Origin of the sequence: Bergeyella cardium (assembly GCF_009914665.1) — a bacterium.
GTDB classification, from domain to species: Bacteria; Bacteroidota; Bacteroidia; order Flavobacteriales; family Weeksellaceae; genus Bergeyella_A; species Bergeyella_A cardium.
This window is the reverse complement of sequence record NZ_CP029149.1, coordinates 403,700-519,042: the sequence shown is the minus strand read 5'-3', so window position 1 is coordinate 519,042 and position 115,343 is coordinate 403,700. Positions and strand designations below refer to the sequence as shown.

The 115,343-nt window shown below is 40.8% G+C and carries 95 protein-coding genes and 1 tRNA gene (2 of these 96 running past the window's edge); 54 read left to right on the top strand and 42 right to left on the bottom strand.

The window, feature by feature from the left end; translation table 11 throughout:
• The 5 genes from DBX24_RS02320 to DBX24_RS02300 all read left to right on the top strand — a co-directional run.
• A protein-coding gene (locus DBX24_RS02320; RefSeq protein ID WP_120488531.1) for a thioredoxin family protein crosses the window boundary here: on the top strand, positions 1 to 125 show its end. It extends 433 nt beyond the left edge of the window; only the last 125 of its 558 coding nucleotides appear in the window; its start codon lies off the left edge, out of view; the stop codon is at positions 123 to 125.
• A 57-nt stretch (positions 126 to 182) separates the two neighbouring features.
• Positions 183 to 1,388 carry a type IX secretion system plug protein gene (locus DBX24_RS02315; protein WP_160223852.1) on the top strand — a complete coding sequence of 402 codons (1,206 nt, stop codon included), beginning with the start codon at positions 183 to 185 and terminating at the stop codon, positions 1,386 to 1,388.
• Positions 1,389 to 1,556: 168 nt separating this feature from the next.
• Positions 1,557 to 2,687: a DNA polymerase III subunit beta gene (dnaN, locus tag DBX24_RS02310; protein WP_160223851.1), complete on the top strand. Its 1,131-nt coding sequence runs from the start codon at positions 1,557 to 1,559 to the stop codon at positions 2,685 to 2,687.
• A 194-nt stretch (positions 2,688 to 2,881) separates the two neighbouring features.
• On the top strand, positions 2,882 to 5,284 hold the full coding sequence (pheT, locus tag DBX24_RS02305) for a phenylalanine--tRNA ligase subunit beta (RefSeq protein WP_160223850.1): 2,403 nt from the start codon (positions 2,882 to 2,884) through the stop codon (positions 5,282 to 5,284).
• Between the two features lie 21 nt (positions 5,285 to 5,305).
• Positions 5,306 to 5,710: an META domain-containing protein gene (locus DBX24_RS02300; RefSeq protein WP_160223849.1), complete on the top strand. Its 405-nt coding sequence runs from the start codon at positions 5,306 to 5,308 to the stop codon at positions 5,708 to 5,710.
• Between the two features lie 49 nt (positions 5,711 to 5,759).
• On the opposite strand, the gene DBX24_RS02295 is transcribed toward DBX24_RS02300, so the two are convergent.
• The 13 genes from DBX24_RS02295 to DBX24_RS02235 all read right to left on the bottom strand — a co-directional run bounded on the left by DBX24_RS02295 (position 5,760) and on the right by DBX24_RS02235 (position 18,216).
• Complete coding sequence (locus DBX24_RS02295) at positions 5,760 to 5,999, bottom strand: DUF8828 family protein (protein ID WP_160223848.1); 240 nt, start codon at positions 5,997 to 5,999, stop codon at positions 5,760 to 5,762.
• A 181-nt stretch (positions 6,000 to 6,180) separates the two neighbouring features.
• Complete coding sequence (locus DBX24_RS02290) at positions 6,181 to 8,544, bottom strand: transglycosylase domain-containing protein (protein WP_160223847.1); 2,364 nt, start codon at positions 8,542 to 8,544, stop codon at positions 6,181 to 6,183.
• A gap of 28 nt (positions 8,545 to 8,572) precedes the next feature.
• Positions 8,573 to 9,052: a gliding motility lipoprotein GldH gene (locus DBX24_RS02285; RefSeq protein ID WP_260392828.1), complete on the bottom strand. Its 480-nt coding sequence runs from the start codon at positions 9,050 to 9,052 to the stop codon at positions 8,573 to 8,575.
• Positions 9,018 to 10,334: a regulatory iron-sulfur-containing complex subunit RicT gene (ricT, locus tag DBX24_RS02280; RefSeq protein WP_160223846.1), complete on the bottom strand. Its 1,317-nt coding sequence runs from the start codon at positions 10,332 to 10,334 to the stop codon at positions 9,018 to 9,020. Before ricT ends, DBX24_RS02285 begins: the two co-directional genes overlap by 35 nt.
• Before the next feature lie 94 nt (positions 10,335 to 10,428).
• On the bottom strand, positions 10,429 to 10,887 hold the full coding sequence (locus DBX24_RS02275; RefSeq protein ID WP_160223845.1) for a heme-binding domain-containing protein: 459 nt from the start codon (positions 10,885 to 10,887) through the stop codon (positions 10,429 to 10,431).
• 9 nt (positions 10,888 to 10,896) lie between these two features.
• A complete protein-coding gene (locus DBX24_RS02270) occupies positions 10,897 to 12,531 on the bottom strand; it encodes an Ig-like domain-containing domain (RefSeq protein ID WP_245957163.1) in 1,635 nt (544 codons plus the stop codon).
• A 12-nt stretch (positions 12,532 to 12,543) separates the two neighbouring features.
• On the bottom strand, positions 12,544 to 12,969 hold the full coding sequence (locus DBX24_RS02265) for an OsmC family protein (protein ID WP_160223844.1): 426 nt from the start codon (positions 12,967 to 12,969) through the stop codon (positions 12,544 to 12,546).
• A gap of 86 nt (positions 12,970 to 13,055) precedes the next feature.
• On the bottom strand, positions 13,056 to 14,336 hold the full coding sequence (sufD, locus tag DBX24_RS02260) for a Fe-S cluster assembly protein SufD (RefSeq protein WP_160224679.1): 1,281 nt from the start codon (positions 14,334 to 14,336) through the stop codon (positions 13,056 to 13,058).
• Positions 14,337 to 14,348: 12 nt separating this feature from the next.
• The gene (sufC, locus tag DBX24_RS02255) at positions 14,349 to 15,092 is read right to left on the bottom strand and encodes a Fe-S cluster assembly ATPase SufC (protein ID WP_120488542.1); all 744 of its coding nucleotides are present in this window, start codon (positions 15,090 to 15,092) and stop codon (positions 14,349 to 14,351) included.
• Between the two features lie 79 nt (positions 15,093 to 15,171).
• A complete protein-coding gene (gene uraH / locus DBX24_RS02250) occupies positions 15,172 to 15,588 on the bottom strand; it encodes a hydroxyisourate hydrolase (RefSeq protein WP_160223843.1) in 417 nt (138 codons plus the stop codon).
• Between the two features lie 20 nt (positions 15,589 to 15,608).
• A complete protein-coding gene (sufB, locus tag DBX24_RS02245) occupies positions 15,609 to 17,057 on the bottom strand; it encodes a Fe-S cluster assembly protein SufB (RefSeq protein ID WP_160223842.1) in 1,449 nt (482 codons plus the stop codon).
• A 53-nt stretch (positions 17,058 to 17,110) separates the two neighbouring features.
• Positions 17,111 to 17,440, bottom strand: a complete 330-nt coding sequence (locus DBX24_RS02240) for a HesB/IscA family protein (protein ID WP_120488545.1) — start codon at positions 17,438 to 17,440, stop codon at positions 17,111 to 17,113.
• Between the two features lie 185 nt (positions 17,441 to 17,625).
• Positions 17,626 to 18,216, bottom strand: a complete 591-nt coding sequence (locus DBX24_RS02235; protein ID WP_160223841.1) for a 50S ribosomal protein L25/general stress protein Ctc — start codon at positions 18,214 to 18,216, stop codon at positions 17,626 to 17,628.
• Between the two features lie 134 nt (positions 18,217 to 18,350).
• Here DBX24_RS02235 and tatA point away from each other — a divergent pair, with 134 nt between their 5' ends.
• The 6 genes from tatA (at position 18,351) to mnmA (ending at position 23,121) form a co-directional block, all read left to right on the top strand.
• Positions 18,351 to 18,563 (top strand): Sec-independent protein translocase subunit TatA, encoded by a 213-nt coding sequence (gene tatA, locus DBX24_RS02230; RefSeq protein ID WP_120488547.1) that lies wholly within the window; start codon positions 18,351 to 18,353, stop codon positions 18,561 to 18,563.
• Positions 18,563 to 19,171: a DUF4254 domain-containing protein gene (locus tag DBX24_RS02225; protein WP_120488548.1), complete on the top strand. Its 609-nt coding sequence runs from the start codon at positions 18,563 to 18,565 to the stop codon at positions 19,169 to 19,171. Before tatA ends, DBX24_RS02225 begins: the two co-directional genes overlap by 1 nt.
• Complete coding sequence (locus DBX24_RS02220; protein WP_160223840.1) at positions 19,168 to 19,641, top strand: hypothetical protein; 474 nt, start codon at positions 19,168 to 19,170, stop codon at positions 19,639 to 19,641. Before DBX24_RS02225 ends, DBX24_RS02220 begins: the two co-directional genes overlap by 4 nt.
• 8 nt (positions 19,642 to 19,649) lie before the next feature.
• Entirely contained in the window at positions 19,650 to 20,231 is a 582-nt protein-coding gene (gene ribA / locus DBX24_RS02215) for a GTP cyclohydrolase II (RefSeq protein ID WP_120488550.1), read from the top strand.
• Positions 20,232 to 20,456: 225 nt separating this feature from the next.
• Positions 20,457 to 21,878, top strand: coding sequence for a CCA tRNA nucleotidyltransferase (locus DBX24_RS02210; protein WP_160223839.1), 1,422 nt, complete (start codon positions 20,457 to 20,459; stop codon positions 21,876 to 21,878).
• 49 nt (positions 21,879 to 21,927) lie between these two features.
• Positions 21,928 to 23,121: a tRNA 2-thiouridine(34) synthase MnmA gene (mnmA, locus tag DBX24_RS02205; protein ID WP_160223838.1), complete on the top strand. Its 1,194-nt coding sequence runs from the start codon at positions 21,928 to 21,930 to the stop codon at positions 23,119 to 23,121.
• A gap of 7 nt (positions 23,122 to 23,128) precedes the next feature.
• Here the strand turns inward: mnmA and DBX24_RS02200 are convergent, their stop codons facing one another.
• The 6 genes from DBX24_RS02200 to DBX24_RS02175 form a co-directional block, all read right to left on the bottom strand.
• Complete coding sequence (locus DBX24_RS02200; protein WP_160223837.1) at positions 23,129 to 25,420, bottom strand: DUF5686 family protein; 2,292 nt, start codon at positions 25,418 to 25,420, stop codon at positions 23,129 to 23,131.
• Between the two features lie 140 nt (positions 25,421 to 25,560).
• Positions 25,561 to 26,715 (bottom strand): cytochrome-c peroxidase, encoded by a 1,155-nt coding sequence (locus DBX24_RS02195; RefSeq protein WP_120488553.1) that lies wholly within the window; start codon positions 26,713 to 26,715, stop codon positions 25,561 to 25,563.
• 9 nt (positions 26,716 to 26,724) lie between these two features.
• Positions 26,725 to 28,227: a DUF6850 family outer membrane beta-barrel protein gene (locus DBX24_RS02190; RefSeq protein WP_160223836.1), complete on the bottom strand. Its 1,503-nt coding sequence runs from the start codon at positions 28,225 to 28,227 to the stop codon at positions 26,725 to 26,727.
• A gap of 2 nt (positions 28,228 to 28,229) precedes the next feature.
• The gene (locus DBX24_RS02185) at positions 28,230 to 29,435 is read right to left on the bottom strand and encodes a DUF4876 domain-containing protein (protein WP_160223835.1); all 1,206 of its coding nucleotides are present in this window, start codon (positions 29,433 to 29,435) and stop codon (positions 28,230 to 28,232) included.
• A gap of 584 nt (positions 29,436 to 30,019) precedes the next feature.
• On the bottom strand, positions 30,020 to 31,336 hold the full coding sequence (locus DBX24_RS02180; protein WP_160223834.1) for a T9SS type A sorting domain-containing protein: 1,317 nt from the start codon (positions 31,334 to 31,336) through the stop codon (positions 30,020 to 30,022).
• Between the two features lie 24 nt (positions 31,337 to 31,360).
• Complete coding sequence (locus DBX24_RS02175) at positions 31,361 to 34,147, bottom strand: TonB-dependent receptor (protein ID WP_260392827.1); 2,787 nt, start codon at positions 34,145 to 34,147, stop codon at positions 31,361 to 31,363.
• A gap of 495 nt (positions 34,148 to 34,642) precedes the next feature.
• On the opposite strand from DBX24_RS02175, the gene rpoB reads away from it, so the two are divergent.
• From rpoB to DBX24_RS02150, 5 genes are all read left to right on the top strand, one after another.
• Complete coding sequence (gene rpoB / locus DBX24_RS02170; RefSeq protein WP_120488559.1) at positions 34,643 to 38,464, top strand: DNA-directed RNA polymerase subunit beta; 3,822 nt, start codon at positions 34,643 to 34,645, stop codon at positions 38,462 to 38,464.
• Positions 38,465 to 38,566: 102 nt separating this feature from the next.
• The gene (gene rpoC / locus DBX24_RS02165) at positions 38,567 to 42,835 is read left to right on the top strand and encodes a DNA-directed RNA polymerase subunit beta' (RefSeq protein ID WP_120488560.1); all 4,269 of its coding nucleotides are present in this window, start codon (positions 38,567 to 38,569) and stop codon (positions 42,833 to 42,835) included.
• A 90-nt stretch (positions 42,836 to 42,925) separates the two neighbouring features.
• The gene (locus DBX24_RS02160; RefSeq protein WP_120489672.1) at positions 42,926 to 43,228 is read left to right on the top strand and encodes a DUF3467 domain-containing protein; all 303 of its coding nucleotides are present in this window, start codon (positions 42,926 to 42,928) and stop codon (positions 43,226 to 43,228) included.
• 496 nt (positions 43,229 to 43,724) lie between these two features.
• The gene (locus tag DBX24_RS02155; RefSeq protein ID WP_160223833.1) at positions 43,725 to 45,749 is read left to right on the top strand and encodes a phage tail-like protein; all 2,025 of its coding nucleotides are present in this window, start codon (positions 43,725 to 43,727) and stop codon (positions 45,747 to 45,749) included.
• 84 nt (positions 45,750 to 45,833) lie between these two features.
• Positions 45,834 to 46,550 (top strand): DNA-binding domain-containing protein, encoded by a 717-nt coding sequence (locus DBX24_RS02150; RefSeq protein WP_160223832.1) that lies wholly within the window; start codon positions 45,834 to 45,836, stop codon positions 46,548 to 46,550.
• Positions 46,551 to 47,025: 475 nt separating this feature from the next.
• Here DBX24_RS02150 and DBX24_RS02145 read toward each other — a convergent pair whose 3' ends face one another.
• Together DBX24_RS02145 and DBX24_RS02140 are read right to left on the bottom strand one after the other, a co-directional pair.
• Entirely contained in the window at positions 47,026 to 48,648 is a 1,623-nt protein-coding gene (locus DBX24_RS02145) for an LIC_10190 family membrane protein (RefSeq protein ID WP_160223831.1), read from the bottom strand.
• A 13-nt stretch (positions 48,649 to 48,661) separates the two neighbouring features.
• A complete protein-coding gene (locus tag DBX24_RS02140; RefSeq protein ID WP_160223830.1) occupies positions 48,662 to 49,144 on the bottom strand; it encodes a YkgJ family cysteine cluster protein in 483 nt (160 codons plus the stop codon).
• Positions 49,145 to 49,220: 76 nt separating this feature from the next.
• On the opposite strand from DBX24_RS02140, the gene DBX24_RS02135 reads away from it, so the two are divergent.
• Complete coding sequence (locus DBX24_RS02135) at positions 49,221 to 50,543, top strand: PHB depolymerase family esterase (protein WP_160223829.1); 1,323 nt, start codon at positions 49,221 to 49,223, stop codon at positions 50,541 to 50,543.
• A 226-nt stretch (positions 50,544 to 50,769) separates the two neighbouring features.
• Here the strand turns inward: DBX24_RS02135 and lpdA are convergent, their stop codons facing one another.
• Entirely contained in the window at positions 50,770 to 52,161 is a 1,392-nt protein-coding gene (lpdA, locus tag DBX24_RS02130; RefSeq protein WP_120488566.1) for a dihydrolipoyl dehydrogenase, read from the bottom strand.
• A gap of 99 nt (positions 52,162 to 52,260) precedes the next feature.
• On the opposite strand from lpdA, the gene DBX24_RS02125 reads away from it, so the two are divergent.
• Both DBX24_RS02125 and DBX24_RS02120 read left to right on the top strand, forming a co-directional pair.
• Positions 52,261 to 54,348: an LTA synthase family protein gene (locus tag DBX24_RS02125; RefSeq protein ID WP_160223828.1), complete on the top strand. Its 2,088-nt coding sequence runs from the start codon at positions 52,261 to 52,263 to the stop codon at positions 54,346 to 54,348.
• A 56-nt stretch (positions 54,349 to 54,404) separates the two neighbouring features.
• The gene (locus DBX24_RS02120; RefSeq protein ID WP_160223827.1) at positions 54,405 to 55,607 is read left to right on the top strand and encodes a pyridoxal phosphate-dependent aminotransferase; all 1,203 of its coding nucleotides are present in this window, start codon (positions 54,405 to 54,407) and stop codon (positions 55,605 to 55,607) included.
• A 187-nt stretch (positions 55,608 to 55,794) separates the two neighbouring features.
• Here DBX24_RS02120 and sppA read toward each other — a convergent pair whose 3' ends face one another.
• Complete coding sequence (sppA, locus tag DBX24_RS02115) at positions 55,795 to 57,546, bottom strand: signal peptide peptidase SppA (protein ID WP_160223826.1); 1,752 nt, start codon at positions 57,544 to 57,546, stop codon at positions 55,795 to 55,797.
• A 32-nt stretch (positions 57,547 to 57,578) separates the two neighbouring features.
• Between sppA and folK the strand changes: the two genes are divergently transcribed.
• The 8 genes from folK to gcvT all read left to right on the top strand — a co-directional run bounded on the left by folK (position 57,579) and on the right by gcvT (position 66,368).
• Positions 57,579 to 58,013 (top strand): 2-amino-4-hydroxy-6-hydroxymethyldihydropteridine diphosphokinase, encoded by a 435-nt coding sequence (folK, locus tag DBX24_RS02110; protein WP_120488570.1) that lies wholly within the window; start codon positions 57,579 to 57,581, stop codon positions 58,011 to 58,013.
• 3 nt (positions 58,014 to 58,016) lie between these two features.
• Positions 58,017 to 59,123 carry a porin family protein gene (locus tag DBX24_RS02105; protein WP_160223825.1) on the top strand — a complete coding sequence of 369 codons (1,107 nt, stop codon included), beginning with the start codon at positions 58,017 to 58,019 and terminating at the stop codon, positions 59,121 to 59,123.
• 32 nt (positions 59,124 to 59,155) lie between these two features.
• On the top strand, positions 59,156 to 60,628 hold the full coding sequence (locus DBX24_RS02100) for an OmpA family protein (protein WP_160223824.1): 1,473 nt from the start codon (positions 59,156 to 59,158) through the stop codon (positions 60,626 to 60,628).
• Positions 60,629 to 60,720: 92 nt separating this feature from the next.
• Positions 60,721 to 62,622 (top strand): RecQ family ATP-dependent DNA helicase, encoded by a 1,902-nt coding sequence (locus DBX24_RS02095; protein ID WP_160223823.1) that lies wholly within the window; start codon positions 60,721 to 60,723, stop codon positions 62,620 to 62,622.
• Positions 62,623 to 62,842: 220 nt separating this feature from the next.
• The gene (locus tag DBX24_RS02090; RefSeq protein ID WP_160223822.1) at positions 62,843 to 63,994 is read left to right on the top strand and encodes a porin; all 1,152 of its coding nucleotides are present in this window, start codon (positions 62,843 to 62,845) and stop codon (positions 63,992 to 63,994) included.
• Between the two features lie 40 nt (positions 63,995 to 64,034).
• Positions 64,035 to 64,727 (top strand): DedA family protein, encoded by a 693-nt coding sequence (locus DBX24_RS02085; protein ID WP_160223821.1) that lies wholly within the window; start codon positions 64,035 to 64,037, stop codon positions 64,725 to 64,727.
• Positions 64,728 to 64,737: 10 nt separating this feature from the next.
• Entirely contained in the window at positions 64,738 to 65,265 is a 528-nt protein-coding gene (gene idi / locus DBX24_RS02080; RefSeq protein ID WP_120488576.1) for an isopentenyl-diphosphate Delta-isomerase, read from the top strand.
• A gap of 20 nt (positions 65,266 to 65,285) precedes the next feature.
• Positions 65,286 to 66,368: a glycine cleavage system aminomethyltransferase GcvT gene (gcvT, locus tag DBX24_RS02075; RefSeq protein ID WP_160223820.1), complete on the top strand. Its 1,083-nt coding sequence runs from the start codon at positions 65,286 to 65,288 to the stop codon at positions 66,366 to 66,368.
• A 134-nt stretch (positions 66,369 to 66,502) separates the two neighbouring features.
• Here the strand turns inward: gcvT and DBX24_RS02070 are convergent, their stop codons facing one another.
• The 4 genes from DBX24_RS02070 to folP all read right to left on the bottom strand — a co-directional run bounded on the left by DBX24_RS02070 (position 66,503) and on the right by folP (position 70,762).
• Positions 66,503 to 67,075, bottom strand: a complete 573-nt coding sequence (locus tag DBX24_RS02070) for a helix-turn-helix domain-containing protein (protein WP_160223819.1) — start codon at positions 67,073 to 67,075, stop codon at positions 66,503 to 66,505.
• Between the two features lie 617 nt (positions 67,076 to 67,692).
• Positions 67,693 to 69,051 carry a DUF4403 family protein gene (locus DBX24_RS02065; protein ID WP_160223818.1) on the bottom strand — a complete coding sequence of 453 codons (1,359 nt, stop codon included), beginning with the start codon at positions 69,049 to 69,051 and terminating at the stop codon, positions 67,693 to 67,695.
• A 118-nt stretch (positions 69,052 to 69,169) separates the two neighbouring features.
• Positions 69,170 to 69,766 (bottom strand): superoxide dismutase, encoded by a 597-nt coding sequence (locus DBX24_RS02060; RefSeq protein WP_160223817.1) that lies wholly within the window; start codon positions 69,764 to 69,766, stop codon positions 69,170 to 69,172.
• Positions 69,767 to 69,973: 207 nt separating this feature from the next.
• Entirely contained in the window at positions 69,974 to 70,762 is a 789-nt protein-coding gene (folP, locus tag DBX24_RS02055; RefSeq protein WP_260392826.1) for a dihydropteroate synthase, read from the bottom strand.
• Positions 70,763 to 70,964: 202 nt separating this feature from the next.
• Between folP and DBX24_RS02050 the strand changes: the two genes are divergently transcribed.
• Positions 70,965 to 72,299, top strand: coding sequence for a dihydroorotase (locus tag DBX24_RS02050; protein WP_160223816.1), 1,335 nt, complete (start codon positions 70,965 to 70,967; stop codon positions 72,297 to 72,299).
• A gap of 97 nt (positions 72,300 to 72,396) precedes the next feature.
• Here DBX24_RS02050 and DBX24_RS02045 read toward each other — a convergent pair whose 3' ends face one another.
• Positions 72,397 to 73,101, bottom strand: coding sequence for a BT1926 family outer membrane beta-barrel protein (locus DBX24_RS02045; protein WP_120488583.1), 705 nt, complete (start codon positions 73,099 to 73,101; stop codon positions 72,397 to 72,399).
• Positions 73,102 to 73,140: 39 nt separating this feature from the next.
• Positions 73,141 to 73,644, bottom strand: a complete 504-nt coding sequence (locus DBX24_RS02040; protein ID WP_160223815.1) for a hypothetical protein — start codon at positions 73,642 to 73,644, stop codon at positions 73,141 to 73,143.
• 320 nt (positions 73,645 to 73,964) lie between these two features.
• Here DBX24_RS02040 and DBX24_RS02035 point away from each other — a divergent pair, with 320 nt between their 5' ends.
• A complete protein-coding gene (locus DBX24_RS02035) occupies positions 73,965 to 74,402 on the top strand; it encodes a hypothetical protein (protein ID WP_120488585.1) in 438 nt (145 codons plus the stop codon).
• A gap of 200 nt (positions 74,403 to 74,602) precedes the next feature.
• On the opposite strand, the gene prfB is transcribed toward DBX24_RS02035, so the two are convergent.
• A complete protein-coding gene (prfB, locus tag DBX24_RS02030; protein ID WP_160223814.1) occupies positions 74,603 to 75,715 on the bottom strand; it encodes a peptide chain release factor 2 in 1,113 nt (370 codons plus the stop codon).
• A gap of 396 nt (positions 75,716 to 76,111) precedes the next feature.
• On the opposite strand from prfB, the gene DBX24_RS02025 reads away from it, so the two are divergent.
• Positions 76,112 to 77,329: an HD domain-containing protein gene (locus DBX24_RS02025; RefSeq protein WP_160223813.1), complete on the top strand. Its 1,218-nt coding sequence runs from the start codon at positions 76,112 to 76,114 to the stop codon at positions 77,327 to 77,329.
• Between the two features lie 28 nt (positions 77,330 to 77,357).
• Here DBX24_RS02025 and rimM read toward each other — a convergent pair whose 3' ends face one another.
• Positions 77,358 to 77,903: a ribosome maturation factor RimM gene (rimM, locus tag DBX24_RS02020; protein WP_160224676.1), complete on the bottom strand. Its 546-nt coding sequence runs from the start codon at positions 77,901 to 77,903 to the stop codon at positions 77,358 to 77,360.
• Positions 77,904 to 77,919: 16 nt separating this feature from the next.
• Positions 77,920 to 78,471 carry a 30S ribosomal protein S16 gene (locus DBX24_RS02015; protein WP_160223812.1) on the bottom strand — a complete coding sequence of 184 codons (552 nt, stop codon included), beginning with the start codon at positions 78,469 to 78,471 and terminating at the stop codon, positions 77,920 to 77,922.
• Between the two features lie 149 nt (positions 78,472 to 78,620).
• On the opposite strand from DBX24_RS02015, the gene DBX24_RS02010 reads away from it, so the two are divergent.
• The gene (locus tag DBX24_RS02010; RefSeq protein ID WP_160223811.1) at positions 78,621 to 78,857 is read left to right on the top strand and encodes a hypothetical protein; all 237 of its coding nucleotides are present in this window, start codon (positions 78,621 to 78,623) and stop codon (positions 78,855 to 78,857) included.
• Here the strand turns inward: DBX24_RS02010 and DBX24_RS02005 are convergent.
• The 4 genes from DBX24_RS02005 to DBX24_RS01990 all read right to left on the bottom strand — a co-directional run bounded on the left by DBX24_RS02005 (position 78,854) and on the right by DBX24_RS01990 (position 81,881).
• Complete coding sequence (locus tag DBX24_RS02005; RefSeq protein WP_160223810.1) at positions 78,854 to 79,495, bottom strand: J domain-containing protein; 642 nt, start codon at positions 79,493 to 79,495, stop codon at positions 78,854 to 78,856. The genes DBX24_RS02010 and DBX24_RS02005 overlap by 4 nt on opposite strands.
• Positions 79,496 to 79,501: 6 nt before the next feature.
• Positions 79,502 to 79,957: a copper resistance protein CopD gene (locus tag DBX24_RS02000; RefSeq protein WP_120488592.1), complete on the bottom strand. Its 456-nt coding sequence runs from the start codon at positions 79,955 to 79,957 to the stop codon at positions 79,502 to 79,504.
• Between the two features lie 95 nt (positions 79,958 to 80,052).
• Positions 80,053 to 81,000: a transketolase family protein gene (locus DBX24_RS01995; RefSeq protein ID WP_120488593.1), complete on the bottom strand. Its 948-nt coding sequence runs from the start codon at positions 80,998 to 81,000 to the stop codon at positions 80,053 to 80,055.
• Between the two features lie 29 nt (positions 81,001 to 81,029).
• Entirely contained in the window at positions 81,030 to 81,881 is an 852-nt protein-coding gene (locus DBX24_RS01990; protein WP_160223809.1) for a transketolase, read from the bottom strand.
• A 168-nt stretch (positions 81,882 to 82,049) separates the two neighbouring features.
• Here DBX24_RS01990 and DBX24_RS01985 point away from each other — a divergent pair, with 168 nt between their 5' ends.
• From DBX24_RS01985 to DBX24_RS01970, 4 genes are all read left to right on the top strand, one after another.
• Positions 82,050 to 83,366: a TolC family protein gene (locus DBX24_RS01985; RefSeq protein WP_160223808.1), complete on the top strand. Its 1,317-nt coding sequence runs from the start codon at positions 82,050 to 82,052 to the stop codon at positions 83,364 to 83,366.
• A 48-nt stretch (positions 83,367 to 83,414) separates the two neighbouring features.
• Positions 83,415 to 84,002 (top strand): SprT-like domain-containing protein, encoded by a 588-nt coding sequence (locus DBX24_RS01980; RefSeq protein WP_260392825.1) that lies wholly within the window; start codon positions 83,415 to 83,417, stop codon positions 84,000 to 84,002.
• The gene (locus tag DBX24_RS01975; protein ID WP_160223806.1) at positions 83,992 to 85,059 is read left to right on the top strand and encodes a mannose-1-phosphate guanylyltransferase; all 1,068 of its coding nucleotides are present in this window, start codon (positions 83,992 to 83,994) and stop codon (positions 85,057 to 85,059) included. Before DBX24_RS01980 ends, DBX24_RS01975 begins: the two co-directional genes overlap by 11 nt.
• 115 nt (positions 85,060 to 85,174) lie before the next feature.
• Positions 85,175 to 85,245, top strand: a tRNA-Cys gene (locus DBX24_RS01970).
• 226 nt (positions 85,246 to 85,471) lie between these two features.
• Here the strand turns inward: DBX24_RS01970 and DBX24_RS01965 are convergent.
• The gene (locus DBX24_RS01965) at positions 85,472 to 85,804 is read right to left on the bottom strand and encodes a 2Fe-2S iron-sulfur cluster-binding protein (RefSeq protein WP_120488598.1); all 333 of its coding nucleotides are present in this window, start codon (positions 85,802 to 85,804) and stop codon (positions 85,472 to 85,474) included.
• A gap of 9 nt (positions 85,805 to 85,813) precedes the next feature.
• Positions 85,814 to 86,869 carry an NAD(P)/FAD-dependent oxidoreductase gene (locus tag DBX24_RS01960; RefSeq protein WP_160223805.1) on the bottom strand — a complete coding sequence of 352 codons (1,056 nt, stop codon included), beginning with the start codon at positions 86,867 to 86,869 and terminating at the stop codon, positions 85,814 to 85,816.
• A gap of 101 nt (positions 86,870 to 86,970) precedes the next feature.
• On the opposite strand from DBX24_RS01960, the gene DBX24_RS01955 reads away from it, so the two are divergent.
• The 5 genes from DBX24_RS01955 to DBX24_RS09325 all read left to right on the top strand — a co-directional run bounded on the left by DBX24_RS01955 (position 86,971) and on the right by DBX24_RS09325 (position 92,226).
• A complete protein-coding gene (locus DBX24_RS01955) occupies positions 86,971 to 87,750 on the top strand; it encodes a DUF3108 domain-containing protein (protein WP_160223804.1) in 780 nt (259 codons plus the stop codon).
• A gap of 18 nt (positions 87,751 to 87,768) precedes the next feature.
• Positions 87,769 to 88,722 carry a glycosyltransferase family 2 protein gene (locus DBX24_RS01950; protein WP_120488601.1) on the top strand — a complete coding sequence of 318 codons (954 nt, stop codon included), beginning with the start codon at positions 87,769 to 87,771 and terminating at the stop codon, positions 88,720 to 88,722.
• A 359-nt stretch (positions 88,723 to 89,081) separates the two neighbouring features.
• The gene (locus DBX24_RS01945) at positions 89,082 to 90,407 is read left to right on the top strand and encodes a DUF4876 domain-containing protein (protein ID WP_160223803.1); all 1,326 of its coding nucleotides are present in this window, start codon (positions 89,082 to 89,084) and stop codon (positions 90,405 to 90,407) included.
• A 13-nt stretch (positions 90,408 to 90,420) separates the two neighbouring features.
• On the top strand, positions 90,421 to 91,995 hold the full coding sequence (locus DBX24_RS01940) for a DUF6850 family outer membrane beta-barrel protein (RefSeq protein WP_160223802.1): 1,575 nt from the start codon (positions 90,421 to 90,423) through the stop codon (positions 91,993 to 91,995).
• 57 nt (positions 91,996 to 92,052) lie between these two features.
• A complete protein-coding gene (locus DBX24_RS09325) occupies positions 92,053 to 92,226 on the top strand; it encodes a hypothetical protein (RefSeq protein WP_162926730.1) in 174 nt (57 codons plus the stop codon).
• 66 nt (positions 92,227 to 92,292) lie between these two features.
• Here the strand turns inward: DBX24_RS09325 and DBX24_RS01935 are convergent, their stop codons facing one another.
• Positions 92,293 to 92,838, bottom strand: coding sequence for a YqgE/AlgH family protein (locus DBX24_RS01935; RefSeq protein ID WP_160223801.1), 546 nt, complete (start codon positions 92,836 to 92,838; stop codon positions 92,293 to 92,295).
• A 23-nt stretch (positions 92,839 to 92,861) separates the two neighbouring features.
• Here DBX24_RS01935 and pdxH point away from each other — a divergent pair, with 23 nt between their 5' ends.
• From pdxH to DBX24_RS01880, 11 genes are all read left to right on the top strand, one after another.
• The gene (pdxH, locus tag DBX24_RS01930) at positions 92,862 to 93,506 is read left to right on the top strand and encodes a pyridoxamine 5'-phosphate oxidase (RefSeq protein WP_120488605.1); all 645 of its coding nucleotides are present in this window, start codon (positions 92,862 to 92,864) and stop codon (positions 93,504 to 93,506) included.
• Positions 93,507 to 93,531: 25 nt separating this feature from the next.
• Positions 93,532 to 94,416 carry a DMT family transporter gene (locus DBX24_RS01925; RefSeq protein WP_160223800.1) on the top strand — a complete coding sequence of 295 codons (885 nt, stop codon included), beginning with the start codon at positions 93,532 to 93,534 and terminating at the stop codon, positions 94,414 to 94,416.
• A gap of 35 nt (positions 94,417 to 94,451) precedes the next feature.
• Positions 94,452 to 95,522 carry a putative type IX sorting system protein PorV2 gene (locus DBX24_RS01920; RefSeq protein ID WP_120488607.1) on the top strand — a complete coding sequence of 357 codons (1,071 nt, stop codon included), beginning with the start codon at positions 94,452 to 94,454 and terminating at the stop codon, positions 95,520 to 95,522.
• Between the two features lie 110 nt (positions 95,523 to 95,632).
• Positions 95,633 to 95,818: a hypothetical protein gene (locus tag DBX24_RS01915; RefSeq protein WP_160223799.1), complete on the top strand. Its 186-nt coding sequence runs from the start codon at positions 95,633 to 95,635 to the stop codon at positions 95,816 to 95,818.
• A gap of 195 nt (positions 95,819 to 96,013) precedes the next feature.
• The gene (locus DBX24_RS01910) at positions 96,014 to 96,568 is read left to right on the top strand and encodes a LemA family protein (protein ID WP_160223798.1); all 555 of its coding nucleotides are present in this window, start codon (positions 96,014 to 96,016) and stop codon (positions 96,566 to 96,568) included.
• Between the two features lie 18 nt (positions 96,569 to 96,586).
• Positions 96,587 to 98,506: a DUF2207 domain-containing protein gene (locus tag DBX24_RS01905; protein ID WP_160223797.1), complete on the top strand. Its 1,920-nt coding sequence runs from the start codon at positions 96,587 to 96,589 to the stop codon at positions 98,504 to 98,506.
• A 289-nt stretch (positions 98,507 to 98,795) separates the two neighbouring features.
• Positions 98,796 to 100,214 (top strand): L-serine ammonia-lyase, encoded by a 1,419-nt coding sequence (locus DBX24_RS01900; protein ID WP_120488609.1) that lies wholly within the window; start codon positions 98,796 to 98,798, stop codon positions 100,212 to 100,214.
• Between the two features lie 84 nt (positions 100,215 to 100,298).
• Positions 100,299 to 101,186 carry a decaprenyl-phosphate phosphoribosyltransferase gene (locus DBX24_RS01895; RefSeq protein WP_160223796.1) on the top strand — a complete coding sequence of 296 codons (888 nt, stop codon included), beginning with the start codon at positions 100,299 to 100,301 and terminating at the stop codon, positions 101,184 to 101,186.
• Positions 101,187 to 101,234: 48 nt separating this feature from the next.
• Positions 101,235 to 102,545 (top strand): FAD-binding oxidoreductase, encoded by a 1,311-nt coding sequence (locus DBX24_RS01890; protein ID WP_120488611.1) that lies wholly within the window; start codon positions 101,235 to 101,237, stop codon positions 102,543 to 102,545.
• A gap of 12 nt (positions 102,546 to 102,557) precedes the next feature.
• The gene (locus tag DBX24_RS01885) at positions 102,558 to 103,283 is read left to right on the top strand and encodes an SDR family NAD(P)-dependent oxidoreductase (protein ID WP_120488612.1); all 726 of its coding nucleotides are present in this window, start codon (positions 102,558 to 102,560) and stop codon (positions 103,281 to 103,283) included.
• A 1-nt stretch (position 103,284) separates the two neighbouring features.
• Complete coding sequence (locus tag DBX24_RS01880; RefSeq protein WP_120488613.1) at positions 103,285 to 103,872, top strand: HAD family hydrolase; 588 nt, start codon at positions 103,285 to 103,287, stop codon at positions 103,870 to 103,872.
• A 55-nt stretch (positions 103,873 to 103,927) separates the two neighbouring features.
• On the opposite strand, the gene DBX24_RS01875 is transcribed toward DBX24_RS01880, so the two are convergent.
• Together DBX24_RS01875 and tsaD are read right to left on the bottom strand one after the other, a co-directional pair.
• Positions 103,928 to 104,398: an Lrp/AsnC family transcriptional regulator gene (locus DBX24_RS01875; protein ID WP_120488614.1), complete on the bottom strand. Its 471-nt coding sequence runs from the start codon at positions 104,396 to 104,398 to the stop codon at positions 103,928 to 103,930.
• 526 nt (positions 104,399 to 104,924) lie between these two features.
• Entirely contained in the window at positions 104,925 to 105,953 is a 1,029-nt protein-coding gene (gene tsaD / locus DBX24_RS01870) for a tRNA (adenosine(37)-N6)-threonylcarbamoyltransferase complex transferase subunit TsaD (RefSeq protein WP_120488615.1), read from the bottom strand.
• A 42-nt stretch (positions 105,954 to 105,995) separates the two neighbouring features.
• Here tsaD and DBX24_RS01865 point away from each other — a divergent pair, with 42 nt between their 5' ends.
• Both DBX24_RS01865 and DBX24_RS01860 read left to right on the top strand, forming a co-directional pair.
• Positions 105,996 to 110,636 carry a translocation/assembly module TamB domain-containing protein gene (locus DBX24_RS01865; protein WP_160223795.1) on the top strand — a complete coding sequence of 1,547 codons (4,641 nt, stop codon included), beginning with the start codon at positions 105,996 to 105,998 and terminating at the stop codon, positions 110,634 to 110,636.
• A gap of 120 nt (positions 110,637 to 110,756) precedes the next feature.
• The gene (locus tag DBX24_RS01860; RefSeq protein WP_160223794.1) at positions 110,757 to 111,473 is read left to right on the top strand and encodes a DUF3822 family protein; all 717 of its coding nucleotides are present in this window, start codon (positions 110,757 to 110,759) and stop codon (positions 111,471 to 111,473) included.
• Between the two features lie 384 nt (positions 111,474 to 111,857).
• Here DBX24_RS01860 and DBX24_RS01855 read toward each other — a convergent pair whose 3' ends face one another.
• On the bottom strand, positions 111,858 to 114,470 hold the full coding sequence (locus DBX24_RS01855; RefSeq protein ID WP_309568997.1) for a TonB-dependent receptor domain-containing protein: 2,613 nt from the start codon (positions 114,468 to 114,470) through the stop codon (positions 111,858 to 111,860).
• Between DBX24_RS01855 and DBX24_RS01850 the strand changes: the two genes are divergently transcribed.
• A protein-coding gene (locus DBX24_RS01850) for an oligosaccharide flippase family protein (RefSeq protein ID WP_120488618.1) crosses the window boundary here: on the top strand, positions 114,470 to 115,343 show its 5' portion. It continues 536 nt past the right edge of the window; 874 of the gene's 1,410 nt are visible here — the first part of the coding sequence; it begins with the start codon at positions 114,470 to 114,472; its stop codon lies off the right edge, out of view. The two genes, DBX24_RS01855 and DBX24_RS01850, sit on opposite strands and share 1 nt — an antisense overlap.

Below are 115,343 nucleotides of genomic sequence, written 5' to 3'. Positions count from 1 at the left end.
GACCTGGCAATTCAAAAGAGATTACGGGTGAAGACCTCATCATCGCCTTTGAAAATCTGCTGGCAGGAGAGCCTCAGGACGAAAATCAACGGCCAAGTATGGGGTGTAATATCAAATGGAAATAAAAATAAAACTCCCCAATATGCTGGGGAGTTTCTACTATCTCAACTCAAGCCTTCCTTATGAAAAAGTTTATTTTAATGCTTTCTCTTATCTCAGTAATGCTTTCTGGGCAAGAGATTAATGGCATACAGCTCTTCAACCCAAATACGAATGACCATACGCCTATTATTAGCTTCGGTGAACAATTGGTTTTAAAATTTGATGACCTGTCTAACCAAAGTACGGTCTATCGCTATACATTTAAACATTTTGATAGAGACTGGAATGATGATAACCTCTTCTTTACCGAGTATGCAAAAGGAAATCTTAATGCCTTGATAGAGCATTTTCAGTATTCATTTAATACCCATCAGAAATATACTCACTACGAGCTTCAGTTTCCTAATGAGAAGATGCAGCCTATTATATCTGGGAATTTTGAAATCATCGTTTATAAGGATAATCCAGATAAGCCACTATTCACAAAGCGATTTTGCATCGTGGAGAAGAATGCTAATATCGGTATTAATGTTTCGAGGTTGCAAGAGACGAAAAATTCTCATCTCAACCAGAGAATACAGGTGCAGGTGCTTGGGAATAATCTAACGAATAATATCAGCTCGATGAGCCTTAGCCTAATGCAAAATAATAATTGGCAGAGTATGCTAACCAACCTGAAACCGACTTCTGCTTTGGGGAATAAGCTCCTCTTCCAGCAAATGAACTTGGCTTTTGCGGGGAATAATGAATTCTACTACTTTAATAATAGAATGATAGACCAGTCTTTTGACACCATGGCTCAAGCTGAAAATAGAGAAGGAGTCTTTCATACTCATCTTCATCCTGTGTGGACTTCCCCTCTCAGCTATCAGTATCAGCCTGATGTAAATGGAGCTTACTACTTCCGAAGGACGGATACTGGTATTGAGCGAAACCCAGATAAAGAAGGGGATTATTCTTGGGTGCATTTCTATCTGCCCTCAGAACCGGTGAATAAAAATATATTCGTACTTGGAGGGTTTAATGACTTCCAGCCCAGCAAGACAAACCAAATGTTTTATAATGAAACCTTGAAAATGTACGAAGCCAAAATCTACCTTAAACAAGGTTTTTACAACTATATTCTGGCTACTCAATCACCTAATGAAGCTCCAGACTATGGCGAGATAAATGGTAATTTCTGGCAAACCGAAAATCTGTATCAGGCATTGCTCTACTATCGCCCATTTGGAAAAAACTATGATGCTATTTTGAGCTATGGTGAGTTTAGAACACCTATAAAATAATGTTAAAATTTAATTTTTATAAAAAAGTATCTTTAATAATAATACTCTGATATTAAGCTGTGTATTTTATCTTTAGAGCGAGGATTACAGATAAATATTCGTAAAAATAAATACTCACTTTAAGTATATTTCAACTAAATTATTATCTTTGTATCAAATTGATTACAAATGAAATTTATAGTTTCAAGTAGCGAATTACAAAAGGCATTACAAACTGTGGGTGGAGTAATATCTAACTCACAATCAAGACCTATTTTAGAAAACTTTTTATTCCAATTAGAGCAGAATAAACTTACGGTAACGGCTTCCGATGGAGAGACTACACTGGTTACTTCATTAGAAGTGATGTCCGAAGACACAGGGAAAATCGCTGTTCCAGCAAAGATTTTTCAGGATTTTGTGAAAACCTATAATGAGCAACCGCTTACGCTTTCTGTAAAGAATAATGACGAAGGTACAGGTAAGCAGTTAGAAATCTTAGATGAGAAAGATAACTTTGCTGTAGCTTTGGATAATGAGGAGGACTATCCTGATATGCCAGAATTTGATGTAGCTAAAACCGTTAGCGTATCGTCTGGTGTGCTTTCTGAAGCATTGGCAAATACGCTCTTTGCAACGAGTAATGACTCTCTTCGCCCTGTAATGACAGGGGTGCTCTTCCAGTTTGGTGAGGAAGAGACGAATTTTGTAGCAACAGATTCCCACAGATTAGTGGTTTATAAGCGTACAGACATCACTTCCGATGAGCCAATGAGTTTCATTATGCCGAAAAAACCACTGTCTATCTTCAAAGGTATTCTGTCTTCCACAAATGAAGAAGTAAAAATAGACTTCAATGAGAATATGGCGAAGTTCACATTGGGTAATCATATTTGGGTATGTAGATTAATTGATGGTAAGTATCCTAATTATTCTGCTGTAATCCCGAAAGAAAATCCTAATGTGCTTACGATTAACAGAAACTTGCTTCTGAGCTCTATCCGCAGAGCATCTATTATGTCTAATAAATCTACCAATCAAGTGAGATTTAAGCTGTCAGGCAATATTCTCCACTTACACGCAGAGGATACCGAATATGCAAACAAAGCGAATATGCAAATCCCTTGCGACTACAGTGGTGAAGATATCAATATCGGGTTTAGCTCTAAGTTCTTATCCGAAATGTTGGCAGTATTAGGTTCTGAGGATATTGTTATTAAGATGTCTCAGGCGAATAGACCAGGTATTATAGAACCAGTAGATGGATTAGAAGATGGGGAGAGTATCTTAATGCTTTCTATGCCAGTAATTGGACTATAATTTAAAATATACTGTAATAAATTTGGGATTTGGAGATAAGTTCAAATCTCAAATTTGTTTTAAATACCTTGGCAGCTGATAAACACAGATATTAATATTATTATCAAGCGAATATTCAAAAAAAATACTTTATAAAATCTGATGTAAAGGCTTAATGCTCGCTCAGATTTTGAATAAAACTTATATTAAAGCAGATGAAAATTTCTAACAACTGGTTAAAAGAATTCATTAAAACCGATTTAAAAACCGAAAAAGTAGGTGAATACCTTACAGACATAGGTTTGGAAGTGGAAGGTATAGAAAAATATGAGAGTATAAGAGGAAGTCTGGAAGGGATTGTTGTAGGTAAAGTCCTTACTTGCGAGAAACACCCTAATGCTGACAAACTCAAACTAACCACCGTAGATACAGGAAATGGAAATATCCTACATATCGTCTGTGGTGCGCCTAATGTAGAGGCTGGGCAAACCGTTCCCGTAGCAGTAGTAGGCACTAAAATCTATGATAAAACGGGAAATTTCTTCGAGATAAAAGAAGCAAAACTCAGAGGAGAAGTATCTCAAGGAATGATTTGTGCCGAAGATGAGCTCGGATTAAGCGATGATCACGGAGGAATAATGGTCTTAGACCCTAAAAAATATACAGTAGGAAGTAATTTTTCCAACTATTTTGAGATAGAAAAAGATGAAATCTTTGAAATCGGGCTTACTCCTAACCGTACCGACGCAATGTCTCACTATGGGGTAGCACGAGACCTCAATGCATTCCTTACCTCAAACCAACTAAAAGCAGAGTTTGAAAAACTAAAAACCCTGCCTCTCTCTTCTGAGGGAGAGCACAGTTTCAGTATCGAGGTAGAAGATGAAGAGCTCACCCCAAGATATATTGGAGCGATAATAAAAGGTGTAAAAGTAGCAGACTCGCCAGCGTGGCTGCAAAACAGATTAAAAGCGATTGGACTTAGCCCAATCAATAATATTGTAGATATTACCAACTATATCCTCCACGGATTAGGGCAACCGCTTCATGCCTTTGATGCAGATAAAATAGCAATGCAAAAACTAAAGGTGGGGACGCTTCCGGCGGGGACTAAATTCACAACTTTGGATGGTGTAGAAAGAACCTTAAATGGCTCAGAAATCATCATTAAAGATGGAAATAACTCACCGATGTGCATTGCAGGAGTATTGGGAGGTAAAGATTCTGGCGTTTCCGAAGAAACTACGAGTATTTTCTTGGAAAGTGCGTATTTCAATCCTGTAGCAGTAAGGAAAGCTGCAAAAGCACACGGACTAAATACCGACGCTTCTTTCAGATTTGAGAGAGGGGTAGATCCCAACAATACCAAGACAGCCATTACCCACGCTATCCAACTCATTACCGAAGTGGCAGGAGGCACATTGGTAGGAGAACTTTTAGAGAATTATCCTAAGAAAATAGAAGACTTTAAAGTGATTTTAAGGTATTCTAAGATAGATGAAATACTCGGCACCAAGATACACCGAGAGAAAATCAAGGAAATTCTCCGCTCTTTGGAGATAGAAATTATCAACGAGATACAAAACGGTCTGGAAATCTCCATACCCGCATACAGAGCAGATGTAACCCGAGAGATAGATGTAATAGAAGAAATTCTCAGAATTTATGGCTACAATAAGATTGAGGCGCCATCAAAGATTTCATTTACCCCAGTAAAACTGGATAATAACGACCAGGATGCTCTTGAAAACTTTTGGGCAAGAGCATTGCAAAGTCAAGGCTTTTTTGAGGTGATGAATAACTCCCTCACTGCTGAGAAATTTGTTTCTGAAACTGCCGTGAAACTCCTTAACCCGCTGAGCTCCGACCTCGCTTATATGCGAACTTCCCTTTTAGAGGGGCTTTTGGAGAATGCCGCTTATAATATTAACAGGAAAAATCCAGATATAAAATTCTTTGAGCTCGGAAAAATCTATCATAAAACAGATAAATATAACGAGAGAAAGCAGCTTGCAATCTTGGTTTCTGGTAGAGATTTAAGAGAGAATTGGCTCCAGCCTAAATCTGAAACCAACTTCTATCACCTCAAAGGTTATGTGAGTATCTTATTGGAGAAGCTCGGCATTCAATCAACCGAAAAATCTCTTAACGATAAACGCTTTACTGATGCCATTGAGATAATGAGCTCCGATAAAACCATTGCCAGAATAGGCAAAGTATCTGCTGAGCTCTTAAAAACTTTTGATATAGAGCAGGACTGCTTCTATGCGGAGATAGAAGTAGAAATAGCCAATCAGCTTAGGCTAAAGGATAACTTCAAATTTGTAGATATTCCGAAGTTTAATATCGTGCGGAGAGACCTTGCCCTGCTTGTAGATAAGGCTGTTTCCTATGCTGAGCTCTATTCTGCAGCACAGAAAAATAAATCTCCATACCTTAGAGCCATCAATCTATTTGATGTATATGAGGGCAAGAATCTCCCAGAAGGTAAAAAATCTTATGCGATGAGCTTTGAGCTCCTCAACGAAGAAAAAACTCTGGAGGATAAAGACATTAATGAGGTAATGAACGCCCTCATAAAAACCTTTGAGAAAGACTTTGGAGCTAGTTTAAGATAACACATTTAAACCTATAAAAAGATGAAAAAGTTAATCGCACTACTCAGTATTATGCTTCTGGTAACGGCTTGTACTTCCGTGTCTCGCTCTGCCTCTAAGGTAGGCAAAGCTCAGCTATCCATCTCAGGAACCCAATGGGTTTTGGCAGATAATATAAAGGGCAAATTGCCTACGCTAAGGATAGAAAACGGGAAAATCTCAGGTAATGCAGGTTGTAATGACTATTTCGGTGAGCTGAGACTTACCCCTGATTCGGGAAGTTTCTCGGCGAGTAAGATTGGCGCTACAAAAATGTTTTGTAAGAATATGTCAGTAGAGAAAAACTTCCTCAATATGCTCTCCTCGGCTAATAAATATGTAGTCTCTGGCAACAGTCTGGAGCTCTACAAAGACGGATTGCTACTGATGAAGCTCAGCAAACAATAATGAAAAAAGGAACTCTATTGAGTTCCTTTTATTTTTGTATTCAGAAGTTTTATTCCTCCTCTTCATCGTCATACTTAGAAAGCTCCTCATCACACCATTTAAAAGCTACTTCTACTACTTTTGTAGCTTCATCGGCGATAGATTCCTCATCATCACCTTCCAAATCATCAAGCCACTCAACCTCTTCCTCTTCTACATTGAGGATAAAACGAGGATATTCCGTATGTACCACGAATAAATCCTCTGGAAACTCTGAATTGTCTGCTAATAAAAACTTAGGTAATACCATTGCACTATATTTTAAAATTCTCAGCAAATATAGGAATAATAATTTGACGCCCCACAGCTGGAAGCTGTGCTTTCTGTGCTACGGGCTAAAAACAGTTAAGGACGACCCAAAGGGTCGCCCTAAAACTAATATAGTCTATTACTTATCGCTAAAAGCCAGAAGCTAAAAGCCAACTGCCCGCTTATTGATTGAAGTCTATGTCTTGACCTGTGTTGAGGTTGTCATTGGCATTATCTTCTTTCTTTCCATTGGAGCCGTTAGAAGAGCCATTACCAGAACCGTTTTGTATTTCTTCTATGGTTCGGAGCCCCCCTACATCGCCGTAGCCTCCGCTGAGCCCTTGGAGGTCTCCACAATCGCCCGTCCAATCAGAGGGTTTTATGAATTTATCGTCGGGTGAGATACCGAGAGATTTATCTGCCCATACCTTTTTCATAAAGATAGCCCAGATTGGGAGAGCCATTTTAGCCCCTTGTCCTTCGCCAGTGCTTAGGAAGTGGGTGGCTCTGTCTTCCCAGCCTACCCAAACGCCAGTAGCGAGGTTCGGTGTGATGCCCATAAACCATCCATCGGAGTTCTTTTGGGTGGTACCTGTTTTCCCTGCTATTTCTACTGCTGCGGAGATGCCTCTTCGCCTTAATTCGCCAGATGCAGTACCAAACTGAGTAACGCCTTTCATCATATCGATCATTGTATAGGCATAGAGCTCGTTCATTACTTCTCTTTGTTCGGTTTTCACTTCTTTTACTACTCTACCGTTAGCATCTTCTATACGCCAGATCATCTCAGGTTTGGTATAGTTTCCAAAGTTGGCAAATGTAGAATACGCGCCGAGCATTTCGTAGATCGTAATATCGGAAGTACCGAGCGCCATAGGGAGGGAGGTATCGATATGCTCGGTTACGCCTAAGTCTCTTGCGAGTTGTATTACATTTTCTGTTCCTACCATTTCGGCAAGCCGTACCGCTACGGGGTTTTTAGAGTATCCTAAGCCTTGTTTTAGGGTAATCATACCGCCAGAGCCTTTCACCGCATATCTGCCTTTTACATAGGTGGCATTGGATACGGTAGAGCAAGGGGTGAGCCCTAATCTCATAATGGCAGTAGCATAGATGAAAGGCTTAAAGGTAGAGCCTACTTGCCTTTTCCCTTGCTTGATGTGGTCATACTGGAAGTGCTTCCAATCTATACCCCCTACCCAGGCACGGATTTCCCCAGAGGAAGGAACCATCGCCATAAGCCCCGCTTGAGCGATTTGCTTGTGGTAACGGATGGAATCATAAGGAGACATTTCTACTTCTTCCTCTCCTTTCCAGGTGAAGATGGAGGTTTGTACTGGCTTTTGAAACTCCATAATAATAGAATCCTCAGGAATACCCTCTCTTGCCAATTGTTTATATCTACCTGTGCGCCTCATTGCTTGTAGCATAATGTGGTCTATCTGCTTTTTACTGATATGGTAGAATGGTCGCTTAGGGTTGTGCTTTTGCTGGTTGTCAAAGTTTCTTTGCAGTGCTGTGAGGTGCTCTTTAATGGCATCTTCGGCATATTTTTGCATCTTAGAATCTAAGGTTACATAAATCTTTAAGCCGTCTTTATAGAGGTTGAGCTTCTTGCCTGTTTTCTTTTCGTACTCGTCTAAATACTGGTTGATTTCTTTTCTTAGATAATATTTATAGTAGGCAGAATAGCCTTCGTTGATGGTTTTTACAGGCTGATAATCCACTTCAACAGGTGTATCTACTGCTTTTTGATGGGTAGCAGGGTCTATATAGCCTGTTTCTAACATTTTATCGAGTACCACATCTCTACGGTGTTTTGCCCTTTCAGGATTTCTCATAGGGTTGTTCCTCACGGGGTTTTCCAGCATTGCTACGAACATTGCTGCCTCTGGAAGAGAGAGGTCTTTTGCCTTTTTATTGAAATAGACTTTTGATGCCATTTCAATTCCATTGGCATTATAGAGAAAATCAAATTTATTAAAGTAAAGAGTGATGATTTCTTCTTTGGTATATCTCTTTTCAAGGCTTACGGCAACTACCCATTCTTTGAGTTTCTGCAAAGCTCTTTCCCTTTTGTTTTTAGAGGGTTCTTTGGTGAAGAGTAGTTTTGCTAGCTGTTGAGAAATGGTAGAGCCACCCCCGCGGTTACCTGTGTAGCGTATCGCTCGGATTACGGATTTCAGGTCTATACCCGAATGCTCCTTGAAGCGCTCATCTTCCTTTGCTTGCAGGGCATATACCAAGTGAGGAGGCAAGTCTTTATAGGTAACAGGTTGGGTTTTTTCCTTCTCGAAACGCCCAAGCAGTACTCCGTCTGATGAATAGATATCAGAGGCGATATAAATATCCGGATTTTCCAGCTCTGTAGTATCTGGCATATATCCAAAAAAGCCTTCGGATATGGCAAAGAAAAGCCCTGCAATACTGAAAACTACTGCAAGGAAACAGAACCAGATAAAGGCGATCCACCCGCGAATTCCTTTTCTCTTTTTCTTCTTAGGAGGTAGAGGGAATGTGGATTTCTTATTCTTATTACTTTCCATTATTTTATTTTTCTATGTTAGGTGCAAACTACTCAGCAGAAGATATTTCTATTCCAAAGTCTTCTATACCTGGCAGATTATCATTTCTCATCGCTTGCTTTATACTAATGATATATTTCCCATTTTTAGGAAATTTATACTGGCTTTTGTAGAGAAACTTGATTTCCTTAGTATCTCCAAAGCCAGCACCGAGCCATTCTCCATTGGGCTTTGCCATTATATAGTTCAGTGTATCCACCGCTACATTTTTAGCCCCTTCTTCACTCACCGAGCTAAATACTCTGATATTGGAGTAAGGATAATCATTATTATTCCTCACGACAAATATAATATTTTTGGGTACTTCGGCATCCTTTACTTCAAAGCTGAAAGAAAGGGGAGTGTCCTTTGCCCACTTGCCATCTACGGATTGCATATATAACCCGTCATTTGAGCAACTGAGCATTGGGAAAAGCAGACCGAGTATGAGTCCGCTACTCAGCATCCGAAGAAGGTTTTTGTCTGTCATTATTTCTCGGCTTTTTCTTATTAGGGTTTGGCTTTTGGTTCTTATTTTCAGCTTTTGGGCTATTGGCTTTTTTCTCATTTAGCTTTTGAGGTCTGGCTTCTGAGGTTTTTGCTTCGCCCTGCTTTTTACTTCTGTTTTCCCGTTTAGGGAAGTCATTTCCTTGCTTTCGCCCTTTTCTGTTTTTCTTTTCAAACCTGTCCACTCTGTTTTCTTGGATAAGGTCAGCACTTGGTTTAAAGCCAGCAGTAGCAATTTCTGCACCTGTAAGCTCTTCCAATGGGGGAGACTGTATTCCTTTTCGGTTGTTGGATAGCTCTTTTGATACTTTGGAGATGTCTATATCATACCAAGTCATTGAGTTTTCCATATAGGCAAACCACATTTTCTTTTTGAAAACATCGATTTTAATACAGAAAGCCTTGCCTTTCTCGGTATCTAATACAGAGTTGGTAGGAGGGAATACGGAGAGGGCATCGAGGTAGCTGTCGAGCTCAAAGTTGAGGCAGCATTTTAATTTACCGCATTGTCCCGCAAGTTTCTGAGGATTAATGCTCAGCTGCTGGTAGCGGGCTGCATTGGTATTCACAGAGCGGAAATCCGTAAGCCAAGTGGAGCAGCAGAGCTCCCTTCCGCAGGAGCCGAGGCCACCAACTTTTGCAGCTTCCTGTCGGAAACCAATTTGCTTCATATCAATCTTCGTCTTAAAACTCACAGCATAGTCCTTAATCAATTGTCGGAAATCCACACGCCCATCGGCAATGTAGTAGAAAGTAATCTTACCGCCATCGCCCTGATATTCCACATCTGTAATTTTCATATTCAGACGGTGGAAAGATGCTAGCTTCCTTGCCTCTCTCTTTACGGCTTCTTCTTTATTGCGAAGTTCTGACCAGGTGTCTACATCTTTTTGGTTGGCTATTCTATAAATCTTAGGTGCCTGCCCAAGTGATGCACCTTTCTTTTTCATTTGGATTTTTACCAATTCACCAGTGAGGCTTACAACGCCTACATCGTGCCCAGGGGAAGACTCTACAATAACAATACTCCCGATATGAAGCGGAAGATTATTGGGGTTTTTATAAAAAGATTTTCTATCGTTTTTAAATCTTACTTCTACTACATCGTTCATTCTGTTTCTTGATGGCTGCTCAATGGTAGAAAGCCAATCGAAGACACTTAATTTATAACTATTTGAGCAGGTATCCACGCTTGGGCACCCATTAGCAGATTTAGAACCACAACTATGATTGGAGTTTCCGGACGATTTACATCCACAGCTCATATAATGTTCTTTTTTGTTTTAAAATAATTCGTGCAAATTTAATATAAAATTTAAACTTGTGTAAGGTTCTTTTAGTGAGAAACTAAAAGTGGAGTTAATAGTTTCCTGTTTCCAAGATATTCTCAAAGTAGCTGATAAGCTCATCTATTTCCTGTTTGCTGAGGTTGGCTTCAGGGTGATACACAGTATATCCACGGATGGGCATTCTATTTTCCTTTAAATCTCCTATCGTATTTTTTAGCATACTTTCTTTAAGGTCCTTATTGAAGGTTGCCCATATAGAAAAGTTGAGGCTGCCTCTACCTGCATTTATGTGTTCTTGAATAGACCAGGAGATCGGTGCTATATAGGCATAATCTGGATATACGGTCTCGTTGGAGTGGCAGTCATAGCAGGCTTTTCTAAGGTTGTTTTCTATATTTTTAGGAGTTTTATAAATATCGGTAAAGTTCTCAGATTTGTTTATCGGCTTTTTAGTTCTGTCTATCGGGATAAGCTGTATGAGACCGAAGATAAGCACAGCTAGTCCGACGATTTTAAAAAGTTTTTTCATTAGTTATCGTTATTTAATGCTCCATTGGTCTTCTATATTTTCCCAGAGAGGGCGTATTTCTATCATTTTGTCGTAGATAAATACTTCTTCGGCAGGGGTTTGGTTTTTAAAATCTGCCTCGTCCCAGATACCATTACGGTTGTTATCCACCAGAATACGAACATAGTATTTCCCAGGCTTCAGGACATTAAATTTAATGGTACCAGCTTCTGTAAACTGGGTATATTTCACTTCGTCCTGCTCATTGAGAAGCTGCATCCAAAAAGGAGCATCGGGTTTGGTTTTCAGCCTCATCTCTAATGAGCCGTAGTTCTCGGGTTTATCTATTTCAAAGTTGAACTGATAGGTCTTAGGCAGTTTTAAATAATAGGTAGAAACGCTTTCCTTAGGAATGTTCAGCTCATACTTTTTCCCAGAAATAAAGTTGCTGGATATTTCAATCTTATGAGGATGGTTCTCTACAATTTTAGCAGTAAAAGGCTGAGTATTGATGCTGTCCTGCTTTAGAATCCACTTTTCTGTATTGAGCTCTGTAATGGGTCTATTCGCATCGATATAAAACTTCCCTGTGGGCGGTAGGCTCGCACCAGTATTATTGCTAAGTCCGAATTCTGTCTTTACGCTCGCCTTATAGTATGGGGAAGCACTGCCTTTAAGTGTATCGGCTTGATACTTTATTTTAAGACCTATATTGATATTGGTTTCTGGGAGGTTGAGTTGTTTGTCATCAAACCAGAGCATTGCAGAGTCTGAAAACTTCTTGTGTACAGATTTATATTCTTTCAGGAGTTCGGTCTCGGAGGTTAGGCTGATGCTTTCGGGCTGTCCTTCAAACTTAAAGAGGAAACCACCCGCTACTTCTTTATACTCTGAGAATTTCAAAGGTTTTTTGGAAGGCAGAGTTCTGATTTGCATATTAGAAATATTCTCCCTCAGGTCAAGGTCTTCAGTTTTGAAAAAGACTTCATCTTTCCCAGCGGTGAAGATGGAGTTCTGATCGGTATCATCAAATGCAATGATTCTGTACTTGCCTTTTGCAAGGTGGCTGAGCTCAAAGTATCCGTCCTCATCGGCTTTGGTAATATAGTAGGGCTTTTTCGTATAGTCTACCGAATCAGAAGCCTTGTACAGCCCTATGATGAAGTTCTTTTTAGCATCGTTTTTTTCTTTCGGGAAAGTATATCCGCTCTTTACCGTACCGCTGATATAAGTATCATCGAGCTCCGACCCTGTGGAGAAGACAAAGTTGAAGTAAGGCAGTACATTGCCTTCATTTAAATCTGCAATAGAATTTCCAAAGTTGAAATTATAAGTGGTGTTGGGTTGCAGTGTTTCATCCCATTCTATAAGTATAAATTTATTTCCCAAAGAGGCGGGGATAATCTTCTTATACTTGATAGGTGGGGAGATGATCAGGTTTTTATGAACCTCTTTCAGGGTGATATACTCATCAAAGTAGAGTCTCAGCTGTTTAAGGTCAGTAGGCACATTTATTCGGGTAGTATCTATATTGGATTTTACCAGTTTAGGGGCAAGGCTGTCCTTCGCGCCGCCTACGGGCGAGCCTACTCGGGCACAAGAAACTAAGGCAAAGCCCAGCATCAGTAGAGAAATGGCATTCTTCATCGGTTTAAGGGATATCATCTGTGTTTAAGGCTAATCTTCTGCTCTATTACCATTGATAACGGCTTCGTAGCTTATTTTAATATCGGGATTAAGGCTTTTAGATACGGAGCAATACTTTTCAAACGAAAGTTCTGCTGCTTTTAATGCTTTTCTGGGCTCTACCTCTCCATCGATGATAAATTTCAAGTGGATAGATTTAAAGGGTTTAGCTTCATCTACCTGCATTCTCTCTCCCTCCACCTCTATACTGAAGTTGGTGATCTGCTGTCTTTGCTTTTTGAGAATAGCGATTATATCTATACCGCTACACCCTGCTACTGCCATTAGTACTGCTTCCATCGGAGACGCCCCCTCTGCTTGTGGCAGGGTAGTATTGTCGAGCTTTATTTTATTTCCCTGCTCATTATAGCCTTCAAACAGGAAATTATCATTGAGCCTACTGAGTTTTATTTTCATTTTAATAGAATTTTAGTTGCAAATATAGGGCTTATGGCAATTAGCAATTAGCTAATAGCTAGCCGCTAAAAGCTAAAAGAGAGTCTTTAAGACTCTCTTTTTGTGGTTAATTTCTCTGCTAGGAGTTTTGATATTTTTTGTTTTAGAGGCTCTATGTCTATATTTTCCATTACATTGCTTGCAAAGGCAAAGAGGAGAAGTGCCTGTGCCTCTTTTTTAGAGATACCCCTTGCGCGGAGGTAGAACATCGCGTCTTCATCGAGCTGACCTACCGTACAGCCGTGTGAGCACTTCACATCATCGGCGAAGATTTCCAGCTGAGGTTTGGAGTCTATGGTTGCTCCTTCGCTTAGGAGGATGTTATTGTTCTGCTGATAGGCATTGGTCTTCTGTGCGATTTTATTCACGAAAACTTTGCCATTGAACACCCCGTGAGCGTGGTCTTTATAAATCCCTTTATAGTTTTGGTAAGATTCACAATTCGGCTGATTGTGATGAACCGCCGTGTGGTGGTCTACCAACTGCTCACCTCCGATGATGGTAATCCCATTCATAAAGGAATTAATATTCTCCCCCTTGTGGATGAAATCAAGGTTGTTCCTCACGAGCTTACCTCCGAAAGAGAAAGTATTTACGGTCGCCATACTGTCTCTCTCCTGCTGAGCAAAGGTGTGATCTATCAGGTAAGAGGTCTCGCTATCATTTTGGAGTTTATGCCAGTCGGCACGCGCATTTTTATCAACAAAAATCTCTGTGAGGGAGTTGGTAAAGGTAAAATGCTCATCAAAATTATGATGGCTTTCTATGACTTCTACTTTTGCTCCTTCTTCTACGATGAGGAGGTTTCTTACATTATAGAAAGTATCGCTTTCTTGATTGTCAGAAAGGTAAAAAATGTGTATTGGTTTTTCTATAACGGTGTTTTTAGGCACTCGGAGGAAGAAACCGTGGGTGTATAATGCCCTGTTGAGGTTCGTAAGAGCCAGTTCTTTGGAGGCAATCGTATCGAAATAATCGGTAATGATGTCTTGGTGTGCCTCATCTTCCAGAATGTGGGAGAGGGAGAGAAGCTCGATGTTTTCTATGGTGATTTTTGAGAGTTCTTTGTGGATTTTCCCGTTGATGAATACAATCCAGTCAAAGTTTTCTTCACCGAGGTGGAGGTTGTTCAGCTGCTCTCTTCCGATGTTGTGGGATTCTTTCGGCAGGAAGTTGTATTCTCTCTCGGTAATCTCTTTCAGGTTGGTATATTTATACTCCTCATCTTTTTTGGTAGGGAAGCCTGTTTGCAGGAACTTGTCCAGCGCAGAGGCTCTCTCGGCAGAGAGGGAGTTTTTCTGCTGTTGTATCTGTTCAAATAGCATAATTCTGTATTTGGGTTATTTTAAAAGCCAGTCGTAGCCTTTTTCTTCAAGTTCAAGGGCGAGGGATTTATCTCCCGTTTTAATGATTTTACCATCTGCCAATACATGGACGAAATCAGGCTGAATATAGTTGAGAAGCCTTTGATAGTGGGTGATGAGGAGCACTGCATTGCCTTGGTTTTTGAAATGATTCACCCCTTCGGAGACGATTCTCAGGGCATCAATGTCGAGTCCAGAATCGGTTTCATCTAAGATTGCCAATTTAGGATTGAGCATTAGCATTTGGAAGATTTCGTTTCTCTTTTTCTCACCGCCAGAGAAACCTTCGTTTAGCGAGCGAGCGAGGAAGTCTTTTTTAATACCGAGCAGCTCTGATTTCTCACGGATAAGGGCGAGCATTTCCTTTGCAGGCATATCTTCGAGTCCGTTTGCTTTTCTGGTTTCATTGATCGCTGCTTTGATGAAGTTGGTAACCGATACCCCAGGAATCTCCACAGGATACTGGAAAGACATAAAAATTCCTTTGTGTGCTCTCTCTTCTGGAGCATCTTCTATAATATTTTCCCCATCAAAGAGGATTTCTCCATCCGTAACTTCATAGTCTTCTCTACCTGCAATCACTGATGAAAGGGTAGATTTACCCGCTCCATTAGGACCCATAATGGCGTGCACCTCTCCTGGTTTAATCTCTAAATTAATTCCTTTTAATATCTCTGCTCCGTCTTCTATACGAGCGTGTAAGTTATTTATTTTTAACATTGTTTTGATTGTTATCAGTTAATATTATTATTTGATTTTATTGCAATAGGCTTACTCAATATTTTTTTCCTTAAAAATTTTAATTTCCTCTATAAGTAGAGTATCCAAAAGGCGAAAGCGTAATCGGTACATGGTAATGCTCATCATTTTTAATCTGAAAAACCACCTCGATATAAGGATAAAAACTTTCTGTTTTTTGGTTTGTGAAATAATTTTCCGTTAAGAATCTCAGCCTGTATTTCCCGTGATTTTCATTTTTACCTTTGATGAGAGGAAGGAAATCAGTAATTCTTCCATTATTATCGGTCATCTTTTTAGTAATGAAAACCCATTGTTTGGAAATATCATTGTACTTTTCTAATTCAACTTCAACCTGAGGGGCTGGTCTTCCTGTAGAAATATCCAAGATATGGCTTGAAAGCTGAAAATTTTTATTTTTCTGAGCATATACTCCCAGATACACTATAGAAAATAATACTAATAATAGCTTTTTCATTTGTTTAGATGTATTAATTATTAGCCTACACTGCCTTCTAAAGAAATTTCTAATAGCTTCTGTGCTTCAATCGCAAACTCCATTGGAAGTTTGTTGAGCACCTCTTTACTGAAACCATTTACGATAAGTGCAATGGCTTTCTCGGTATCCAGACCTCTTTGATTACAGTAGAAGATTTGGTCTTCACCGATTTTGGAGGTTGTAGCCTCGTGTTCCAGTCTGCCTGTAGGGTCTTTTATCTCTATATAAGGGAAGGTGTGTGCACCACATTCGTTACCCATAAGCAGAGAGTCGCACTGAGAGAAGTTGCGAGCACCTTTTGCAGAAGGGAGTACCTTTACCAGACCACGGTAGGAGTTGTTAGACTTACCTGCGGAAATCCCTTTGGAGATAATCGTAGATCTGGTTTTCTTACCTATGTGAATCATTTTGGTACCTGTATCTGCGTACTGGAAGTTGTTGGTAACCGCTATGGAATAGAACTCACCTATAGATTCATCACCTTTTAGGATAACGCTTGGGTACTTCCAAGTAACGGCAGAGCCTGTCTCTACCTGAGTCCAAGAGATTTTAGCTTTTCTCTCTGCCAGTCCTCTTTTGGTTACGAAGTTATAAACCCCACCTCTGCCTTCCTCATCACCAGGATACCAGTTTTGTACAGTGGAATATTTGATTTCCCCACCTTCCATAGCGATAAGCTCTACAACAGCGGCGTGGAGCTGATTTTCATCCCTCTGAGGAGCGGTACAGCCTTCCAAGTAGGAAACATAAGCCCCCTCATCTACTATAAGGAGTGTTCTCTCGAACTGCCCGGTACCTGCTTGGTTAATACGGAAGTAAGTAGAAAGCTCCATAGGGCATCTTACCCCTTTGGGAACATAGCAGAAAGAGCCATCGGAAAATACAGCGGAATTAAGCGCTGCGTAGAAATTATCTCCTCTTGGAACTACTTTGCCAATGTATTTCTTTACTAAATCTGGATATTCTCTTATGGCTTCAGACATAGAGCAGAAGATAATACCTTTTTCTTTTAATGTATCTTGGAAGGTGGTCTTTACGGATACGGAGTCCATAACCACATCTACTGCAACGCCTGCGAGCCTCTTTTGTTCTTCTAATGAAATCCCGAGTTTTTCAAAGGTTTTTAAAAGCTCTGGATCTACTTCATCAAGGCTTGCCAATTCTGGTTTTTTTTTCGGTGCAGAATAATATTTTATAGCTTGGAAATCGGGTTTGTCATATTTAATATTTGCCCAGTCGGGTTCTTCCATTTTCTGCCAGATACGAAATGATTCGAGGCGCCATTCGGTCATCCATTCTGGTTCTTCCTTTTTAGCAGAAATCATTCGTATAATATCCTCATTCAATCTTGTGGGGAAGTCTTCGTATTCTATATCTGTATAGAAGCCTGCCTCATATTCTTTGTTTTTGAGGTCTTCCCTTAGGTCATCTTCTGTATATTTTGACATCTTTTTTATTATGTGTTATATTGAAATTACTTTTTTAACTTTTTATCTATACTTTAAAGTGAGAAGCTCTCGCCGCAGCCACAGGTTCTGGTAGCATTTGGATTATTAAAGAAGAAGCCTTTGCCGTTTAGTCCTCCTGAGAACTCCAAAGTAGTACCTGCCAAGTAGAGTATGGATTTTTTATCAACTACTATTTTTACTCCATTGTCCTCAAAGATTTGGTCGGTAGCGCTTTGTTCTCTGTCAAATTTCAGTACATACTCCAGTCCACTGCATCCTCCGCTTTTTACACCTACACGGATAAAATCATCCTTTGGATTAAACCCATCTTCGGTCATTAGCTGTATGGCTTTTTCTTTTGCTTTTTCACTTACCTTAATCACTGTAATCTATTTAGACTGATTTTAAGTCCGCAAATGTACAAACTAATGTACGGATTTTCAAATCTGGTATTTTATTTTAGCTATACTTATAATGGGTTTTATCTAAAAGTCTTTGAGTCTTTATTAGTGAAATAAAAAATCCCACTTAATAGCAGGATTTTACAGTTTAAAATTTGTTGTGTTGATTATTCTTCATCATCGTCATCGGATGCTGCAGTTGCATTTTTCATTGCATTTCTAGACATCTTCACAGCAGCTACTACTGCATTGTCTGGGTGCATAAATGTGTATGCTTCGCTTTTGATATCTCCGATGTATAGCTTGTTACCAATTTTAAGAGGGGTAACATCTACAATGATTTCATCTGGAAGGTTTGCTGGGATAGCTTTTACTCTTAGCTTTCTGAAAGACTGTCTAAGAACACCACCTGCTACTACACCTTTTGCACGACCTGTAATTTTTACAGGAACTTCCATAATTACTGGCTTATCAGCAGAAAGTTGGTAGAAGTCTGCGTGTAAAATCCTGTCTGTAATTGGGTGGAACTGGATGTCCTGAAGAACAGCATTGATTTTCTCTCCATTGATTACAAGCTCCACAGTGTGTGCGTCAGGAGTATAAACTAAGTTCTTAAAAGATTTCTCCTCAGTAGAGAAATTTAAAGGCTCAGCACCTCCATAAACAACACAAGGAACTAGCTCAGCATCGCGTAGAGCTTTTGTAGATTTCTTGCCCACGCTTTCTCTTTTTGTACCTTGAATTGTAATAGATTTCATTTCTAAAATATTGTTTTAATTGTGGCTGCAAATATAATACTTTATTTTAAATACAAAAGCCCACACTATACTCAAACTACAAAAGAGAGTTGCATATCTAAATAAAATTGTAGATTTGCACAAATTTTTTTGATATGAACAGTTTAATAGTATTAGCCCTTTCTTGGCAGCATATAATCATCGTTTTGCTCATCGTTCTTTTACTTTTTGGAGGTAAAAAAATCCCTGAACTAATGAGAGGTATGGGCTCTGGAATAAAGGAGTTTAAAGATGCTATGAAGGAAGAAGATAAAAAGGAAAGTACGGGAAATCATCAAGAGTCTAATTCTTCAAACGAGACTAAGTAATGACTTTTACCGAACAGGCTTGGCAAATCTTTAATAAATCTATTGAAGATTATCATTTTTTTGACAGTGTAGATCAGCCAGAGAGTAATCCTTATCCTCAAAATACTTTGGAACATCTTTTGTATTCCAAAAATTGGATTGATACCGTTCAATGGCATTTGGAAGATATCATCCGAGATGAGAATATCTCTCCCGAAGAAGCACTCAAAATTAAAAGAAGAATAGATTCTTCAAACCAAAAGAGGACGGATTTAGTAGAGTATATAGACCAATGGTTCTATAATGAGTATAAGGATATAACGCCTGAAGCCAATGCTAAAATCAATACCGAAACACCCGCTTGGGCAGTAGATAGATTATCAATCCTCGCACTTAAAATTTACCATATGGCTTTAGAAGCAGGTAGAGAAACAGCAAGTGAGGAGCATAGAATCAAATGCCAAAACAAATTAGAGATCCTTTTGGAGCAGAGAGCAGACTTGAGTTCATCGATAGACTGCTTATTAAATGACATAGAAAGCGGTAGAGTGAAGATGAAGCTCTATAAGCAAATGAAGATGTACAATGATGAGAGCCTCAACCCAGTTTTGTATAAAAACAAAAAATGATAAAATATTTTACATATTTATTAATTCCCATTCTTTTGGTCTCTTGCACTTTGGAGAAGGCGAGTATTTCGCCTATGGGGGCGTCTCTTAATTCTTTCCCTTCCGAGACTAAAGTAGCATCAACCAATAAGAAGTCCAAAGACAAATCAGAGATTATTTACTACTCATCAGAGCTTACAAACCAAGTTTCAAGGTTTCCTAAATTTAAAAGTAATGCCGTAAATAAAGAAGTTCTTAACCTTAAAAAAAGCGTTAAGAACTATGTTTATGCCTTGCAGGAATATAATATAGAAGCAAGAAAACAGGCATTATTTGAAATTGAACGCTCTTATAAGAAAATCCAAAGGTTGAGAAAGTATCTCAGCAAAGATGATAACAATCTTATCAACCGCTACTTGGTAAGGGTAAAGAGTAATATCACCAAGCTCGAAACACTTACAAAACCTAAATCCGTTTCAATAAAACAATAACTACAAATATGATTACAAAACAAGCAGAATCTAATGTCCCAACAGATTATGGGATATTTAAAATTATTGCCTTTTCCGAAAAATCTGATGACTGGATGCCCCAGATGGCGCTCATTGCAGAAGGTACAGATTTATCAAAACCCGTGAATGTTCGTTTCCATTCCGAGTGTATTACGGGCGAAGTTTTTCACTCCAAAAAATGCGAATGCGGTCAGCAGCTCGCTGCAGCAATGAAGTATATGCAGCAGCACGGCGGTATTATCGTCTATCTAAGGCAGGAAGGGCGAAACATCGGTATTATCAATAAGCTGAAAGCCTACTCCTTACAAGAGCAGGGCTTGGATACCGTGCAAGCAAATTTAGAGCTCGGATTACCGGCGGATGACAGAAATTTCTCCTCAGCAATAGAAATCCTCCACCAGCTTGGAGTAAAGCAAATTAACCTTCTGACCAACAATCCTGATAAGCTCAAATTTGTGGAGGATAGCGATATCCAGCTCTTAGAGAGGATTCCGCTACAGATAGAAGCCAATGAAAATAGTAAGGACTACCTCCAAACCAAGAAAGATTATTTCGGGCATTTGCTCTAAAATACTAAAGCACTGATTTTTCAGTGTTTTTTTTTCTTCAAAATGATTTTGATTTTCATTAGATACAATAGTTGAAATCAATGGAAGTTCTTACTAATTGTACGAATTACTATGCTTTTAAATAGATGAAACTTTAAGTTTTAAGCGAGGATAGCTTTTCGCTCCCTTCAAGTTCCTTATTTTTGCATCGGAATTTTGGAAATTTACCTTATTAATTCAGATTTTATGTTTATTAATCTTAATCAGAATAAAAACCTTAAACTCTTTAAAATCATCTCTTCTGTTGCAAACGAAAATGGGCAAACCGTCTATGCCGTAGGGGGTTATGTGAGAGATTTGCTTATGGGCAGAGCGACACCTACCGATATAGATTTCGTAACCGAGCAGAGCGGTATAGCACTGGCAAAAAGCATCGCCGAGCAGGTCGCTCCAGAGCAGAAAGTTTCGGTCTTTAAGACCTATGGCACAGCGATGTTTAGGTACGAAGATTTGGAGCTGGAATTTGTGGGAGCAAGGAAGGAAAGCTATTCTGAGGACTCGCGAAACCCCGCCGTAGAGCAAGGCTCGCTGGAAGATGACCAAAAGCGGAGAGATTTTACGATTAATGCAATGGCAATCTCCCTAAACCAAGAGAATTTCGGCGAGCTGATAGACCCCTTTAATGGTAGGCAAGACCTCGCGGATAAAATCCTGAGAACGCCGCTGGAGCCCCGACAAACCTATTCTGACGACCCACTGCGGATGATGCGCGCCATTAGATTTGCCTGTGTGCTCGATTTCCAAATAGAGGCACACTCGCTCCAAGCCATAAAAGAGGAAGCGGAGCGGATTAGAATCGTCTCAATGGAGCGAATTATGAACGAGTTTAATAAAATAATGCTCTCCGCAAAGCCATCCAAAGGGCTTAAAATCTTGGAAGAAACAGGTCTGCTCGACCATATCCTCCCTGAGCTCACCGCCCTGAAAGGCATAGATGAGGTAGATGGGCATACGCATAAAGATAACTTTTTCCACACTTTGGAAGTAGTGGATAATATCGCCCAAAATACCGATAAACTCTGGCTCCGCTGGGCAGCACTCCTCCACGATATAGGCAAAGCACCCACCAAAAAATTTGAAAAAGGAACGGGCTGGACATTCCACGGGCACGAATACCTCGGCTCAAAAATGCTGAAACCCCTCTTCAAGAGGCTGAAACTCCCGCTGGGCAATGACCTGAAATATGTGCAAAAACTGGTGAAGATGCACGCCAGACCGATCGCCCTCGTTACCGATAACGCTTCGGACTCCGCACTTCGCCGCCTTGTTTTTGACTCTGGCGAAGACCTCGAGGACTTATTCACCCTCTGCAAGGCAGATATCACCACGAAAAACCACGCGAAACAAACGAAATTTAAGAAAAATTACGAGTATGTAGCCCAGAAAATAAAAGAAGTAGAGGAGAGAGACCGCGTGCGAAACTTCCAGCCCCCGATTTCAGGCGAGGAAATTATGCAGCTCTTTGGCATTAAACCAGGGAAAGAAATCGGTATTCTCAAAGAAAAAGTAAAAGAAGCCATATTAGAAGGCGAGATAGAAAACAACCCCGAGCAAGCAAAAAATTTCGTACTGAGAGAAGGCTCAAAGATGGGGCTTATCGCCGTATAAGGGGCTTTATTCGCCTTAATATTCATCCATTTTATTGTAATTTTGCCGAATGAAAATAGTAGTTGGTCTCTCAGGAGGGGTAGATAGCAGCGTGGCCGCTTACCTCCTGAAACAGCAGGGGCACGAGGTCATAGGTCTCTTTATGAGAAACTGGAATGATGCCTCTGTAACCTTAGAAGACGAGTGCCCTTGGATAGAGGACAGTAACGATGCCCTTATGGTAGCGAAGAAGCTCGGAATCCCGTTCCAAGTGATCGATATGAGTGCGCTGTATAAGGAGAGAATCGTAGATTATATGTTTGCCGAATACGAAAAGGGCAGAACGCCCAACCCAGATGTGCTCTGCAACCGAGAAGTAAAGTTTGATGTGTTTATGAAAACTGCACTCTCTCTCGGCGCCGATAAAGTAGCTACGGGGCACTATGCACGAATAGAAACCAGCACGAATGAAGCGGGAGAAACGATCTATCACCTGCTTTCGGGTAAGGATAAAAATAAAGACCAGTCGTATTTCCTCTGCCAGCTGAGTCAGGAGCAGCTGTCTAAGGCGCTCTTCCCGATCGGGGAGCTGGAAAAACCCAAAGTGCGAGAGATTGCCAAGGCGGCAGGATTAGTTACCGCCGAGAAAAAAGATTCTCAGGGGCTCTGCTTTATAGGAAAGGTAAGCCTGCCAGATTTCTTGAAACAGCAGCTGAAGCCCAAAGAAGGTGAGATTGTAGAAATCTTTAGAGATTCACCGCTCTTCCACCAAGAGGAGGTCTCCTTCTCAGCTGATGAAAAGCTCCGCGAGCTGGAATATCTCTCACAGAAAATCGATTATAAAAAATCCGATGGTAAGGTTATCGGGAAGCATCAGGGAGCGCAGTATTATACGATTGGGCAGGGCAAGGGCTTAGGTATTGGTGGGCATAAGGAGTCTTGCTTCGTTATCCACCGAGATATGGAGAATAATATCCTCTTTGTGGGGGAGGGGCATTCTTTCCCAGGTCTTTACCGAAAGGCGTTGAGGATTGATAATAGCGAGGTGCATTGGGTACGCCCAGATTTGAGGCTGAAAACGGGAGCGTCTATGCCTGCCAAGGTTCGCATTAGGTACAGGCAACCCTTAGAAAATGCAACGCTCTATCAGTTTGATGAGGGGCTGTTTATCGCATTTGAAAATCCACAATCGGCAATTGCAGAAGGGCAATTCGCTGCTTGGTATTTAGATGATGAGCTTATCGGCAGTGGAGTGATTTCTTAGGTTAAGCTTAGAGGGAGAGCTGCAAACCCGCCTTGATTCCGAATTTTGAGATGCCGGGTCTATCGAGATAGTTGCCCCTCCAGTTAAAATCTATACGGAAGAATCTAAAATTCCCCAGACCGATATTCTCAATTCCAAAACCATATTCATAATAGATATGTTCAGTAGGAGCGGAGTATTTCTTCGCTCCTATATTGATGTTTTTTGATGCCTCGCTGAGACTGCCCGTTGCAGCACGGAAAAACCCTACCTCACGAAGTTTTAGTTTTTTTATGAGAGGGATGTAGGAGAGGAATTTCCCATTAAAATGATGCTCATAGTGCAGGGTAGCATAGGAATCCGCCACAAATTCATAATAATTGAGCTGAGAGAAAGTATTTCTTGAAATAACATAACTCTCGTTTGCAGGGATGATGTTTTGCAATGCAAGAGGTACGGCATTGAAGTTTGTACCCGCCTCTACGGTGAGGTAAGATTTTCCCCAAGTGCTGATAATCATCGGCTGATAATACATAAACTGCAATTTGTCGTAATTGAAATCTGCATTAAAAAGCCCTTCTATCCCCCTTGTGTATTTGAGCATAAAGGTAGGCGAGAGGGTAGAATGCTCCTTTCGGTCAAGTCCTATTTTGGAATATTTAGCTCCAGGTTTTGCGATGATGCTCAGCGTAAGTTTAGCATCATTAACCGTCTTTCGGAGCTGCCCGTCTTTCAGGTACATCATACTGAACTGCTCAGGGTTTGCAGAAGTAATGCTCTGCAAAGTGCCATCTAACCTGAATTGGAGGTTTTTCACAGGTTCTATGGAGGTAAAGACATTGGTTTGTGTTACATTGCTCAGCAATCCGTTTCCAGAGCGGGATACGAGAGAGGAGGCGAAGGAAGAACTCATAATCCCCTCACCTGTGGTAAGCCTGCTCCCGAGCTGTAAGATATCTCGCTTTGTGCCTATACCTATGGTGAGCCGGTTCTGTTTATTGAGCATTGCGCGGGCTTCTGCGCTGTATTTGAATTTTCTGTCTTTAAAGCCGTAGGCACCGTATCCTTCTACTCGCCAGGTGTCATTTTGAGAGAAGAAAGTCCTCGCCCCGAGCCTTAGCCTCAGTCCTTCTATATTGTTTTGTCCGAAGATGGAATAAATACTCCCTACATCTATCTTTTCATTGATGTTGTAGTACCCTGTTCCGAGGGTTCTGTACGCTTTTAGGATGGCTTTAAACTTAGGGACTTCGTTGAGCCTGTCGAGCATTGTGTATATCCCTGCTTCGGATTTGCTGAGGGAATCTGTACGGGCGGTTTTCCAGTATTCATCATCTCTTGCTAAATCTTTGGTAGCAGTAGGCTCGTCTTTTTCTGTGAAGATTTTTGGGTCAAAATCTTTATTAAACTGATAGTCGGTATAGCGAATGCTCCTCTTGGTGATGAGCCCCTTTGCTTCTTTATTTGTCTTTGAGAATGAAAATTCAAACTCTGAATATATGCGATAGGGGAGGTAGGAGTCTGCATCTGGCGATGAAAATTCAAACTCTGCATACAGGTTTTTTACGAAGTTCATCGTAAGAGATTTTGGCGAGCGCAGGGTAACTTTTGCCAGATTATACCCATCTTTCACGATATAGATATATCCACGAAAGGCGAGCACATCTTTTCTTTTAGGTTCGTAGAGTATTCGGTAGCATTCGTTGCCGTCTATGGTAACATCTTCCAGAAGGTTGTAGTCATAGACCGAGAAACCTGTGGAGGAGATGGGGCTTTCAAAACCTATATTGAAGAAATTAATCGTATTGCTGAAAATATTGGTATCTTTAAAGAGGTTTTTTGCCATCAGTGCTACGACTTCGTTATCCTGAAACCCTGCTGTTTTCTGTGCGGTGAGTTTTCTTTTGGTTCGCTTTTGTGGCTGGTTTTCTCCGTAGATTTTATAGACGGCTTCGTTTAGGAAGAAAGGGAGCTTGAGCTTTCCGTTAGAGGTAGAGTCGGCATAATCAAAGATGAAATCCATCTTATTAAAGATTTTTTTCTTTACTAATGAGCTGTCTATATTATTGATATCAAACTCTATTTTCTCGTATTCGTCGTAGCTATAAGTTTTGTATTTCTCCAGAGCGTTTTCTCTTTTTCTCTTCCAAACTTCCTGTAATATGGAGTAGGCAGGGTTGTCTTTTTTCTTTTTGTAGCGTTTTACTTTTGCTTTTATCACCACTTCGCCTATATCTTTTACCTTTTCATCATTTCCTTGCGAAAAGGCGAGGGTATAGATTAATGAAAAAACAAATAATAAAATACTTTTCACGCTCATTTTCTTTTTGAATGTTTGATAGTCCTCTTTAATGACAACTCAACCCAGTATTAAACATTTAAAACTGTTATTTATTGCACAAATATAGGATATATGTAGAATAAGCCAGTTGTCAGTTGCTAAAAGCTATTAGCTAGAAGCTAATTGCCTCCTGCTCTTGGAAAATCTGGTCGGGACATTTTGTAGTGGGTATTGGTTAGGGATTTTATAAAGGCTTGTAGAGCGAGGGATTCCTCTTTTGTCAGTCCGAGGGGTTTCATTAGCGGGTCGGTTACGGGGTAGAGTGGGTCTGCGGCTTTTTGTTCTTTTGTAGGGTTGGTGGGGAGCATACCGCTGTTATACATATTGATTACGCCTTGTAGGTCTTCCACGAGGCCGTTGTGCATCCAGGGTTTTGTAATCATCAGGTCGCGGAGGGTAGGTGTGCGGAAGCGCCCGATATCATCGGGGTTTTGGGTAATGTCATACCTACCGAGGTCTTGAAGCTCCCGTTTGTAGAAACTAAGCCCAATATTGTGAAATTTCTCATCGGTGAAGTGTTTTCCGTAGTGGCAGTTCATACATCGGGCTTTGGTTCGGAAGAGGTGTAGCCCATAGATTTCCTCATCGGTTAGTGCTTTGTAGTTTCCGTTTAGGAATTTATCAAATCGGGAGGGCGTACTTCTAATGGTCTTTTGAAATTCTGCAAGGGCAGTTCGTATTTTATCGTAGGTGATTTCCTCTGTGCCAAAAGCATTTTTAAAAAGCGGTTTATAGCCTTGGATAAGGCTTAGTTTTTTCACGATTTCGCTGGGGATGGCATTCATCTCGTGTAGGGTAGTGATGGGGCCGTCGGCTTGTTCTTCAAGGGTAGCTGCACGCCCGTCCCAGAAGTAGGATTTCCTATCGGCGGTGTTAAAGAGGGAGGGGGTGTTTCGCTTTCCGAGGAGGTGGTCGTGTCCCAAGGAGCGTTCGCGCCCGTCTGACCAGCCGAGCTCGGGGTCGTGGCAGCTGCTACAAGAGATTTGGTTAGAGCCCGAGAGTTTAGGGTCAAAGAAAAGCATTTTTCCAAGCAGGATTAGGGGCTGCTCCATCGTTTGCTCATAGTTTTCATCAAAGCTGATGGGCGAGAATTCTTCCCATTCCACGCCTTTATCTATCTGTGGTTTTTCCCATTGGCTTATCGGCTTGCTATACATTTGTCTGTACTTTGAGAGGTCTTGTATCGGGGTGCCTGTATGGGTTTTGGGTATTATGCCATCGGTGAAAGCATAGAAAATGGAGAGGATGAATACGGTGAATAATAACTTTTTCATTGTTTTGATTTAAAATTCTATTCCCAAGCCGAGCAGATAGCCTGTATTGGTCGCTTTTGGGAAGTATTGCTGCCAGAAATTGATTTGGGCAAAGATATGCTGTTTCTTGATAGGTTTCAGATGGTACTTTATTGAGGTTTCGGTTTCCCAATAGTTTTGGGAGCGGAGGTTGAACTTATGTTTCACTGCATTTTCAAGTGCTTGCACAGGATATTGATAACCGAAATGAGACCGAGCATCCAAACCATAGCGGTTGTTTAGGTTGTAGCTTATGCTGAGCAGTCCGCCATTGAGCATTGTGGTGTAGCGGGAGCGTAGCCCGAAGTATAAGCTCTCAAAATCTTGGTATATCATCGGTTTTTTATAGCTTTCTTTTGAAAAATGGAGGGCTACGAAAGGCATAAAATACCAAGCGGATGACGGTGTGCGGTATTCTATATCGGTAGAGAGGCTAAATTTCTGCTGCTGGTGGAGGTAGCTTTTGAGCCTTCCTATCGTGATGTAGTTATTCGTAGAGCGGTTATCAAAAATACCTTCGGTGCCGGCTCTATCGATAATGCTCGCCTCGAGGTTGAGCTTAAAATTAGAGTTTTTTCTTTCCCAGAGCCAAGAGGCTTCGCCGTGCAGATGGTTTTCGTTAATAGACAAAGCGGTGAGGTCTGCAAAAGACGGCATCACTTTATCAAAACTAAAATTTTTATAGCCGAGATGGAGCATTAGCCCTTGTCGGTTTTTTGGGAGGAGGCTTAGGCTGGCTCCATAGCCTTGTCCGTCATAATAGCTTTCTAATTTATTACCTACAAGGAGGTTGTTAAATGTCCCCAAGCCTGTGAGGTGATAGATGGCGGTATTCCCTATTTTGTTATAGAATTTGATTTCGTTGTTTTGGGTATATCGTCTGTAAAAGGCATCTGCACCGATGCTGTAGCGCGCAATATCCCTTGCTAATCCTCCCTTAATACTGAAATCAGAGGTAATGTTATTCGGTCTGGGGTCTATTTTTCTGTATTGATTGGAGGCTCGGTAGGAGGTTTCTAAGCCGAATTGAGTTTTTCCTTTAGCCCTATTAAACCCGCCAGAGATGGAATAGGCTTCGTTTTGCAGGCTACCTCCTACGGCATCTGCGGAGAGGTAAGGGTAGAGGAGGTGGGCATCTGCGGTCTCATTCCAGATGATGGCTTTTTGCTCGCCGTTCTGGTAGTGCGCCTCTCCCCAGACGGTATTTGCACTGCTGAGCTTGAGGTAGGACTGGGTTTCTACCGAGAACAGGCTACCGCCACTTCCGCTCTGGGCTTCGTACCTCTCTTTCTCGGTCTTTTGGAGGGAGGTGGAGAGCGAGGAGAGGGAGATCTCCTTCCTCAGAAACTGCTGAGCGGGGTTTTTGTAGGCGGCACCGAGCCAGTTATTCCTGAGGAGGTAGTTTTCGTAGATTTTTGTTTGGATGCTATCCGTTTGTTGCTGTGCGCGGCAGAAGATGGCAGCAAACAGCATTAGGGCAAGGTTGTGTTTCATATTTATTCTAATAATGAGGGCTTAGACAGCGGCATGAAGTCTGCCGACGAGTTATTGGTATCTCTCAGCTTTGCTTTGCCTGTGCTATCGGTGTGGAGGGTTTTTCTTTTCACGCTTTTTCCGTAGCGGTTGTCATCGTGGTAGGTTTTTGCGGTGTAGGTGTAGCCGATGTCTAATGACGGCGCCGTTACCAACCACTGAAATTCGGTAGGGATGCTGAGGTTTACGGCATCTACTATCCACTCATTGGGGATGTAGTAGGACTTCTCGCTCAGGTTGAAGACATAGCCGTTATAGGTATAGGTCCATTTGTATTTATAGGTATAATTTTTCAGATAATCTTCTTTGGAGACTCCTTTCGGCAGTCTGGAAAGGCTATATGCGGTATTCCCTTGGTTCTTCATCACCATTTCGGAGACGAGGGATAGGGTGTTCGGCACATTAGGGGCGTCTATATCGTCCATTCCTTCTTTGTAGAATTCAAAATCGGCTTTGCTGAGGTCGGGCGAGTTCTCATTATACTCCTTATGATTAATCCCTGTATCGGCGATGAGGAAGTATTCGCCAGGTTTTACGGGGTGGTCCGTCCCCGAGCCGGGTATCATTATAATAGCGGTTACGGTAAATGCCTCGTTCATCTTGTTGGGCTCGTAGTTTTGCTTATCATCGGTGGTAAATTCGGACTGGCTTATCATCAGCCCATCGGCGTAGAGGGTTTTGTCGGTATTGTTATAGAGGCGGATGTACTTATCATCGTCATACTGCTTGCCCTCGTTCGTAAGGCTTCCTGCGAAGAAGATTTCGGAGATGATGAAGTCCTCCTGCCCAGAGGAGCGTAGGAGCTCGATGCGGATTTGGGTGTTTTCATTTGTAATGGCGCAGCTCGGTAGGTAGCCTTTCAGATGGGTAGTGTGGGTTTCGCCTGCGATTTCTATCTCTGCCGAGCCTTCTACTGCGATTTCATAGGTGCCTATTTCTAGTTTTAGGTTCAGCTGGTTTTCGTTAGTTTCTTGGCTAAAGCTATGCCCTGTATTGAGCTCTCTAAACGAGAATTTAAGGTTATTATACTTCAAGACTTGGGCATCTTTCCCCATTTCGGCGATAATGGAGGTTTCGTAGAGGGGCGTGTAGAAGTCGCCCTCTTGTCGTGAGCAGCTTACAATAGCGAGGAGGATTGCAAGAGCGGTATATATTCTATTTTTTTTCATTTGATAAAAGATTATGGTGTTATTAATTTCTATTTAATGCAAGAATTGCTGCATTCTAGCGTCATCCAGTCTTCATTGAAGGAAGAATGCTACATTCTAGCTCCACTTAAGCCCACTGCGTGGGGAGCACTTAAAATAATTGCCTCACCGGCTACGGTGCGTGGGGCGTTCTTAAAAATAATTGCCTCACCGGCTACGGTGCGGAGGAAGAAACGCGTGAATCTTGCCAATATTTTTTTCATTGGAGGAAGAAACGCGTGAATCTTGCCAATATTTTTTTCATTGGAGGAAGAAACGCGTGAATCTTGCCAATATTTTTTTCATTGGAGGAAGAAACGCGTGAATCTTGCCAATATTTTTTTCATTGGAGGAAGAAACGCGTGAATCTTGCCAATATTTTTTTCATTGGAGGAAGAAACGCGTGAATCTTGCCACTTTTTTTTCTCATTGGAAGAAAATTCGCGTGAATCCAGCTCCAACCCACCCACTGGCGTGGCACCTTGCAGGTGATGTACTTACCACCCATTAGCATAGGGAGGAAATATTTAAAAATAATCATCTCCTCCCCTGCTAAGAGGTTAAGGTTATTGGAGAATTACCTTAATTGTTTTTTGTTGGCCACTGTGTTGCACAGCTACGATGTAGGTGCCTGCTGGGAGCTGTGGCAAGTGTAGCTTTTTGGTGAAGAAGGTCCCGGAAGAGGAGAGGGCTTCTTGATGCACTTGCTGTCCGCTCATAGAGAATACACTGATTTTTACAGGCTCGGAGCTGTGGTTTTTCAGGTTGAAGACGAGTTCCAGGGTTTTGTTCTTCGCTGGGTTTTGTGCGAGGTAGATGTTGTATCTATCTGCTTTGGCAGTGAGAACAGACATACTGAGGTCTTTGAGGAGCTCGGTTTTAAACGAGGTTTCGTGGCCATTGAACATATCTCTTAGGTAGATGAACTCTAATCTGTAAATCCCTTTTTTGTTTTTTACGAAGAAGTATTTATCATCGGTTAGTGCGATGTCTTCATCGTAGTTTTCATCATCAAGGGTATTCCAGATATGCCCGATGGAGGTAGCTTTGGTGCTATAATCGGCATCGGATACGCCATCGAGTTGGGTATTTTCTGCTACTTTGGCTACAGAAACTTCTGGGCTTTGGAGCACACCAAAGAAGAAGAAGTAAGGTCCTGTAAGAGGGTTAGGCACTTCGAGTTTATCGTAGTATTTGGTAAGCATTAGGTCCCATTTATCGGCATCTGGGAGGAATCCTACGGTAGAATCGGTCTCGAGGTTGAAATAGGTATAGTCAGCCCCTGTGGTATTTACAGGGATGGAAGCGGTTTTGGTCGGTTGCCAGCCTCCTTGTGAGCGTGTATAGACGGAATAGGAGATGCTGTATCGGGCATTGTCTTTAAAATCGATTTTGATTTTGTAGTATTTCCCTCTTCTGTCTTGGAGGAGGACTACTTTATTCCCTTTGATGCTGCCATCGGCTTGTTTCGTTCCCCACCCGAAGTCGTTACTATCAGCAGGGTCTGCATTTTGGGAGAAAGCGCCACCGCTGCCCCAGTTTTCTAGGTTGTTGATGTAATCATTATAAGTATTATCTCTTACATCGGGTTTTGTAGTGAAATCCTCAATATTCTCTACTGCTGTTTTGGGGTAGTAGAGGGTGTTGCTACCGTAGCCATTCACTCGAATGTCTGTCTTGCTCGCATCTTTGGTGTAGAAACCGATATGCCAGGTGTAGTTATCAATGAGTTTAGCTTCATTGTCATTAAAAGTGTAGAAGGCGGAGTAATAGTAGTCATTCGCACCACTCTCTTTTTTGCCCAAGTCGATGGTTTTTGTTTTAGATTGGGCATTGCATAGCGCAGATACCATAGCCGCGGCGATAATAAAAAACTGTTTCATAAAAAACGATTTAAAAAATTAGTATTAAAATTTAAAGTTAAGTTCCATTCCAAAATAAGGGCTTGCCTTTGCTCTCCTGCTGAGGTATATGCCGTTTTGCTCGTAAGGAGAGTCGTAGTTAAAGAGATGATTAACGAACATTGCCAGCCTGTAATTTTTGTAAATGGTCTTGGAGACTTTTATGTTAGAGCTCATAGACCAAGGGGTTCTGTATCGTTTAAAAGCATCTTCGTTATAGCTGATGTTGAGCCATTGGAGGAGGGCATCTTGCTTGTCTTTTTCGGTGTAGATATGCTCCGAGCCGTCTGGTGCTATATAGGCGATGGGCGTACCGCTAAGGGGCATATCCTGCCTGATATGAAACCAGAGAAATTGCAGAGAAAGCGAGATTTCCATATCCAGATTGGGCAGATAGGTATCAATCGTGAGATTAGAGTTGAAGTTTTGCATATCATAGCCCTCCACGCTTTCGTAGAGCCCGAGGTAGGTCTGTGCTTGTCCGCTACTTCCTATGATTTTCTTTTGAGGTTCGCGGTAAATTGGGAGGCTGTTTCGGTAGATGGTATTAAAGAAAGCACCATTAAGGGTAAATCTCGTCTTGATGGAGGGAAATCTCTTGGTCATTAGCTGGTATTCTACTCCTCGCTTCCAGGTTTCGCTACCATTGGAGTTGGTCGTGTATTTTTCTAAGCTGCTGATTTCTTTATAAGGCAGGCTTTCTATAGCTGGGGGAGCGGTGATGGTGTGATAATCTATCCCAGAGGCATCATATTCCCTAAAATCCATTTTCTTGTAGAGGTATGTATTTCGGAAGCCTGTGCTCATCTTCTCATCAAAGTAGGTAATGGAGAGAGAGGTACCAGCGTAGGCGAAATCTGCCCTTAGCTCAAACTTTTTATTGATAGCGGGGCTGATGTCGTAGTTGGTCGGATTGATGATATGCGTACGGATATTAATCCGCCTGTAATCAGGGTTGGGGTGATAGTAATTGAGCTGGGTAAAGTCCTTATAAATCTTCTCTGGACAGAGGGTGAGCAGGGTCGGGAACTTAGTTTGAAGCCCATAGCCCGCCGTAATGCTGGTAGATAGCTCCTTCCCGAGTATGGGGAGCTTGGCAAACTTCCACTGTAAGCTGATTCTTGGGTCTGCATAGTATTTCCCTTGCATCTTATATAATGAAGGTAGATTTAGCAATGAAGATGCTCTAAGCCCTAATGCCACTTTCGCCAAATGCTTCCCGAAAGGAAGGCTGGACTGGTTTTCTATAAAGAAAGACAGGTCTTGGTAGGCGGGGATGTCTTTGTAGGCTCTTTTTCGGGTATCCATATCGGGAGTAGGTGGGGTGAAGACATCAAAGATTTGCCCAGAGCCGTTGTTCTTGGAGTAGCTCCATTCGGAACCGAGCTTTGTGGAGCTGAGAAACTGGCGAATGGAGAAATCAAAGTCTGCCATTACCTTGGTTCGGATATCCAGCGGTTTGCCGTCTACCACGAGATGAGAGATGTATTTAGGTTTTAGGAATACGCCATCGGATACCCCTTCTGTGAGGGTATTGGGAACGGCAGTGGGGCGGTCTAACTGCACAAATCGGGTTTGCTCAATTCTGTCGAAGTCCTGACTGAGGTATTGCTCCCATTCTATCTTCTTGATGAGTTTTGAATCGAGAAATTCCCATTCTAATCGATTTCCAAAGCTGAGGTTTTTATTGGATGAGCGGTAGCTGTCTATACTCCCGAAATCATTGTCTGGGTCGGCTTTCTCATTATCTATGGTCTGGGAGAAGTCTATATTGGAATTGAGGCTGATTCTTCGGTGGGTATTCTCCCAAACTTTTTCCGATCGGGCAGATGCGGTGAGCCTCTTAAAGTTTTCAAAAGAATTTCGAGGGTCTGAAATAGCATCTAAATAATCTGCATCAAAATTGAGCTTCCAGTTTTTATTGAGCTCAAAACCTTTTCCTATAGCGAAGAGCTTGCTGATGCCATCGGCTTTGAACCTGCCAGTATAGGGAGTGTGCCCTTTCTTTCGGATGATTTTTACCAAGCCAGAGGTGAGGTCTCCATATTCTACGGAAGGGATTCCTCTGATGATTTCTACGCGCTCTATCTGATCGGTAGAGATGGTTCGCATATCTACTCCTGTGTGGGTATTATCCCTTCGCTTTGCTACCGAACCAGACGAGAGATTGATTTGGAAATCCTTACCTGTGGTGTATTGCATATTGGCATTGGAGTTTATTCTGTGCCCGTCCATAAGAAAGGCAGTGCCTAATGATGAGGTGTTGTAATTGTCGCCTTTTATGCCCGTTTCTCTTAATCGGATTTTATTAGAGGCGTTAAATATGGGGTCTTTGGTAGTGCCACCAGGGAGAAGTTCCAGTATATCCGAAAAGCTTGAGGGCTGAAGATGTTGCATAGCCCTCTTATCTATCACAGAGGTACTGCTAAGCCCAGTAGATTCTTTTGCAGTGATGACCACCTCTTGAATGTTAATCACCTTTGGAGATAGATAGACCTCTGTGCTGAGGTTTTTATCGATAGAAATAGTCTGAGAATAGGTTTTATAACCTTCTTTAGCGACTAAAAGCGCGTACGAGCCTTGTGGAATATTCTCTATTATCGCCTTGCCTTCTGAATGGGTTTTGGCACTGAACTTAATACTGCTCTCAACGGTATTCTTTAAGTTGATTGTAGCATCTGCCATCGCTTTTCTGTCCTCATCAGATTGTACTTGGATTTTAAGGGAGTAGTTTTGCCCCTTACAGATGAAAATCAAAAACGAGAATACTATATAGAATAGATTTTTATTCAAAATGAAGAATTTAGGGCGGCAAATGTATAATTATTTTTGATAAAACTAAATTAAAAATAAACTTTATTCTCAGAGATATAAGAGGGGGTCTTGCTTAGAAAAGGTTTGTGATATTAAATTCATTTGTATATATTTGCGGTCTCATTTGGTGCAATTCATTGTTTGTTTATTGGTAATATATTGATAATTACACTCTTCTGATAAATATCAGGAGGGCTGTTTTATTTGTGTATTTTCTTAGAATAGTCAATTTCTTGTTCCCAAAAGAGAAAAAATAAAAAATATTTTGCACTACTCCGTGAAAAGATATACCGGCGTTGCAGTTAGACTGAAAATGAATAACAAAAGGTAGATTACGGCAACGGCTTTCTTTACTATTTGCACCAAAATACTTATTGCCTTGCGATGCTCTTGTGCTTATTCAGCTTTTTGAGTCTGATATTTTTTAGCATAATCAAAATATTTTTTAACAATTAATTTATTCTTAAAATTTTTATGAGTAAAAAATCAGCTGAAACCCAGCAAAATCAAAGAATTAATTTCTCTTCGGTAAAAGGGAAGTTAGTTGCTCCTGATTTCTTGGATTTGCAGATTGAATCTTTTAGGGAATTCTTCCAGCTTGATACGCTGCCAGAAAACCGAAAGAACGAAGGTCTGTATAAAACATTCCAAGAGAATTTTCCGATTACGGATTCCAGAAATCAGTTTGTATTAGAGTTTTTGGATTATTTGGTAGACTCCCCAAGATACTCTATTGATGAGTGTGTGGAGAGAGGACTTACTTATTCTGTGCCTCTTAAAGCGAGATTGAAGTTATATTGTACAGACCCTGAGCACGAGGATTTCCAAACGGTAATCCAAGATGTGTATTTAGGACCTGTTCCGTATATGACACCGAGTGGTTCGTTTATTATCAATGGTGCTGAGAGGGTAGTTGTTACGCAGTTGCACCGTTCGCCAGGTGGCTTCTTCGGACAAACTTATCACGCAAATGGTTCTAAACTATACTATGCGAGGATTATCCCTTTCAAAGGTTCTTGGATGGAATTTACTACGGATATTAACAATGTAATGTATGCGTACATTGACCGTAAGAAAAAATTACCGCTAACCACCCTTCTTAGAGCTATCGGATATGAGTCTGATAAAGACATTCTTCAAATATTTGACCTTGCAGAAGAGGTAAAAGTATCTAAGGCTGCCCTTAAAAAGGTGGAAGGGAGAACTTTGGCTGCGAGAGTGCTAAATACTTGGTTTGAGGACTTTGTAGATGAAGATACAGGTGAGCTGGTTTCTATTGAGAGAAATGAAATTATACTCGATAGGGAGACTGTCCTCGAACAGGAGCATATCGATATGATTTTGGAGGCTGGTGTGAAATCTATCCTGATTCATAAAGAAAACAGTGGAGAGTTCTCTATTATCCAGAATACATTGCAGAAAGACCCTACGAACTCTGAAAAAGAGGCAGTAGAATATATTTATCGTCAGTTGAGAAATGCTGACCCACCAGATGAGGAAACGGCAAGGGGAATTATTGAGAAACTCTTCTTCTCCGAGCAGAGATATTCCTTAGGTGTGGTAGGTCGTTACAGATTGAATAAAAAATTAGGTCTTAATATCTCAGAAGATGTAGAAGTGCTTACAAAAGAAGATATTATTGCTATTGTAAGACACCTTATAGAGCTCGTAAACTCTAAGGCTGAGGTAGATGATATAGACCACCTTTCTAATAGAAGGATTAAAACCGTAGGAGAGCAGCTTGCTGGTCAGTTTGGTGTAGGTCTTTCAAGGATTGCAAGAACCATCCGTGAGCGAATGAATGTTCGTGATAATGAAATATTCACTCCTGTGGATCTGGTAAATGCAAAGACCCTTACCTCTGTGATTAATTCCTTCTTTGGAACCAACCAGCTTTCTCAGTTTATGGATCAGACGAACCCGCTTTCAGAGGTTACCCATAAGAGGAGATTATCTGCCCTTGGGCCTGGCGGACTTTCCAGAGAGAGAGCGGGCTTTGAGGTGCGAGATGTTCACCATACGCACTACGGAAGGATTTGCCCAATCGAGACACCAGAAGGTCCGAACATTGGTTTGATTTCTTCATTGGGTATTTATGCTAAGATTAATAACTTAGGTTTCATTGAAACTCCATATAGAAAGACGGAAAACGGTAAAGTAGATCTCAATTCAGAACCTATTTACCTTAATGCTGAGGATGAAGAATCCAAGGTTATTGCTCAGGCGAATGTAGAGATGAAAGATGATGGAACCATCGCTACCGAAAGGGTTATCGCTCGTCTTGATGGTGATTATCCTGTAGTAGAACCTGCACAGGTAGATTTAATAGATGTAGCACCTAACCAGATTTCGGGTATTTCTGCATCTCTTATCCCATTCTTGGAGCACGATGATGCGAACCGTGCGCTGATGGGCTCGAATATGATGCGTCAGGCAGTTCCATTATTACAACCACAAGCACCAATTGTAGGTACAGGTCTCGAAAAGCAGGTGGCTGTAGATTCCAGAGTACTGATTAATGCAGAAGGAGCAGGTGTAGTGGAGTATGTAGATGCTTCTAAAATTGTAGTAAAATATGACAGAACAGAGGAAGAAGATTTGGTATCCTTTGATTCTGCTACTAAAACTTATAATCTTCCTAAGTTTAGAAAGACCAACCAATCAACTACCATTACCTTGAAACCTATCGTAAGAGTAGGAGATAAGGTAGTGAAAGGTCAGGTGCTCTGTGGTGGCTATGCTACCGAAAATGGGGAGCTTGCTTTGGGTAGAAACTTGGTGGTTGCTTTTATGCCTTGGAAAGGTTACAACTTTGAGGATGCTATCGTAATCAATGAAAAAGTGGTTCGTGAAGACTGGTTCACCTCTATTCATGTAGATGAGTATTCCCTTGAAGTTCGTGATACTAAACTCGGTATGGAAGAGCTTACTTCTGATATTCCGAATGTTTCCGAAGAGGCTACTAAAGACCTTGACGAAAATGGTATGATTAGAATCGGAGCAGAGGTAAAACCTGGTGATATTATGATAGGTAAGATTACTCCAAAAGGAGAGTCTGACCCTACACCGGAAGAGAAACTCCTTAGAGCTATCTTTGGCGATAAAGCAGGTGATGTAAAAGATGCTTCATTGAAAGCAGATTCCTCACTTCACGGAGTTGTCATTGATAAAAAACTCTTCTCCAGAAATATCAAGGATAAAAAGAAAAGAACAGAAGAAAAACTTAAACTTGAAGAAATTGAAAATACTTACAAGGCTAAGTTTGATGAATTGAAACAAACCCTTATTGAGAAACTTCTTGTTTTGGTTAATGGTAAATCTTCACAGGGAATCCAAAATGACTTGGGAGAAGAAATCATCAGCAAAGGGGTTAAATTCAGCTTGAAACTTCTACAATCTATTGAAGATTATGTAAATATAGATGGTGCAGGCTGGACGGTAGATAGCGATAAGAATGAATTAATCAAACAATTGATTCATAATTATAAGATTAAGTATAACGACTTGGCAGGGGTTAAAAACCGTGAGAAATTTGCTGTTTCCATCGGTGATGAGCTTCCTGCGGGTATTATGAAACTCGCAAAAGTCTATATCGCTAAGAAGCGTAAGCTGAATGTAGGTGATAAAATGGCAGGTCGCCACGGTAACAAAGGTATCGTATCCAGAATCGTTCGTGAGGAGGATATGCCATTCTTGGAAGACGGAACGCCAGTAGACATCGTTCTTAACCCACTTGGGGTACCTTCTCGTATGAACATCGGTCAGATTTATGAGACTGTACTCGGATGGGCAGGTAAAAAACTCGGATTGAAGTTCGCTACGCCAATCTTTGATGGTGCAAGCCTTGAACAAATCACTGAGTACACCGATAAGGCAGGTCTTCCTAAATATGGAAATACTTACCTCTATGATGGTGGTACGGGTGAGAGATTCACTCAGCCAGCTACTGTGGGTGTTATCTATATGCTGAAACTTGGGCATATGGTAGATGATAAGATGCACGCTCGTTCTATCGGTCCTTACTCGCTTATTACTCAGCAGCCGCTTGGTGGTAAGGCGCAGTTCGGTGGTCAGCGTTTTGGAGAGATGGAGGTTTGGGCTCTTGAAGCATTCGGAGCATCAAATATCTTGAGAGAAATTCTGACTGTGAAGTCTGATGATGTGATTGGTAGAGCTAAAACTTATGAAGCAATTGCAAAAGGAGACCCAATGCCAGAACCAGGCATCCCAGAATCCTTTAATGTATTACTTCACGAGTTACAAGGTCTTGGACTTGATGTAAGACTTGAAGAGTAATTTTAGATTATAATATTATAATGATAAATTTTAGATAAAAGATTTTGGGAGAGAATATCTCTTCAACCTGAAATCTCAATCTGAAATCCAAAATTTAATCAAATGTCAAATAAAAATAAATCAAGCAGATTTAATAAAATCACCATTGGTTTGGCTTCTCCAGAATCTATTCTTCAAGAATCAAGAGGAGAGGTTCTAAAACCAGAGACTATTAACTACCGTACGCACAAGCCAGAAAGAGATGGTCTTTTCTGTGAGAAAATCTTTGGTCCTGTAAAGGATTATGAGTGTGCCTGCGGTAAGTATAAGAGAATTCGTTATAAAGGTATCGTTTGCGACCGTTGCGGTGTAGAGGTTACCGAGAAAAAAGTGCGTCGTGAGAGAATTGGGCATATTAATTTAGTAGTTCCAGTAGCTCACATTTGGTACTTCCGTTCTCTTCCGAATAAGATTGGCTACCTTCTTGGGCTGCCTTCCAAGAAGTTGGATATGATTATCTATTATGAGAGGTATGTAGTCATCCAGCAAGGTATTGCTAAAAAAGCAGATGGCTCAGACTTTGAGGAAATGGAGTTCCTTACGGAAGAGGAATATCTCGATGTATTAGACAGCCTCCCAGCAGACAATCAATATCTTGATGATTCAGATCCTAATAAGTTTATTGCTAAAATGGGAGCTGAAGCTGTGGAAGAGCTATTGAAGAGAATAGACCTCGATGCGCTTTCCTTTGATTTGAGACATAAGGCTCACAGCGAAGGTTCTAAGCAAAGAAGAACAGAAGCCCTTAAGCGTCTGAATGTAGTAGAAGCGCTTAGAAGTGCGAATACAAGAATGATAAACCGCCCAGAGTGGATGGTAATGCGCGTACTTCCTGTAATCCCGCCAGAATTGAGACCTCTCGTTCCATTAGATGGTGGTCGTTTTGCTACTTCTGACCTCAATGACCTTTACAGAAGGGTTATCATTAGAAACAATCGTTTGAAAAGATTATTGGAAATCAAAGCTCCAGAGGTAATCTTAAGAAACGAGAAGCGTATGCTTCAGGAAGCAGTAGATTCCTTATTTGATAATACAAGAAAATCTTCTGCTGTAAAATCTGAATCTAACAGACCACTTAAATCCCTTTCAGATTCATTGAAAGGTAAGCAAGGGCGTTTCCGTCAGAACCTCTTAGGTAAGAGGGTAGATTACTCTGCTCGTTCGGTAATTGTCGTTGGTCCAAGCCTTCAGCTTCACGAGTGTGGTCTTCCTAAGGATATGGCAGCAGAGCTTTACAAACCGTTTATCATCAGAAAGCTGATAGAGAGAGGTATCGTAAAAACCGTAAAATCTGCGAAGAGAATCATCGATAGAAAAGAGCCTGTGGTGTATGATATTTTGGAGAATGTGATGAAAGGTCACCCCGTACTCCTCAACCGTGCGCCTACCCTCCACAGATTGGGTATTCAGGCATTCCAGCCTAAGATGATCGAAGGTAAGGCTATCCAGCTTCACCCATTGGTAACTACTGCGTTTAATGCCGACTTTGACGGTGACCAGATGGCGGTACACTTACCTCTCGGGCCAGAGGCAATTTTGGAAGCTCAACTGTTGATGCTCGGTTCTCAAAACATCTTGAACCCGGCAAATGGTTCGCCTATTACCGTTCCATCTCAGGATATGGTTCTCGGGCTTTACTTTATGACCAAAGAAGGTATCTCTACCGAAGAGCATAAGATAAAAGGTGAAGGCTTGGCATTCTACTCCCCAGAAGAAGCAGAAATCGCTTATAATGAGGGCAGGGCTTCACTTAATGCAAAAGTAAAATGTAAGCTCCCTGTAAAAAATGAACAAGGAGATTTTGAAATAAAACTTATTGAAACTACGGTTGGTAGAATTTTATTTAACCAAATTGTACCTAAGCAGGTAGGTTATGTAAATGAGCTGCTGACTAAAAAATCATTGAGAAATGTTATCGGTAAAATCTTAGCTGAAACAGACTTCCCAACCACAGTGAAGTTCCTCGATGATATGAAGAATTTAGGTTATTATAACGCATTCAAAGGTGGGCTTTCATTCAGCCTTGGAGACATCGTAGTTCCAGAGGAGAAAAAACAGATGATTGCCAAAGCAGTTGAAACTGTTGATGAGATTAAGGCAAACTATAATATGGGTCTTATTACAGATACAGAGCGTTATAACCAGGTAATTGATGTTTGGACGAATACCAATGCCAGCCTTACCGAGATGATTATGCAGAGAATGACTACCGACCAGGGAGGCTTCAACTCTGTGTATATGATGCTTGACTCTGGGGCGAGGGGTTCCAAAGAGCAGATTCGTCAGCTCTCTGGTATGCGTGGTCTGATGGCTAAACCTCAAAAAGCAGGTTCCGTAGGTGCAGAGATTATCGAGAACCCTATCGTTGCAAACTTTAAGGAAGGTCTTTCCATCTTGGAATACTTTATCTCTACCCACGGTGCGAGAAAAGGTCTCGCCGATACGGCACTTAAAACTGCCGATGCGGGTTACCTTACAAGAAGACTTGTGGATGTAGCGCAGGATGTCATCATTACAGAAGATGATTGCGGTACGCTCAGAGGTGTAGATGTTACTCCATTGAAGAAAAATGATGAGGTTGTAGAGAAACTCTCTGAAAGAATCTTGGGTAGAGTTTCCCTTCACGATGTTTATCATCCAGAAACCGATGAGATCATCGTTAGTGCAGATGAACTTATCGATGAAGCATTGGCTCAGAAAATTGAAGAGTCTGGTATTGAGAGTGTAGAAGTTCGTTCACCGCTTACTTGCGAGGCAAGAAGAGGTATCTGTGCGAAGTGCTACGGTAGAAACCTCGCTACTGGTAAGATGATTCATATGGGTGAGGCAGTAGGTGTTATCGCAGCTCAGTCTATTGGTGAGCCAGGTACTCAGCTTACCCTTAGGACCTTCCACCAAGGGGGTACTGCGGGGAATGTCTCTGAAAACCCTACTATCGTTGCTAAGAAAGACGGTATCGTAGAGCTTGATGAAATCAGAACCATTACTTCAGAAGACGAAAACGGCAATAAGGTAGAAATCGTAGTTTCTCGTTCTACGGAATTCCGTTTGGTAGCAGATAATGCTGCTCGTACTCCGCTTATGGTTCAGAATATCCCTTATGGTTCCATACTTTCTGTAAAACCAGGCGATAAAGTGAAAAAAGGAGACCTTATCTGTAAGTGGGATCCATATAATGCGGTTATCATTGCAGAGACTGCTGGTAAGGTAGCTTATGAAGATATTATTCAAGGGGTTTCCTTCCAATTAGAGATAGATGAGCAGACAGGCTTTGAAGAAAAAGTAATCTCAGAAGCAAGAGGTAAGAAAGCCGTTCCTACCCTTAGAGTTGTAGATTCCAAAGGCGTAGAGCAGAAGTCTTACAACTTACCTGTGGGTGCTCACTTGATGGTTAATGACGGAGAGAAAATCAAAGCAGGGAAAATCCTCATCAAGATTCCTCGTAAATCTGCTAAGGCAGGGGATATCACAGGTGGTCTTCCGAGGGTTACCGAGCTTTTTGAAGCGAGAAATCCTTCCAATCCAGCTGTGGTTACCGAGATAGACGGTGTAGTTTCTTACGGTAAAATCAAGAGAGGAAACCGAGAGCTTATCGTGGAGGCAAAAACAGGTGAAAGAAAAATTTACCTGGTAAAACTTTCCAGCCAGATTCTCGTTCAGGAGAACGACTTTGTAAGAGCAGGTACTCCGCTTTCAGACGGCTCCATTACACCAGACGATATCCTCAGAATCCAAGGGCCAACAGCCGTTCAGGAGTATATCGTTAATGAAATCCAGGAGGTATATCGTCTCCAAGGGGTGAAAATTGATGACAAACACTTTGAAATCATCGTAAGACAGATGATGACGAAGGTTGAAATCGTAGATGGTGGAGACACCCGCTTCCTCGAAGCTGCCCTTGAGCATAAGTATGACTTCCTCGATGAAAACAACCGTATCTTCGGTCTTAAAGTAGTTGTAGATGCAGGAGATTCCAAAGACTTTAAACCAGGGCAGATGATTACCGCTCGCGAGCTTAGAGATGAGAACTCTAAACTCAAGAGAGAAGATTTACAGCTCGTAGAAGTGAGAGATGCTCTCCCTGCTACTGCTGTGCCTGTGCTCCAGGGAATTACCCGTGCAGCGCTTCAAACAAGGTCGTTTATGTCTGCCGCATCCTTCCAGGAGACTACGAAAGTTCTCAACGAAGCTGCTGTATCTGGTAAGGTAGATGACCTCAATGGATTGAAAGAAAATGTAATCGTAGGGCATAGAATCCCTGCGGGAACAGGTCTTAAAGACTATCAGGATTTCCTCGTTGGTCTTAAAAAAGACTTTGAAGATCACAACTAATACAAGTAAATATTCTATTTGAAAATGTTTGAAAGTTCAGTATATTTGGACTTTCAAACTTTCAAAATTAACATTAAAACAATTAATAAAATGGACAACAATCAGAATCAAGACAACAACATCAACATTCAGTTGAACGAAGCTGTGGCTATGGGAGCTTATTGCAACCTTGCGCTTGTAAATCATTCTCCTTCGGAGTTTGTTTTAGACTTCATCCAGCTTATGCCAGGCGTTCAGCAAGCGAATGTAAGAAGCCGAGTAATCCTTGCTCCTCTTCACGCAAAAAGAGTTTTAAATGCTCTTCAACAAAATATTGCTAACTACGAGCAACAATTCGGAGAAATAAAAGAAGTTGAGCCTTTCGTATTGGGAGGTAACAATGTTCAAGCATAAAACCTCCAAAACAAAAACCAAAACCCCTGAATAAAACTTCAGGGGTTTTCTTTTCCCACCTACTGCGTGGGGAGCACTTAGCAGGGGAGGCACTCGTTAGCACGGCAGGCACTTACCACAAACAAACCACCCCCAGCTAGCAGCTAAAAGCCAAAAGCTAACCGCTAATTGTTGCCAGATAAAAAATAAGTTTTATATTTGCCTCGCAATTAGATGAAAAAAGGATGAAAAGGAATACCCAAAATATGACAAATATCATATACGCAAACTTGTGTATGTGCAATAATTTGTTATCCTTCCTTCCTTCCTTCAAAATATAGTCTTATTTAAAAGACTATATAGAGTGCCGATAGGCGCGCGGGCTCTGCCCGCGCGCCTATCGGCGCTTTTGCGCTTGCCTGCTTCTCACTTTTTCGCTTATGCAGGAGGCAAAGTCGCGAGCGAAGCGAGCGACAAAGCGCTAGTCAATTTTCTTTTAGAGCAAAATCAGACAAGAGTGGAGATAGGGGAGGAGCATTGTCGCCAGCCAAAGGCTGGCGACTCAATCGCAGTTTCTACGCTCAATAATTATTCCCAAGGAAGTAACATAAATAATAGATATATGAGATTTAAAATGATTTTAGCGTTTGTGCTAATAGGAGTATTAGCCAGCGCACAGACAGAGTACGACGGCAGAGTCGGAATCAATACAGAGACGCCAAAGGCTACTCTGGATATTTCGCGGAATACAAGTGTATCATCTAGTTCTGTGCAAGGTGTAATTTTCCCAAGAGTAACATCAGTTGAGCGAGATGCTTTCAACCCTTCGGATATAGTAGAAGGTACAATGATTTATAATACCGATAGGAAATGCGTAGAGATATTTTCTAATTCGGGTTGGGACTGTATCTCTTCGGTTGCGCCTTCTTTGCCACCAGGAGTTACGCTTCAGATTATGGGAGCGGGCTGGGATGGTGTCTTCCAAGCGGGGACAGCCGTAGCCGCAGGTTCCGGTACGCATAAGGTGAAGCTTCTTATTAATAATACTGGAGCTACGCCTTATACTCAAAACCTTTCTTCTGCAATGACGATTACGAACATTCCTGGCACTCTGCCAGGGGGCGTTCCTGCACCTACAGGCACAGTAGCTTTGGATGGAGCCCAAAACAGTTCGGTAACGGTAGCACCAGGCACCTCCCAGATTATTTCGTATAACCTGAAAGGTATGCCGCAGGTAGGGAATATAAAGGCTACTTTCCGTATAGGGATATACAATGTAGAGCAGACCTATACCGTAAGCCAGGGTACGGCCTTGTTCCAAGACCATAGCATATTTGTATTTTCTTGGAAGGAAGACAGCTCAGTGCAGGGAACGCCTCCGATTGCATCATCTTACCAAGGGAAGATAGACGGCAGTATCTATAAGATACCGGTTAAGATACCGTACAAGAACGGAGATGGTAAGTCTTTTGGAGAATTCACTAAGACGGTAAGCATAGGTACAGCGCCTAACCAGAAGACCTTAAAGCTAACAATACCTGCTGGTAGGCTGCACCAATCGCCTAGTACAGGGCTTTATAATGTAATTACAGGTACGCTGGAGGTAATAGACGGCACCTATAATGCACCATTATTAGAGGCAGGGAGTGCCGATGAGCTTATAGCTACTATTCCGGTACAGCTAACGAGTGCGATGACGCCATTTAACTTAAAAGTTTATGCTACAGGAGGAGTTAAAGACAAGCAGTACAACTATGAGACAGCAGGGGTAGCCGGCAGGTATGACCACCGCTTTGTGTATAGCAAATTAATGACCTATGATGGGCAGATATGGCTAGACAAGAACCTTGGAGCATACTATGCCGATGCAAACCGTATAGCAGACTTTGGCTATGACCAGACCTATGAGAAGCGCGATCCAATTGATGGGGGAGACTACAGGGGGCTAGGTTCTGTATTCCAATGGGGAAGAGAGGCAGATGGCCACGAGCTAGCAAACTGGAATACTACTGATCCTAATGATGGTGCAGGGGGAGCGTATTTCAAATATGCTCACGCAAGTCAGTTTCCTACAGGTACAGTAACTGATGCGTGGAAGCGATATAACAAGACAGAGTATAATGCTAATGTTTCTAGTTATACTGATCCTTGCCCAAGTGGCTGGCATACCCCTACAAAAGTGGATATGGAACAATTATTATTAAAGATAGGTGGATCTGTAGGACCTGTATGGATACTTGTGCATCGAAGTTCCTTTATAACAGAATTAGTTCGTTTTGGAAAAGGATGGTTTGGTGAAGGCTATGGAGGTATCCTTCGTAGCTATAAGAGGGGTTATGGTATTGGTGGAACTTGGCTAAGTACCCCATCTACATCTAATAATAAAGCATATGTTGCTATTCTAATATCAGAGATATATAGTCCAGCATATAAAATTCCACAGGCAGTGACAGTGGCTGCATCATCAGTAATGGAACAAGCTCAAATAAGTGGTAATGAAGATAAAATCCATGCTAATTCCGTTCGTTGCGTGAAGGATTAATAAATACACTCCAAAGGGGGAGTAATCCCCCTTTTATAAAAGAAAACATAAAGAATTATATATAAACCAATAAACATTATTACAATGAAAAATACTTTAAAAGCGTGGCTAAGAGACAACCCTCTTACCAGCGACCCATCAGATTTTGTAGGTGTACCCGCAAGCGTAGGGAGCGTAAGCATAGCAGAGATTGTAGCAGAGCTCAAAAAAGAAGGTATGGAGATAAAAGAGGAGACGGCAATAGACATCGTTTCCCGCTTTAATCGCAAGAGCACAGAGCTGGTGCTCCAAGGCTATGTAGTGAATACAGGTCTCGTGATAATGCGCTCAGCCATCAAGGGAGCCTTCCGCGATAGGACTTGGGATAAGGACAAGCACAGCGTCTATGTAAATGTCAATCAAGGCGCAGAGCTAAGGAAAGCCATCTCTCAAACCAAGGTAGAATTTCTTGGCGAGCAATCCAGTCCAATGGCAATCTTCGGTATTACCGACCTCAGCACAGGCAAAACCGATGGCACCCTTACCAAAGGCAAGAATGCCGAGATTAAGGGGACTTACCTCAAGGTTGCAGGTACCCACGCAGACAATGGCGTCTATCTCACGAATATAGACACCAAGGCTAAGACAAAACTCGAGGACATCGTGATAAATGAGCCATCTCGTCTTTTGGTGCTTATCCCAGCCAGCCTCCCTGCCGGCAACTATGAGCTGAGCATCACAACGCAGTTTAGCAGTGGTAAGAATGTCTTCCTCAAAGAGCCTCGCACAGATATTTTGGACACTATAATAGTCCTATCCTAACTCATTGTAAGATAGTGCCCCTCTCAATAGGGTGTCTATCCTTACCGTGATAGGGTGTCTATCACTCTCGTGATAGAGTGTCTATCCTTACCGTGATAGAGTGTCTATCACTCTCGTAATAGAGAGTCTATTGTAATATGATTTATAATAATAATAACGAAATAAGAATCAAGGGAGATAAATCTTCCAAATGATAAAAAGAAATAGAAACCTTGCACTTTATCACTTGTGTGCATAATGCGTTTTTATAGTTGTTAGTATTTATTTGTACGGCACCCCACTCGGGGTGCCGTACTTCTTTTTAGCAGATGGCAAATAGCTATTGGCTTTTAGCTATTGGCGGTGCGCGGTTAGCTTCGTGCAGTAAGCAGTAGGCTTTAGGCAGTAGGCGGTGTGCGGATAGTTTGTGATAAGTGTGCCCCACACAGTGGGTGCCTGCCGTGCTACGGCTAAGTGCTCCCCACGCAGTGGGTGCTTACTGCTTGAGGCTTATAGCTTTTTTGAGTTCTTGGATTTCTTTTGGGGTGAGTTTTTTCCAGTGGAAGCCGTTTTTTTTCCTTTCGGAATCCCATTGAGGGAAGATGCCGAGCCTTAGATAGTCTTTCAAAAAGCCATTGGAAATGGTTGGGAGGGGAGTGTCAAACATAAAGGGATAGTCCTCCGCCGATAGATAAAATTCCAGATTTCCCACTTTATGGCTTTTGTATTGGTTGAGCTGGTATTCTGAGGGTTTTAGCCATTGGTTTTCATTAAATCCGCCCATAAAATATCCCAGATAAAAGCTCGGAAGCTGTTTCTGTAGCCATTGGGGAGTGCTCAGTACGAAGGCTATTGCTAAGGTCATCACTGTAAAGCCTAAAATCGCGGTTTTCTTCCCTGCTTTCTGGTATGTGAGTATAAAAATCATTACGAAAAAGACTTCCAGAAAGAATCGGTATTGAGCGGAGAATGCCAGTACCATTGCGGATTTTAGCAGTACTGCCCCACAGAGGAGGTACAATACTTTCTTCCTTGAGATAAAGGTATGGAAGCACAAAATCATCAAACTGATGATAAACAGGATATGGATTTTCCCTTTAATCCCCTCTAACAGCAGCCAGTTTTTTATGTAATCCCATTTGCTAAAAGAATGTATCTCGGCGTAGGTATATTGCAGGTTGTAGGTTTTCATTATGGCAATCATTGCCGAGTTTTTTAGCAGTTCGGGGTTGGGTTTCCAAGGCAAATTAAGGTCAATCACCGCTACAGGAAATATGGGATAGCCGAAGAGCCATATATTTTTGAAACAAAAGAGCAGTACAAGAGCGAGACCTGCGGGCATCCAGCTGAGGGGCTTTTGCTTTAAGCAGAAAAGATTATACAGAAATACGAAGACAGGCACCCAAATGGCCGTTGGCTTTATTATAAATATGAATACCGAGAGTAGAAAGAGCCCTTTAGCATTGGTATTGCTTCGCATAGTCTCATTGAGCACTAGCATAGAGAGGATGATGACGGGCAAGTCTGCACTTGGCGACTGAACAAACAGAAACAAAATAGGGAAAAACAGCAGATGGACGAAAACCCTCCTCTCCAATATATAAATGAGGTAGCCTGCCAGCATAAGTGAATTCATTCTAAGGAAAGTATCCGATAGGTTAGAAAACCCCGCTTGGAAAATATGCCAGACGGACATCTGCCCCAGCAATAAGTCGAGATTGGAAATTCCCCTTGGCATTCCCACTTCACGAATCCACTTTATACTGGGTACATAATACCCAAAATGATCCAGAATAAATGGATAAAACGCTCCGAAGAACAATATAATAAAGAGAACGGGTACAAAAATTCGGTAGTGCTCCCTTAAAAAGCTGCCGAGTGCTCTGTACTTCTTTTGGTAGATGAATAGTGAAATACCCAATATCAGGGTACAGATTTCTACCGCAGTATTTATCGGGATGAAGAATGCCAGAACTGTCCAAACGATGCTTATACTCACGATTCCCATTACTAAATCTGAACTTATCCCATCCCATAGCTTTATTTTTTGGCTGGCAAGACCACCTATCCCCAGTAGGGTAGGCAGAATAAGCATTAGCGATAGTAAAATATAGATCATAATAGGGGAGGGGTTATATTTTTTCTCTCATTTTCTCTATCCATTTGTACACCGCAGGGCATATAATGGCGTTTTTCGTAGTCAAGTGATTAATCTGATAGACTTTTTTCCTGTCCGTATGCGGATATTCGCGACAGGCTTTGGGTCTCACCTCATAAATTAAGCATTTATTATCCGCACTGAGGAATATGCAGGGCAAGGTTTGGAGAACTTTATCGTTATCCTCGTCCGTTCGCAGGTATTTCTTCTCAAAATCCGATGCTTTCATCCGCAGATGTTTAGAAATTCGCTCAATATCTTTTTCGGTGTAGAGAGGGCCAGTCGTTTTGCAGCAGTTGGCACATTCCAAGCAATCAATTTCCTCAAAAACCTCTTCGTGAGCCTCCTGAGCTATATAATCTAAATTCTTGGGAGGCTTCTTCTTTAGCCCATCGAGGAACTTTTTATGTTCTTTTTTCTTTTGTAGTGCCTGTTGCCTGTAAAGTTCTAAGTTCATCAACCTTTTTTGAAAGCGGGCAATTTAGGAAAAAACCTGTACATTGACTACTTTTGTCCCCATTAATCCTGATTTTATGAAGAAAATAATCTGCCTTTTGGCTTTATTCTTAGCGAAGATTAGCTTTGCTCAAAAGGGTGAATTAAATGAATACTCTTACCAGTGTGCAGATGGGAAACAGCGACCGTTTGTGCTCTATACGCCACAAAATTCGGATAAGGCAAAGCTCCCGCTTCTTGTTTTTCTACACGGGGCAGTTTCTTCTCCTCAGCTTAAAAATGCGCTGGACTACGCTCGGAAATCGCCTTTCCTCAAAATAGCAGATGAAGCAGAGTTTGCTATTCTTTTCCCTTATGGGAATAAGGGTGCGGGCTGGTTTGATGAAGTGGGTAGCGCTATGGTTCTCGGTGAGATAGCCGAAGCTCAGAAGAAAATAAAGATTGATAAAGATAAAATCTTCCTCTCTGGCTTTTCAGATGGAGGCTCTGGCGTACAGCTCTTCTCCGTGCTTTTTCCAGATTCATTTGCAGGGTTTATTTCCCTCAATGGGAGTTTTAAAATTGCAGAAAAGCTCAGTGCTCAGTCTCTTTTCCCTGAAAATATGAATGCCAAACCGATGCTTATTTTCAATACTACGAAGGATTTTCTCTATCCGCTCTCGCAGATGCAGCCCGTTGCCGATTATCTCAAAACTTTTAATCCAAATATTGAGTTTATCACTCCTGAAGGAGCTCACGACCCGAGCTACCTACCCCAGTACGAGGAGAAAATCATTAATTTTATTAGAAGTACAACCCAAAGCCCTCAAACTGCCCTCTCTTGGGAATCTAATACCGAAAATACAGGCATTGGCTGGATAAAAATCAAGAAAATCAATACTCAAGAGCAGCCTCAGGACTGGCATAAACCTTACTCACTCAGGGTTTTTAATAATAAAGCAGATTTGGGCTTATTGTATGATAATACCTATAAAGGTAAGGGACTAAAAGTCTATGGATTTAAAAACGAAAGGTCTGAAGCTCCTAAAATGGGCGTACAAATTGGGGATATTATCCTGAAAATGGAAAATCACGAGATGAGCTCGCCTTTTTCCCAGATGTATTATTTCGCTACCAAGCAGGCAGGAGAGCCTACCAGCCTTAGCATTCAGAGGGGGGATAAAACACTTACCCTCAATGGAAAGCTAAATGAAGGTTATTATTATCAGATTTTTGAAAAGCCTGTAAACTCTGCAAAAGTAAAGGCACATATCTCAGGGAAAACCCTTATTATAAGTACTTCCAAAACTTCTGATATAGAAATTGACTACTCCCAAATCCCCCGTAAAATAAAGTGGGTAGAACTCAATGGAAAAAGGTTGAAAGCTACAACTAAAAATACCAGCATTACTCTTAATTGAGCAGATGGCTACTGGCTTTTAGCAGTAGGCTTTAGGCAGTAAGCAGTAGGCGATGTGCGTTTGTGGTAAGTGCTCCCCACGCAGTGGGTAAGTGCTCTCCACGCGAGTGGGTAAGTGTGCCCCACACAGTGGGCCATTAGCTATACGCCAGCTGCTATGAGCTAAAAAAGGATTTGGAAATCTTTCCAAATCCTTTTTTATTATATGCTGTTAAGGTTTGTAATAATTAGATATGTATTACTTCTCCGTAGGCAGCGGCTACTGCTTCCATTACGGCTTCGGAGATGGTTGGGTGTGGGTGTATTGCTTTCAGGATTTCGTGCCCTGTAGTTTCGAGCTTCCTTGCTACTACGGCTTCGGCAATCATATCGGTTACGCCGTCGCCCACCATATGGCATCCGAGCCATTCGCCATATTTGGCATCAAATATTACTTTAATAAATCCATCTACATCACCATTAGCAGTGGCTTTTCCAGAAGCGGAGAATGGGAATTTACCTACTTTAATCTCATATCCTTTTTCTTTTGCCTGCTTTTCTGTAAGCCCTACAGAAGCTACTTCTGGGTGGCAGTAGGTACAGCCAGGGATATTTCCGTAGTTGATAGGCTCTACGCTTAGTCCTTTTATTTTCTCTACGCAGGTAATCCCTTCAGCGGAAGCCACATGGGCCAATGCTTGAGTTGGGAGTACATCTCCTATCGCGTAGTATCCAGGTACTGAGGTCTCATACCATTCATTCACGAGGATTCTTCCTTTTTCGGTTTTAATGCCTACTTCTTCCAGACCTATTCCCTCTACATTAGCAGTAATACCTACGGCAGAGAGCAGTACATCTGCTTCTAAGGTGATTTCTCCTTTTTCGGTTTTTACTTTTGCCTTTACACCAGTTCCTGAGGTATCTACGGACTCTACGGATGCTTTGGTCATAATCTCAATACCCGATTTCTTGAGGGATTTCTCTACATGTTTAGATACTTCCTCGTCTTCCACAGGAAGAATGTTTGGCATAAATTCTACAATGGTAACCTTTGTGCCCATTGTATTATAGAAGTCGGCAAATTCTACCCCGATAGCCCCAGAACCTACGACAATCATAGATTTTGGCTGTTCAGCAAGGGTGAGTGCCTGTCTGTATCCGATAACTTTTTTACCATCCTGAGGCAGGTTTGGAAGCTCTCTTGACCTTGCTCCAGTAGCGATGATAATATGCCCAGCGCTATACTCGGTAGTTTTACCATCGGCAGCTGTTACGGAAACTTTTTTACCCGCTTTCACGGTTGCTGTTCCCATTATTACATCAATTTTGTTCTTTTTCATCAGGAATTGAATCCCTCCACTCATTTTAGAAGCTACGCCTCTACTTCTCTGAACTACTTTGGAGAAATCAAACCCAGGATTCTCTACTTTATTAAGGCCATAATCTTCTGCATTTTGAAGATACTTGAATACATGAGCAGATTTTAATAGCGCTTTGGTCGGTATACATCCCCAGTTTAAGCAGATACCCCCAAGATTTTCTTTTTCAATAATAGCAGTTTTAAAGCCTAACTGAGATGCTCTAATCGCTGTAACATATCCACCAGGACCACTCCCGATGACAATAACATCGTAATTCATTTGATCGAAATTTTTACGCGAATGTAAGAAAAATTATTAAAAAGAGGCGCTTAGTATATTTTCATTATGTTTGCAACACAGAAAAATTAAACCATTAGAATGAAGCATTTGTTACAAAAACTAAAACCATTTTTCTATATAGGTGGGCTTTATATTTTAGTTTCTTTTATCCTTAGGATTGTTTTTATTTTCCATCCGATTACTACGGCATCTTTCTCCTTTATAGAAACACTGAAAGTATTGTTTATCGGTGGGCTTTCAGATGTGTTTATTATCATTCTGGCGAGTAGTTTTCTGGCGCTTTATTTCCTTTTTTTATCAAATGCGAAATACGATAAGCCTTATGGAGTGCTTATTTTTTCATTAATGCTTCTTCTTGTGCTTTATACGGCCTTTGTTCCGAATAATATTTTCAGTCAGTATGGGGGTTCTGTGCAAGATATAGCCTTAATTTTCTTTGGGCTGAAAACTTTCTGCTTTGGAGCGATGCTTTTCCTCCCAAAATACAGGGTACAGGTGAGGAATGTTCTTTATTTTATTACTCTGTTTATCTATTCTCTGTCTATTATCTTTAATGCCGTTAGCGAATATTTCTTTTGGAATGAGTTCGGTATCAGATATAATTTTATTGCGGTAGATTATCTTATTTATACCAATGAAGTTATCGGGAATATAATGGAGAGCTACCCAGTGCTTCCACTGTTTTCAGTGATTTTTATCGTTACCCTTTTGGTTACGATTTTCATTTTTAAGAGAACTAAAGTTACCCTCCTCTCCTTACCGAATTTAAAGCAGAAGTTTATTCTTTTAGTCAGCTTTTTATTCCTTTGCTTGGTGAGTCTGGGGCTTTCTCCTCAGTTTGAAAAGGTAAAAGCCTCAAATATATTCTCGCAGGAAGTACAGGCAAATGGAGTTTATAAATTTTATTATGCTTTTACTCACAGTGAGCTGGATTATTTCCAGTTCTATCCGCAGATGGAGCAGAAACAAGCTGAAAATCTCTTTCTGAAACAGCTCTCTGCCCCTGCATTAGAGCGAGAGATTAGTCCTAATGCTGAGGAAACCCGTAAAAATGTAGTCCTTATCTCCATAGAAAGCCTCTCGGCAGAGTTTATGGCATATTATGGTAATCAGGAGAACATCACTCCTTTCCTCGATAGCCTTGCTCAGAAGAGCCTTTTCTTTACCAATCTGTACGCTACAGGCAACCGTACCGTGAGGGGATTAGAGGCGCTTACCCTCTGTATTCCACCTACGCCTGGTGAGAGTATCGTAAAGCGAAAAGACAATAAGAATAAATTTACAACGGGTTCTGTATTCAAATCCAAAGGCTATCAGGTGAAATACCTCTATGGAGGTTTCAGCTATTTTGATAATATGAAAGACTTCTTCTCTGGAAATGGTTATGATATTATAGATAGGAGTAATTTCAAGCCCGAAGAAATCACTTTTGCCAATATATGGGGCGTCTGTGATGAAGATATGGCTCGGAAGGCAGTAAAGGAAATGACCCGGCAGGCAAAACAGGGGAAACCTTTCTTTAACCATTGGATGACGGTTAGCAATCACAGACCTTTTACCTATCCGAATGGGAAGATTGATATTCCTGGTGATTCAAAATCCAGAAGCGGAGGCGTGAAGTATACAGACTATTCACTAAAAGTCTTCTTCGAGCTTGCTAAAAAGGAAGATTGGTTTAAGGATACTATTTTTGTTATCGTGGCAGACCACTGTGCATCCAGTGCGGGTAAAACCGAACTCCCTCTGGATAAATACAGGATTCCGTGCCTCATTTATTCGGAAGAGATTGCTCAGCAGCCGAAAGAAATCAGCAGTTTGGTCTCTCAGATAGATGTGATGCCTACCGTATTTGGATTGCTCAACTTTAAATATACCTCTAAATTTTTAGGTGAAGATGTCTTGAAGGAAACCTATAAACCAAGAGCATATATCGCGACTTATCAGGATTTGGGCTATATAGAGCAAGACCGCCTCACGATTATTTCGCCTATTAATAAGACCAAGCAGTATGAACTCAAGTTACAAAGCGAGCAGCCGTCTAAGGAGCATCCAATTTTTTATGATGAGATTCTCCTCCCAAATATTGATAAAACCCAAGCCGAGAAATGTGTCTCTGCCTATCAATCTACCGCCTTTTGGATTAAGAACCAAAAGCTCAATAAATAGCCATTGGTATTGCTTTTAATTTATATATTTGTTACCTCAATCAATAATAAAATAAAATGAACAGATTATCAGACAGATTAAACAGAATGAGCTACTCTCAAACTTTCGTGATGAGCAATAAAGCAAGGGAGCTAAAAGCAGCTGGGAAAGATATTATAAGCCTTACACTTGGCGAGCCCGACTTTGATGTCCCTGCCAATATAAAGCAAGCCGCTCATACTGCAATAGATGAAAATTACAGCCACTATTCGCCTGTTCCAGGCTTTTTAGAGCTAAGGCAAGCGGTGGTAACCAAACTAAAAAGAGATAACAACCTTGATTATAAACCTACTCAAATCTGTGTATCAAATGGTGCAAAACAATCTATTATCAATGTACTTTTAGCCGTAGTCAATGAGGGAGATGAAGTCATACTCCCTGTGCCTTATTGGGTGAGCTACGAAGAAATGGTAAAGCTCGCAGGCGGTAAGTCTGTATTCATCAAGACAAGCCACGAGACCGACTTTAAAATCACCCCAAAGCAATTAGAAGAAGCCATTACTCCAAAGACAAAAGCAATACTTTATAGCTCACCGTGCAACCCATCAGGGAGTTATTATACAGAGGAAGAGCTTAGAGCAATCGGGGAAGTGCTTGCCAAGCATCCGCATATTACCATTATTTCTGATGAGATTTATGAGTACATCAATTATGAATCAAAGCATAAATCCATAGTGGAAGTTTGTCCAGAGCTTTATGACCAAACGGCGATTATTAATGGTGTCTCCAAAGGTTATGCAATGACGGGCTGGCGTATCGGCTACTCTGCTGCTCCCGAGTGGCTGGCTAAGGCGTGCGATAAAATCCAAGGGCAGATTACCAGTGGTGCAAATACCGTAGCTCAGCGAGCATCTATCACTGCTCTGGAGGCAGACCCAAAGGAATATCACTATATGATAGAAGAATTTAAAAAGAGGAGAGATTTGGTTTTTGAGCTGATGAAAGATATCAAAGGTTTTCAGGTGGCTCTTCCCAAGTCTGCTTTCTATTTCTTCCCAGATATATCTTATTATATAGGTAAAAAAGTGAATGGTACGCTTATAAACGACTCTGATGACTTTGCAATGTTCCTTCTTGAGAATGCTTATGTAGCCTCAGTAGGGGGAGTGTCTTTCGGTAGTCCAGAGTGTATCAGGTTCTCCTATGCAGCTTCCGAAGAAGAGCTAAGAGAAGCAATGAAAAGAATAAAAAACTGCTTGAGTACTGCTGAAATAGTTTAGAAAATTTAATAATATTCATTTTGAAGTCGTGGCTACTTTGCTACGGCTTTTTTTATCCTTATTGATGAAGAAATAAAATCAAGAGTAAGACTTTTCTAAAATACCAGGAAAAAAAATCTTTTGAAAGAATTAGAGGAAACAAAAAGCGCCTCACAAAGAGGCACTTTTTTCTTGTTATTATAAGGTGTTATTTTATACTGATTTCGTAAGGGGTTTCCATTAGGATTTGCCCTTTTATTTTGGGGTGAGCTATCTGCTCATAGATTTTGTAATTCTCTTTCCCGAGCTTGGATTTTAGGATTCTTGTGGAGATTTCTTCCTCATTCATCTTGCCAAAAATCTTTTCAAATGGAGAGACCTCCTTTGGATAGGAAACAACTTGATAGGTCTTGATGTTGGCTTTCTTCGCTGCGAATGCTAAGGCATCACTAAGCGTACCGAGCTCATCTACGAGACCGATTTCTTTTGCTCTCGTACCAGACCAAACCCTTCCGCCGCCTACTTCATCTACTTGCTCGAAGCTCATCTTTCTGTTCTCGGTTACGAAGTGTACAAATCTCTTATAGGTCTGCTCTACGCTCTTGGTAATGATGCTCTGCCCGTCCTTGGAGAAACCACTGAGGGGCGAGTATAAATGGCTATTGGTATGGGTAGAGACCACTTCGGAGTGGATGCCGTTTCTGTTGGCAAGTTCTTTTGCATTCATTAAAACCCCGAAAACCCCGATAGAGCCCGTAAGAGTATTCGGTTCAGAATATATCTTGTCGCCTGCCATCGCGATGTAGTACCCTCCCGAAGCTGCATAGTCGCCAAAAGAAACAATAAGTGGCTTTTTCTTTTTGAGCTCGCTGAGTTCAAAGAGGATTTCATCCGAGGCATTGGCACTTCCCCCGGGAGAATTGATGCGGAGTACTACGGCTTTTATCTTTTTATCATCTGCAAGTTTCTTGATGTCTTTGATGAAAGAGGTGGAGTAGATACCATCATAGCCCTCGCCGTTGTAGATAGCTCCCGAAGCGTAAAGGATGCCTATTCTGTTATCATCTTTTGTTTTCTTTAAAGAATTAATATAGCCTGAAAAAGGGACTTTATTGATTTTATCTTTCTCTCCTATCTTGAGTTTAGCGCGGAGGATATCATCGTACTCCGCTCTTTGTATGAGTTTATCTGCCAGTCCATACTTTATATTATTATCGGGTATGTAGCTGTAGAGGCTATCGGTTATCGTTTGGAAATCTGCCAGGGCTATCTTTCGGGAAGCACTCATCTTTGGTGCCATTTGCCCCCATATATCGTTAAGCATAGCCGAGAGCTGCTCTTTATTTTCTGGTGATAAATCATTTCTCAGGTAAGGTTCTACTGCGGATTTGTACTTACCGTGGCGGATGATATCCAAGCCTATCCCGTACTTCTCTGCAAAATCTTTAAAGAAAGCAATCTCGGTAGATAGACCTTTTAAATCTATCCCTCCTGCTGGGTGGAGGTAATATTCATTGGCAACAGAGCCAAGATAATAGGTAGCTTGGCTTGCTGTATTGGCATAGGTGAGCACGAATTTTCCAGATTTTTTAAAGTCCTCTAATGCCGCTCGTATATCATCAAGCTGAGTAATTCCAGCAGAGATTTCATCAGTTTCAATGGATATTCCCTTAATCTGTTCATCGGTTTTGGCTTTTTCAATTGCTTGAAGAACATCAAAGAGGAGGAGGGTTTCCTTATCATCATTAAAGCCTAAGAAAGAATCTACTTCTTCATTGGGGCTGTCGATAATATGGGTTTTTAGATTTAATGCCAGTATAGAATTGTCTTTCACAGAGATTCCTGCGTCTTTACTCGCCATACTTATCCCAATAAAGGCGATTAAAAATATAAATCCTACCACACAAATAACCAATATTGCTACGATATTCGCCAGCACACTTTTAAAAAAACTTTTCATAAAATAGGTATATTAATCTTAATTTTGCCAATATGTTGCACAGAACTGTTATTTTGTTACTGGGAAGTAACCTTGGAGATCAAAAAAAAAATCTAGAAGAAGCCTTATCTGAGATTAAATTACAGATTGGTAAGGTATTACAGATTTCTAATTTTTTGTACTCGGAACCCGTAGAGTTTGTGAGTTCTAATATTTTTTGTAATATTGCAGCCTCAGTAAATACAATTTTATCTCCTATTGAACTATTAAGAGTGATTAAAAAGGTAGAGCAGAAGATGGGAAGGGAGTTTGACTCATCCTTTTATGAAGGAGAATACAGAGATAGAGTTATTGATATTGATATTGTGAAAATCGAGGGTTTGCATTTTGAGTGTAATAAACTCTCAATACCACATAAAAAACATTTAGAAGAAAGACAGTTTTCAAAAGAAATATTAAATAATCTTATAAATTTTTGTAAAACATAGATTATGAAACTAAGTTTATTATTGGCTATATCTTTACCAATAGCATTTTATGCACAGGAAAAGACTGCTGATCAAGTAAAAAAAGAAGAGTATCCTAATACATTTTCTTCAGGTTCAGCAAATGTGAGTAAATTTACCAATCAATCCCGATCATTTAATGATTGGGCTATCTCTGCTGGTGGAGGTACGGCATTAATGTCTTATGGTGACCTTACCTCTTTTTATGATGGTAAAATAGATTTTGGTTGGAATGCTTATTTAAGTGTAGATAAGCAAATTACTCATACTTTTGGTTTGAGTTTGCAATATCAGACAGGTAAAACTAATCAAAAAGCTCTTTTAAAAGAAGAATATGGAGTAGCTAAGGCTTGGTCAAAATATAACCAAATCAGTTTGCTTGGAGATATTAACTTAACAAACCTTTTAAGAAGGGTAGATAATAATTCTGCTTATAAATGGGCTTTGCACGGTTATGCAGGTATAGGATTAATGAGTTATAAAACCTATTTGGAAGATAGCTCTAAAAGGTGGAATAACCCATTTTCATTAGAGCAGGATTTTGATTTTGCATCTTTCTTCTTTCAAACAGGGGTAGGTGTAAAATATAATCTTTCAAGAAGATTAGATTTAGAAGCAAGAGCAATGTATGTTATTACGGGTGATGATGAGTTTGATGGAGGAGGTGAGCAATCAGGTTTGGTACTAGGTACACCTAGACAGGCAGATAATCCATATAACTATATCAAGAAAAATACATCCGATAATTATTTTACTGTAAATATAGGGGTATCTGCTAAATTGGGTAAACATAATACTCATTTGGCTTGGTTTGATCCTTTGCAGGATGTGTATTATAGAACAGCTCTTTTAGAAAATAAGATCGGTGAGGTATATGTATGTGAAAAAGGAGATAAAGACAGAGATGGGGTATGTGATGATTGGGATAGACAGCTTGATACTCCTTTTTGGGCAAGAGTTGATGGTGCAGGTGTAGCATTAGATATTGACTTGGATGGTGTAATCGATCTCTATGATAAATGTGTAACAGTTCCAGGTGTTCCAGAAAATAAAGGCTGTCCCCTAGGTACTGAAATTCCTCAAAAAAAATAATTTAATTAGTTTAACATAAAAAATCAAATATAATGAAACTAAATTGTACAAGTGTTGCATTGGCATTAGCTTTACCAACTGTTATATTAGCTCAAAGTACAGTAGCAACAGAAGCTAATGGAGTTTTTCCTAATACTTTTACATCAGGCTCTTCTAATGTTTCCAAGTTTACTCAAGAATCAAAAAGATTTAATGATTGGTCTGTTTCTGCAGGGGTGGGAGTTCCACTTGTTCAGTCTGCAGACTTAACATCAATTAAAAATGGAAATGGTAAAAATGTTTTTGGATACTCCTTTTATTTAAGTGTAGATAAAGCAATCACTCATTCCTTTGGCCTTAAACTTCAGTATGACAGAGGAGAAACAAGACAAGGTTGGTTCCACACTAAAAAACATAACCCAAGCAGTGCTAAGGAGGTTGGAGCTTTAACTCAGTATGATGCGATCTCACTTATTGGAGATTTAAATTTTTCAAATTTACTTAGAAGGGTAGATAATCACTCTACATATAAGTGGGCTATTCACGGTTACTTTGGCTTTGGTACATTAGCCTATAGAGCTTATTTGGAAGATATGAACGGAACAGATTTAACCTCTGAGGTTAAACCTTTTAATTTGAGTTCATTATTTATGCAGGCTGGTACCGGAGTTAAATATAAAATCTCAAGAAGATTTGATGTAGAAGGTAGAGTGATGTATGTAGTTACAGGTACAGATGAATTTGATGGTGGAGGTCAGCCATACAGTAATATTAATATGACTGAAGAGCAAATTTCAGATAATTTCTTTAATATTACAGCAGGTGTAACTTATAAAATTGGAAAACACCAATCTCATTTATTCTGGCATGATCCTTTCCAAGAGGTTTATTCCAAACTTGATAACTTGGCAAATAAAAATCAAGATATTGAAGTTTGTAAAAAAGGAGATCAGGATAATGATGGGGTATGTGATGACTGGGATAGACAACTTGATACACCTGCAGGTGCAAGAGTTGATGGTGCTGGTGTAGCTTTAGATGCTGACTTGGATGGTGTAATTGACCTTTATGATAAGTGTGTGACTGTTCCAGGACCTGTAGAAAATCAAGGTTGTCCACTAGAGCCTAAGCCAGAAGTTAAAATAAACACCAAGGCAGTAGTAAGCGAAGTTAATAAGCACTTTGAAGGTATAGAGTTTGAGCTTAACAGTGATAAAATTAGACCTGTTTCATTTGATAGACTGAATAAAGCAGCGGATATCATCAAGACTTTAAATTCTAATGATAGGTTCTTAGTTATCGGTGCTACAGATACTAGAGGCTCTGCTAAATATAACTTGGCACTTTCTCAAAGAAGAGCAAAAGCAGTAGTAAAATATTTAGTAGATAGAGGGGTGAGTACTTCAATGCTAATAGCAGAGGGTAGAGGTAAAAATGACCTTAAATATCCTGAGTGCGACCCAGCTACTAAGTGCCCTGAATGGAAAAATGAAGCAAATAGAAGAGTTTACTTTGAGGCTAAATAGTTTTTAAAATTAAACTTTGAAAATACTGAATCGGAAGTAGAATATTCTACTTCCGATTTGTTTTAATTATTTTGTTCTATCTTTACGCCTGTATGATATCAGCAGAGAATTTGAGGGATCTGAAATACCAAACGCTTAAGGAGTTTTGGGGCTATACCGAATTTAGAGCGCCTCAGGAGGGGATTATTGATAGCATCTTATCAGACAAGGATACCGTAGCACTTCTCCCTACAGGAGGGGGTAAGTCGCTCTGCTATCAGCTTCCTGCATTGCTCAGCGAGGGCGTATGCCTTGTGGTTTCTCCGCTTTTAGCATTGATGAAGGACCAGGTTGAGCAGCTCAATTCCATAGGTATAGAGGCAGATTACCTCTCATCTGATTTGGATACGGTAGAGGAAGACCTCGTGTATTCCAGAGCGAAGGAGGGCGTTACAAAATTGCTCTACATCTCCCCTGAAAGATTGAGCAATCAAAGGTTTTTAATGGAAACTCAAGATATCCAGCTCTCTTTTATTGCGGTAGATGAGGCACATTGCGTCTCCGAATGGGGGCAGGACTTCCGCCCGAGCTATAGAAACATTAAAATGTTCAGGGAGCAGTATTATCATTTGCCTTGTATCGCACTTACGGCAACAGCCACCCCGAGAGTTCTCACCGAGATTGTAGATAAATTAGCACTAAAAGCTCCTCAAATCTTTAAAAAAGGCTTTAGAAGGGAGAATATTCATATTAATGTATTAGAAATCTCGGATAAATATCCTCATATCTATCATTATTTGAATATGAACTGCACCTCAGGGCTTATCTATACCCGAACGAGGAGAGAGGCAGAGGAATTATCCCAATATCTCCAATCAAGAGGATTGACAAATGTAGATTATTACCACGCAGGGCTGCCCAAAGATGAGCGAATAAAGAAGCAAAACTGGTGGCAGAGAAGCAGCCTGAATGTCCTGATCTCTACCAATGCTTTTGGGATGGGGATAGATAAGGAGAATGTCTATTTCGTCATTCATCTTTCGCCATCTCAGTCTATCGAGAATTATTACCAAGAAATCGGAAGGGCGGGGAGAGACGGAGCCGAGAGCTTTGCCCACTTGCTTTGGGACAAGCAGGACTTGCTGAAGGTAGATAAGATACTGAGGAGCCAATACACCTCTAAGGAAGAGTACCAGAAGATTATTTCTTACCTCTACTCAATGTTTGGTATTGCTGAGCAGCAAAAGGTGGAGAAAGAATTTCAGTTTAGCCTTGAAAAATTGCTTAAACTGACGGCAATTGGGAAAACAAAACTAAAATCTGTCCTCAATTTTCTTCATATTCAAGAAGTGATTTACCTCAGGGAGCAAAAGAATCGCTCATCCATCGAGCTGCTTATTCCTTACGACCAGATAGAGCTCTTGCCAGAGGAAGATGCCTATTTCATTGAGCTTCTGCTACGGAATATTATAGGTTTTACGGCTCAGAAAGTACATTTTGATGAGGAAATCCTCTCCGAAAAGCTAGAATCTCCACTTCATCTGATAAAAAAGCGCCTCAGCAAGATGAAAAACAAAGGCTATATGGAATATATAGATGGCGGGCAGGCGAGCATTAAATTCCTCACCCCAAGAGATGAGAGGCTTTTGTTTGGGAAATACTATAAAACCTTCTCTACAATCCAAAAGAATAAAGTCCGAAAGTGGGAAGAGATGAAATTCTTCATCACCGATATCTCCTTCTGCAAAATGAGGCTGATTTTACAGTACTTCGGTGAGAGAAATGCTCAGGATTGTGGCAACTGCTCCTATTGTAGCAACCGATTTCAGAATAATATCAAGGGTAGCCCCCAAAAAGATATTCTCAATGCCTTAGCGAGCAGGCCTCTTACCTTAGATGAGCTATGTATTGCCATCAGTAACGGTAATCGAGAGGAGGTCCTCGAGCATCTCATCCTACTGAGAGATTCTGGCAAAATAAAAATGCAGGATTATAAGACTTATATGCTGGTATAAATTCTTTATTCAGGGTTAATTTGCAGTGAAAGACACATAAAATCAAAAGCAGAAAACTTTACAGTGGATAGACTTAATAGTAGGATAAGGCATCATTTGGTAAGATTTAAGAGAAAAGGAAAAGTTACTCAAAGTAAAAAATGATAGTAGAAAATTCTTTGAAACTTTTGTTTTTAAAGCTAAATAACGAATAGAGTATAATATATAATAGTTAAAAACAATGAGAAAATATATTTTAATTATAGGAATAGCTCTGGCAAATGCTATAAGTGCGCAGACAGAGGAAACAAAAGCAGATTATCTGCTCAATAACCTTGATATTAACCTCATCTTTCGCTCCTCTTTGGAAGTCCCAGAGGGAGAAAACAATCAGGCGGGCTTTAAATTAAACGAAAGCCGACTGCAATTCATCGGGAAAGTGAATCCTGACATAAAATACAACCTAAGGTTTAGGCTCAACAGAGCGCAAGAGCCCAATACACTAGATAATGCCCCCGCCTCATTGGATTTTGCTTATGTAGAATACCTCTTCGGGAAGGAAAAACAGTGGTCAATTATGGCAGGGAAGCATTTCGTATCCACAGGCTCGTGGGAGGCAGATATCAACCCTGTATTTGAATACCAATACTCGGATTACCTTAATCAGCAACTCAATCTCTTTGCTTTCGGTACGAGGCTTTCGTATGCCTTCAATGCAAACCATCAGCTTCAATTGGAGGTTTATAATGCTAATAACAAAAATTTCAGCCAAATCCATAAGAATACGGGCTATGATGCCAATCATTTAAAAGCTGCCAAGCTTCCCCTTGGTGCCAACATCATCTGGAAAGGAGATTTCTGGGATAATAGATTCAGAACTTATTATTCTGCGGGCGTTTCTCAGGTAGCGGAAGGCAAAACTAATGTAAGCCTCTCTCTCGGGAACCGTTTTACCTTTGGAAATTTTGATATGTACTTAGACCTTCACCAGACGAATGCAGCAGTAGATTATGCAAACCTTATTTCCCCTGTGCTGAATGCTTACAATCTTGCTCAGAATATCAATTATCAGCCTGTTTATGCTCGGCACATCCAGCATCAGGCGGCAGTACTGCGTATGGATTATGCCATCACACCTAAAATCTTTATAACAGGAAAGTCCGTTTTAGAACGCATCAATAGCAGGTCTGAATCTATCGAGCGCCACCTCTCTCATCATTATATTAACCTTATCGGTTTGGAGTTTAAACCTTTTGAGAGTCAGAATTTCAAGGTATTTACTTATTTCAGTAATGATTCCAGAAAGTATCATTCAAAATATACAGAGCAGACGCCCAATACAAGCAAGAATATGCTGAGCGTAGGCTTGCTCTACCTTCTCAATATCCTCTAATATTAAAATTATCCTTACTTTTGCTCAAAGACTTTATTGAATGGAACATTTTGAGAGTTGGAAAGACTTGTTAAACCCAGAATTTTACATAAAACTCGGTGGTTTTTGGTTAGTGTTATTTATCATTTTCGCAGAAACGGGTTTATTTGTAGGGTTTTTCCTTCCTGGCGACAGTCTGCTATTCATCTCTGGTATATATGCAAAGACTATTATTGAAGAAACTTTCGGTTCTTTTGGAAATGATTTTTTAGACACTTCTATTTTAGCTTTTTTTATCGCACTGGCGGCTATCATTGGCAATGAGGTAGGTTACTATTTCGGTTATAAAACAGGACCTGCCCTCTACAAGAGAGAAGATTCCTTGCTTTTCAAGAAAAAATATCTGTACCAAGCGCACGACTTCTTCGAGAAGCACGGTTCTATGGCAATTATCCTCGCCCGCTTCCTCCCGATTGTCCGTACTTTTACGCCCATCGTTGCGGGGATTGTCAAGATGGATAAAAAGAAGTTCTTCCGCGATAATATCATCGGGGGAGTTCTCTGGGCATTCCTTCTCGTCTATGCTGGGCATTATTTACAGCGTCTTTTGGAAGACCAGTTCGGGCTCGACTTGAAAAAACACTTGGAAATTATCGTCATCGGTCTTGTATTGGTTACCACACTGCCTGTAATCATCAAATTAGTCTTTGGAAAAACAAGCGACAGAGGCAGCGATACTCATCCCCAACCCTAAATCTTATCCAATGACAGAGTTTGTAATCTTAGTAAATCCTCAGGACGAAGTTCAAGGGCTGATGGAGAAGCAAGAAGCCCATCGCAAAGGACTTTTGCACCGTGCCTTCTCTGTCTTCATTTTTAATTCCGATGGAGAAATGCTCCTCCAAAGGCGAGCGAGCACCAAATACCACTCGCCCAACCTCTGGACGAATGCCGTATGCTCGCACCCGAGAGAAGGCGAAACCTACAAAGACGCCGCAATCCGCCGAATGAAGGAAGAGCTAGGCATCAGCACAGAAGTAGAGAAGAAATTCCACTTTATCTACAAAGCCGAAGTAGGAGGAGGCTTGTGGGAGCACGAATTAGACACAGTTTTCGTGGGTGAGTACAATGGCCCCTTTTCCCCAAACCCTGCCGAAGTCTCCGAGCTTAGGTTTGTTTCCCTTGACAGGCTGAGCGAGGAAATCTCCCAGTCGCCAGAACAATTTACCGAATGGTTCAAAATCATTTTAAACGAGTTCCAACAGTTTTTGTTAAAGAATAAAATTAAATAATCAATACATAAAAGTAAGCAATGAAGAAAACAGCACTTTTTGACAAGCACTGCTCCCTCGGAGCCAAGATGGTGCCTTTCGCGGGCTTTGAAATGCCCGTGCAATACACAAGCGTAACCGACGAGCACTTCGCCGTAAGAGAAAGAGCAGGGATGTTCGATGTCTCGCATATGGGGCAGTTCCTCATCGAAGGTGCAGAGGCAAAAAACCTCCTGCAATATGTAACCACAAACGATATCGCCCTCCTCACCGACGGTAAGGCACAGTACTCCTGCCTGCCCAACGGAAGCGGAGGCATCGTAGATGACCTCATCATCTATAAAATGAATGACGAGAAGTATTTCGTGGTCGTAAACGCCTCCAATATCGAGAAAGACTGGGCGCATATCTCTAAATACAATGAGAAATTTGGAGCGAAGATGACCAACCTCTCAGACGAGATGTCCCTCATCGCTATTCAAGGGCCACTTGCCCTCCAAGTCCTCCAAAAACTGACCCCAGTAAACCTCTCCGAAATCCCCTACTACCATTTCTCGGTCGGAGTGGTGAATGAAATCCCTAATGTCATCATCTCCAACACAGGATACACAGGGAGCGGAGGCTTTGAAATCTATTTTGAAAATCAATACGCCGAAAAACTCTGGGATGCCATCTCCCTTGCGGGAAAAGAAGAGGGGCTTATCCCTTGCGGGCTCGGGGCGAGAGATACCCTCAGGTTAGAAAAAGGCTTCTGCCTCTATGGGAATGATATAGACGACTCTACCTCGCCGATGGAAGCTGGACTGGGCTGGATAACCAAGCTGCAGAAAGGAGATTTCATCAATAGGGAAGTCTTTGCAAAGCAGAAGGAAGAAGGCGTTACAAGGAAATTGGTTGGGTTTGAGCTGCTGGAAAAAGGAGTGCCCCGCCATGGCTACGAAGTAGTAGATTCCGAAGGAAAAGTCATCGGTACGGTAACCTCTGGAACCTCCTCGCCAATGAAAAAAATAGGGATTGGGCTCGCCTATGTGCCTACCGAGTTCTCAAAACCCAGCTCGGAAATCTTTATACAGGTGCGCAACAAACATCTGAAGGCTACGGTAGTAAAATTACCTTTCGTATAAGCCATACACACGATATTCTATACAAAAAACCTCTGCCCTGGGCAGAGGTTTTCTTATTTATTTCGGCACTTGGTTCAGTGCGTTATTTCAGGGTATTATAAATGAAAAATTTTTCAAGGAATTGCGCCTGTATCTTAGCCGTTGTACCAGACTTTATCGAGTGAGTTTCTATTTTTTTCCTTTTTCTTTCTAAATTCTGTAGGCGAAAGCCCTGTGTATTCTTTAAACTGTTTAGAAAAGTACTGCACCGAGCTGTAGCCGAGCATATCTGCTATCCGAGTGGTGCTTTTTTCTTCGTAGGTGAGGAGCTCTTTTGCTTTTTCTATCTTTTGGCGAATAAAATAATCCCGTATGCTCGTCTTTTCGCTCTCCAAAAACAGGCTCGCCATCACTTGATATTTTTTATTGGTAACTTCTCTAACGAAGTCCGAGATTATCAGCCCTTCTTCTATGTCAAACAAGGCTATTTTCTCTCGTATTGCTATTTTTATTGACTCTATCAGCCTGTCTTTTTCCCGTATAAGTATCTGGAAACCTTCTTTTCTGAGCTCGGTGTCGAGTTCTTTCAGCTTTTCTTTAGATATCGAGTTTAGGAGGTAGGCTTCTCCTAAGGAAACCCTCCCTGCCGGTATATCTTTCTCCTCGAGGATGCGTTTTACGGTCTTAATGCACCTCTCGCAAACCATATTTTTAATGTATATTACCATAATGACATTTATTTGTGTTATTCAGCTTGTTATCTCAGGCAGATAAAGCTCTGTTTTCATCTTTTTTGGAAGAATTTTAAGCCTCCTCTCCCTGTTTTTATGATACAAATGTATAAAAATTTTTTATAGATTTATATTTTTATGCATTCTACTTATGTTAATTTACTGACTATTTATAGAAGTAATCATTCTACTTATAGTTATTCATTGCCTGTTTATATAAGTGAGTAATCTACTTATAGTTATTTATTGACTATTTATAGGGGGATATAACATACTTATGTTAATTCATAGAATTTTTATATAAGCATATAACCTGCTTATATTAATTTATCAAATATTTATAGAAGTATATATTCTACTTATGTTTTTCTATCAAATATTTATATTAATATATGATAAACTTATACTAATCACTGAATAATTTATATTAATATACAGTTTAGTTATACTTTTCTATTGAAAATTTATATTAGTATGTAGTTTAGTTATACTTTTATTATATTTCTATTGATTTTAATCTTTTTAAGGCTTTAAAATCTCAGATTTATATTTTGGATAAAGGTATAATGCAAAAAAAAATCCCCCTTCAGAAGGGGGAAAGGGGAGGTTTTGGTTTAGTTTCCTGCTAACAAAAGCCGCACGGAGGCTTGCATATCTATAATGGTAGTGAGCCCGTGCACTCCTACAAGTATCTTCTGCGGCGCGAGAGAAGTAACTCTTCCCGAGAGCTTTACCCCTTTGTAATAGTCTTTATTAAAGGCTTGTTCGGTACTTTTTCGGGAGTAGTTTTCGAGCTCGGCAGTAGGGATTCCGTAGTCTTCTTCTATCATTCGTGTGATTTTGTTTTTGAACAAGAGCGATGCTGCTTTGTGGAGGATGTTTTGGGTTCTCAGCTTGAATTTTGTGTCTCTCAGCACAATTTTTTTCTTCTGAGAATCATATACCGGTGTTCCTGTAATGATGCTGACGCCGTTTATGGCGCCTTCTGTGGTGGCTTCGAGGACTACCTGACCCTCTTTTCCATAGACTTTGATGTCTTTTATCTGTATTTTATGCTCCGAGTCTCGGAAATCGAACTCCTTCCCGCTGAACATTTCCATTGCCATCTTGCTCGCCTCCGAATAGGGGATGCTGGCAGTGGTTTGCAGGAGGAAGTTGGTCGGGAGCACCTCTGCCTTACTAAAAGCGGGAGCTGCGGTTCTTAGTGCGGAGGCTTTGGGCTTTGCTCCAGTGAGGGTTTCGGAGAAAATCTCTACTCCTATACTGAAATCAAGGGCGTCTTTGTAGAAAACAAGAGGCGTTACGCTGATTTTTGTTGGACTGATCTTCAGCCAAGTTTGGAACTCTTCCGAAATCAGGAAAGGTTCGGAGAAAATATTCCACGCGGAGACTACCATCTCTTGGAAATTGAGTTTTGAGGAGAGTTCCTTGTCCATTGTAGCACAGAATTTCTGCTGTTCTGTGCGTAATTTGCTTTCCACAAGAGGGGTGATGGGGATTTTCACCTGCCCGTAATCGAGGATGGGTTTGCTCACCCACTTAAAGCCCTTGCTTGTGGTTTGGGTAGAGATGGTCCAGTTGGGATTAAAGTTGATGCTGGTATTAAAGTGCATTACGGTCTCAAAAGTGGTCTCTTGATAGGTATAAACGCCGAGTGTACCGATGCCTTTTTCTATCCAGATCTTTATCGGGACTTCTATCAGGAAGTTTTGCTTTGCGCCGGAGGTTATTTTTATGGGATTTGTCTTCCATACTTTTATTCTTAGCTGGTCATTATTGTTATCCACCCTCGAATCATCTGAGAATATAAGCCCTGTTACTGAGCTGTTTGCTATATTTGTGAGCTCCGAGAGCGGTACTCGCACAGGCATACTTATAGATGACTTTAATTTGGGGAAATTGTAGTTGATTTCTTGAGAAAATAGCTTCCCGAAGCTCATTATCCATAGGATTAGGATTAATTTATGGTTCATCTTTCTTAGATTTTATGATATTGAGGGCAAAGCTAAGGGAAATGTTGTAAAAGTGAAATAAAAAATCCACAGCCAAAAAATTCGGCTATGGATTCCACTCAATTTAAATGAAAAATTACTATTTATTATAAAGATTCTCTACTTTATCCCAATTGATGACACTAAAAAATGCCTCAATATAATCTGGTCTTCTGTTCTGATAATTCAGATAATAGGCGTGTTCCCATACATCAAGCCCTAAAATAGGGGTTCCGCTGCATCCTACCTCTGGCATCAAGGTATTGTCTTGATTCGCTGTGGAGCAAACTATCAGAGAGCCGTCATTTTGCTTACACAACCAAGCCCATCCTGAGCCGAATCTGGTTTTTGCGGCATTCTCAAAGTCAGTTTTAAACTTCTCAAAGCCTCCGTAAGCCTCAATAGCTTCTTTTACTTTTCCAACAGGCTCTTTACTCCCACCAGGGGTTAATATTTCCCAAAACAGAGAGTGGTTAAAATGCCCACCACCATTATTTCTTACCGCTGGGATATGAGAACCTTCTCTGCATATTTCCTCTAATGTAATCCCTTCCAGTTCGGTACCTTTAATAGCTGCATTTAAGTTATCCACATAAGCTTTATGATGCTTGGTATGGTGTATTTCCATTGTTTTAGCATCGATTGCCGGTGCTAAAGCATCATAATTATAGCTCAATTTTGGTAATTCAAATGGCATAACTTCATTTTTGATGTTGCAAATGTAAATCATCAGTTTCTATAAATCACACTTATTACAATTGTTATTATTTATTGCTGTGATAGATAAAAATGAAAACTATTGTCTTTTTATTGATAATAAGAGACTTGAATATTCTAAAAATAATAAAATAATATTATTGTACAAGGATAATATATTATTTTAGTAGAGGCTGTTTTTAGGTTTTTAATAGTGTTTTCTGATGATTTTAGCCCCCTTTTGCAATGCTTTTTGGTGTAAAGCTTCTACCTCTTGTTCTATTTCCAAAGGAGATTTGCCCAATGGCTTATAAATAAATGATTTTCTCGAAATACCGATTAGCATTGGTAAGCCCCCGAAGCCGATATAGCTGAGCTCATCGAGCATTTGATGCTGCTGCTCTATGGTTTTACCGAAACCAAAACCTGGATCGAGGATGATGTCTTTAATCCCAAACTTTTGTCTTAGTTCGCCAACCTTCTCTGAGAAAAATCGATTAATCTCGAGGATGATATCCCCTGTGATGAGCTTTTCGTGCATTGTTTCATAGCTTGGATTAATGTGCATTAAGATGTAAGGAAGCCCCGTTTGTGCCACTGCGGGGAGCATCTCTTCATCAAACTGACCTGCAGAGATGTCGTTGATAATATCTACCCCCTCATCATACCCAAACTTGACTACTTTGCCATAAAAAGTGTCGAGTGAAATTAGGATTTGTGGGAATTCCTTTTTCAGCTTTGAGATAATGCTCCCCAGCCGGTCTATTTCCTGCTTCGCAGAGAGCTTTTGTGCATTGGGGCGGGTAGATTGTGCGCCTATGTCTATGATTTCGGCTCCCTTAGAAAGCATTTTCTCTACCTGCTTTATCGCGGCGTATTCATTATTAAACATTCCACCATCTGAAAAGGAATCTGGGGTGATATTGAGAATCCCCATCATCTTAGGATGAGATAAATCAATAAGCCTACCCCTGCAATTGATTAAACACTGGTTCATATATGTCTTACTTTTTTTCAGAACACAAATATACGGCTTCCAGCTGATGGACTTCCCTACACTATAGCCAGTAAGGTGTTTGTTTTTTTATGATAGATAATTATTGTCCAACGAACACTCCGATTATATTGGACTGTCCTTAGCGGGTTGGTATGAGAGATTAGAATAAAATTCCTACTTTTACAACGCTAAAAAGTATAAAATGAAAACACTGATAAAGAATGCTAAAATCGTTAATGAGAATCAAATTTTTCAGTCAGATGTACTTATTGAGAATGATTTCATCGCTAAAATTTCTGAGCTTATTTCCGAAGAGGGTATAGACAGAGTTATCAATGCAGAAGGGAAATACCTTCTGCCTGGGATAATTGATGATCAGGTGCATTTCCGAGAGCCTGGGCTTACCTACAAAGGCGATATAGAGAGCGAGAGCCGTGCTACCATAGCAGGAGGAGTAACCACCTTCATAGACCAGCCCAATACAGTGCCCAATGCCGTAACTCAGGAACTTTTACAACTGAAATACGATATCGCTGCCGAAAAATCCTTTGCCAACTATGGTTTTATGATGGGTGGTACAAATGACAATCTGGATGAAGTCCTCAAAACCAATCCGAGGAATGTGCCTGGAATAAAGCTATTCCTCGGCTCTTCTACAGGGAATATGCTGGTAGATAATCCAGAGACGCTGGAAAATATATTTCGCAAGACAAAGATGCTCATTGCAGTTCATTGTGAGGACGAAGCTACCATACGAAATAATACTCATACCTATAAAGAACAATATGGAGATGATATTCCTGTAAAGTTTCATCACCTTATCCGCAGTGAGGAAGCCTGCTGGATTTCCTCATCAAAAGCAGTAGAGCTCGCAAAGAAAACAGGAGCAAGACTTCATATATTTCACCTTTCCACAGCGAGAGAAACCTCCCTTTTCAGAAATGATATTCCCCTAAAAGATAAAAAGATTACCGCAGAGGTTTGTGTGCACCATCTTACCTTTACTAATGAGGATTATGAGACTAAGGGTAGCCTTATCAAATGGAACCCTGCAGTAAAAACTCAAAAAGATAAAGACGGGCTCTGGAAAGCCTTATTGGATGATAGAATAGATGTAATCGCTACCGACCATGCTCCACATACCTGGGAAGAGAAGCAAAAACCCTACACTCAATGTCCATCAGGGGCACCATTGGTGGGTCATTCTCTTTTAGTAATGCTGGAAAATTATCATACAGGAAAAATCTCCTTAGAGAAAATTGTAGAAAAAATGGCACATAACCCCGCTATAATTTTTAAAATTGAAAAAAGAGGCTTTATCAGGGAAGGGTATAAGGCTGATTTAGTGCTTGTGGATTTTAATGAAAAATGGGTAGTGAGCAAAGAAAATCTCTTGTATAAATGTGGCTGGTCTCCATTAGAAGGTATGGAACTAAGCTCTAAAGTAACTCATACTTTTGTAAATGGGCATCTTGCTTATGAAAATGGACTCATCTCTCAAGAGAAGAAAGGCGAAAGGCTTTTATTTGAGAATTAGCCCTATACATAATAACTAAATAAAACAAAACCCTCTCTTAATTTTAAGAGAGGGTTTCTTGTATTAAAATTATTTATTAACTCTTTTCCTAATTTAATTAGAAAGCATAACCTAATCTAATACCTGCAACTACAGAAGGAGTAATTCCGAAAGAGCTACCACCTTTAGTAGAGGATTCTGTATTAGTAGTAACACCACCTACAGTTGCAGAAGATGAAGTTTTAGTCTCTCCTCTAGATCCAAACTTCACAGCAAGACCTCCTTCTACACCAAGGTAAACTCTCTTAGCAAAATAGTAATCTGCACCAAATACACCTCTTACACCAAAGTTGAAAGCATTAGGACCTTTAACTTCGTTTTTACTTTTATCAGTATTAGTAAGGGAGTTAACTTCAGTAGTAACTTTTTGGCTATTAAAACCTACCAAGATATCACCACCTACATAAGTGTCTAATCTATCAGTACCTGTAAAGTGTCTTTCAACACCAAGACCTAATTCTAAACCTAAATTAGATTTTGTTTGCTTGTTATCAGAAACATTAGGTACACTTGCAGATTTATCAGTAGTGCTTGTGCTATTTACATTCAAGATTCCTCTGTAAGCCCATTGTTCTGAGTTAAAGTATCTTGCTTTAAATACTGCACCTGCATCTAAACCTGCTGCTGGAAGGGATACTGCTGTATTACCCAAACCACCAGAAAGACCGAAATCTACAGTTACATCACCTGCACCAGCTTTGTACTCCTGAGCATTTACTGCTGCGAAAAGTGCTAACGCACCCGTTAAAAATAACTTTTTCATTGTTTTAAAAAATTTTATTTACTGTTAAATTTTACTTTATTAAAAATGGATAGCAAAACCAAGGTTTCCACTAAATACTCCTTTTTGGCCTTCTTTGAAACCGATATCATATCTGATACCTGGTTCTAAAGATACATTTGGTGCTACAAACCAAGCATAACCTCCTTGTAAGCCTACTGCATTAGCACTATTACCATCTGAAGAAGCTCCATTAAAGTCTACTTGTAATGGGATTTGCCCGATAACATAATACTTAAGACCAAGTTTGTAATTGAAGGTATTTTGAGAGTTTCCCTCAGAAGTATATCCTAAACCTGCTTTAATTGCTAAGTTTTCGATTACAAAATAACCAGCTTCTGCACCAATCCTAAATGCTGTATTGCCATTTGAACTTTTTAATGCAACTCCTGTTTGTGCTGGACTAAACTGACCGAAACCAGTATTAGCTTCTACAACCCAGCTACCTTCTGATAATGCTTTTTGAGCATTTACGCTCATCATTCCGAAAAGTGCCAAAGCACTTGTTAAAAATAATTTTTTCATTGTTTAGAATTTTAATTTTCTTATTAAAAGTAGAGCAAATATAAACATTTTTTAGATACTACTAAAAGATTTTTTTTCTACATATGTAATAAATAATAAAACAAATTAAACAATAATAATGCCAAAATAATATTTTAATACATATATTTAAAAATATCAAGACTTTAAGTAGGAAAAAAATAATTATAAAGTATTAACAGATTAGGAATTATGATTTTTATCATAAATATGATTTTTTGATAAACTAAAGGTCTATTATAATGGTTAAAAGAATTTCCATAATATTGAAGTTTTGGTTATTTTTACCGAAATTTAAAATTATGAAAAAGCTGGTATTAGGACTTGTATTATTGGTAAGCATAGGATGTAAAAAAGAAATTAGAACCGAAAGTTCTCCATTGATAGATTCATTGGAAATGAATGATACAATACAATTGGATAGCATAGAACTAAATGGAAGTGAAGGAAAAACAATCTTCAGCCAAGGCGGAAAAACAATTATAGTTTTTGATACAAAAGCAAATACAGGAATAATAAATATTAATGGTAAAAAAATTCTACTGGATGAGTTAGTATTTACAGAAAATAATTATGAAATCAGTGGACAAAATATTAAAATAACTGCAGAGGATGGAGATTTCAAAGAATCTGAAAATAATTGTAATGAGGGGATTTTTAAGTGTGTATATATTGAATTTGAAGGCAAACTAAGTCTCCTTGAAAATATAAAAGTAAAAGACTGTAGAGATTATAACTAAAAGTTTTTAAAAAAAATTCTACTATCGTTTTTGACTTTGAGTAGCTTTTTTCTTTTTCTCTTGAATCTTGCCAAAGAACTTTTCTTACTTTATATCCCTAACAGCTTTAATCTTATTTGATACTTGACATTTGGTGCAGTTTATTTAGCTAAACCACAAAAATAGATGAAGTTAGTAATGCCTTATATTGTTTTAAGGTTTTACAAGTCAAAATCATCATTAGACACCGCAGTGCCGTCTGCCATTAGAAAGGCTTTCAGAAAGGGGGTAATGTTTCCATTCATCACCGAATCTACATCGGAGGTTTCGTAGGCAGAACGAACATCTTTCACGAGTTTGTAAGGGTGCATTACATAGTTTCGTATCTGGCTGCCCCATTCAATTTTCATTTTATTGGCTTCGATTTCGTTTCGGGCTTTCATCCTTTCTTCAAGCTCTATTTCATAGAGACGAGATTTGAGGAGCTGAAGCGCCTTTTCCTTGTTTTGAAGCTGAGAACGGCTCTCGGAGTTTTCAATAATAATGCCCGTAGGTGCGTGCCTAAGCCTTACGGCAGTCTCTACTTTATTTACATTCTGCCCGCCGGCACCTGAGGCTCTCATCGTCTCGAAGCTGATGTCCGCAGGGTTAATGTTAATTTCAATCGTATCATCTACAAGAGGGTATACATAGACCGAAACGAAGCTCGTATGCCGCTTGGCATTGCTGTCAAATGGGGAGATTCTCACCAGCCTGTGCACGCCGTTTTCGCCTTTTAAGTATCCGAAGGCATACTCGCCATCAATCTCGAGGGTAACGGTCTTGATGCCCGCCACATCTCCCTCCTGATAGTTGAGCTCTCGTATTTTGTAGCCTTGCTTTTCTGCCCACATTGTGTACATTCTCATCAGCATAGATGCCCAGTCGCAAGATTCCGTACCGCCAGCACCCGCCGTAATCTGAAGTACGGCAGAAAGCTCATCGCCTTCATTGGAAAGCATATTCTTAAACTCAAGGTTTTCTATTTTTTCAATGAGCAGGGGGAAGCTCTCATCGAGTTCCCGCTCGGAGTCTGGGTCTTCCTTAGCGAAGTCAGCAAGCACCTGTATATCCTCAAACGAGTGGAAGATTTCCTCATAATCATCTACCCATTTCTTTTTGGAGCGGAGCTGCTTTAGGAAAGATTCTGCCTCTTTTGGGTTGTCCCAAAACTCTGGTGCAGCGGTTTTTTCATCATCATTAGCAATTTCAATCTTCTTTTTATCTATTTGAAGATATTTATATAAATCCTCTATTCGGGACTGCGCGAGTTTTAACTGTTCTGCTGTTATCATTTTGCAAAGATAAGGTTTTCCCCACCGTAACCGCCCACTGTGTGGGGCACACTTAGACCGTAGCCGGTCGGGCACTTAGCCATAGCGTGGCAGGCAATTATTGAAAAAAAGCCCGTCGTTTAGGTCAGAGACCCTATTTTTTAGGTTAAAAAGCCCGCCGACCCGGTCAAAAACCCCGCTGACCCGGTTAAAAAGCCCGTCGACCTGGTTAGGAACCAGGAAAACGCGGTTAATAACCTGGAAATTGATAAAAAACAGTGTGTTTTTTTATTAAAATGATAATTAGCAGTTGGCTGCTGGCTATTAGCTAATTGCTATTTGCCAAAAGCTTACTGCCTGCTGCTTATTGCTTAAAGCCATAAGCCCTATATTTGTCATTATTTTTTTTTCAAGCCGATGTATCATAACCTTAAATTCATCAACGACCCTGTGTATGGAGCGGTAAAAATCCCCCACGAAATTATTTTTGATATTATAGAGCATCCGTATTTCCAGCGGCTGAGGCGCATTTCGCAGACCGGGCTTCTCAGCCTTACCTTTCCAGGGGCGGTACATACGCGGTTTCATCACGCTCTAGGGGCTATGCACCTAATGTTTACTGCTTTGGAAACCCTTAGACTGAAAGGGGTAGAGGTCTCTAAGGAAGAGGAAAAATCGGTAATGCTCGCTATTTTACTTCACGATATTGGGCACGGACCTTTCTCTCACGCTTTGGAAAGCAAGGTGATGAATGGGCTTCATCACGAGAAAATCTCAGCCCTGCTGATGGAGAGGCTTAATCAAGCCTTTGGCGGTGAGCTATCGGTGGCGATAGAGATGTTCCAAGGGAGGTATAAGCGGAAGTTTTTTAATCAGCTTATCTCTTCTCAGCTGGATGTAGACAGGTTGGATTATCTCCGCAGAGACAGCTTCTATACTGGGGTTTCCGAAGGGAATATCAATACTCAGCGCATTATTTCTATGATGAATGTAGCCGAAGATGAGTTGGTCATTGATGCCAAAGGTGTGCAGTCTATCGAGAATTTCCTTACAGCACGGATGTTTATGTATTGGCAGGTGTACTACCATAAAACGGCGGTTCTATGTGAGGTGATGCTCACCAAAATCCTTTCCCGAGCAAAGGCTCTTGCTGCTACAGGGTACGAGCTGGAGGTGTCAGAAAATCTCAGGTACTTCCTCTACCGAAAGGAGGAGTTTCAGGAGCCTTCTGCTGAGGATATTTTCCGATTTACACAGTTGGATGATACAGATGTATATCAGGCGATAAAGTCTTGGCAGCATACAGATGATTTTGTGCTTTCCTTTCTCTGCAAGGCCATTATGCAAAGGCGACTTCCGAAGGTCGTCCTCTCATTAAAACCTTTTAGTAAAGATTGTATTGATGAGAAAATATCAGCGGCAAATCAATGCTTCAATATAGAAAATGGAGAGCTTTTGGTAGATGATATCAGCAGAACCCTACTGCCGTACAATGTGGAAAAACAGCCGATTTATCTCTTGGAGAAGGACGGTTCTAAAATTCATTTACAAAATTCAGAAAACCCAATATTACTTTCTGCCATTACTCAGAAAACCGAGAAACATTATCTGATTTTCCCAAGTGATATCCGCTAATGTGAGGGGGATAAAACAGCGGTGAGGATTAAGCCTCATCGTTTTTAGATTCTGCTAAGAAGACTTCCAAGAGACCTTCTGGAAGCTCCATTTTGATGAATTTCTCTTTTCTGTTTACTTCCAGAATCCAGTCTTTAATAATAGGGATGATGACTTCCTTGCCATCAAGGTTGAGGATGAAATAATGCTGTGCTGTTTGGTCATTTACAGATTGGATTTCCCCATAGAGATTACCTTTATTATCCCATATCTTAAAGTGGATGATTTCGTGGTAGTAAAACTTCTTGCCTTCTAATTTAGGCAGTGTGGAGAGGGGGAGATATACCTCTTTCCCTATAACCTGCTCTGCGAGCTGATCGGTAGCATTTTTAAAGAGGATGTTGAGAGAATCCTGCTTGCTCCAAGAAATTTTTTGTATAAAAAATGGAACCAATAGTCCATTGATTTCAATGAATATTGATTCCAGTTTATTGTAAATCTCAGGTTGGTCAGTATCCAGTTTAAGGATTACATTCCCCTGTAGTCCGTGCTTACGCGTGATTTTTCCTAAAAAATAGCAATCTTCTTTACGCATAAAAACGGTAGACTTTTTAAGCCTCTGTGTTTTCTTCTGCTGGTGCAGATTCTTCGTTAGAAACTTCTTCATTAGCTTCTTCCACTGCCTCTTCTGCACTTTCAGTAGCCGCAACCTCTGCCTGAGCTTTTGCAGCAAGTCTTGCTTCATTTACTTTTTGTTCAGCTTCCAAAGCAGCTTTCTTAGCATCTTGTTTAGCTTTTACTAAACCGTTTGCTTTTTCTTGGATTTTAGCTTCTTTTGCTTCTAACCAAGCATTGAATCTCTTTTCAGCTTCAGCTTCATCAAAAGCACCTTTTGCTACACCTCCTTGAAGGTGTTTCTTGTACAATACTCCTTTGTAAGAAAGGATAGCTCTCGCAGTATCGGTAGGCTGAGCACCGTGGTTTAGCCACTTTACAGCTGAGTCTACATTCAGTTCAATAGTAGCAGGATTGGTAATTGGGTTGTAAGTACCCAACTTCTCGATGAATCTACCATCTCTTTTTGCTCTTGAATCTGCAACTACGATGTGATAAAAAGGTTTTCCTTTTTTACCGTGTCTTTGTAATCTAATTTTTACTGACATATGATAATTGTTTTAAGTGGGAACTCGTCCCTTGTTAAATAATTTTTGACGGGCAAAGATAAACATTTTTTTGAATGAGCAAACAACCGAAAGTAATATTTCCCTCTTCAGTCAAAATCATTACATTTGTGAGCATTAAAGAAAAAGTTATGAGCAGAATGAATTTTATAAAAGGAATAGGAATTGTGACTGCGGTTGTCTTTATTCTTTCTCTTTTTAATACAGGCTATTTATTGAGTTCTGATGAGCAGGAAGTAAAGACGATAATAGGCTCTGTCTTGGTGAGTCTTTCCCTCTTGCTGACATCCACTGCTATGCTTTTGGAGTATTTAAAGGTTCGTAAGGAGCAGAGAGAAATGAGGAAGGATGAGCATCAATCCTTTTAGCCTCGAAGTATAAAGAATAAGGCGATTAAAATAAAGATAAGAGCAATGAATATTCTTAGGAATTGATGTTGAGCCCTTATTTTTTTTGATGTATTTCTGCTCGGAAGTGGAGCTGGGTTGATAGGGGAGTGCTGCGTTTCTCTGCTATATTCGGAGACTTCGGTAATGGTAATCCCTTTCACAGCTGATTTGCTGATAACAGTATTCATCGCTTGGAGTACGATATGAAACTTCCCATTTTTAAACTCCGTTATTTTTATTTTCTTCTCACCGTAGGGAGCTACCAGCCCGAAAGGCAGAATCTTCACCGTATCGGCATTATTGGTTTGCCACGAGATGATGATTTCCTCACCTTTTGAAACTCTTACTTTATTAATACTGAAATTTTTTATAGAAGGAGGTAGAGTATAGGTCGTAGTTCTCGTCTGCTCGGAAATAGCCCTGTCAAAATGCAGCCGTTTTTCTTCATCTGTTAAGATTTCGTAGGCTTCCTGTATTTCCCTGAATCGTTTTTCAAAGAAAGGGTCGTTGCCATTCTTATCAGGGTGATATTTCAGTGAGAGTTTTCGGTAGGCTCGCCTTATATCGTCCGTAGAAGCATCGGGCTCTACACCTAAGAAGTAGTAATAATTCTTCATTTTAGATTAAAAGCTAATCCCTCCATACCTTACGAAGCTCCCCAAGATAACCATTGTAACGCCTAAAAGAGTTACGCTTGTGATATGTACTGCCATTTCTGGGAGCTTGCTAAGGTTCCCTTTTCTCAGTTTGGGGAGCACCCTCGTCTGAGCACTTATGGCAAAGCAAACGCTGAGAAGCAGGCAGGAGAGTTTTAAGGATACCACTGTTTCGATAGAATTGGAGAAGCTAAACCAAGATTTAAGCCCCGCATCATAATCATAAGCCATACTGATACCCGTGATAACCAGTAGAAGCAGTGAAGGCATACCTATGGGCTCATATTTTTTCTCAAAATTCCCGATGTAGCTAAAATCTTTGTACTTCAATGCGCGAGGCATATAGCCGATAGCTAAAACTAAGTGCCCGCCTACCCAGATGGTGGCAGCAATAAGGTGAATGATTAAGAGAAGATGATGCATAGTTTGGTTTTTTAAGGGTAAAATATCTTCGGTATTGTTGTTTAAATGCTTTTTACAATACCGAAGATTTTAAATAAAATGGAAAGCTATTAATCTTATCTCGCTAATACTTTCTTTATGGCTTCTTTTACAGCTTCTGCATCTATTTTATACTTTTTCATCAGCTGCGCAGGCGTTCCAGATTCCCCGAAAGTATCATTTACTGCTACAAACTCTTGTGGTGTAGGTCTTTTCCGTGCTAATAATCCTGCAACCGACTCCCCAAGCCCTCCGAGGTAGTTGTGCTCTTCGGCGGTAACGATTCTCCCTGTTTTCTCAACCGATTTCAGGATGATTTCCTCATCAAGAGGTTTAATTGTGTGGATATTGATAACCTCACAGGAGATTCCTTCTTTTTCTAACTCATCGGCTGCTACGAGAGATTCCCAAACCAAGTGCCCTGTCGCTACTATGGTTACATCTTTTCCTTCTTGGAGCATTATCCCTTTTCCGATTTCAAAAGGCATATCTTCTGGGATGAAAACAGGAACCGCAGGTCTTCCGAATCGGAGGTATACAGGTCCTTCGTAGTCAGCAATAGCGATGGTTGCAGCTTTTGTCTGGTTATAATCACAAGGGTTGATAACGACCATATTCGGCAACATCTTCATCATCCCGATGTCTTCCAATGTCTGGTGTGTAGCTCCGTCTTCACCGAGGGTGAGCCCAGCGTGGGAGGCACATATCTTTACATTTTTGTCAGAATAGGCTACCGACTGGCGTATCTGGTCATAGACTCTGGCAGTGGAGAAGTTGGCAAAGGTGCCCGTGAAAGGTATTTTCCCACTGATGGCAAGCCCTGCAGCAATGCCAATCATATTCGCCTCTGCAATCCCTACCTGATAGAACCTCTCGGGTGCTTTTTCTATAAATTTCTCCATTTTCAGTGAGCCGATAAGGTCAGCACAGAGGGCTACTACATTAGGATTCGTATCTGCGAGCTCTGCCAGCCCTGCTCCGAAGCCACTTCGTGTATCTTTTTTTTCTGTATAAGTATATTTCATTTTAATTCTATTAAATATGAGACTGATGTTTAATAATCCTGTGGATTGTCTAATGAAAGCTGCTCAAGAGCTTTTGCAAGCTGTTCATCGTTCGGAGTTTTTCCGTGCCAAGCGTTGGTTCCCATCATAAAATCTACCCCAGCGCCCATCTCTGTATGTAGTACGATGGCGATAGGCTTTCCTTTTCCTGTGAGCTGTTTTGCTTTTTCCAGAATTGAGATTACAGCTTCTATATCATTACCGCTTTTCTCCTCCAAAACTTCCCAGCCGAAAGCTCTCAGCTTCTCTGGAAGGTTGCCAAGAGAGAGTACTTTGTCTACATCTCCGTCGATTTGTCGGTTGTTGTAGTCTATCGTAGCGATGAGGTTATCCACCCTGTTATGAGCGGCAAACATCAATGCCTCCCAGATTTGACCTTCCTGTAGCTCGCCATCGCCGTGCAGCGTATATACAAGGTGTTGGTCATTATTCAGCTTTTTTCCGAGTGCAGCACCTATGGCTACCGAAAGCCCCTGACCGAGCGAACCAGATGCTACCCTTACGCCAGGCAAGTGGTCGTGAGTCGTAGGGTGCCCTTGCAGGCGGGTGTTTAGCTTTCTAAATGTCGCGAGCTCTTCTACTGGGAAGAAGCCCCTCCTCGCTAAAGTGGAGTAGAGCACAGGAGAGATATGCCCATTTGAGAGGAAGAACAGGTCTTCATTTCTCCCCTCCATAGAGAAAGGCAGTTTGTAATCCATCACCTGATGATAGAGGGCAAGGAAAAACTCTACACAGCCGAGACTACCACCAGGGTGGCCAGAACTTACGGCGTGTACCATTCTCAAAATGTCCCTTCTTGTTTGTGTTGCGAGCGTTTTAAGCTCTTGAATAGATGTGTTCATTATCCATTAGATTTATACGCCTGCGAAGGTACGATTTTATTTCCTTTTTGAGATACTTGTTAGTACGAAGTCATTTAGCAATAATTGTCTCCCTGGCTATGGACTCATTATCCCACACTATGTAACGAAATGAGGGTGTTGGGCGTCTAATAGCATTAAAATTTTAAAATGAAAAGATACATTGCTTTGGTATTAGGAGTAGCGTCTGGGGTATTGGCGGCTCAGAAGAGGTGGTCGTTAGAGGACTGCATACGATATGCGGAGGAGCATAATTTGGAGATTAGATATGCCCAGAAGAATAGCGATATACAGCAGAAGAATTTTGATATGGCAAGGAGAGAAGGCTTGCCAAGTGTAGCAGGCTCGGTGGGGAATGACTTCAACTTTGGGCAGAGCCAAGATGTCTTCGGAAATAACCACTCGAATAACAGCTTTAATAACAATGCCGGACTGAGGGCAAGCATCAGTGTGTATAACCACAGCAGGCTGAACAAGCAGATACAGAAATCGGGCTATGAGGTGGAAGCCAGCAGGTATGACCTTGAAAAAACCAAGAACGATATCTATGTGAGAATCGCTAAGCAGTACCTCACCGTATTGCTGAACAGGGAGGTGGAGCTCATCAATAAGAGTTCGTATGAAAATGCAGCGAAACTCTTGGAAAGAGCCGAGAAAACCACTGCGGCGGGGACTACGGCATACACCGTTTTGGCGGAAGCAAAAGCAGCGGTGGCAAGGGAGTTTCAGAACCTGAAAACAGCGGAAATCAATACCCATAATGCGCTTTTTGACCTGGCGATGCTCCTCCAAATAGAGGATTATAAGAGCTTTGATGTGGCGGAAAACCCCGTATTGGATATCCCAGAGCGGAATGCCCCTATCTCCGAAGAAAAACTAATGGAAATCTATAATAGCCGACCAGAAATCAAGAGTGCAGAGGCAAAAATTAGGGCTTCTGAGAAGCAAACCGAGATTGCCAAAACGGCTTTTTATCCGAGTATAAGCGCAAGCGCAGGGGTGGGAACTTTCTACTTCCGAGCATTGAACAGCGATGAGAATAAATCATTCTCCCAGCAGTATAAGGATAATTTCGGTCAGCAGCTCGGCGTTTCTGCCACGATTCCGATTTTCAACAAAGGGATTACCAAGCTACAAGTAGAGCAAGCGAAGCTCAGCGAGGAGCTCGCAAAAACCAACCTCCAGCAGCAGAAGCAGGAGGTGCTACAAAATGTACAACGAGCCGAATATACCGCACAGAGCAATTATGAAATCTACATCTCTGCCGTAGAAGCGGAGAAGTCGGCAGAGCTGGCACTTGATTTTGCCGAGAAGAGCTATGAGGCAGGGCGCACCACCATCTATGATGTGAATATCGCGAGGAATAATTATGCGAATGCACAAGGCTCGGTGGCACAAGCGAAGTTTAATTATATCTTCCAGCTCAAGCTTTTGGACTTCTATGCTGGCTTACCGTTTAGCCTTTAATGGGGCTTAGTATTATCTTTGCCGAAAAAAAGAGTGTCTATAAACCTATTGCCGAAATTTTTACCAGAACACACGCTCCCTTACCTTAAAAAGTGGTTTGGGAGCTATCGTATTCATATACACATTACCCGAGACAGGCATTCTAAGCAGGGAGATTATATAAAACTCCCCAATGATAGCCATAAGATTACGCTTAATTCTACCCTCGAGCCTGAGTTGTTCTTCTTTGTGCTTACTCACGAGCTGGCACATCTCCTCGCCTTTGAAAAATTCGGAAGGAGGATACCCCCACACGGTAAAGAGTGGAAGCTCACCTTTGGAAATATGATATTGGAAAGCCTGCCCGTATACAAAGAGGAAGCAAGACCTCTGCTGATAAAGTTTTCCAAATCTCCGAAAGCGAATTTTATGGCAAGTGAAGATTTGGTGAGGTACTTCCGCCCAGAACCCGAGACTACAGATGGCGTCTATATAGAAAATCTCGCGATGGGAGAGGAGTTTATCTACCGAAAGCAGGTGTATAAGCTCATAGAAAAGCGGAAAAAAAATTATCTTTGCCAGAATTTAAGTACGGATAAGAAGTATATGTTTAAATCCGTTACTCTTGTACAAAGAAAAAAACAAAATGGAGAATAATAATAAGTATTGTATTATAATGGCAGGAGGGATAGGTAGCCGTTTCTGGCCGCTGAGTACTCAAGAGTTTCCAAAGCAGTTTTTGGATATATTAGGCACAGGAAATACGATGATTCAGCAGACTTATCAAAGGATTTCTAAAATAATCCCTGCCGAAAATATCTTCGTAATAACCAATAGAGACTATATAGAAGTGTGTAAAGAGCAGCTACCAGAGGTGCTACCAGAAAATATCGTAGGCGAGCCGATGATGAAGAATACCGCAGCCTGCAATCTCTATATGGTGAATAAAATAAGCCATAAAAACCCCGATGCAAATATTGTAGTTCTCCCCGCTGATCACTTAATATTAAACGAAAACCGTTTTCAGCAGAAGATTAATATGGCACTTCAGCTGGCATCGGAAAACGAATACCTCATTACATTGGGGATTACCCCTACACGCCCCGACACAGGCTATGGATATATTCAGTATCTGCCTACCGAGAAGGCAGACTATTATAAAGTAAAGACCTTTACCGAAAAACCCGATTTGGAAATAGCAAAATCCTTCCTTGAAAGTGGAGATTTCCTTTGGAATGCAGGGATTTTTATCTGGAATGCTAAGGTTATTCTGAAATCATTCAGTAAATATCTGCCAGAAATGCTTCATCAGTTTAATTCCTGTGAGTACAATAGCTCTGAAGAGAATTCTTGCATTGATATTATTTATCCGAAGGTTACAAAAATATCAATAGACAATGCCATCCTTGAAAAAGCAGATAATGTTTATGTAATCCCAGCAGATTTAGGCTGGAGTGACTTAGGAACTTGGACTTCCGTATACGAACACACAGAGAAAGATGGAGAAAATAATTCAATAAATCATAATACTAAAGTCTATAATGCTTCTGGGAATATTGTAAGGCTTGGCAGTAAAAATAAAAAGGCGATTATAGATGGTATAAAGGACTATATTGTAATAGATACAGAAGAAGCCCTCCTTATCTGCCCCCGTAAGAATGACCAACTGATAAAGAATTATGTAAACGATTTATACTCTACCAATAAACAGTAGGAAGTTTAGAGTTTGGGCTTTGCCTGTGCAAAGAGGGAAGGTAAAAACCTTTAAAATTTCGTATAAAATTTTTCGTTTATCAGAAAAAATATATACATTTGCAACCACTAAACAAGGTACTTTGGCCGAGTGGCTAGGCAGTGGTCTGCAACACCATCTACAGCGGTTCGAATCCGCTAGGTACCTCAAAAAAGAGACTTAAAATATTTTAAGTCTCTTTTTGTTTTAGTGCTTCATATAATTTGTAGAATATTCATCTCTATTCTCAGGGCTTGCAAAAAGGATTTAAGTTTTGAGGTTTAAAATAATCATCTCCATAAAAAGACTACTGAACAGAATTAATCAGTAGCCAATATTTTGAAATATAAAAACTGCTCCACAAGATAGCTAACAGCCAATTGCTATAAGCCATCTATGGATAAGGAGCAAGGGTTACCTCTAAGCCTTCGAGGTTTTCGGTGATTGGAATCTGGCACCCCAATCGGGAATTTGACTGGGTATGATACGCCTCAGCAAGCATTGCATCTTCCTCTGCTTCCATTGGGGCGAGGAGTTCCTCTCCTTTCTCTACATAAACCTGGCAGGAAGCACACATCGCCATACCACCACAGTTACCAATAGTACCGTCTTCAGCAATGGCATAGGCACGCATAACCTCCATAAGGCTCATAGACATATCCGTAGGTGCAGCAATCTCGTGCACTACACCGTCCCTATCTTTTATTTTAATATTTACATCACTCATTTTGCTGTATTAATCTATCTTTTTTACCACTGCTTTTTCGGCCTCCTTACGGCTGCCATCAAAGCCATCTACCCCACTTACGGTAGTGTATTTAAGGACATATTTCTTACCTGGGTTTAGCTTGTTATATACGGACTGGCACATCAGTGTAGCTTCGTGGAAACCACAGAGAATGAGCTTGAGCTTGCCTGGGTAGGTATTGATATCACCTATGGCATACACGCCGTCTATATTGGTTTGATAATCGAGTGTATTATCTACTTTAATGGCGTTTTTCTCTATTTCCAAGCCCCAGTTGGCCAATTCACCGAGTTTAGGAGTAAGCCCAAAGAGCGGGATGAAATAATCGGTCTCCAAGTCGAAAGCCTCCTCGCCTTCTTTCTGTACGGTGATTGCCTGTACGCGCCCCTCACCCTTTACGGCAGTAACTTCAGCAGGGGTAATCAGATTAATCTTACCTTGATTTTTAAGCTCCTGAACTTTTTCAACAGAGTCTAATGCTCCGCGAAATTCATTTCTCCTGTGGATAAGGGTTACTTCTTTCGCTACATTTGAAAGGAAGATGCTCCAGTCCAAAGCAGAGTCTCCACCACCCGCAATAACGATTTTTTTATCTCTGAAAAGCTCTGGGTCTTTCACGAAATACTCTATGCCTTTTTCTTCGTAATCCGCTACATTATCAAACTCGGGTTTTCTCGGTTCAAAAGTTCCAAGTCCGCCCGCAATGGCTACTGCTTTTGCACGGTGAACAGTCCCTTTATTTGTAACTACCTCAAACCACTCTTCATCTACCTTTGTAAGAGAAACGGCAGTCTCAGAAAGGGTGAAACCTGGCTCAAACTGCTTAATTTGCTCCATTAGATTATCGATAAGCTCACCTGCACCCACTGATGGATAGCCTGGAATATCAAAAATAGGCTTCTTAGGATATAGCTCTGCAAGCTGACCACCTGGCTGAGGAAGAGCATCTATTATATGGCATTTTATTTTGAGTAAGCCTGCTTCAAAAACAGTAAAAAGTCCCGTAGGACCTGCTCCAATTATAAGTAAATCTGTTGTAATCATAGAAAAATCTTTTAGAGATTAAAAAATTGAATGCAAATTTATAAAATATATTGTAATTTCGCTTGCAAATAAAATGGCAGTATTTTTGTAAAAACTGGCGAATGAAAAAAATCATATTACTCATACTTCTAAGTATTTCAAACCTTTCAATAGCTCAGAAATTTGACAATATCCAATCTGGAGAAGTCCTGTCTTACAGAATTCATTACGGTATATTCACTGCGGGTACAGCTACCCTCTCTGCAAATATTAAAACCTATAATAATAAACCTCATCTCTATGTAAGAGGTGTAGGCAGAAGTTCGGGAGCAGTGCGCGCTTTCTTTAAAGTAGATGACCTCTATGAAAGCTATGTAAGTACCTCCACAGGACTGCCGAGTTTCTATGTACGAAATGTAAGCGAAGGGAGCTATAAGCAGCATTTGCAGGCAAGTTTTAACCACGCAAATAATACATTAGTCCTCACCGATAAAATAAATACGGAGAACCCTCCCCGCACCATAAAAACAACCGCAGGAATACAAGATATGCTCTCTGCCTTTTATCATCTGAGGAGTCTCAGTCCAGAGCAGTTAAAAGTAGGAGATGTTATTAACCTTAATGTCTGGATAGATGATGAGTCTTTCCCTTTCAGGCTAAAAGTAGTAGGTGTGGAAAACATTAAAACCAAATTTGGAAGGGTAAATTGCCTTAAAATAATACCTTCGGTAATGAGTGGAAGAGTCTTTAAAGATAAAGAAGGGGTTTCATTATGGGTAACGAATGATAGCAACCACATCCCTATCGCAATACAGGCTCAATTGGTTGTAGGCTCTATAAAGGCTGATTTGGTGGATTATAAAAATATAATGCATCCTATTGATTTCAAAACTAAAAAATAAAAACGCCACTCCAAAACGATGAATATCTCAATATTAATCCCGCTATTTAACGAAGAAGAATCATTAGAAGAGCTTTTTTATCGTATAGATAAAGTCTGCAAGGAGCATCAATACACCTATGAAGTTTGGTTTATAGACGATGGCAGTACCGACCACTCCTGGTCTATCATTGAAAATCTCAAAATACAAAACCCACAGATACACGGTATAAAATTCTCTCAGAATTATGGTAAATCTCAAGCACTAAATGCCGCATTTGCCAAAGCAAAAGGAGAAGTTGTCATCACTATGGATGCCGATTTGCAAGACTTCCCAGAAGAAATCCCTGAGCTTTATAATATGGTGGTAAAAGACAATTACGATATCGTCTCTGGATGGAAAAAAAAACGCTACGATAATGTAATGACAAAAAATCTGCCCTCCAAACTCTTCAATGCTGCTGCAAGGAGAGTCTCTGGGGTTTATCTGCACGACTTCAATTGCGGACTAAAAGCCTACAAAAAGCAAGTGATAAAATCCATAGATGTATATGGAGATATGCACAGATACATACCCGTACTTGCCGCCAATGCAGGCTTCCGAAAGATTACCGAAAAAGCAGTACAGCATCAGGCTCGCCCTTATGGAGTTTCAAAATTTGGAACAGAGCGGTTTATCAGAGGTTTTTTAGATTTGATCACCCTATGGTTTGTGAGCCGCTTTGGCAGGCGACCAATGCATTTCTTTGGGGCAGTAGGTACCCTTATGTTTATTATAGGATTTCTCTCAGCTCTTTGGCTCGGAGCCTCCAAACTAATCGATGTTTATATCCACAAAATATACGGAAACTTAATCGCCAACAATCCTTGGTTTTTCATTGCTCTTACAATGATGATTTTGGGAACACTACTTTTCGTTTCTGGATTTCTCGGTGAGCTTATTATCCGAACCAACAGGGAGCACAAGAACTACCATATAGAAGAAGAGATTTAATTTTTAGGTATTGTTAGCTACATACATTTTTATAATTTAGCGGGATGAACTGTACTAAATGTTAATCATCAAGATTAAACCGAGTTTTTGGGGAGAGCGGTGGAGAGATAAATATTTTTTGCAGTGATTATTGGAAATGTCAGAGGTAATTTGCAGTGAAAAACCTATAGAATCAAAATACAATAGAGATATATAATAGTAGAATAAGGTATTATTTGGCAAGAATTAAGTGAAAAGGAAAAATCTCCTCAAAGTCAAAAATGATAGTAGAAAGTTCTTTGAAACTTTTGTTTTTAAAGCTAAATAACGAATTGAGAATATGATAATTTAACGATAACTTTAATTTTAATATTTCAACAATGATGAAAAAGTTTTTATTTGGAGCAATAGCAATGCTCTTGCTCACAGTAACAGGGTGTAGAAATGATGATTTCAATAGCACCCAGCAGATAAAGCCAGTACCTTTTAAGGTTATTACGCATTATGACAGGAGTTATGGAGACCAGAAACCCAATGCTGCCTCTGTAACCATTACAAATCTTGAAACTCAGGAGAAAATTGAAAAGCAAACCGATGCGAATGGAGAGGTAAGCCTTTCAGAATTACTGCCAGGGGAGTATAATGTAAGTATTACTCAGAAGCTATCAGCAGAGAAATTTTTGGAGATATTTGGCTACAACCTCACGGGGCAGGACGAGATTACATTTAATGGAAGCCAGGAGAAAGTGGTCGTTAATTCCAATACCTCTTCGGTTAGTATTTCATTAACTGCGGGTACAATCGGTAGCTTGGTGCTGAAACAAATCTACTATGCGGGTTCTGATGTAAAGAAAGGAGCAATGTTTAGAGACCAGTTTGTGGAGATATTTAATAACTCTAATGAGGTTCAGTATGCTGATGGGCTTTATTTTGCACAACTAAAAGGTAATGGCAGTAAGAAAGTAACCGAGTATACACTGGCAAATGGTCAGTATGATTGGAGTAAGTCTGCTGGGAACAACATCGGTTCTGCAGCGAATACAGACTATGTATATGCTATTTATGTATATAAAATCCCAGGTACAGGCAAGCAATATCCTATAAACCCAGGGGAGAGTATTGTAATAGCAGCTACTGCGATTAATCATAAAGAACCTATTTTGGACAACTCAGGAAACCCTATTAAAATAGAAGATCCAGAACTTACAGTAGATTTAAAAAATGCAGACTTTGAGGGATATTTAGGAAATTATAGACAGTCTATAGGTCAGCCTGTTTATTTCACAGATATAGACAACCCAAGTGTTCCAGATTTGGAAGTCATTCATATGGGAGAAGGAGCTAAGGACTTCTTACTAAATCCACAGGGGAAAGAGTCTATGGTTATCTTCCGTGCTACAGAGGCAGAAGTAGCAGCTTATCCTAAGGTTTATTTGCCTAATGGAGATAAAAAATATCAGTATCTCAGACTTCCAAACACTGCTATTATAGACGGTGTAGATCTCAACCTTAAAGACCAGGGCAGACCGAAACAGCTGGCAGATAATGTAGATTCTCAATATACCTTTACCGCTTTGGGGGCTTATTCTTCATCTTGTGTTATGAGAAAGGTAAAGACTACCGTTAATGGTAGAAAGATATTACAGGATACCAATAACTCTCAGCAAGATTTTACAACGGTAAGAGCAAACCCAAGAGGTTTCTAAAATCAATAGGTATATGATACAATCTGTAAATCAATCAAGCCTGTACTCCACAAGAAAAATACTCTTGTGGGGTATGGCTTTTTTCTCTACCTATCTTTCTGCGCAGGACAGTTTAATCATTGGGCAAGAGGCTGTGTATAAAGATGAGGTTGTCTCCAATCCACATATCGCTTTCCAAAGGTCGTTTCCTAATTATACCGAAACTGCGGTTCAGCTCAATACAAAGAATTCTCGGTTTAATAGAGTGCAAACCGCCGAGAGTACCTATGATTTTTATTTTAGTTCTAAGGGATTATTCAAGATTAATCCTAAGCTGTTCATCAGTGGGAATATAGATTTTCATAAGATAAAGGAAAAGCAAGTAGGTAATATTCTACTGGAAGAGCGTACGGATAACCAGTTTGCTGTCAATAAACCTTATTATTATGTTAGTAGAAAGGGCGATTGGGATAAGCAGCAATATCATCTGAGAGGGACTATTGCATATCAGCCGTTTAGTAATATCGTTTTTCAGGCAATGGCAGATGGGTATTATGATGAGAATTACAGAAATATAGATGCCCGACCGAAAGTGCAGAATGTTAATTATGAATTTGCTTTTAAAGCAGGTTATACCTTCCGAAAGCATCAGCTGTTGGCTTTTGTTGGTTATCAGGATTTTCATAAGGATTATCATATCTTTTACGAGAACCCAGAGCTCAATAATATCATTACCTATCCAGATACTTTCCTCACTTGGAATCAAGGGTATGGCAATAATTATGTCTCAAACTCCACTTCTGGAATCATCAGAAATGTTTATAAACAGCAGGGGAATTATTTAGGAGCAGATTATATTTTCTATGGCAAATCATCTCTGCTGAAACTGAGCTATCAGAATGAGTATAGCTTGTTGAAGACCTATGATGATTTTATTCTCAATTCTAATAAAAAAGAACTCGCTCTCAGAACAGAAACCGATAAATTTTCAGTTTTTTTCAGACATGCTGGTCAGTCTAAAATCTGGGAGACTTTGCTTATGGCATCTTCGTCATCCAGTATCAACTTTAATTATACAAAGCAGGCATCATCCAATCGCCAAATTAACGAAGAAGTGAGCATTAAAACTCATCTCTCCTTCCTTAAAAACAACGGCGAAACTACTCGGCTGGGGTTTGGTGCAAAGACAGGGAAATTCTCTACCAAAGACCTCTCTGTATTTTTAGATAAGAATATTTATTATGCGGCATTTAGCCTTGCTTATGGGCAGGATTTTAAGCTCTCTCCAAAGAATAAATTCTACTATAATATAGAAGGCAATCTCTACCTGCCTCTCAAGCATAAATTTGATTATAAGCCCTACCAAAATGTACGGAATAATCAGTTTGTAGATAGCGTAGCCTCGCCAGACCACCTCTATGATACTTCCACACGCTGCCAGCCGTTTTTAGAACTCGGTCTTGATACCACCAGAAAATCCTATATGTGGAGACTTTTTGTGAATACCAGTACGACTTTCTTTGTCTCAAATCAAAATTTTAAAGTTCCACATCCATTCAATAAACAACAATCCCTCACTTGGAATATAGGGCTAAAAATTTATAACTAAAATGGGGCTATTAGCCATATGTAGAAAATCTCTACTTTTACCCAAAATTATCAGCTGATGAAGCAAGAAAAGATTAACAACAACGGTGCAGGGAAATGGAGAAACAGGTTTAAGAAATTAGGCATAGCAGGGCTTATATTTTTTACAGTAAAGGGCATTATATCTACTGCTCTTATTTATTTTGCAGGCAAAGGATTTTGGGAAATAATATCAGCATATTTTTCAAAGTAGAGAATAGAGATCGTCCAATCGGGATAGCTTTTACTTTTATTTTATCTAAAAGGAGGGAGAATATTATTAGTTATGAGAGATTTCATCGGGGGCATTTGCCCAGATAAGGTACTCACCACCGAGGCCCGCCATCATTTCTTTCCAAAGACGCTCGTCAGCCTGTAGGGTAAAGTCAAAATTAGTATCAATAACAATCCAAAGTTTGTTTTGAATTTCGTAATCGAGCTGCATAGGTGCCCAACTGGAATGGCCATAAAAAATCTTATAATCGATGAGCATAGTATCACCATCTGATATGGATTGTATAACGGTATCCCAATCTGCAGTGAGGTAATGGGTGTTATTTATCGGGATAAAGTCATTAGTTACGGGCGGATTCTTTCCGATGATAGAAAACTTGGTTACATCTACAGGACCGCCACATTGGAGCTCAAACTGAAAGAAATTACCGATTTTTATGGGTCTTATCTGCTTGCTAAACTTCTTGTTAAGGATATAACCGAGTGCTCCGTTCTGGTCGTGTTCAACGATTAAGACAACGGAACGATAAAATAAGTCCCGAGAGGCATCGGGAGTGGAGATTAATACTTTACCTTTGCAAGACAAATTCATAATTTCAAAAATAATAATTTCTAATGGAAAATCTACACGACAGAAGAAAAATTTATGATAAATATGAGCTGAGAGAGGCTGAGATGAAGGGAAATCCGATGGAACAGTTCAGGGATTGGCTCTTTGATGCAGAAGGAAGCGGATTAATCTCGGAAGCGAATGCAATGGCGGTATCAACGGTGGAATCTGATGGGTGTGCGAGGACGAGAATGGTGCTACTGAAGGCATATACCTATGAAGGCTTTATATTTTATACGAATTATAGGAGTAGAAAGGGGGAGGCACTGGCTCGTAATCCGAAGGCGTGCTTACACTTCTTTTGGCCGGGCTTAGAGCGGCAGGTGATTATAAAATCTGTGGTGGAGAAGCTGGCTGAGAACCTGAGTGATGGCTATTTTGCTGAGCGGCCGAGAGGAAGCCAATTGGGTGCGGTAATTTCGCCACAGAGTAGCATTATTCCAGACAAAAACTACCTTGAAAACAAGCTGAGGGAGGCTGAAAAGGCGTATGCGGGGAAGGAAGTGCCGAGACCGGAGCATTGGGGAGGGTATCTTGCGCGACCTTATGAGATTGAGTTCTGGCAAGGGCGGCCGAACCGATTACACGACCGTATTCTTTATACTTTAGGTGAGGATTATGACTGGCAACGGGTGCGATTAGCTCCTTAATCTGCGAATTATCGTTTTTATATCTATGCAGAAATCTGTTTTATTGAGGTTGCACTTTATTGTATTCTTGTGGGGCTTTACTGCGGTATTGGGGAAGCTGATTAGTGTAGATGCCTACCGGCTTACCTTTTTTAGGATGGGTTTTGCTGCGTTATTTCTCTTTATTTCTAATCGATTTATTTTACGAAACCGAATGAATATCTCGCTGAGGCTGTTGCTTCAGCTTTTTGGGGTTGGGAGCTTGATGGCTGGGCATTGGATATTGTTTTTTCTTTCGATAAAGGTGGCGAATGTGGCGATTGCGCTGTCTTGTATGTCTCTCTCGACGCTATTTGCGGCGCTTATTGAGCCTCTTATCTTCGGGAGGAGGGTGGATTTGAGGGAAATCATCATCGGAATTATCATTGTTGGGTGTATTCTTTTGATTTTTAATGCTGAAATGGCGTATAAAATGGGGATTATGTATGGGATTATCTGTGCATTGCTGGGGACGCTCTTTTCGGTGCTGAATGGGAAGATGTATGGGCGTACGGCGTCTGGAAATATTATTTTTTACGAGATATTTGGGGGTACGGTGGTGCTTTTTTTCTATTTTTTATTAACGGGACAGGGGGAAATATTGGATATGAGTGAAATAAGTTGGCAAAATTTATCGTTGATAGTCTTGTTATCAGGGGTATTTACGGCATATCCGATGCTGGAGTCTGTAAATCTGATGAAGTACATCTCGCCATTTACGATAATACTGACGGTGAACTTAGAACCTGTGTATGGAATTGTGCTGGCGTACTTGATTTTTGGGGAAACGGAGCATATGACGCCTGTATTCTACCTCTCGGCGGTAGTGATGATATTTTCTATTTTTGCAAATGGATATTTGAAAGCGAAACGGAAGCTGAAACGGCATTAAATACTATTAAAATAGCATTAAATACAATTAAAACTATGAAAAAGACGATATTTTTTATCCTTGCGATGGGCTTTTCTGGGCTTGGTGCGCAGGTTGTGAGGAAGTATTCTAATGAATTTTTGAATATTGGCGCTGGTGCGCGGGGATTGGCGCTTGGAGGGGCGGTAGTATCTCATCAAGAGGATGTTTATTCGCCAATGTGGAACCCAGCGGGGCTTATGGGCGTGGATGACGGCTGGCAAGCGGCGGGGATGCACGCAGAGTACTTTGAATCGATAGCAAAATACGATTATCTTGCCTTTGCAAAGCCGCTGGAGGGTAATTCGGGGGTGTTTGGGGTGTCATTGGTTCGATTGGGGGTTGATAATATATTGGATACGACGAAACTCATCGATACTGAGGGGAATATCGACTATGACAAGATACGAAAGTTCTCTCAGGCGGATTATGCGGGAATTATTTCGTATGCTTTTCGGGCGAATAGCCGACTAAGTGTGGGGGTGAATGCGAAAATCGTCCATAGGAATGTGGGTAAGTTTGCCAACTCCTTTGGTTTTGGCTTTGATGTGGGTGCGATGTATCGTACTGAGAGTGATTGGGCTTTTGGTGCGATGCTTCGTGATGCGACGACGACGACAAACTTCTGGGATATTAATAGAAAGGAGCTCTCCACAATTGTTAATGGGCAGGAGTTTAACCCTGTGCCAAAGCAAAAGTTGGAAATCACCACACCGAAGCTCAATTTGGCAGCGAGTAAGAAATTTGAGCTGAGTAGAGAGCTTGATTTGCTACCAGAAGTGGGCGTTAATGTAGATTTTGCAAAGACTTCAGCGCTTGTATCGACAGATTTTGCGAGTATTACGCCTTTTGCAGGAGCGGAACTGAAATATCAGGATATGATTTTCGTTCGTCTTGGGGTGAATAGGTTCCAAACCATAACCGATATTGAAGATCTGAAGCGAAAAGTATCTTTCCAACCAAGTGCTGGGGTGGGAATTAAGTATAAAGGGCTCAGTCTGGACTATGCAATAACCAACTCGGGCATTAGTGGGTCTAATTTCTACTCGAATTTCTTTTCTCTGAAGTTTGAAATCAATAAATTCTAAGAAACCAAAGAAAAATTTCCCGCTATAAAGGAGATTTTTTTATTGCATAAGAAAAATCGCATAATGATCCGCGCCCGCAATACTCTCCTTGGTTCAGTCTTTAGAACATAATGTTTACTTACGAGGGCATTAAGAACAGGGGGATCTACGCAGGGGTAAAAAACTTGCTGGATTGGAAGCCTACAAAGAACCTCCCATTCCTTATCTCCCGCATTGAAGACCCGTTTGATAACCGAGGCGTACCTAACTCTCACAGTTTAGAGTTTAGCCCTGACTATATCTATGCTCCCGATTAAGGTATCCGTGGTATTAGATTTAAGTTTTAGCGGGATTTATCGTGTAGGGAGCTGCTGAGATAACCCACATTCCCGTGTGAGAACCTCCCACACTCTCGTGTGAGGGTGTCTCACATTATCGTGTGGCTGCCCCATACCTATGGTGTATAGCTCCAATATTTTTCGTAACTATGCAAGGTTTTAAATTAAATACTTATGAGCACACAAGTTATCGTTCTTATTGTCATTGGAGTGGTTGCACTTCTTTTTATCTTGATGTATAATAGCCTTGTAAAGCTGAGAATGCTGGTACAGGAGGCGTGGAGTGGCATAGAGGTTTTCCTCAAAAAGAGGCACGACCTTATCCCCAACCTCGTGGAGATTGTAAAAGGCTATGCAGAGCACGAGAAATCAGTATTTAAGGAAGTTACCGAGGCGAGAAGCAAAGCAATATCTGCAAGCACCACAGAGGGCAAGGCAGAGGCGGAGAAAGCACTGAGCAATGCAATGCTCCACCTGAATGCAGTGGTAGAGAGCTACCCAGACCTTAAAGCGAATACCAACTTCCTACAGCTCCAGAGCCAGCTGACGGAGATAGAAGACAATATAGAGTCTGCCCGCAGGTACTACAACGGCACCGTGAGGGAGCAGAATACCGCAATACAGACCTTCCCGAAAAATATCGTTGCGGGGATGTTTGGCTTCCGTACTTCACCGTTCTTCGAGTTGGAAAACCCTGCCGAGAGAGCCGTTCCACAAGTGAAATTCTAATCCATTAATCACAAAACGATGAGAATATTTTCTTTCCTGTTGATATTTCTCTTCGCTCAGTCTTTTGCCCAGCAGGCGAGTGGCGATTCTTTGGGCTATCCTAAATATTATGAAAATGATGTTGAGGGTATTCTTAGCTTTAAATCCTTTATCAATGTAGATAAAGACCCGAAGACCATCAAGGTAAAGGAGCAGATTAAAGTGCGCTCAAAGGGTGAAGAAATCAAGCGTGGTATTGTAAGGAGCCTCCCTCTTAGCCGTGAGCTGAAGGGGAGAAGACTAAAGGTGAAAACCGAAATCCTCTCCGTGAAAAAGGACGGAGAAGCCGTACCTTACAAGACCAAAACAGAAGACGAACTCAAAATCTATATCGGGAGCGAAGACACCTACCTGAGTGAGGGCGATTATGAATACGAGATAGAATATACAGCGACCAACCAGATTGGCTTTTATAATGACTTTGATGAGCTCTATTGGAATGTGAGCGGCAACGGATGGAGCTTTGATATCGGCTTATGCGAAGCGACCATTACCTTCCCTAAGGGTGCGGAAATCCTGCAACAAGCCTGCTATACGGGTGCAGCAGGTTCTACCGATCACGACTGCTCCAGCAAGCTCCTCTCTAAAAATGTAATCCACTTTCAGGCGTATCATCTCGCGCCACACGAAGGGCTTACCGTAGCGGCGGGAATAAAGAAAGGCATTATCCAAGAGCCAGAACCGCCCACTTTTGGAGAGCAGTACTTTATGCTATTCCTCATCCTTCTTATAAGCCTTGTGGGGAGCTTTTTCCTTTACAGGAGGTGGCAGGCAGAGGGCAAAGACCCAGAAAAGCCTTTAGTTATCCCTCAATACTCAGTGCCGAGGAAATTATCGGTGGCAGATTTGGGCTATATCCTTAAAGAGGACTTTGATAAAAAGCTGGTCTCCGCATCGCTCACCCATCTGGCAGTGAAGAAGTACATTAAAATCGAGGAGGAGGGTAAGCGCGTTTTTAAAATCATCAAACTGAAAGATGCCAGCGAAGACCTGCCAGAAGAGGAGCAAATACTCTTGAGACGCCTCTTTAAAAACGGAAGAAAGAGCTTCACCATAGAGTCGAGCTATGATGAGGAGATGGAGCGTATGGTAGAGAAATTCCGAGTATCCGTAACCTTTAAATACACTAAACTCTTAGAAACAAAGCTCAATCTCAAGGCTTCGCTAAGGGCGATAGGAGTTTTTCTTCTCTCCTTGATGTCGCTCGGAGTTCTGCATACTTTCTACTTTAATTCGGATTGGGGCGGTCTTCTCACTTTGGCAATGACTATAGGGATTGTCTTTTTTGGGGTATTAATCGTTTGCTTCTGGCCGATGCGCTATCTCGCTTTCAGGATTTTCTTGCTCGTTGTTATCGGGTTGGAAGTGGTAGGATCGGTTTTCTTTCTCGGTTCGCTCTATGACCCAGATGATATTTCCTTTTCCTCCCTTATGGTTTTCGGCTGTATCGGTGCTCAGGTGATGTTCTATTATGCTTATCTGATGACGCAGCCAGACGCAGAGAAGCTGAAGATACAATCGGAGATTGAGGGCTTTAAAATGTATTTGGGCGCTGCTGAGACCAAGCTGATGCAGTTCCACAACCCACCGAAGATGACGCCAGAAGTCTTCCAAAAGTACCTTCCGTATGCGATGGTTCTGGGTGTGCAGAACATCTGGGGCAAGAAGTTTAGCAATGTCCTCAATACAATGTCCGAAGAAGAGCGAGAGGCATACGAGGCGAGTGCTCCTTATGTAAGTGCAGCGCTGTACAGCAGCTTGGCGAGCTCCATCAGTGTATCGAGCATTGCTCCGACCTCCAGCTCTAATGTGGGCTCGTCCTCCTCTTGGTCGAGTGGTTCCTCTGGTGGGGGCTTCTCTGGCGGCGGAGGAGGAGGTGGTGGTGGCGGCGGCTGGTAATCTGCCCCGCTTTTCGGTATTAAATTTTGAATCGATGAGCATCTTTTTCTCTGATGATTCATTAGCCTTAAAAAAAGATACGGACGAATTGATTAAAACACTGGGAAGAATTGTCTAAAACATGCGGATGTTTTACTAAAAACACTGGGAAGAATTTCTTACCCTTCTCAGATGAGCCTGTAGGGGCGCTTTTTCAGGGGTTGAAAATCTTCCTTGTTTTGGTATTTTTTGTATCTGTTCTTTGAATTAAATATTTTTGCCTTATCATATTTTAAAACCCTTTGCGATTATGCAGTCCATATCCGTTTTTGAGATTATTAAAGTAGGCATAGGCCCTTCCAGCTCCCATACGATGGGCCCTTGGAACGCTGCTGAAATGTTTATAGACCAGATAAAAAGGCACAGACCGCTAAGCGAAGTAAAGGAGGTCTTCGTGGAGTTCTTCGGTTCTCTGGCGAAGACAGGCGTCGGTCACGGTACCGATATCGCAGGGATGCTTGGGCTCTCTGGCGAGAACTTCCGAACCATCGATACCAATACCATAGACGAAAAGATAGAGAGGATTAAAACCGAAAATCAGATTCTCCTCGCTGGTGAGGTGAGGCTCCCGTTTGTTTATGGTCATCATTTAGTCCTGAATAAACAGAAGTCGCTGGACTTCCACCCCAATGGAATGATTTTCCGAGCGGTGTTTAATGATGGAGAGGTGCTCGAGCAGGATTACTATTCCGTAGGCGGTGGGTTTGTAGCGACTCAGGAGAATAATTCTATCGAGGAGCATTGCATAAGAACGCTTTACCCTTGCCACAACGGTAAGGATATCATCAAATATCTGAATAAATTAGGGCTTAGCAAGCTGTCTGACCTTATCTATTTGAATGAAGAGAGCTGGCGCAGCCGAGAAGAAACAGAGAAAGAAGCCCTGAGCATCTGGAAACACATTAAGGAGTGTATCTACAAAGGGGTGAATAAGCAGGGCATACTGCCTGGTGGGCTGAAAGTAACCCGCCGTGCTCACGATTTAAACCAAAAACTCCTCGGAGATAAAGTGTATAAGAATATGAATGAGTGGTTTGATGCTGTAATTTCTGCTCCGAAGGATTTCACCGCTGTGAATAAGTGGATTTCCTGCTTTGCTCTTTCCGTAAATGAGGAGAATGCCAGCTTTGGGCGCATTATTACGGCACCGACTAATGGAGCGAGCGGAGTAATCCCCGCCGTACTGATGTACTCTCAGGCCTTTACCCCTCATACTTCGGATGAGGATATTATCCGTTTTATACTCGTGGCTGGGGAGATCGGTACGCTCTTTAAGAAAAATGCAACCATCTCTGCCGCTATGGGAGGTTGCCAGGCGGAGATCGGTGTTTCTTCTGCTATGGCAGCGGCGGGGCTTACCGAGATAATGGGGGGCAGTCCTGAACAAGTTCTAATGGCAGCAGAAATCGCGATGGAGCATCATCTCGGCCTTACCTGTGACCCGATTGGTGGGCTGGTTCAGATTCCGTGCATAGAGCGAAATTCTATGGGAGCAATAAAGGCAATAACCGCTGCGAATATCGCAATGGAGAGCGACCCTAAGAAAGCCATCGTCTCCCTTGATGAGGTGATACAATCTATGTGGGATACCGCCCAAAGTATGAATGAAAGATTTAAAGAAACCTCTGAGGGTGGGCTTGCCATTGCTGTAAATGTAGCGGAATGCTAAGCTTCATCATTAGGTTTAAAAAATCGTTTTGAGCACATAGAAAATCCGATTAAATGGCTACTTTTGCAACTCTAAACAGGATGGATGATTAAATACTTAAAACTTTTGAGAATAGAGCAGTGGGTCAAGAATATCTTTGTTTTTGTTCCGCTCTTTTTTTCTGGGAAAATTTTTGAGTTTTCACTTTTTATTGAAAGCCTTTTTGCTTTTGCTGTATTCTCGCTTACAGCAAGTTCTATTTATATAATTAATGACTACATAGATATAGAAGCCGATAGAAAACACCCGATAAAAAGACGACGACCGTTAGCAAGCGGGGCTATTTCAAAATCCGTTGCACGGCTTGTTTTTGTAGGATTGCTATGCCTTATTGCTGGGCTTGTGTGCATAGGTTTCTGCTGTTTGGAGCATACAGACTGGCGGTTTGTGGCTATCATCGTTTCCTATTTTATAATGAACCTCGCCTATACTTTTAAGCTGAAGCATATAGCGATTATAGATATCAGTATTATTGCTTTGGGCTTTGTACTTCGGGTATTGGCAGGGGGCTATGCTACGGGGATTATTATCTCTCAGTGGGCGATACTTTTGACTTTTGTTTTAGCATTGGTTCTCGCCATTGGAAAGAGAAGGGGAGAGCTGATTAATGCACAGCTTACAGGTAAAACTCGTAGGGCATTAGACGGCTATAATGTGCAGTTTGCGGATATTGCACTTTCGGTATCGGTTACGCTGGGGATTATTTCCTATTTAATGTTTACCATTACGCCAGAGGTTCAGGAGAGGTTTGGGCAGAAGGTATTTTATACTTTTATCTTCGTGGTTTTTGCTTTTCTTCGGTATTTGCAGCAGACATTGGTGTATAACCGAACGGAATCTCCCACCAAGATTATTTACAGAGACCGATATATACAGCTTACCCTTTTGCTTTGGATTCTCTGCTTCCTGCTCTTGATTTATTATCATAATTAATTTTAGAGCGGTTGAGATTTATTTTAATTGACTATTCATCATTAGACTATGCCAGAATATAAACAGAAAGTAACCAATTGGGGCAACTTCCCAGTAGTAGAAAAAGTAATGAAGTCTGAGGACACTCTAAGTAAAATAAAGGATTTTGTGCTTAGAAATAGGGAAATCATTGCAAGAGGAAATGGAAGATGCTATGGAGATGCTTCATTGGCAGAGAATATTTTTTCTACCAAAAGGCTTAATAAATTCATCAGTTTTGATAGGATAGAAGGCATTATAGAATGTGAGGCTGGAGTGCTTTTATCCGATATATTAGAGGTCGTTGTGCCTCAGGGATATTTTCTGAATGTAACGCCAGGTACCAAATTTGTGAGTGTAGGAGGGGCAATAGCCTCTGATGTACACGGTAAGAATCATCACGCAGAAGGCTGCTTTTCCGAGTATGTAATAGAATTTAGACTGATGAAAGAGAATGGGGAGATTATTCTCTGCTCCCGAGAGCAGAATGCGGAAACCTTTTGGGCAACTGTCGGTGGAATGGGGCTTACGGGGATTATTCTCTCCGCAAAAATAAAGTTGAAGAATATTGAATCCGTTTATATTCGGCAGGAAAGCATTAAAGCGGAGAATTTAGATGAGATTTTTAAACTCTTTGAAGAAAGTGAGTCTTGGACTTATACCGTAGCCTGGATCGATTGTTTGCAGAAGGGGAAGAATATCGGGCGCTCTATTCTGATGAGAGGAGAACACGCTCTGAAAGCAGAGCTACCGGCATCATTACAAAAAAATGCACTGAAACTCAAGAAATCATTTATGCCTACTGTGCCGTTTTACTTTCCGAGTTTTGTACTGAATTCTTTGACCATAAAAATATTCAACTGGCTGTATTTTTATAAGCAAGCGAAGAAGCAAGTAAATAATTTTGTGCATTATGAACCTTTCTTTTACCCCCTTGATGCAGTTAATGAATGGAACAAAATCTATGGTAAGAAAGGCTTTATACAGTATCAGATGGTAATCCCAAAAGATAAGGGCAAGGAGGGGATGAGAAAAATCCTTGAAACGATTGCTAAGTCGGGCAACGGTTCTTTCCTCGCAGTACTAAAACTCTTCGGTAAGAATAATCCACAGGCGTATAATTCCTTTCCTATGGAGGGCTATACCCTTGCGTTAGACTTCAAAGTAAATTCTAAACTCAAAAAATTAGTGGAGAGTTTAGATAAAATTGTAGAGGATTTTGGAGGCAGAATATACCTTACCAAAGACAGTATGAGCAAGCCAAGCCTTACCAATTATCTTAAAAATGTAGATAGTCCCAAGTTTATTTCTTTGCAGAGAAAAAGAATATTAAATCCCTAATTATTTAGTTTTATGATTGTTTTAGGTAGTAATTCGGAAGTAGCACAGGCATTTGTAGAGAAGGTTTTATCCGAAGGCAGAAGATTTGAAAAAATATATCTTCTTACCTCTAATAGAGATTCCGCAGAGCGCTTTGCTCGGCATATAGAGGTGAAATATTTGCAATATTCCGAAGTTGTAGATTTTGATTTAATGAATGATGACCAGTATTATAAACTGGATTATATAGATTCGGATTTGCTCTTCTGTGCTTCTGGATATTTGGGCAAAGGCACAGCAGAGGGGCTTTATGATAATAAAAACACCCAAAAGATTATAGATATTAATTATGCTAAGCTCGTTCCGCTTATAAATTATTTCGCTCAGAAGTTTGAATCGAAGAGAAGAGGGACTATCATCGCGCTCTCTTCGGTAGCGGGTGATAGGGGCAGGCAGAGTAATTTTATTTATGGTTCTGCAAAGGCAGGTTTTACGGCCTACCTCAGTGGGCTTAGGAACTATATGTACAGCAAAAAAATCAATGTGATTACAGTGAAGCCAGGCTTTATGGCAACTAAGATGACGGAAGGTTTGCCCCTCAATCCTAAGCTCACAGCAAGTCCTAAACAAGCTGCTGAATGTATCTACAAGTCCTATAAAAAGAAGAGGGATACGGCTTATGTACTCCCTGTTTGGTGGTTTATAATGGCTATTATCAGGAATATTCCAGAATTTATCTTCAAAAGATTGAAGCTGTAAAATGAAAAAGTTCTATTTCTTTGATTTTGATGGAACGCTTACCCATAAAGACACAATGTTCCTCTTCCTCAGGTTTGCCAGCCCTTCTAAGTACAGATTTCAGTACTTGAAGCACATTCCTCTGTTTATTCTCGTGAAGCTAAAACTGATAGATGCCGCTCAGGTAAAGAAAAGTTTTATCAGTTCTTTGCTAAAAGGCAAAACTCAGGAGTTTATAGAAAGGAAGTCCCAAGCATTTTTTGCGGAGTATTATCCAAGTTTAATTAGAGAACGGGCGTTAGATTTTATTCAGAAAATAGACAGAGAGAAGACTGACTCTTATTTGGTAACCGCATCTTTGGATATTTGGGTAAAGCCTTTTGCGGAGGAGTTTAAGATGAATCTCATCTCTACGGAGGCATATTTTAAGGATGGAGTATTTACAGGTGAATTTAAAACACCCAATTGCAATGGCAGGGAAAAGGTAACCCGAATAAAAGCCCAAATACAAGGTAAGAAATACGATAAGACCATCGCCTTTGGCGATACCAGTGGAGATAAGCCAATGCTCCAATGGGCAAATGAAAGCTATTTCAGGTTTTTCCATTAAAAAATCCTTAGTGAACTCTCACTAAGGATTTTTTAGATTTTCAAGACTATTCTAATTAAACAGAAACTGCTTTAATTAATCTATTAGTATCGCTCAGGTGCTCTTCCATAGAAATCATACTTTCTGTACGCATTACATCATTAATATCATCAATCTGATAAATGATTCTCTTCGCATCTTCGGTATTTTTAGCGATTATCTTACAGAAGATATTGTATTTACCAGAAGTTACGCTTATCTCTACCACATTTGGGATAGTTGCCAATTCTTTCAATACATTTTGAGTTTTGTTAGATGCAGAAAGCAAGATACCGATATATGCAGTAAAGTTAAATTCCAACTTAGAGTAATCAATAACTAAGGAAGAGCCTTGGATGATTCCTGCATCTTCCATTTTCTTTACTCTCACATGAATGGTACCCGCGGATACATTCATTTGTTTCGCAATCTCCGTGAAAGGAGTTCTTGTATTTTCAACTAAAAAATCCAGGATTTTTTTGTCGATTTCATCTAATAAATAGTTCATAATGTTGACTCGTTAAATTATTAATAATAGATCATCTTTCGGCAAATTTAAGAAAAAAAACTATTAGTGAAAATTTATTTTAAAAATTAACGGTATTTAACGCTATTTAAACGCTTATTTTCTTTAAAAGTTTCATTCTAATGAGAAATAATGAAAATGATGTAGAGTAGAAGAAATAATATTTCTTTTATATTATATTTTAAATAATTTAATTCATTATTTTTTGTCTTTAATAGTTATTTTTATCATCTTGTTTTACCAATAGACTGTCTTGCTTTAATTTTTTAGTCAGCATTATGGGGGATACTACCAAAGTATTTGCCTTCTCTCATTAAAAAAAAGAATAAAAAATATCGATTTTTCATTTCTTTTTTTGTCTGTTAAAGCTTAGAAAATTGATTTATTGCGATAGAAAATATATGTTTTTCTATATAAATCAAGAATTGATTACGAAAAATACATTACCCAGTCTGATAAAAGTATTATGAGTAATTGTATTACCTGTTTACAAACTGTACGATTATAGCTAAATCTCTTGGCTGGTAGCAGGGCGAGGACTGGCGGTAATACTAAGGTCGGCAAATTCTTGTCTGTCGTATTTGAGTTTTGCTACCATTGCAATCATAGCGGCATTGTCGGTAGTGTATTCAAATTTGGGAATATAGGTCTTCCAGCCGAGTTTTTGGGCTTTGTGTGTTATGGATTTTCTGAGCTCTGAGTTTGCAGAGACACCTCCTGCTATGGCTATTTCTTTTATATTTAAGTCAGAGGCTGCCTGTTCTAATTTATCTATTAAGATTTCAATAATCGTTCTCTGTATGGATGCGCAGAGGTCATTTAAGTTCTCTTTAATAAAGTTGGGATTTTCTTTTTCAGCCTTTTGAATAGCATAGAGGAAGGAGGTTTTCAGCCCACTGAATGAATAATCATAACCCGCAACTTTGGGCTTGCTGAAGGAAAAAGCCTTGCTGTCTCCTTCTGCCGAGAGCCTGTCTATAACTGCTCCTGCGGGATACTCCAGCCCCATTATTTTTCCTATTTTATCAAATGCTTCACCTGCGGCATCATCTATTGTTCGCCCGACAATCTGCATATCAAAATAGTCTTTTACGAGTACAATGAGGGTATGCCCACCGCTTACGGTAAGGCAAAGAAAGGGAAACTGAGGAGGTGTAGGGTTGGCATCATCTATAAAATGTGCGAGGATGTGCGCTTGCAGGTGATTGACCTCAATTAATGGAACGCCCAAGCTCATGGAGAGCGATTTTGCGAAAGAAGTACCCACCAAGAGCGAGCCGAGCAGTCCAGGTCCTCTTGTAAAGCCCACTGCGGAAATATCTTTTTGTTGTATCTTTGCTTCCTTGATAGCCTGATGAATAACGGGGACTATATTCTGCTGATGCGCTCTTGAAGCCAGCTCTGGAACCACCCCTCCATATTCTGCGTGTACCTTCTGGCTGGCAGCGATATTGGAGAGCACAATATTCCCCCTAAGAACAGCTGCAGAGGTATCATCACAAGAGGATTCAATGGCGAGGATAATAGGTGTATTCATTATGTTTTCAGGATTAATGTCTGCAAAAATTCATTAAAAAGAATGGCAAATTTAGAGAATATAAACGAGATAGAGAAAGAGCAAACAGCCGATAGAGCCGAGAGAAATCCTAAACAAAAGAGGAAAATGCATTGGTTTTTTAAGCTCTTTATCTCTTTATTTATTGGGATTTTTATCCTCATTCTCACTTTATTTATCGCATTAAACCTCAGTGTAACTAAAAACTGGATTGCTCAGAAAGGTTTAGACTTTCTCAATAAAGATTTTAAGACAAATATCTCTGCGAGCAGCGTAGAGATAAACTACTTTGGAGATGTAGTTATCCACGGATTAAAGGTAAAAGATGATAGAGGACTGGACTTCCTAAAAGCGGAATCTGTAGTTGCCGAATCTGATTGGATTTCCTTAGTAAAAGATGCCATTAACGGAACCAATTCCTTTAACTTTAAAAAGATTGCCCTGAATAATGCCGATGTACAGGTCATTACCTATAAAGGGGATAGCACGGCTAATTTCATTAAGTTTATAGAACTCTTTGATGATGGCAAACCGCGAGACCCGAAGAAACCTCTCTTTAAGATGGCAGCGAGTATAGAGATTCATAATTCCAAGCTCTCTATCATCAACCAAAACTCTGAGGGAGATGCAGGCAAGTGGTTAGTTGGCACATCGGTGAATATGAGTATCCCTTCCCTTAAAATTGCAGGGCCAGATATTAATGCAGACCTTCAAAACCTCTCATTCACCACAGAACGATGGGGAAAAACTCATAAGGTAGAGCGGTTCGCAGGGCTGTTTTCACTAACTAATACAGCGCTTTCCTTTAAAGAATTAGTCTTTGATACCGATCACTCACTCTTAAAAGGTGATATTTCGTTCAATCTCGATAAGGAAACCAAGTGGCAGGACTTTAATAATAGAGTAATCTGGGATTTAAAGTTTGACAATGAGACTAAATTAAGCGGTTACGACATCAGCTACTTCGTTACGAATTGGGACAATTATACCCCTCTAAGCCTGCAAGGGAAAATGTATGGTGTGCTCAATGATTTTAAGCTCCAAAACTTTATGCTGAGCAATGATAAGGTGAATATACGAGCGGTACAAACTCATCTTGCAAATCTTCTTGATGGAGATTTTCAAATCAAAGCGAGTGGCTTGTCTACCGATTTCACTTATAAAGATCTTAAAGCAATGTTCCCATCCTTTATTGCACAAAAGATGAAGAACTTTGCGGATGATTTCGGGCGCTTGAAATTCAATGGAAATGTAGAGGTAAATCCTAAGCAGGTCTATATAAATAAAGGAAACCTCATCACTGGGATAGGCAATGCTGAGATAAGAAACTTTTACCTCAATGATTTCAGTACAGATATACCGAGGTACAGCGGAGATTTTAATATCCAAAACCTCAATACTTCTGCGATTACAAAATCTAAGCAGGTGGGGAATCTCTCTGGAACTTTTCACCTCAGAGGCAGGAGCTTTGATGTGAATACAATGGTACTGGAAACCACTTCCCATATTGCCAGCATAGAGCTAATGGGCAAAAATATCAAGAATTTATCTCTGAATGGTACGCTTAACCGTAAGCAGTATAATGGGGAAATCAGCATTAATGACCCTAATGCCCAAGCCCATATCAAGGGTTTGATAGATTTCAGTACCAGCCGTTTGTTTGCCAATGTAGAAGCCCATATCAAGCACCTGGATGTTCATTTCTTTAGTGGACAAAAGGGCAGGCAGATTGTAAGTGGAGATTTTAAAGGCAAGGTAGCAATGACGGATATTAATGACCTTACCTTAGATGCTTCTCTTCATAATATTCATTATTTCTCCGAAGGGCAGAAGATGAGTGTGCCAAGCGTAGAGGTAAATACCTACATTAACCAAGGCAACAGGGTTATCAGCATCAATGCCCCAAACGCCATCAATGGAAAGATAGAAGGGCAGTTTAACCTTGCTGACCTTGCAGGAATGGTGCAAAACGGAGCCGAGAGAATCCTTGTGAGCAACGAGCCTAAGAAAGTCTATAAAGGTCAGTTCTTCAATGCAGAATTTACCATTGGGCAGCAGCTTACCGACTACTTTATGCCCGAGCTTAAGCTCACCCCAACCAGCCCTATTACCCTCTCTTATGATGGGAATACCAACAACCTGAAACTCTCTGCAAGTATGGATAAAATCGTCTATACAATGAAGAAAAAGCAGAGCACAGAAATCGCTAAAAAAGCCTTGGAACAGCTCAAGATTTCTACACAAGCACCTATGAAAAACGATAGCATAGTAGCTGAGCAAATTACCCTGAATATAGACACCGAAAACCCCGAAGACCAAATCTTCGCCAGAGCTAAAAGACTGCAATATGGCGACAATGTTTTCAATGATTTCTCCCTCTATGGCGAGAACGAATACGGAGAAAAGCTCCACCTCTCTACCAGCTTTAAGTTTGGAAGCAAAACCGATGAGAAGAACAATAGCTTAAAGAGCTACTACATTACCTTAAACCAGACTTTGGATAAGGAGGGCAATTATATCTTTAAGTTTGCCCCTACACATTTGAAGTTTAACAATATTACTTGGAGTATAGATACTTCCGAAGGCTTGGAGCAGTCTATCACCTATAAGAAGAAGACGGGTGAGGTATTGGTAGAAAACATCAGAATTTATTCGGATGACAGCTCGCTGTACATTAAAAATGCACATTATAAATCTGCATCCAACTTTGAAGCGGAAGGAGAAGTGAGTAATCTACAAGTCTCCAAACTCTTTGAAATGCAGTCCGGAGGCAACAGTATGGACTTCCAGGGTGTAGCCAATGGTAACTTCCACATCGTGAAGAATGAAACGGCACTCGAACCTCTCATCAATATCAATATAGAAGGGATGAAAATGGGCGGTAGAGATATGGGAAGCCTCAGTATAGACGCAAATAAAACCGATATACCGAATATTTACGACATCGGTATGAGGCTTAAATCCTCTGGATTATTCGGAGGGAATAAGCTCGATATCGTAGGTACGGTGGATAACAACCAAGAGACCCCAACCTTGGATATTAGCGCCAATATGAATGACTTTGACCTCGCTTTCAGCCAGCAGTTCGTTACGGGTATTTTCAGCAATATGCGAGGCAAGGCAAACGGTACCGTAAGGATTTCCGGTCCGTTGGATGATATTGATTACAGTGGAGATATCAACCTCTCTAAATTCGGCTTCAGGCTCGACTTTACGGGGGTAGATTACACCTTTGACGATACCGTAATCCCTCTTTCCAAAGGCTTCGTAGTCCTCAACGATATTAGAATAAAAGACAACAGAGCTAATTCCGATGGTTCTATCTCTGGGTTTATCAGGTTTGATACCCTCGCTTCTATGGGCGTCAATCTCTTGGTAAGAGCGGAGAATCTCTTGGTCTTAGACTCTAATCAGAATACCAATGACCTTTTCTGGGGCAGGGTCTATGCTAATGGCGACCTCTACATCTCAGGGCCGGTAACGGGCTTGGATATTTCTACCCCAAATATGAAAGCACTCAACGGCTCTGCTTTTGCCTTTAATTCCAGCTCTACCTCCAGTGTGGAAGAGTTTAAAATGCTCAGATTCCTCCAAAGGGAAGCCAGTGGTGCTATCGTCTTAGCAAAAAAGAAAGCTACAGGGGCTAATGTAAATGTAGATTTCACCCTCAGCGTAGATAAAGGGACGAATGTAAGCGTTTTGCTCGGCGAAAGTGTGGGCAATATCAATGTAAAAGGAGAATCCGAAAGGCTGAGATTCCAGCTTTCAAGGACGGGCGTAATCAACCTCAGTGGAGATTATTATGTGGATAATGGCTCTTTCGTTTCCAAAGCCATTCTGGAGCGAACCTTCCAGATTGCAAAGGGCAGTAACCTGAAGTGGGACGGCAATGCAATGACCCCTCAGCTCGGCATCAAGGCAAATTATAACCGTACCGTAACCAACCTCGGGCAATATCTCGGCACCAGTACCTTGCCTCCTGTGAATATACAGCTCACAGTGAATATCTCGGGGACACTCAATGCACCGGATATTAGTTTTGATGTAGCTGCTCCTGAAGTTTCATCTCAAATCAAAGAAACCCTCGCCTCTAAGATGACCAATGAGGATGAGAAAATCCTCCAATTCGGCTCTGTACTCGCGCTCAGCAGTTTTAATATCTCCAACTCGGGGAGCCTTGACATTAATACCAATAATGCCTCCCAATCCATCGGTTACAATCTCGCATTTAAGCAGCTCACCTCTGCTCTGAATACCATTAGCGATGATGTGAAATTGGATATCGACTACCTCAAAGGCGACCAAGCTGCCAATACTGCCGATAGGGCAAATGCCAGCGCTCATATCACCGTATCGCCAAGGGTGAGCATAAAAACAGCCCTCGGAGTGCCTATTGCCAAAACCCAAACTACAACCAATAACTACCTCTCTGGTGAAGGCACAATAGAATACGATTGGAGCAAGAATAATGATGGCTCGCGCCTCTTCCGCGTATATTCTAAGCCCTCAAACATTGGGCTGATTGCCGGCTCCGAGACCTCTGCCAACCAAGCCTATGGCATCGGTGTAGTTTATACCAAAAGCTTTAACCGCTTCTTCCCTAAAAAAACCGATAAACAAAAACAAAACGAACAAAAGAAAGACAGTATAAGCGATAAGAAGTAAGCTTCGCACACTTGGCTTTTAGCGATGTGCAGTGAGTTTGTGAGGATAATTGCCTCGAACGCTCTCCACTCATTACCGAATAAAAGTATTTTAGGAAAATTCTTTACATTTGCCTTGTTTATGAACAAGCTATTATTACTTTTTACTCAGGGAGGGTTACAGTACCAGTTGTCCAAAAGCAGAAATGTATTGGAAGAGCAGCCCTATTTCTTAGATGAAGAAGCACCTGAGAATTTCCTCTCCTCAAAACTGGAGGAAATCCTGCAAAAGAATTACGATGAAGTGAGGGTTATCTCTGCTCTCAACAGGTTTAGCTTATTGCCTATTGGCTTTAAAGAGCATCAGATGGGGCATCAGTTGATTAATTACAATGCTCCTACCGATGAGCAAACCGATGAACTGATGCTCTCCATTAATAAACCGTTTGGTGTGCAGTTCTACTACACTTTCCCGAAGGAGTTTTATCATAAAATAAAGGGAGTGGGTGTGCCGTCCTACTTTAATTTCTCTGGTGAGAAGTTTTTGAGCAGTATCAGTTCAAAGAATAAAAAGGAGATTCATATCAATCTTTATCATCATCAGTGTGAATTTATCGCTCTTGACAAGAAGAAGCTCATCCTATATAATAATCTGGACATTAATTCTGAGGTAGATTTCCTTTACTTCATTATGTTTACCCTTAGCAAAATAGGTTTTGGTATCAGAGATACTCATTTTTTTATCTATGGAGAGACTATAGAGAATGAAACCTTTATCTCCGAACTTCAAAAGTTTGTGAAGAGGATAAAAATTATAGTAGATAATATCCCCAAACGAAATTTTATCCTAAACTACTAATTTCCCGCATACACCGTAGCCGGTGAGGCATTTATTAGCAGCAGGCTTCAATAATATTACTCCATTAACAAAACAAACTCCTTCTTCTGAAAAGGAGGAGTTTTTTAGTGTAATAATACCATAGCCTACCCTTAGCACAGCTGCCAGCTGACGGACTTAGCCACAGTGTGGCAGGCAATTATCCTATTCCCCTATGGGGATTTTAACATTTGGTACTAAACTGCCCTGTCCCGATATCGGAATTTTAACATTTACTACTATTTTGTCCTGTCGTCATATGACGACGGCACAGTTTTCTGCCAAACTGTCCTGTCGGGGTACCAATCAGCTTTTAGCTGATAGCTGCTGGCTAATAGCTATTAGCCAAAAGCCATCAGCTACCTGCTACATTGTCTCTCGTTGTTCGTCTTCGTTATTGTTTTCGTGAGGGTGGGATTGTCTTCTCTTCGGTTGGTCGATTTTCTCTCCTTGCTTAAAGCGATAGGAAAGAGAGAGAGTAAAGGTGCGAGGCTGGAACTGCATATATCCGTAGCGCTCGAAGCTGTCGCCATAGCTGTACTTCCTCATCGCACGCGTATTGAAGATGTCTTGTATATTAAACGACAGCGTACCGTTGCCTTTCCAGAGGGTTTTATTCGCTCCGAAATTGATGGAGTATTCATCTTTATTTCTGCTGGATTCGGTTTTCTTCCCACCTTTGAACATCCCTTGCACTTGTATGCTTAGGGTTTTATCAATCTTGAAAGTACTCGTGAGCCTTCCCTTACCCGAAAAGCCATTTCCCTCGAAGGAGAGAGGTTTATCCATAAGGCTGGCATCGTAGAAACTCCCTGTGGTTTTGTAGAGGTAGAGGTCTATATTCCCCATTATCTTCCACCAAGAGAATATATCGGCAGTGGCATTGATATCTAGCCCGAGTTTTTCCTTCGTCCCAATATTATAAGGTTTGGAGCGGAGTACATCTGAGGTAGAGCTTTCGCGCAGGGTAACCATTTGGGTTTCTCCCTCGTCTTTTTTGTAGTAGAGGGTAGGGTTTATGGTGAGCTTCCCTTTTTGGATGGCATACCCGAGCTCGAGCTGATGAGAGAATTCAGGGTTGAGGTCAAGGTTTCCTTCAAAAATATTCCTGTCGTCATTCAGGTTGAATGAATTGAATGGAACGAGGAAGAAGGAGCGTGGCCGTTTTATCCTTCGGGAATAGTTGAGCAGGAGCTGATTTTTATTGCTTCCGCTGATATCATAGCTCAGGAAAATGCTTGGGAAGAGGTCTGTGTAGCTCTTGCTCATAGCGGTATTGCCCAGCACAGGGTTGCTAAATGAGATGTCTATACTCGTGTTCTCTACCCGTAGCCCAAGCTGATAGCCGAATCGGTTAAATTTAGACTTAAACTGAGTGTAGAAGGAGTTAAACATCTCCGTATAATTCGTCTGGCTAGTGAAATTATCCACTATGCTGAAATTGATATCATCGGTAGATTTGAGCACCTTGTAGTCGTAGTCATTCGAATTTCTATCAAAACGATAGCCTGCTTCTAATCGAGACACCTCACCGATGGGGAGTTCATAATCTATCTTGCCCAAGAGTGTCCTATTGGTCGTGTTCTGATCTACCAAATTGCGGGATACGAATGCAGAATTTACGGTTTCCTTGATGTTATTCTTATCCTCATTCTCATTTTTTTGAATGCTGAAAGATGCCGAGAGGTTGTGCCCTTTGGTATTAAACTTATGGTCTATGCCGAAATCTCCTTGCATAGAAGTTCCCTTACCATTGGAAAGGCTTAATCTATTGCTGTATGAGGAGGAAAGGCTGGTGAGTTTTTCATAATCTACCGAGTCTCTTCCCTCGTTGTTCATATGGCGGAGGAGCCCACTAAGGTTGATGGAGGTTTTATCGGTAATATCAAGGGTAAAGCCTGTATTGAGGTTATAGTTCTTCCCATCATTTCTGTTATCAGTGGTCTGGTTGAGGGTAGAAGTGGTGATGTTATGAGCATCAAAGTAGCGGGTATTGTTCTCTCGGGTATGCTCTCTACGGCTTTGCCCACCGCCACCGTTCAGGTACCATATAAAGTTGCCTTGTTTCCAGCTCAGGTTGGTATTGAGCCTACTCATCGGCAGGTAGCCCAAAGCGCCTTCTACACTTCCATTGAAGCCCTTAGATTTTGATTTTTTAAGGATAATGTTCAAGATACCTGCCGTACCACTTGCTTCAAACTTGGAAGAAGGATTGGTGATGACTTCAATTCGCTCAATCTGGTCTGCGGGAATTGCTTGCAAGGCATTAGAGCCACTGTCTATCCCGAGTAGAGCAGAGGGTTTTCCATTGATGAGGAAGGTTACATTGGAGTTGCCCCTCATAGATACGGTGCCGTCTATATCTACATCTACTGAAGGTACATTAGAAAGCACATCTTGGAGGTTCCCTCCTTTACTGAGTACATCGGTGGAGGGGTCGTATACTTTTTTATCGAGCTCTACTTTATAGGCTTTATTAGAAGAAGCTACGATGGTAACCCCCTCAATATTCTTTGTGGAAGATAGAGTAGCGCTTTCCTCTTTCTGAATCTTGAAATTTCCATTGGTGCTTTGCAGGGAGAAAGCTCTTTGGGTTATATATTTCTTATAATCTATGGCTTCTATGCTGATAGAATATTCACCAGAAGGTAGGCTAATGCTGTATTTACCGTTTTCATCGGTGAGGATGGCATCTCTCACACTGCTGTCGGTCTTATGATGAAAGCTCACTGATGCGTAAGCCACTCCTTGATTGTTCTGATTGGTTACTTGCCCACTAATATTGAGCTTTTCCTGTGCAAAAGAAAAGCTCGCAGCACTCATCGCTACGGCTATTGGCAGGGCTCTTTTCCTGATAATGGTGGATATTTCTATATTCTTTATCATAGATGAAATCGTTTTCGTAGCATTAGACTTGGGTTTGCTACCAAAGTTAAAGCATTGACCTTTCGGAATGCAGTTTTTTTTATCTTTGCTCAATGAAAAAACTGCTTAGCGAGACCATTATTTATGGTATAGGGGCTATTCTCCCGAGGATTATCACCTTTGCTCTAAATCCTTTCTATATTCATTTTATTAATAAGGAAGAATTTGCACAATTTACCAACCTTTATGCGTGGATTTCCTTTGTGAATATCCTTCTTACCTTTGGTTTTGAGACTTCTTTTTTCAGATATTCTGCCGAAAAGGGCAATGAAACCCGAGTATTTAATACCTCTTTTTGGTTTCTGTTTGCGAGTTCGGGTTTGTTTCTTTTCCTTGTGCTGCTCTTTAATCAGCCTCTTGCCGATGTACTCCAATACTCCGCCACTCCAGAATATATAAAATGGTTTGCGTGGATTGCTTTCTTTGATACGATATGCGTAATCCCCTTTGCTTACCTCAGATTTAAGGGTATGCCCGTGAAGTATTCTGCTGTGCGGGTGCTTTCTATATTAGTGCAGACATTGAGTGTTATTGCGCTTTTTGTCTTTATCCCCAAAGAGGTTTCTCAGAGTTTTGGGCTTACCAAGCAGGTCTCCTTTCCTTTCTTTGCCAATGTTATTGGGAGTTTTGCTTCTGTACTGCTTCTTACTCCCGTTCTGATAAAGGTAAGAGCAGAATTCTCCCTATTGCTCTTCCGAAAAATGTTTGCCTATTCCTATCCCGTAATGTTTGCAGGACTGGCGTTTATGGTAAATGAGAATTTTGATAAGACGATTCAATACTACATCATCCCCGAAGGAGATGCGGGTGCCTACGGAGGTTGCTATAAACTCGCTGTGCTGATGACCCTCTTCGTAACTGCCTACCGAATGGGAGTAGAACCTTTCTTCTTTAAGCAGATGGGTGATAAAAATGCACCGCAAACCT

Excerpts from the sequence above, each read along its gene's own strand:
- DBX24_RS01990 (WP_160223809.1), bottom strand. The coding sequence starts at position 81,881 with ATGAACACATCTATTCAAGAGCTTAAAACGCTCGCAACACAAACAAGA.
- DBX24_RS02005 (WP_160223810.1), bottom strand. The coding sequence starts at position 79,495 with ATGAAGAATTATTACTACTTCTTAGGTGTAGAGCCCGATGCTTCTACG.
- DBX24_RS02295 (WP_160223848.1), bottom strand. The coding sequence starts at position 5,999 with ATGGTATTACCTAAGTTTTTATTAGCAGACAATTCAGAGTTTCCAGAG.
- ricT (WP_160223846.1), bottom strand. The coding sequence starts at position 10,334 with ATGAGCTGTGGATGTAAATCGTCCGGAAACTCCAATCATAGTTGTGGT.
- lpdA (WP_120488566.1), bottom strand. The coding sequence starts at position 52,161 with ATGAATTACGATGTTATTGTCATCGGGAGTGGTCCTGGTGGATATGTT.
- DBX24_RS02065 (WP_160223818.1), bottom strand. The coding sequence starts at position 69,051 with ATGAACCATAAATTAATCCTAATCCTATGGATAATGAGCTTCGGGAAG.
- DBX24_RS02045 (WP_120488583.1), bottom strand. The coding sequence starts at position 73,101 with ATGAAAAAGTTATTTTTAACGGGTGCGTTAGCACTTTTCGCAGCAGTA.
- DBX24_RS02315 (WP_160223852.1), top strand. The coding sequence starts at position 183 with ATGAAAAAGTTTATTTTAATGCTTTCTCTTATCTCAGTAATGCTTTCT.
- DBX24_RS01900 (WP_120488609.1), top strand. The coding sequence starts at position 98,796 with ATGCAGTCCATATCCGTTTTTGAGATTATTAAAGTAGGCATAGGCCCT.
- DBX24_RS02150 (WP_160223832.1), top strand. The coding sequence starts at position 45,834 with ATGAAAAATACTTTAAAAGCGTGGCTAAGAGACAACCCTCTTACCAGC.
- DBX24_RS01865 (WP_160223795.1), top strand. The coding sequence starts at position 105,996 with ATGGCAAATTTAGAGAATATAAACGAGATAGAGAAAGAGCAAACAGCC.
- DBX24_RS01940 (WP_160223802.1), top strand. The coding sequence starts at position 90,421 with ATGATACAATCTGTAAATCAATCAAGCCTGTACTCCACAAGAAAAATA.
- DBX24_RS02190 (WP_160223836.1), bottom strand. The coding sequence starts at position 28,227 with ATGAAACACAACCTTGCCCTAATGCTGTTTGCTGCCATCTTCTGCCGC.
- DBX24_RS01890 (WP_120488611.1), top strand. The coding sequence starts at position 101,235 with ATGCCAGAATATAAACAGAAAGTAACCAATTGGGGCAACTTCCCAGTA.
- DBX24_RS01905 (WP_160223797.1), top strand. The coding sequence starts at position 96,587 with ATGAGAATATTTTCTTTCCTGTTGATATTTCTCTTCGCTCAGTCTTTT.
- DBX24_RS01885 (WP_120488612.1), top strand. The coding sequence starts at position 102,558 with ATGATTGTTTTAGGTAGTAATTCGGAAGTAGCACAGGCATTTGTAGAG.
- DBX24_RS02270 (WP_245957163.1), bottom strand. The coding sequence starts at position 12,531 with ATGATATCCCTTAAACCGATGAAGAATGCCATTTCTCTACTGATGCTG.
- DBX24_RS02135 (WP_160223829.1), top strand. The coding sequence starts at position 49,221 with ATGAAGAAAATAATCTGCCTTTTGGCTTTATTCTTAGCGAAGATTAGC.
- DBX24_RS02265 (WP_160223844.1), bottom strand. The coding sequence starts at position 12,969 with ATGAAAATAAAACTCAGTAGGCTCAATGATAATTTCCTGTTTGAAGGC.
- folP (WP_260392826.1), bottom strand. The coding sequence starts at position 70,762 with ATGAACCAGTGTTTAATCAATTGCAGGGGTAGGCTTATTGATTTATCT.
- sufC (WP_120488542.1), bottom strand. The coding sequence starts at position 15,092 with ATGTTAAAAATAAATAACTTACACGCTCGTATAGAAGACGGAGCAGAG.
- DBX24_RS02060 (WP_160223817.1), bottom strand. The coding sequence starts at position 69,766 with ATGCCATTTGAATTACCAAAATTGAGCTATAATTATGATGCTTTAGCA.
- sppA (WP_160223826.1), bottom strand. The coding sequence starts at position 57,546 with ATGAAAAGTTTTTTTAAAAGTGTGCTGGCGAATATCGTAGCAATATTG.
- DBX24_RS01925 (WP_160223800.1), top strand. The coding sequence starts at position 93,532 with ATGCAGAAATCTGTTTTATTGAGGTTGCACTTTATTGTATTCTTGTGG.
- DBX24_RS02050 (WP_160223816.1), top strand. The coding sequence starts at position 70,965 with ATGAAAACACTGATAAAGAATGCTAAAATCGTTAATGAGAATCAAATT.
- DBX24_RS02125 (WP_160223828.1), top strand. The coding sequence starts at position 52,261 with ATGAAGCATTTGTTACAAAAACTAAAACCATTTTTCTATATAGGTGGG.
- DBX24_RS02160 (WP_120489672.1), top strand. The coding sequence starts at position 42,926 with ATGGACAACAATCAGAATCAAGACAACAACATCAACATTCAGTTGAAC.
- DBX24_RS02085 (WP_160223821.1), top strand. The coding sequence starts at position 64,035 with ATGGAACATTTTGAGAGTTGGAAAGACTTGTTAAACCCAGAATTTTAC.
- DBX24_RS01860 (WP_160223794.1), top strand. The coding sequence starts at position 110,757 with ATGAACAAGCTATTATTACTTTTTACTCAGGGAGGGTTACAGTACCAG.
- DBX24_RS02145 (WP_160223831.1), bottom strand. The coding sequence starts at position 48,648 with ATGATCTATATTTTACTATCGCTAATGCTTATTCTGCCTACCCTACTG.
- DBX24_RS01880 (WP_120488613.1), top strand. The coding sequence starts at position 103,285 with ATGAAAAAGTTCTATTTCTTTGATTTTGATGGAACGCTTACCCATAAA.
- DBX24_RS02180 (WP_160223834.1), bottom strand. The coding sequence starts at position 31,336 with ATGAAACAGTTTTTTATTATCGCCGCGGCTATGGTATCTGCGCTATGC.
- DBX24_RS09325 (WP_162926730.1), top strand. The coding sequence starts at position 92,053 with ATGAAGCAAGAAAAGATTAACAACAACGGTGCAGGGAAATGGAGAAAC.
- DBX24_RS01935 (WP_160223801.1), bottom strand. The coding sequence starts at position 92,838 with ATGAATTTGTCTTGCAAAGGTAAAGTATTAATCTCCACTCCCGATGCC.
- DBX24_RS02225 (WP_120488548.1), top strand. The coding sequence starts at position 18,563 with ATGACTTTTACCGAACAGGCTTGGCAAATCTTTAATAAATCTATTGAA.
- DBX24_RS01995 (WP_120488593.1), bottom strand. The coding sequence starts at position 81,000 with ATGAAATATACTTATACAGAAAAAAAAGATACACGAAGTGGCTTCGGA.
- DBX24_RS02285 (WP_260392828.1), bottom strand. The coding sequence starts at position 9,052 with ATGACAGACAAAAACCTTCTTCGGATGCTGAGTAGCGGACTCATACTC.
- DBX24_RS01975 (WP_160223806.1), top strand. The coding sequence starts at position 83,992 with ATGGAGAATAATAATAAGTATTGTATTATAATGGCAGGAGGGATAGGT.
- pdxH (WP_120488605.1), top strand. The coding sequence starts at position 92,862 with ATGGAAAATCTACACGACAGAAGAAAAATTTATGATAAATATGAGCTG.
- DBX24_RS01985 (WP_160223808.1), top strand. The coding sequence starts at position 82,050 with ATGAAAAGATACATTGCTTTGGTATTAGGAGTAGCGTCTGGGGTATTG.
- DBX24_RS01920 (WP_120488607.1), top strand. The coding sequence starts at position 94,452 with ATGAAAAAGACGATATTTTTTATCCTTGCGATGGGCTTTTCTGGGCTT.
- ribA (WP_120488550.1), top strand. The coding sequence starts at position 19,650 with ATGATTACAAAACAAGCAGAATCTAATGTCCCAACAGATTATGGGATA.
- DBX24_RS01955 (WP_160223804.1), top strand. The coding sequence starts at position 86,971 with ATGAAAAAAATCATATTACTCATACTTCTAAGTATTTCAAACCTTTCA.
- tsaD (WP_120488615.1), bottom strand. The coding sequence starts at position 105,953 with ATGAATACACCTATTATCCTCGCCATTGAATCCTCTTGTGATGATACC.
- DBX24_RS01960 (WP_160223805.1), bottom strand. The coding sequence starts at position 86,869 with ATGATTACAACAGATTTACTTATAATTGGAGCAGGTCCTACGGGACTT.
- DBX24_RS01945 (WP_160223803.1), top strand. The coding sequence starts at position 89,082 with ATGATGAAAAAGTTTTTATTTGGAGCAATAGCAATGCTCTTGCTCACA.
- DBX24_RS01915 (WP_160223799.1), top strand. The coding sequence starts at position 95,633 with ATGTTTACTTACGAGGGCATTAAGAACAGGGGGATCTACGCAGGGGTA.
- DBX24_RS01965 (WP_120488598.1), bottom strand. The coding sequence starts at position 85,804 with ATGAGTGATGTAAATATTAAAATAAAAGATAGGGACGGTGTAGTGCAC.
- DBX24_RS02120 (WP_160223827.1), top strand. The coding sequence starts at position 54,405 with ATGAACAGATTATCAGACAGATTAAACAGAATGAGCTACTCTCAAACT.
- DBX24_RS02220 (WP_160223840.1), top strand. The coding sequence starts at position 19,168 with ATGATAAAATATTTTACATATTTATTAATTCCCATTCTTTTGGTCTCT.
- DBX24_RS02290 (WP_160223847.1), bottom strand. The coding sequence starts at position 8,544 with ATGGAAAGTAATAAGAATAAGAAATCCACATTCCCTCTACCTCCTAAG.
- gcvT (WP_160223820.1), top strand. The coding sequence starts at position 65,286 with ATGAAGAAAACAGCACTTTTTGACAAGCACTGCTCCCTCGGAGCCAAG.
- DBX24_RS02010 (WP_160223811.1), top strand. The coding sequence starts at position 78,621 with ATGAGCAGAATGAATTTTATAAAAGGAATAGGAATTGTGACTGCGGTT.
- pheT (WP_160223850.1), top strand. The coding sequence starts at position 2,882 with ATGAAAATTTCTAACAACTGGTTAAAAGAATTCATTAAAACCGATTTA.
- dnaN (WP_160223851.1), top strand. The coding sequence starts at position 1,557 with ATGAAATTTATAGTTTCAAGTAGCGAATTACAAAAGGCATTACAAACT.
- DBX24_RS02185 (WP_160223835.1), bottom strand. The coding sequence starts at position 29,435 with ATGAAAAAAAATAGAATATATACCGCTCTTGCAATCCTCCTCGCTATT.
- DBX24_RS02210 (WP_160223839.1), top strand. The coding sequence starts at position 20,457 with ATGTTTATTAATCTTAATCAGAATAAAAACCTTAAACTCTTTAAAATC.
- DBX24_RS02025 (WP_160223813.1), top strand. The coding sequence starts at position 76,112 with ATGTATCATAACCTTAAATTCATCAACGACCCTGTGTATGGAGCGGTA.
- DBX24_RS02200 (WP_160223837.1), bottom strand. The coding sequence starts at position 25,420 with ATGAGCGTGAAAAGTATTTTATTATTTGTTTTTTCATTAATCTATACC.
- DBX24_RS02090 (WP_160223822.1), top strand. The coding sequence starts at position 62,843 with ATGAGAAAATATATTTTAATTATAGGAATAGCTCTGGCAAATGCTATA.
- sufB (WP_160223842.1), bottom strand. The coding sequence starts at position 17,057 with ATGTCAAAATATACAGAAGATGACCTAAGGGAAGACCTCAAAAACAAA.
- DBX24_RS02035 (WP_120488585.1), top strand. The coding sequence starts at position 73,965 with ATGAAAAAGCTGGTATTAGGACTTGTATTATTGGTAAGCATAGGATGT.
- DBX24_RS01895 (WP_160223796.1), top strand. The coding sequence starts at position 100,299 with ATGATTAAATACTTAAAACTTTTGAGAATAGAGCAGTGGGTCAAGAAT.
- DBX24_RS02140 (WP_160223830.1), bottom strand. The coding sequence starts at position 49,144 with ATGAACTTAGAACTTTACAGGCAACAGGCACTACAAAAGAAAAAAGAA.
- rimM (WP_160224676.1), bottom strand. The coding sequence starts at position 77,903 with ATGCGTAAAGAAGATTGCTATTTTTTAGGAAAAATCACGCGTAAGCAC.
- DBX24_RS02275 (WP_160223845.1), bottom strand. The coding sequence starts at position 10,887 with ATGAAAAAACTTTTTAAAATCGTCGGACTAGCTGTGCTTATCTTCGGT.
- DBX24_RS02000 (WP_120488592.1), bottom strand. The coding sequence starts at position 79,957 with ATGCATCATCTTCTCTTAATCATTCACCTTATTGCTGCCACCATCTGG.
- DBX24_RS02095 (WP_160223823.1), top strand. The coding sequence starts at position 60,721 with ATGATATCAGCAGAGAATTTGAGGGATCTGAAATACCAAACGCTTAAG.
- prfB (WP_160223814.1), bottom strand. The coding sequence starts at position 75,715 with ATGATAACAGCAGAACAGTTAAAACTCGCGCAGTCCCGAATAGAGGAT.
- mnmA (WP_160223838.1), top strand. The coding sequence starts at position 21,928 with ATGAAAATAGTAGTTGGTCTCTCAGGAGGGGTAGATAGCAGCGTGGCC.
- DBX24_RS02015 (WP_160223812.1), bottom strand. The coding sequence starts at position 78,471 with ATGTCAGTAAAAATTAGATTACAAAGACACGGTAAAAAAGGAAAACCT.
- DBX24_RS02105 (WP_160223825.1), top strand. The coding sequence starts at position 58,017 with ATGAAACTAAGTTTATTATTGGCTATATCTTTACCAATAGCATTTTAT.
- DBX24_RS02235 (WP_160223841.1), bottom strand. The coding sequence starts at position 18,216 with ATGAAATCTATTACAATTCAAGGTACAAAAAGAGAAAGCGTGGGCAAG.
- DBX24_RS02300 (WP_160223849.1), top strand. The coding sequence starts at position 5,306 with ATGAAAAAGTTAATCGCACTACTCAGTATTATGCTTCTGGTAACGGCT.
- rpoB (WP_120488559.1), top strand. The coding sequence starts at position 34,643 with ATGAGTAAAAAATCAGCTGAAACCCAGCAAAATCAAAGAATTAATTTC.
- DBX24_RS02040 (WP_160223815.1), bottom strand. The coding sequence starts at position 73,644 with ATGAAAAAATTATTTTTAACAAGTGCTTTGGCACTTTTCGGAATGATG.
- idi (WP_120488576.1), top strand. The coding sequence starts at position 64,738 with ATGACAGAGTTTGTAATCTTAGTAAATCCTCAGGACGAAGTTCAAGGG.
- DBX24_RS01875 (WP_120488614.1), bottom strand. The coding sequence starts at position 104,398 with ATGAACTATTTATTAGATGAAATCGACAAAAAAATCCTGGATTTTTTA.
- rpoC (WP_120488560.1), top strand. The coding sequence starts at position 38,567 with ATGTCAAATAAAAATAAATCAAGCAGATTTAATAAAATCACCATTGGT.
- DBX24_RS02070 (WP_160223819.1), bottom strand. The coding sequence starts at position 67,075 with ATGGTAATATACATTAAAAATATGGTTTGCGAGAGGTGCATTAAGACC.
- uraH (WP_160223843.1), bottom strand. The coding sequence starts at position 15,588 with ATGAAAAAGCTATTATTAGTATTATTTTCTATAGTGTATCTGGGAGTA.
- DBX24_RS02100 (WP_160223824.1), top strand. The coding sequence starts at position 59,156 with ATGAAACTAAATTGTACAAGTGTTGCATTGGCATTAGCTTTACCAACT.
- DBX24_RS01950 (WP_120488601.1), top strand. The coding sequence starts at position 87,769 with ATGAATATCTCAATATTAATCCCGCTATTTAACGAAGAAGAATCATTA.
- DBX24_RS01910 (WP_160223798.1), top strand. The coding sequence starts at position 96,014 with ATGAGCACACAAGTTATCGTTCTTATTGTCATTGGAGTGGTTGCACTT.
- folK (WP_120488570.1), top strand. The coding sequence starts at position 57,579 with ATGTTGCACAGAACTGTTATTTTGTTACTGGGAAGTAACCTTGGAGAT.
- DBX24_RS02195 (WP_120488553.1), bottom strand. The coding sequence starts at position 26,715 with ATGAAAAAGTTATTATTCACCGTATTCATCCTCTCCATTTTCTATGCT.
- tatA (WP_120488547.1), top strand. The coding sequence starts at position 18,351 with ATGAACAGTTTAATAGTATTAGCCCTTTCTTGGCAGCATATAATCATC.